General features: G+C 68.4%; 106 protein-coding genes, 1 tRNA gene and 1 pseudogene (1 of these 108 only partly in view). 50 read left to right on the top strand and 58 right to left on the bottom strand.

The genetic code is table 11. The features are described 5' to 3' along the window. From ACLNEE_RS05865 to ACLNEE_RS05855, 3 genes are all read right to left on the bottom strand, one after another. Positions 1 to 756: the 5' portion of a flotillin family protein gene (locus ACLNEE_RS05865; RefSeq protein WP_411422388.1), read on the bottom strand. The gene continues 489 nt to the left of window position 1, outside the view; only the first 756 of its 1,245 coding nucleotides appear in the window; its start codon is at positions 754 to 756; its stop codon lies off the left edge, out of view. Then, positions 753 to 2,081, bottom strand: a complete 1,329-nt coding sequence (locus ACLNEE_RS05860; protein ID WP_411422387.1) for a flotillin family protein — start codon at positions 2,079 to 2,081, stop codon at positions 753 to 755. The genes ACLNEE_RS05865 and ACLNEE_RS05860 overlap by 4 nt, the downstream gene beginning before the upstream one ends. Before the next feature lie 135 nt (positions 2,082 to 2,216). After that, a complete protein-coding gene (locus ACLNEE_RS05855; protein ID WP_412006892.1) occupies positions 2,217 to 2,735 on the bottom strand; it encodes an NfeD family protein in 519 nt (172 codons plus the stop codon). Between ACLNEE_RS05855 and ACLNEE_RS05850 the strand changes: the two genes are divergently transcribed. Together ACLNEE_RS05850 and ACLNEE_RS05845 are read left to right on the top strand one after the other, a co-directional pair. After that, positions 2,734 to 3,546, top strand: a complete 813-nt coding sequence (locus ACLNEE_RS05850; protein WP_412006891.1) for a tetratricopeptide repeat protein — start codon at positions 2,734 to 2,736, stop codon at positions 3,544 to 3,546. The genes ACLNEE_RS05855 and ACLNEE_RS05850 overlap by 2 nt on opposite strands. A gap of 109 nt (positions 3,547 to 3,655) precedes the next feature. After that, positions 3,656 to 4,405 (top strand): SIMPL domain-containing protein, encoded by a 750-nt coding sequence (locus tag ACLNEE_RS05845; protein ID WP_411422384.1) that lies wholly within the window; start codon positions 3,656 to 3,658, stop codon positions 4,403 to 4,405. 20 nt (positions 4,406 to 4,425) lie between these two features. Here ACLNEE_RS05845 and ACLNEE_RS05840 read toward each other — a convergent pair whose 3' ends face one another. Genes ACLNEE_RS05840 through ACLNEE_RS05830 form a run of 3 tightly spaced genes read right to left on the bottom strand, consistent with a single transcriptional unit; the run spans position 4,426 to position 7,333 of the window. Next, the gene (locus tag ACLNEE_RS05840) at positions 4,426 to 5,097 is read right to left on the bottom strand and encodes an ATP-binding cassette domain-containing protein (RefSeq protein WP_411422383.1); all 672 of its coding nucleotides are present in this window, start codon (positions 5,095 to 5,097) and stop codon (positions 4,426 to 4,428) included. 14 nt (positions 5,098 to 5,111) lie between these two features. Next, positions 5,112 to 6,260 carry an ABC transporter permease DevC gene (gene devC, locus ACLNEE_RS05835; RefSeq protein WP_411422382.1) on the bottom strand — a complete coding sequence of 383 codons (1,149 nt, stop codon included), beginning with the start codon at positions 6,258 to 6,260 and terminating at the stop codon, positions 5,112 to 5,114. After that, the gene (locus ACLNEE_RS05830; RefSeq protein ID WP_412006890.1) at positions 6,257 to 7,333 is read right to left on the bottom strand and encodes an HlyD family efflux transporter periplasmic adaptor subunit; all 1,077 of its coding nucleotides are present in this window, start codon (positions 7,331 to 7,333) and stop codon (positions 6,257 to 6,259) included. The genes devC and ACLNEE_RS05830 overlap by 4 nt, the downstream gene beginning before the upstream one ends. Before the next feature lie 128 nt (positions 7,334 to 7,461). Here ACLNEE_RS05830 and ACLNEE_RS05825 point away from each other — a divergent pair, with 128 nt between their 5' ends. The 3 genes from ACLNEE_RS05825 to ACLNEE_RS05815 all read left to right on the top strand — a co-directional run bounded on the left by ACLNEE_RS05825 (position 7,462) and on the right by ACLNEE_RS05815 (position 9,815). Next, entirely contained in the window at positions 7,462 to 8,085 is a 624-nt protein-coding gene (locus ACLNEE_RS05825) for a TetR/AcrR family transcriptional regulator (protein ID WP_412006889.1), read from the top strand. Between the two features lie 331 nt (positions 8,086 to 8,416). Further along, positions 8,417 to 9,049 carry a DUF1326 domain-containing protein gene (locus tag ACLNEE_RS05820; protein ID WP_412006888.1) on the top strand — a complete coding sequence of 211 codons (633 nt, stop codon included), beginning with the start codon at positions 8,417 to 8,419 and terminating at the stop codon, positions 9,047 to 9,049. Then, entirely contained in the window at positions 9,033 to 9,815 is a 783-nt protein-coding gene (locus ACLNEE_RS05815; protein ID WP_411422378.1) for a DUF2182 domain-containing protein, read from the top strand. Before ACLNEE_RS05820 ends, ACLNEE_RS05815 begins: the two co-directional genes overlap by 17 nt. A 478-nt stretch (positions 9,816 to 10,293) precedes the next feature. Here the strand turns inward: ACLNEE_RS05815 and ACLNEE_RS05810 are convergent, their stop codons facing one another. The 5 genes from ACLNEE_RS05810 to ACLNEE_RS05790 form a co-directional block, all read right to left on the bottom strand. Beyond that, the gene (locus ACLNEE_RS05810; protein WP_411422377.1) at positions 10,294 to 10,551 is read right to left on the bottom strand and encodes a hypothetical protein; all 258 of its coding nucleotides are present in this window, start codon (positions 10,549 to 10,551) and stop codon (positions 10,294 to 10,296) included. A gap of 170 nt (positions 10,552 to 10,721) precedes the next feature. Next, complete coding sequence (locus ACLNEE_RS05805; protein WP_411422376.1) at positions 10,722 to 12,233, bottom strand: cyclic nucleotide-binding domain-containing protein; 1,512 nt, start codon at positions 12,231 to 12,233, stop codon at positions 10,722 to 10,724. Between the two features lie 313 nt (positions 12,234 to 12,546). Next, positions 12,547 to 13,047, bottom strand: a complete 501-nt coding sequence (locus tag ACLNEE_RS05800; RefSeq protein ID WP_411422375.1) for a hypothetical protein — start codon at positions 13,045 to 13,047, stop codon at positions 12,547 to 12,549. 22 nt (positions 13,048 to 13,069) lie between these two features. Further along, positions 13,070 to 14,041 carry a hypothetical protein gene (locus ACLNEE_RS05795; RefSeq protein ID WP_412006887.1) on the bottom strand — a complete coding sequence of 324 codons (972 nt, stop codon included), beginning with the start codon at positions 14,039 to 14,041 and terminating at the stop codon, positions 13,070 to 13,072. An 85-nt stretch (positions 14,042 to 14,126) separates the two neighbouring features. Beyond that, positions 14,127 to 15,077 carry a retropepsin-like aspartic protease gene (locus tag ACLNEE_RS05790; RefSeq protein WP_411422373.1) on the bottom strand — a complete coding sequence of 317 codons (951 nt, stop codon included), beginning with the start codon at positions 15,075 to 15,077 and terminating at the stop codon, positions 14,127 to 14,129. 137 nt (positions 15,078 to 15,214) lie between these two features. Between ACLNEE_RS05790 and ACLNEE_RS05785 the strand changes: the two genes are divergently transcribed. The 3 genes from ACLNEE_RS05785 to ACLNEE_RS05775 all read left to right on the top strand — a co-directional run bounded on the left by ACLNEE_RS05785 (position 15,215) and on the right by ACLNEE_RS05775 (position 17,714). Continuing rightward, the gene (locus tag ACLNEE_RS05785; protein WP_411422372.1) at positions 15,215 to 15,901 is read left to right on the top strand and encodes a M23 family metallopeptidase; all 687 of its coding nucleotides are present in this window, start codon (positions 15,215 to 15,217) and stop codon (positions 15,899 to 15,901) included. 651 nt (positions 15,902 to 16,552) lie between these two features. Then, a complete protein-coding gene (locus ACLNEE_RS05780) occupies positions 16,553 to 17,059 on the top strand; it encodes an Hsp20/alpha crystallin family protein (RefSeq protein WP_412006886.1) in 507 nt (168 codons plus the stop codon). Between the two features lie 136 nt (positions 17,060 to 17,195). Beyond that, positions 17,196 to 17,714 (top strand): hypothetical protein, encoded by a 519-nt coding sequence (locus ACLNEE_RS05775; protein ID WP_411422370.1) that lies wholly within the window; start codon positions 17,196 to 17,198, stop codon positions 17,712 to 17,714. 33 nt (positions 17,715 to 17,747) lie between these two features. Here the strand turns inward: ACLNEE_RS05775 and def are convergent, their stop codons facing one another. Next, positions 17,748 to 18,290 carry a peptide deformylase gene (gene def / locus ACLNEE_RS05770; RefSeq protein ID WP_411422369.1) on the bottom strand — a complete coding sequence of 181 codons (543 nt, stop codon included), beginning with the start codon at positions 18,288 to 18,290 and terminating at the stop codon, positions 17,748 to 17,750. Between the two features lie 95 nt (positions 18,291 to 18,385). Here def and ACLNEE_RS05765 point away from each other — a divergent pair, with 95 nt between their 5' ends. Both ACLNEE_RS05765 and ACLNEE_RS05760 read left to right on the top strand, forming a co-directional pair. Then, positions 18,386 to 20,272: a mechanosensitive ion channel family protein gene (locus ACLNEE_RS05765; RefSeq protein WP_411422368.1), complete on the top strand. Its 1,887-nt coding sequence runs from the start codon at positions 18,386 to 18,388 to the stop codon at positions 20,270 to 20,272. A gap of 18 nt (positions 20,273 to 20,290) precedes the next feature. Next, positions 20,291 to 21,307 (top strand): lytic transglycosylase domain-containing protein, encoded by a 1,017-nt coding sequence (locus ACLNEE_RS05760; RefSeq protein WP_411422367.1) that lies wholly within the window; start codon positions 20,291 to 20,293, stop codon positions 21,305 to 21,307. A 16-nt stretch (positions 21,308 to 21,323) separates the two neighbouring features. On the opposite strand, the gene ACLNEE_RS05755 is transcribed toward ACLNEE_RS05760, so the two are convergent. Genes ACLNEE_RS05755 through ACLNEE_RS05740 form a run of 4 tightly spaced genes read right to left on the bottom strand, consistent with a single transcriptional unit; the run spans position 21,324 to position 24,441 of the window. Beyond that, complete coding sequence (locus ACLNEE_RS05755) at positions 21,324 to 21,779, bottom strand: hypothetical protein (protein WP_411422366.1); 456 nt, start codon at positions 21,777 to 21,779, stop codon at positions 21,324 to 21,326. After that, positions 21,779 to 22,639, bottom strand: coding sequence for a sulfite exporter TauE/SafE family protein (locus ACLNEE_RS05750; protein ID WP_411422365.1), 861 nt, complete (start codon positions 22,637 to 22,639; stop codon positions 21,779 to 21,781). Before ACLNEE_RS05750 ends, ACLNEE_RS05755 begins: the two co-directional genes overlap by 1 nt. Beyond that, positions 22,636 to 23,199 (bottom strand): rhodanese-like domain-containing protein, encoded by a 564-nt coding sequence (locus ACLNEE_RS05745; protein ID WP_411422364.1) that lies wholly within the window; start codon positions 23,197 to 23,199, stop codon positions 22,636 to 22,638. The genes ACLNEE_RS05750 and ACLNEE_RS05745 overlap by 4 nt, the downstream gene beginning before the upstream one ends. Before the next feature lie 57 nt (positions 23,200 to 23,256). Then, positions 23,257 to 24,441, bottom strand: coding sequence for a rhodanese-like domain-containing protein (locus tag ACLNEE_RS05740; protein WP_411422363.1), 1,185 nt, complete (start codon positions 24,439 to 24,441; stop codon positions 23,257 to 23,259). Between the two features lie 143 nt (positions 24,442 to 24,584). Here ACLNEE_RS05740 and ACLNEE_RS05735 point away from each other — a divergent pair, with 143 nt between their 5' ends. The 7 genes and pseudogenes from ACLNEE_RS05735 to ACLNEE_RS05705 all read left to right on the top strand — a co-directional run bounded on the left by ACLNEE_RS05735 (position 24,585) and on the right by ACLNEE_RS05705 (position 29,850). Next, positions 24,585 to 24,923, top strand: a complete 339-nt coding sequence (locus ACLNEE_RS05735; protein WP_411422362.1) for an ArsR/SmtB family transcription factor — start codon at positions 24,585 to 24,587, stop codon at positions 24,921 to 24,923. An 85-nt stretch (positions 24,924 to 25,008) separates the two neighbouring features. Next, complete coding sequence (locus ACLNEE_RS05730; protein WP_411422361.1) at positions 25,009 to 26,121, top strand: amino acid ABC transporter substrate-binding protein; 1,113 nt, start codon at positions 25,009 to 25,011, stop codon at positions 26,119 to 26,121. Then, positions 26,121 to 27,119, top strand: coding sequence for an ABC transporter permease subunit (locus tag ACLNEE_RS05725; protein WP_411422360.1), 999 nt, complete (start codon positions 26,121 to 26,123; stop codon positions 27,117 to 27,119). The genes ACLNEE_RS05730 and ACLNEE_RS05725 overlap by 1 nt, the downstream gene beginning before the upstream one ends. A gap of 3 nt (positions 27,120 to 27,122) precedes the next feature. Continuing rightward, positions 27,123 to 28,364, top strand: a complete 1,242-nt coding sequence (locus ACLNEE_RS05720) for an amino acid ABC transporter permease (protein ID WP_411422359.1) — start codon at positions 27,123 to 27,125, stop codon at positions 28,362 to 28,364. After that, positions 28,361 to 29,122: an amino acid ABC transporter ATP-binding protein gene (locus tag ACLNEE_RS05715; protein WP_411422358.1), complete on the top strand. Its 762-nt coding sequence runs from the start codon at positions 28,361 to 28,363 to the stop codon at positions 29,120 to 29,122. The genes ACLNEE_RS05720 and ACLNEE_RS05715 overlap by 4 nt, the downstream gene beginning before the upstream one ends. Positions 29,123 to 29,132: 10 nt before the next feature. Continuing rightward, positions 29,133 to 29,609, top strand: a pseudogene (locus ACLNEE_RS05710) (VIT1/CCC1 transporter family protein); the annotation flags it as partial. After that, positions 29,542 to 29,850 carry a VIT1/CCC1 transporter family protein gene (locus ACLNEE_RS05705; protein ID WP_411422419.1) on the top strand — a complete coding sequence of 103 codons (309 nt, stop codon included), beginning with the start codon at positions 29,542 to 29,544 and terminating at the stop codon, positions 29,848 to 29,850. The pseudogene ACLNEE_RS05710 and the gene ACLNEE_RS05705, both read left to right, overlap by 68 nt. A 12-nt stretch (positions 29,851 to 29,862) precedes the next feature. Here the strand turns inward: ACLNEE_RS05705 and ACLNEE_RS05700 are convergent, their stop codons facing one another. The 3 genes from ACLNEE_RS05700 to psbA form a co-directional block, all read right to left on the bottom strand. After that, entirely contained in the window at positions 29,863 to 31,140 is a 1,278-nt protein-coding gene (locus ACLNEE_RS05700) for an NAD(P)/FAD-dependent oxidoreductase (RefSeq protein WP_411422357.1), read from the bottom strand. Then, on the bottom strand, positions 31,133 to 31,741 hold the full coding sequence (locus ACLNEE_RS05695; RefSeq protein ID WP_412006885.1) for a Tll0287-like domain-containing protein: 609 nt from the start codon (positions 31,739 to 31,741) through the stop codon (positions 31,133 to 31,135). Before ACLNEE_RS05695 ends, ACLNEE_RS05700 begins: the two co-directional genes overlap by 8 nt. A 139-nt stretch (positions 31,742 to 31,880) precedes the next feature. Further along, positions 31,881 to 32,960 (bottom strand): photosystem II q(b) protein, encoded by a 1,080-nt coding sequence (gene psbA / locus ACLNEE_RS05690; RefSeq protein ID WP_411422418.1) that lies wholly within the window; start codon positions 32,958 to 32,960, stop codon positions 31,881 to 31,883. 166 nt (positions 32,961 to 33,126) lie between these two features. Between psbA and ACLNEE_RS05685 the strand changes: the two genes are divergently transcribed. Further along, positions 33,127 to 33,684: a DUF3122 domain-containing protein gene (locus tag ACLNEE_RS05685; RefSeq protein ID WP_411422355.1), complete on the top strand. Its 558-nt coding sequence runs from the start codon at positions 33,127 to 33,129 to the stop codon at positions 33,682 to 33,684. Here ACLNEE_RS05685 and ACLNEE_RS05680 read toward each other — a convergent pair. Beyond that, on the bottom strand, positions 33,662 to 34,789 hold the full coding sequence (locus tag ACLNEE_RS05680; protein ID WP_411422354.1) for a glutaredoxin family protein: 1,128 nt from the start codon (positions 34,787 to 34,789) through the stop codon (positions 33,662 to 33,664). The genes ACLNEE_RS05685 and ACLNEE_RS05680 overlap by 23 nt on opposite strands. A gap of 147 nt (positions 34,790 to 34,936) precedes the next feature. On the opposite strand from ACLNEE_RS05680, the gene ACLNEE_RS05675 reads away from it, so the two are divergent. From ACLNEE_RS05675 to ACLNEE_RS05665, 3 genes are read left to right on the top strand one after another with little or no spacing between them, the layout of a single operon-like run. Beyond that, complete coding sequence (locus tag ACLNEE_RS05675) at positions 34,937 to 35,842, top strand: EamA family transporter (RefSeq protein WP_411422353.1); 906 nt, start codon at positions 34,937 to 34,939, stop codon at positions 35,840 to 35,842. A 9-nt stretch (positions 35,843 to 35,851) separates the two neighbouring features. After that, positions 35,852 to 36,751, top strand: coding sequence for a trypsin-like peptidase domain-containing protein (locus tag ACLNEE_RS05670; RefSeq protein WP_411422352.1), 900 nt, complete (start codon positions 35,852 to 35,854; stop codon positions 36,749 to 36,751). Positions 36,752 to 36,785: 34 nt separating this feature from the next. After that, entirely contained in the window at positions 36,786 to 37,268 is a 483-nt protein-coding gene (locus ACLNEE_RS05665) for a YbjN domain-containing protein (RefSeq protein ID WP_412006884.1), read from the top strand. Between the two features lie 72 nt (positions 37,269 to 37,340). Here the strand turns inward: ACLNEE_RS05665 and ACLNEE_RS05660 are convergent, their stop codons facing one another. Beyond that, positions 37,341 to 37,532, bottom strand: coding sequence for a hypothetical protein (locus tag ACLNEE_RS05660; RefSeq protein WP_411422350.1), 192 nt, complete (start codon positions 37,530 to 37,532; stop codon positions 37,341 to 37,343). 128 nt (positions 37,533 to 37,660) lie between these two features. Here ACLNEE_RS05660 and ACLNEE_RS05655 point away from each other — a divergent pair, with 128 nt between their 5' ends. Then, positions 37,661 to 39,130, top strand: a complete 1,470-nt coding sequence (locus ACLNEE_RS05655) for a M10 family metallopeptidase C-terminal domain-containing protein (RefSeq protein ID WP_411422349.1) — start codon at positions 37,661 to 37,663, stop codon at positions 39,128 to 39,130. A 64-nt stretch (positions 39,131 to 39,194) separates the two neighbouring features. After that, positions 39,195 to 39,749: a hypothetical protein gene (locus ACLNEE_RS05650; RefSeq protein ID WP_412006883.1), complete on the top strand. Its 555-nt coding sequence runs from the start codon at positions 39,195 to 39,197 to the stop codon at positions 39,747 to 39,749. 31 nt (positions 39,750 to 39,780) lie between these two features. Here ACLNEE_RS05650 and ACLNEE_RS05645 read toward each other — a convergent pair whose 3' ends face one another. Then, a complete protein-coding gene (locus ACLNEE_RS05645; RefSeq protein ID WP_411422347.1) occupies positions 39,781 to 40,905 on the bottom strand; it encodes a potassium channel family protein in 1,125 nt (374 codons plus the stop codon). A 187-nt stretch (positions 40,906 to 41,092) separates the two neighbouring features. On the opposite strand from ACLNEE_RS05645, the gene ACLNEE_RS05640 reads away from it, so the two are divergent. From ACLNEE_RS05640 to ACLNEE_RS05620, 5 genes are all read left to right on the top strand, one after another. Further along, positions 41,093 to 43,147 carry a transglutaminase family protein gene (locus ACLNEE_RS05640; protein ID WP_412006882.1) on the top strand — a complete coding sequence of 685 codons (2,055 nt, stop codon included), beginning with the start codon at positions 41,093 to 41,095 and terminating at the stop codon, positions 43,145 to 43,147. 102 nt (positions 43,148 to 43,249) lie between these two features. Then, positions 43,250 to 44,554 (top strand): ferredoxin:protochlorophyllide reductase (ATP-dependent) subunit N, encoded by a 1,305-nt coding sequence (locus tag ACLNEE_RS05635; protein ID WP_411424610.1) that lies wholly within the window; start codon positions 43,250 to 43,252, stop codon positions 44,552 to 44,554. Continuing rightward, positions 44,554 to 46,224, top strand: coding sequence for a ferredoxin:protochlorophyllide reductase (ATP-dependent) subunit B (locus tag ACLNEE_RS05630; protein WP_411424609.1), 1,671 nt, complete (start codon positions 44,554 to 44,556; stop codon positions 46,222 to 46,224). The genes ACLNEE_RS05635 and ACLNEE_RS05630 overlap by 1 nt, the downstream gene beginning before the upstream one ends. Before the next feature lie 24 nt (positions 46,225 to 46,248). Beyond that, positions 46,249 to 47,133, top strand: coding sequence for a ferredoxin:protochlorophyllide reductase (ATP-dependent) iron-sulfur ATP-binding protein (gene bchL / locus ACLNEE_RS05625; protein ID WP_411424608.1), 885 nt, complete (start codon positions 46,249 to 46,251; stop codon positions 47,131 to 47,133). Positions 47,134 to 47,136: 3 nt separating this feature from the next. Beyond that, positions 47,137 to 48,732, top strand: a complete 1,596-nt coding sequence (locus tag ACLNEE_RS05620; RefSeq protein WP_412006881.1) for a bifunctional aminoglycoside phosphotransferase/ATP-binding protein — start codon at positions 47,137 to 47,139, stop codon at positions 48,730 to 48,732. Here ACLNEE_RS05620 and ACLNEE_RS05615 read toward each other — a convergent pair. Continuing rightward, positions 48,710 to 49,918: a DUF389 domain-containing protein gene (locus ACLNEE_RS05615; RefSeq protein ID WP_411424803.1), complete on the bottom strand. Its 1,209-nt coding sequence runs from the start codon at positions 49,916 to 49,918 to the stop codon at positions 48,710 to 48,712. The genes ACLNEE_RS05620 and ACLNEE_RS05615 overlap by 23 nt on opposite strands. Positions 49,919 to 50,055: 137 nt before the next feature. On the opposite strand from ACLNEE_RS05615, the gene ACLNEE_RS05610 reads away from it, so the two are divergent. After that, positions 50,056 to 50,850, top strand: a complete 795-nt coding sequence (locus tag ACLNEE_RS05610; RefSeq protein WP_412006880.1) for an SDR family NAD(P)-dependent oxidoreductase — start codon at positions 50,056 to 50,058, stop codon at positions 50,848 to 50,850. Further along, a complete protein-coding gene (locus ACLNEE_RS05605; RefSeq protein ID WP_411423648.1) occupies positions 50,840 to 51,676 on the top strand; it encodes a potassium channel family protein in 837 nt (278 codons plus the stop codon). Before ACLNEE_RS05610 ends, ACLNEE_RS05605 begins: the two co-directional genes overlap by 11 nt. Here ACLNEE_RS05605 and ACLNEE_RS05600 read toward each other — a convergent pair. The 3 genes from ACLNEE_RS05600 to ACLNEE_RS05590 all read right to left on the bottom strand — a co-directional run bounded on the left by ACLNEE_RS05600 (position 51,673) and on the right by ACLNEE_RS05590 (position 56,872). Continuing rightward, positions 51,673 to 54,825, bottom strand: a complete 3,153-nt coding sequence (locus tag ACLNEE_RS05600; protein ID WP_411423647.1) for an efflux RND transporter permease subunit — start codon at positions 54,823 to 54,825, stop codon at positions 51,673 to 51,675. The two genes, ACLNEE_RS05605 and ACLNEE_RS05600, sit on opposite strands and share 4 nt — an antisense overlap. A gap of 111 nt (positions 54,826 to 54,936) precedes the next feature. After that, positions 54,937 to 55,152 (bottom strand): DUF3136 domain-containing protein, encoded by a 216-nt coding sequence (locus tag ACLNEE_RS05595; protein ID WP_411423646.1) that lies wholly within the window; start codon positions 55,150 to 55,152, stop codon positions 54,937 to 54,939. 100 nt (positions 55,153 to 55,252) lie between these two features. Next, the gene (locus ACLNEE_RS05590) at positions 55,253 to 56,872 is read right to left on the bottom strand and encodes a bifunctional orotidine-5'-phosphate decarboxylase/orotate phosphoribosyltransferase (protein WP_411423645.1); all 1,620 of its coding nucleotides are present in this window, start codon (positions 56,870 to 56,872) and stop codon (positions 55,253 to 55,255) included. A gap of 87 nt (positions 56,873 to 56,959) precedes the next feature. On the opposite strand from ACLNEE_RS05590, the gene ACLNEE_RS05585 reads away from it, so the two are divergent. Further along, positions 56,960 to 58,447 (top strand): cation:proton antiporter domain-containing protein, encoded by a 1,488-nt coding sequence (locus ACLNEE_RS05585; RefSeq protein WP_412006879.1) that lies wholly within the window; start codon positions 56,960 to 56,962, stop codon positions 58,445 to 58,447. Between the two features lie 8 nt (positions 58,448 to 58,455). Here ACLNEE_RS05585 and pyrC read toward each other — a convergent pair whose 3' ends face one another. Next, positions 58,456 to 59,517, bottom strand: a complete 1,062-nt coding sequence (gene pyrC, locus ACLNEE_RS05580) for a dihydroorotase (protein ID WP_411423643.1) — start codon at positions 59,515 to 59,517, stop codon at positions 58,456 to 58,458. Between the two features lie 149 nt (positions 59,518 to 59,666). Here pyrC and ACLNEE_RS05575 point away from each other — a divergent pair, with 149 nt between their 5' ends. Both ACLNEE_RS05575 and ACLNEE_RS05570 read left to right on the top strand, forming a co-directional pair. Then, positions 59,667 to 59,894, top strand: a complete 228-nt coding sequence (locus tag ACLNEE_RS05575; RefSeq protein ID WP_411423642.1) for a DUF3136 domain-containing protein — start codon at positions 59,667 to 59,669, stop codon at positions 59,892 to 59,894. A gap of 124 nt (positions 59,895 to 60,018) precedes the next feature. Then, on the top strand, positions 60,019 to 61,251 hold the full coding sequence (locus ACLNEE_RS05570; RefSeq protein WP_412006878.1) for an NAD(P)/FAD-dependent oxidoreductase: 1,233 nt from the start codon (positions 60,019 to 60,021) through the stop codon (positions 61,249 to 61,251). On the opposite strand, the gene ACLNEE_RS05565 is transcribed toward ACLNEE_RS05570, so the two are convergent. Beyond that, entirely contained in the window at positions 61,229 to 62,446 is a 1,218-nt protein-coding gene (locus tag ACLNEE_RS05565) for an acetate/propionate family kinase (protein ID WP_411423640.1), read from the bottom strand. The genes ACLNEE_RS05570 and ACLNEE_RS05565 overlap by 23 nt on opposite strands. A 1,032-nt stretch (positions 62,447 to 63,478) precedes the next feature. On the opposite strand from ACLNEE_RS05565, the gene ACLNEE_RS05560 reads away from it, so the two are divergent. After that, the gene (locus ACLNEE_RS05560) at positions 63,479 to 63,721 is read left to right on the top strand and encodes a Nif11 family protein (protein WP_411423639.1); all 243 of its coding nucleotides are present in this window, start codon (positions 63,479 to 63,481) and stop codon (positions 63,719 to 63,721) included. Between the two features lie 104 nt (positions 63,722 to 63,825). Here ACLNEE_RS05560 and glsA read toward each other — a convergent pair whose 3' ends face one another. Further along, the gene (glsA, locus tag ACLNEE_RS05555) at positions 63,826 to 65,544 is read right to left on the bottom strand and encodes a glutaminase A (protein ID WP_412006877.1); all 1,719 of its coding nucleotides are present in this window, start codon (positions 65,542 to 65,544) and stop codon (positions 63,826 to 63,828) included. Between the two features lie 365 nt (positions 65,545 to 65,909). Between glsA and speD the strand changes: the two genes are divergently transcribed. The 6 genes from speD (at position 65,910) to pstS (ending at position 73,107) form a co-directional block, all read left to right on the top strand. After that, positions 65,910 to 66,401 carry an adenosylmethionine decarboxylase gene (gene speD, locus ACLNEE_RS05550; protein ID WP_412006876.1) on the top strand — a complete coding sequence of 164 codons (492 nt, stop codon included), beginning with the start codon at positions 65,910 to 65,912 and terminating at the stop codon, positions 66,399 to 66,401. A 14-nt stretch (positions 66,402 to 66,415) separates the two neighbouring features. After that, the gene (locus tag ACLNEE_RS05545; protein ID WP_411423636.1) at positions 66,416 to 68,035 is read left to right on the top strand and encodes a Na/Pi cotransporter family protein; all 1,620 of its coding nucleotides are present in this window, start codon (positions 66,416 to 66,418) and stop codon (positions 68,033 to 68,035) included. Positions 68,036 to 68,103: 68 nt separating this feature from the next. Continuing rightward, a complete protein-coding gene (locus ACLNEE_RS05540; RefSeq protein WP_411423635.1) occupies positions 68,104 to 69,204 on the top strand; it encodes a magnesium and cobalt transport protein CorA in 1,101 nt (366 codons plus the stop codon). An 80-nt stretch (positions 69,205 to 69,284) separates the two neighbouring features. After that, complete coding sequence (locus tag ACLNEE_RS05535) at positions 69,285 to 70,241, top strand: CHAD domain-containing protein (protein ID WP_411423634.1); 957 nt, start codon at positions 69,285 to 69,287, stop codon at positions 70,239 to 70,241. Between the two features lie 87 nt (positions 70,242 to 70,328). After that, positions 70,329 to 71,795 (top strand): iron uptake porin, encoded by a 1,467-nt coding sequence (locus tag ACLNEE_RS05530; RefSeq protein WP_411423633.1) that lies wholly within the window; start codon positions 70,329 to 70,331, stop codon positions 71,793 to 71,795. A gap of 307 nt (positions 71,796 to 72,102) precedes the next feature. Further along, a complete protein-coding gene (gene pstS, locus ACLNEE_RS05525; RefSeq protein ID WP_412006875.1) occupies positions 72,103 to 73,107 on the top strand; it encodes a phosphate ABC transporter substrate-binding protein PstS in 1,005 nt (334 codons plus the stop codon). 6 nt (positions 73,108 to 73,113) lie between these two features. Here pstS and ACLNEE_RS05520 read toward each other — a convergent pair whose 3' ends face one another. Continuing rightward, positions 73,114 to 74,895 carry an ArnT family glycosyltransferase gene (locus ACLNEE_RS05520; RefSeq protein WP_411423631.1) on the bottom strand — a complete coding sequence of 594 codons (1,782 nt, stop codon included), beginning with the start codon at positions 74,893 to 74,895 and terminating at the stop codon, positions 73,114 to 73,116. Between the two features lie 406 nt (positions 74,896 to 75,301). Between ACLNEE_RS05520 and ACLNEE_RS05515 the strand changes: the two genes are divergently transcribed. Then, positions 75,302 to 75,820, top strand: coding sequence for a ferritin (locus ACLNEE_RS05515; protein WP_412006874.1), 519 nt, complete (start codon positions 75,302 to 75,304; stop codon positions 75,818 to 75,820). A 17-nt stretch (positions 75,821 to 75,837) separates the two neighbouring features. Here ACLNEE_RS05515 and ACLNEE_RS05510 read toward each other — a convergent pair whose 3' ends face one another. The 3 genes from ACLNEE_RS05510 to ACLNEE_RS05500 form a co-directional block, all read right to left on the bottom strand. Then, positions 75,838 to 76,116 (bottom strand): hypothetical protein, encoded by a 279-nt coding sequence (locus ACLNEE_RS05510; protein WP_411423629.1) that lies wholly within the window; start codon positions 76,114 to 76,116, stop codon positions 75,838 to 75,840. A 79-nt stretch (positions 76,117 to 76,195) separates the two neighbouring features. Next, positions 76,196 to 77,461, bottom strand: coding sequence for an organoarsenical effux MFS transporter ArsJ (arsJ, locus tag ACLNEE_RS05505; RefSeq protein ID WP_411423628.1), 1,266 nt, complete (start codon positions 77,459 to 77,461; stop codon positions 76,196 to 76,198). 3 nt (positions 77,462 to 77,464) lie between these two features. Further along, positions 77,465 to 78,322, bottom strand: coding sequence for a glyceraldehyde 3-phosphate dehydrogenase NAD-binding domain-containing protein (locus ACLNEE_RS05500; protein ID WP_411424516.1), 858 nt, complete (start codon positions 78,320 to 78,322; stop codon positions 77,465 to 77,467). A 98-nt stretch (positions 78,323 to 78,420) separates the two neighbouring features. Between ACLNEE_RS05500 and ACLNEE_RS05495 the strand changes: the two genes are divergently transcribed. After that, on the top strand, positions 78,421 to 78,759 hold the full coding sequence (locus tag ACLNEE_RS05495; RefSeq protein WP_411424515.1) for an ArsR/SmtB family transcription factor: 339 nt from the start codon (positions 78,421 to 78,423) through the stop codon (positions 78,757 to 78,759). A gap of 22 nt (positions 78,760 to 78,781) precedes the next feature. Here ACLNEE_RS05495 and ACLNEE_RS05490 read toward each other — a convergent pair whose 3' ends face one another. Further along, on the bottom strand, positions 78,782 to 79,678 hold the full coding sequence (locus ACLNEE_RS05490) for a cation diffusion facilitator family transporter (protein WP_412006873.1): 897 nt from the start codon (positions 79,676 to 79,678) through the stop codon (positions 78,782 to 78,784). 149 nt (positions 79,679 to 79,827) lie between these two features. Here ACLNEE_RS05490 and ACLNEE_RS05485 point away from each other — a divergent pair, with 149 nt between their 5' ends. The 3 genes from ACLNEE_RS05485 (at position 79,828) to ACLNEE_RS05475 (ending at position 82,329) form a co-directional block, all read left to right on the top strand. Further along, positions 79,828 to 80,463 (top strand): Crp/Fnr family transcriptional regulator, encoded by a 636-nt coding sequence (locus tag ACLNEE_RS05485; RefSeq protein ID WP_411424513.1) that lies wholly within the window; start codon positions 79,828 to 79,830, stop codon positions 80,461 to 80,463. Positions 80,464 to 80,561: 98 nt separating this feature from the next. Next, positions 80,562 to 81,254, top strand: a complete 693-nt coding sequence (locus ACLNEE_RS05480; RefSeq protein WP_411424517.1) for a response regulator transcription factor — start codon at positions 80,562 to 80,564, stop codon at positions 81,252 to 81,254. Next, positions 81,247 to 82,329, top strand: a complete 1,083-nt coding sequence (locus ACLNEE_RS05475; protein WP_411424512.1) for a sensor histidine kinase — start codon at positions 81,247 to 81,249, stop codon at positions 82,327 to 82,329. Before ACLNEE_RS05480 ends, ACLNEE_RS05475 begins: the two co-directional genes overlap by 8 nt. Positions 82,330 to 82,349: 20 nt before the next feature. Here ACLNEE_RS05475 and ACLNEE_RS05470 read toward each other — a convergent pair whose 3' ends face one another. Then, on the bottom strand, positions 82,350 to 82,562 hold the full coding sequence (locus ACLNEE_RS05470; protein ID WP_411424511.1) for an acetyltransferase: 213 nt from the start codon (positions 82,560 to 82,562) through the stop codon (positions 82,350 to 82,352). Positions 82,563 to 82,702: 140 nt separating this feature from the next. Then, positions 82,703 to 83,674, bottom strand: a complete 972-nt coding sequence (locus tag ACLNEE_RS05465) for a phycobilisome rod-core linker polypeptide (protein ID WP_412006872.1) — start codon at positions 83,672 to 83,674, stop codon at positions 82,703 to 82,705. Between the two features lie 156 nt (positions 83,675 to 83,830). Between ACLNEE_RS05465 and ACLNEE_RS05460 the strand changes: the two genes are divergently transcribed. After that, positions 83,831 to 84,100 (top strand): hypothetical protein, encoded by a 270-nt coding sequence (locus tag ACLNEE_RS05460; protein ID WP_412006871.1) that lies wholly within the window; start codon positions 83,831 to 83,833, stop codon positions 84,098 to 84,100. A gap of 25 nt (positions 84,101 to 84,125) precedes the next feature. On the opposite strand, the gene ACLNEE_RS05455 is transcribed toward ACLNEE_RS05460, so the two are convergent. The 4 genes from ACLNEE_RS05455 to ACLNEE_RS05440 all read right to left on the bottom strand — a co-directional run bounded on the left by ACLNEE_RS05455 (position 84,126) and on the right by ACLNEE_RS05440 (position 88,709). Beyond that, positions 84,126 to 85,775, bottom strand: coding sequence for a peptide chain release factor 3 (locus tag ACLNEE_RS05455; protein WP_411424508.1), 1,650 nt, complete (start codon positions 85,773 to 85,775; stop codon positions 84,126 to 84,128). Positions 85,776 to 85,807: 32 nt separating this feature from the next. Further along, positions 85,808 to 86,233, bottom strand: a complete 426-nt coding sequence (locus ACLNEE_RS05450) for an SET domain-containing protein (RefSeq protein WP_411424507.1) — start codon at positions 86,231 to 86,233, stop codon at positions 85,808 to 85,810. Then, positions 86,233 to 88,020, bottom strand: a complete 1,788-nt coding sequence (locus tag ACLNEE_RS05445; RefSeq protein ID WP_412006870.1) for an adenylate/guanylate cyclase domain-containing protein — start codon at positions 88,018 to 88,020, stop codon at positions 86,233 to 86,235. The genes ACLNEE_RS05450 and ACLNEE_RS05445 overlap by 1 nt, the downstream gene beginning before the upstream one ends. A gap of 122 nt (positions 88,021 to 88,142) precedes the next feature. Continuing rightward, the gene (locus ACLNEE_RS05440) at positions 88,143 to 88,709 is read right to left on the bottom strand and encodes a sterol desaturase family protein (RefSeq protein ID WP_411424538.1); all 567 of its coding nucleotides are present in this window, start codon (positions 88,707 to 88,709) and stop codon (positions 88,143 to 88,145) included. Positions 88,710 to 88,858: 149 nt separating this feature from the next. Here ACLNEE_RS05440 and nrdJ point away from each other — a divergent pair, with 149 nt between their 5' ends. Further along, entirely contained in the window at positions 88,859 to 91,237 is a 2,379-nt protein-coding gene (gene nrdJ / locus ACLNEE_RS05435) for a ribonucleoside-triphosphate reductase, adenosylcobalamin-dependent (protein WP_412006869.1), read from the top strand. Positions 91,238 to 91,304: 67 nt separating this feature from the next. Here nrdJ and siaD read toward each other — a convergent pair whose 3' ends face one another. The 4 genes from siaD to ACLNEE_RS05415 form a co-directional block, all read right to left on the bottom strand. Continuing rightward, entirely contained in the window at positions 91,305 to 92,132 is an 828-nt protein-coding gene (siaD, locus tag ACLNEE_RS05430; RefSeq protein WP_411424536.1) for a biofilm regulation diguanylate cyclase SiaD, read from the bottom strand. 6 nt (positions 92,133 to 92,138) lie between these two features. Beyond that, complete coding sequence (gene siaC, locus ACLNEE_RS05425; RefSeq protein WP_411424535.1) at positions 92,139 to 92,564, bottom strand: biofilm regulation phosphoprotein SiaC; 426 nt, start codon at positions 92,562 to 92,564, stop codon at positions 92,139 to 92,141. 4 nt (positions 92,565 to 92,568) lie between these two features. Next, complete coding sequence (locus tag ACLNEE_RS05420; protein WP_412006868.1) at positions 92,569 to 93,195, bottom strand: SiaB family protein kinase; 627 nt, start codon at positions 93,193 to 93,195, stop codon at positions 92,569 to 92,571. Between the two features lie 84 nt (positions 93,196 to 93,279). Next, complete coding sequence (locus tag ACLNEE_RS05415; RefSeq protein WP_411424533.1) at positions 93,280 to 94,452, bottom strand: SpoIIE family protein phosphatase; 1,173 nt, start codon at positions 94,450 to 94,452, stop codon at positions 93,280 to 93,282. A gap of 121 nt (positions 94,453 to 94,573) precedes the next feature. Here ACLNEE_RS05415 and ACLNEE_RS05410 point away from each other — a divergent pair. After that, positions 94,574 to 94,658: transfer RNA gene (locus ACLNEE_RS05410), tRNA-Ser, on the top strand. Positions 94,659 to 94,686: 28 nt separating this feature from the next. Here the strand turns inward: ACLNEE_RS05410 and ACLNEE_RS05405 are convergent. The 6 genes from ACLNEE_RS05405 to ACLNEE_RS05380 all read right to left on the bottom strand — a co-directional run bounded on the left by ACLNEE_RS05405 (position 94,687) and on the right by ACLNEE_RS05380 (position 98,190). Continuing rightward, positions 94,687 to 95,001 (bottom strand): hypothetical protein, encoded by a 315-nt coding sequence (locus ACLNEE_RS05405; RefSeq protein WP_412006867.1) that lies wholly within the window; start codon positions 94,999 to 95,001, stop codon positions 94,687 to 94,689. Between the two features lie 213 nt (positions 95,002 to 95,214). Next, positions 95,215 to 96,144, bottom strand: coding sequence for a polyphosphate kinase 2 (gene ppk2 / locus ACLNEE_RS05400; protein ID WP_411424141.1), 930 nt, complete (start codon positions 96,142 to 96,144; stop codon positions 95,215 to 95,217). A 57-nt stretch (positions 96,145 to 96,201) separates the two neighbouring features. Then, positions 96,202 to 96,576 carry a hypothetical protein gene (locus ACLNEE_RS05395; protein WP_411424140.1) on the bottom strand — a complete coding sequence of 125 codons (375 nt, stop codon included), beginning with the start codon at positions 96,574 to 96,576 and terminating at the stop codon, positions 96,202 to 96,204. Next, on the bottom strand, positions 96,573 to 96,812 hold the full coding sequence (locus ACLNEE_RS05390) for a hypothetical protein (RefSeq protein WP_411424139.1): 240 nt from the start codon (positions 96,810 to 96,812) through the stop codon (positions 96,573 to 96,575). The genes ACLNEE_RS05395 and ACLNEE_RS05390 overlap by 4 nt, the downstream gene beginning before the upstream one ends. 111 nt (positions 96,813 to 96,923) lie before the next feature. Further along, positions 96,924 to 97,529, bottom strand: coding sequence for a DUF4335 domain-containing protein (locus tag ACLNEE_RS05385; RefSeq protein ID WP_411424138.1), 606 nt, complete (start codon positions 97,527 to 97,529; stop codon positions 96,924 to 96,926). 70 nt (positions 97,530 to 97,599) lie between these two features. Then, positions 97,600 to 98,190: a DUF3038 domain-containing protein gene (locus tag ACLNEE_RS05380; RefSeq protein WP_411424137.1), complete on the bottom strand. Its 591-nt coding sequence runs from the start codon at positions 98,188 to 98,190 to the stop codon at positions 97,600 to 97,602. 80 nt (positions 98,191 to 98,270) lie between these two features. Here ACLNEE_RS05380 and ACLNEE_RS05375 point away from each other — a divergent pair, with 80 nt between their 5' ends. Continuing rightward, positions 98,271 to 98,789: an adenine phosphoribosyltransferase gene (locus tag ACLNEE_RS05375; protein ID WP_411424143.1), complete on the top strand. Its 519-nt coding sequence runs from the start codon at positions 98,271 to 98,273 to the stop codon at positions 98,787 to 98,789. Between the two features lie 47 nt (positions 98,790 to 98,836). Here ACLNEE_RS05375 and ACLNEE_RS05370 read toward each other — a convergent pair whose 3' ends face one another. The 5 genes from ACLNEE_RS05370 to dapB all read right to left on the bottom strand — a co-directional run bounded on the left by ACLNEE_RS05370 (position 98,837) and on the right by dapB (position 102,236). Beyond that, positions 98,837 to 99,049 carry a DUF2949 domain-containing protein gene (locus ACLNEE_RS05370; protein ID WP_412006866.1) on the bottom strand — a complete coding sequence of 71 codons (213 nt, stop codon included), beginning with the start codon at positions 99,047 to 99,049 and terminating at the stop codon, positions 98,837 to 98,839. Between the two features lie 10 nt (positions 99,050 to 99,059). After that, positions 99,060 to 100,286: an FAD-dependent monooxygenase gene (locus ACLNEE_RS05365; protein ID WP_411424135.1), complete on the bottom strand. Its 1,227-nt coding sequence runs from the start codon at positions 100,284 to 100,286 to the stop codon at positions 99,060 to 99,062. 86 nt (positions 100,287 to 100,372) lie between these two features. After that, positions 100,373 to 100,624 (bottom strand): high light inducible protein, encoded by a 252-nt coding sequence (locus ACLNEE_RS05360; protein ID WP_411424142.1) that lies wholly within the window; start codon positions 100,622 to 100,624, stop codon positions 100,373 to 100,375. Between the two features lie 110 nt (positions 100,625 to 100,734). Then, complete coding sequence (locus ACLNEE_RS05355; RefSeq protein ID WP_411424134.1) at positions 100,735 to 101,382, bottom strand: hypothetical protein; 648 nt, start codon at positions 101,380 to 101,382, stop codon at positions 100,735 to 100,737. Beyond that, on the bottom strand, positions 101,382 to 102,236 hold the full coding sequence (gene dapB, locus ACLNEE_RS05350) for a 4-hydroxy-tetrahydrodipicolinate reductase (RefSeq protein WP_411424133.1): 855 nt from the start codon (positions 102,234 to 102,236) through the stop codon (positions 101,382 to 101,384). Before dapB ends, ACLNEE_RS05355 begins: the two co-directional genes overlap by 1 nt. Before the next feature lie 103 nt (positions 102,237 to 102,339). Between dapB and ACLNEE_RS05345 the strand changes: the two genes are divergently transcribed. Further along, a complete protein-coding gene (locus ACLNEE_RS05345; RefSeq protein WP_411424132.1) occupies positions 102,340 to 106,344 on the top strand; it encodes a magnesium chelatase subunit H in 4,005 nt (1,334 codons plus the stop codon). On the opposite strand, the gene ACLNEE_RS05340 is transcribed toward ACLNEE_RS05345, so the two are convergent. Genes ACLNEE_RS05340 through ACLNEE_RS05330 form a run of 3 tightly spaced genes read right to left on the bottom strand, consistent with a single transcriptional unit; the run spans position 106,341 to position 110,605 of the window. Continuing rightward, on the bottom strand, positions 106,341 to 107,030 hold the full coding sequence (locus tag ACLNEE_RS05340) for a response regulator transcription factor (protein ID WP_411424131.1): 690 nt from the start codon (positions 107,028 to 107,030) through the stop codon (positions 106,341 to 106,343). The genes ACLNEE_RS05345 and ACLNEE_RS05340 overlap by 4 nt on opposite strands. A gap of 45 nt (positions 107,031 to 107,075) precedes the next feature. Then, positions 107,076 to 107,525, bottom strand: coding sequence for a hypothetical protein (locus tag ACLNEE_RS05335; protein WP_411424130.1), 450 nt, complete (start codon positions 107,523 to 107,525; stop codon positions 107,076 to 107,078). 29 nt (positions 107,526 to 107,554) lie between these two features. Further along, positions 107,555 to 110,605, bottom strand: coding sequence for a DUF5801 repeats-in-toxin domain-containing protein (locus tag ACLNEE_RS05330; RefSeq protein ID WP_412006865.1), 3,051 nt, complete (start codon positions 110,603 to 110,605; stop codon positions 107,555 to 107,557). Positions 110,606 to 110,619 lie beyond the last annotated feature (14 nt).

Raw genomic sequence — 110,619 nt, 5'->3', positions numbered from 1 at the left:
GGTGAGGGCATCCGTGATCCGCTTCTGGGCGTTGGCGGTGGCGATGGCCAGCTCCTTGTCGAGTCGACGCAGGGAGGTGATGCGCTCGTTTTCGGCCTGCTTCACGGCCGATTGGGAGGCCGCCTCGGCCTCGGCGATGCGGGAATCCCGTCGCAGCTCCACCAGCTGCTTGCGACCGATGGAGTCGAGGTAGCGCACATCATCGGAGATGTTCTGGATCTGGAGGGTGTCGAGCACCAGCCCAAGCCGCTGCAGATCGTCCTCCGCTTCCTCCAGCAGCGTTCGAGCGAAGGTCACCTTGTCTTCATTGAGCTGCTCTGGCGTGAGGCTGGCCATCACCCCGCGGAGATTGCCCTCGAGCGTCTCCTTGGCAATGTGGCGGATCTGATCCTGCGACTTGCCGATCAACCGCTCGATGGCGTTGTGAATGCCTGGTTCCTCTCCAGAGATCTTGATGTTGGCCACCCCAGCCACGTTGAGGGGAATGCCGCCCTTCGAGTAGGCGTTGTCCACCTTGAGGTCGATGATCATGTTGCTGAGGTCGAGGCGCATGACCTCTTCCAGCACGGGAATGCGGATGGCACTGCCGCCCCGCACCGTTCGGTAACCCACGGCGCTGCCGCTGCCGGTGCGACGGCGCAGACCGGCAAGGATCAGAACCTCACTGGGCTGGCAGATGAAATACAGCCGACTCAGCAGCACATAGAAAGCCCCCAGACCGGCAAGACCGGAAAGACCGATGGCGAAAAAGATCATGAGTTGCTGGCGGAGGACCGGAGTGTCCCCAGCAGATCAATGCCGAGGATCTCGTGAACCTGCTCAAAGAACTGACGCACGACGACGTGATTGAGCGCCACCAGACTGGCGAGGCTGGTGGCGTCATTGCCGTCAATGGCGGTGATGCGCTTGAGATGCAGCTGACCCGGGAGCCGGGCCGCCTGCTGCAGCACCATCTCGATCTGCTGCAGCAGGAACACCAGTTCGGCCGTGCTGCCGGCTTCATTCCAGACGTCGGTGAGCAGATCGTTCACCAGGGCGCTGGCCTTGACGTCTTCCGCCGTGGCGGAGGCACGGCCTCGGGCCCGCAGCTCCTCGGCCTTCTGGCGGGCCTGGGCCGGCAGCACCGCCTCGGCCCTGAGGCGCAGCCGTTCCAGCTCCGCCCGCACCTTCTGCAGCTGCTGCTCCGCGCGGGCGCGGGCCTCCAGCTCGGCCGCCTGGGTGCGCTCCTCTTCGGAGCGGGCCGTCTTCTCCATCAGGGCCACTTTCGTGCGCACCGCATTGCCCTTCTCCAGCACCGCCGTGGCGGTCTGTGTGCGCATCACCTCGGCCACCTCCTCCATCTCCGCTTCGATGCGCTCCGCCTGGCCGATCGCCTCCGCTTCGGCGATCTCGGCATCGCGCACGATCTGGGCAATGCGGCGGCGGCTGATCGAGTTGAGGTAGTCGACGTCGTCGGAGACGCTCTGAATCTTGAGGGTGTCCAGCTGCAGGCCCAGCCGCCGGAGATCTTCGCCGACGTCGTCGGCGATCTGCTCGGCAAAACGCAGCCGGTCCTCGTTCACCTGCTCGGGGGTGAGCTGGGCGAGCACGCTGCGCAGGTTGCCTTCCAGGTTTTCCTTGGCCACCTGCACGATCTCGCTGGGATCGCGGCCCAGAAACCGCTCGATCGCGTTGTTGCGCACCTCGGGGTCGGTGCTCACCTTGACGTTGGCGATCGCCTGGATGTTCAGCGGTGTGCCCCCCTTCGAGTAGGCGTTGCTGACTTCAACCAGCACCGGCAGCAATGTGACATCCATGCGCCGAGCTGTCTCCAGAACGGGCTTGACGAAGGTCCAGCCACCATTGGCCACAACCCGATAACCCTTGCTGCCCTCGCCCCTGTCAGGGCTTCTGGAGCCCGTCACCACCAGCATTTCATGGGGTCTGCAGATGCGGATCATCCATTTGCTGATGATCGTCAGGGCGATCAGTCCGACGAAGATCCCAGAGCTGGCACCGAGAATCAGGCCAAGCTGAGGGTCACGGTTGTTGACGGGCAGAGGTGGTGGGTAAGACTGCAGGAACAGGGCGTTTGTTGCCATCTGAGCTGGTTCTCCCGGCCTCTGCCGGTGTAGCAGGCATGGTTTGGCGCTGAAGGCTTGTACTGGCTTTCTTCATTTTTGTAGAGTTCTTCAGTTGGGCGGCCCGAGTGAACTTCTTGACAGGAGACAACTTCTTTACAGATCGTCTGCACGGATGACTGTCAGGGTGTGCCCCTCGTTGCTCAGCACGATCACGCGTTCGTTGAGGGCCAGGGGCTCGGAGGTGCTCACAGCCGGGCGGCGGATCAAGGTGCCCCTCACGCTGACCTCCACGAACCCCCGCTGGCGTGGATCCATCGGCAGCGTCACCCGACCCTCGCAGCCGATGAGATCTTCGCTGGAGACCAGGCTGTTGACACGGCGGCCGCCCAGGAGCTGCAGGGTGCGACTGGCCGCGAAACCCAGCAGCAGACCCGTGCTCGCGGCCACCAGCAGCGACAGGGTCGGGGCCAGCTGAGGATCAATCAGGCTGATCAGCAGTCCGCAGAGGCCGAAGCCGGCCATCCCGAACGACCAGAACGGCGTACTCAGCAGGATGCTGAAGGGCCCACCCATACCGTCACCACCATCGAGATCAGCGTCGGCTCCTGAAGCAATCGCGAGCACGATCAGCAGGCTCCCGGCAAGGAAGCAGAACAGGTAGGTGATCACCATGGCCGTGAGCGACGAGCGGGTCGGGGAGCACCCAGGTCTCCATTTTCCCAATGCTCCGTCCGGATGCCGGCGACTCGGTCCTCCCTGGCGTTCGCCGCCGCCGGCGGCACGGCAGGGCGCCCCCCACACCCGTGACACAAAGCCTTTCAAGGCTTACGGTGCAAAGGGAGAAGCATCAGGTGCTCAGATGCGACGACTGACGAGTCAGCTGCGTGGCGATTTCCTCCCTATTTTGCTGATCTTGCTTTTCCTGGCATCACTCAATTGGAGCTTGATGCTGCTCAGGAGTAAAGAGTCAGAGCAGATCAGTGCAGGAGACAGACTTGCCATCAAAGAGGACGCGACGGCACAGGAGCAACAACCAGAAGTGAATGCCGAAAGCGCGGATTCCGGCATTAAGACAATACAAGAGAAAGAGCTCATCGACCCCCAGCCAACAACCCCTCCCAATGATCAAGATCGATCGACAGCCACCGACTACTTCGACAGCGGCGTCAGAAGATTTTTCTCGGGAGACAAGGCAGGAGCGATCACAGACTATTCGAACGCCATCGCCAAAAACCCCAGCTTTGCGATGGCTTACTACAATCGAGGAGACGCCAAGAGACACCTTGGCGACTACAAGGGGGCAGTCCAGGATTTCAGCCTAAGCCTCAAGCTACAACCCCGATACGCAGAAGCATGGGGCAACAGAGGGCTGGCAAAGACAAAACTTGGCGATAAACAAGATGGCTGCCAAGATCTCAAGAGGGGTGCCGCATTGGGCTCGAAGATCAGCGAAAGCCTTTATGGCCAGATTTGCTCTGAATGAACCAGATATACTCTAGATGAAATCAGATCTCTGATTCAGATCAGACCAGAAAAAGTCAACATCAAGACAGCCATACAAGTCAGCAGCACAAGAACTTCTGCCCTGGACCATGGGACGTTTCTCTCCACTCCTGCACACCCTGCGCCGCACGCCACCGCTCGTGTTCGCCATGGCCGTGCTGGCCACCGGCCTGGTGGTGGCCAGCAGTGTGCTGGTGAAGGGCCTCCGCCGCGGCAACGACACCATCACCGTGACTGGCTCCAGCACCGAGCGCATCTCCAGCGACTTCGTGGACTGGACGGTGGAGGTTGCCGAGAGCGCGCCCAGCCTGCAGGCCTCCTACCAGCAACTGCAACCGCAGGTGGAGCGCACCCTCGCGTTTCTGCGGCAGCAGGGCATCGCCGCCGAAGCCATCAGCCCCCAGCCGATCAAGTCGGACAAATCCGACGTGCGCGATTCCCGGACCGGCGCCCTGCAGTCCACCACCTTCACCACCCGCCAGCCGATCCGCATCAGCAGCCCCGACGTGGCCAAGGTGGCCGCCGTGGCCCGGCAGATCGGAGCCTTGGTGGGTGAAGGCGTGCCGCTCACCATCAACGATCCCGCCTACACCTACACCAGGCTCCCTGAGAAACGGGTGGACATGCTGGCCAAGGCCACCCGCGATGCCCGCCTGCGCGCCCGCGAGATCGCCCGCCAGGCCGGCTCCCGCATCGGTGTGATCACCCAGGCCGACACCGGCTCCTTCCAGATCACCGTGCCCAACTCCACCGAGATGAGCAGCTACGGCTCCTACGACACGACCACCATCGAGAAGGACATCACCGCCGTGATGGGGGTGACCTTCCGGGTGGAGTAGTGCTCCTTCTGGCAGAAGTGTCAGTGCAGGCGCCCGTCCTCCAGCGACAGGGTGCGATCGGCGATGTCGAGGATGCGGCTGTCGTGGGTCACCAGCAGGATCGTGCAGCCGTGCTCCAGCGCCAGCCGCTGCATCAGCGTCACCACCTCGCGGCCCGAGCGGCTGTCGAGCGCGGCGGTGGGCTCATCGGCCAGCAGCAGCGGCGGCTCCCCCACCAGCGCCCGCGCCACCGCCACCCGCTGCTTCTGTCCCCCCGAGAGCTGGGCGGGCTTCACCTCCAGGTGATCCCCCAGCCCCACGGCCTCGAGGAGGGCCCGGGAGCGACGCTCCATCTCGGCGGCGCTCAGGGTGCCGCGCATCTCCAGCGCCATGCGCACGTTCTGGGTGGCGGTGAGGCTGCGGTGCAGGTTGTGGGCCTGGAAGATGTAGCCGTGCTCGCGCCGGGCCAGGGTGAGCTCCAGGGCGCTGGCGCCCACCAGCTGCCGGCCCAGCACGATCAGCGAGCCCCCCTGGGCCGCCCGCAGCCCGCCGATCAGGGTGAGCAGGGTGGTTTTGCCCGAGCCGGAGGGCCCGGTGAGCAGCACGATCTCCCCGGCCGCCACCTCCAGCGCCACATCGAACAGCACCTGGCGCCGCACCGCCCCCCGGCCGAAGTGGTGGTTGAGCCCCTGGATCGTGATCGCGCTGGCCATGGCGGAGCTCCGGCTCAGAACAGCTCGGCCGGATCGGCCGCCTGCAGCCGCCGGGTGGCGATTGCCCCCGAGGCCAGGCACATCACCAAGGTGAGCACGAACACCACCACCGCCCGCTGCAGCGTCATCGCGATCGGCAGGCTGGTGGCCTTCGCCGCCACCGCGTAGAGCCACAGCGGCATCAGGGCGCCGGGAATGAAGCCGAGCGCCGCCAGGATCAGGGCCTGCTCCACCACCACCAGCAGCAGGTAGCGGTTGCGGAAGCCCATCGCCTTGAAGGTGGCGTACTCCTGCAGATGGGCATTCACATCGGTGGAGAGCACCTGGTACACGATCACCACCCCCACCACGAAGGCCATGGCCGTGCCCAGGCCGAAGATGAAGCCCACCGGGCTGGCCACCCGCCAGTAGTTCTCCTCGAAGGCCACGAAGTCGGCATCGCTGAGCACCTGTACGTCGTCCGGCAGGTGGCGGCGCAGGGCCTCCACCACCGGTGCCGTGGCCTGCCCCGGCGCCAGGGTGAGCAGGCCCACACTCACGCTGGCGGCGCTCACCCGCGGGAAGATCCGCAGGAAGGTCTGGTCACTGGCCATCAAGGTGGCGTCCGCCCCGAACGAGGCCCCCAGCCGGAACAGCCCGCCCACCGTGATCGTGCGCCGCTCGATCTCGCTGGTCACCCGCTCGCCCCGGTCGATCCGGGCGATCGCCTGCTTGTACTGTCCCCGGGCGCCCCGGTCGAACAGCACCGTGTCGGGGAGCTTCAGCAGATCGGCCTGGGCCATCACCTCCGGCAGGCGCAGCACATCGGCATCGGGGTCGAAGCCCAGCACCTGCACCGTGGCGCTGCGCAGGGTCTGGGGATTGCGCCAGGTGACGGTGCGGATGTACAGCCCCTGGGCGTCCGTGACGCCGGGCACATCGAGGGCCTGCAGCAGGCGGCGGCGCGGGAAGGTGGAGAGGTTCTGCAGGTTGAGGGCCCGGGGGCTGATCAGCACCACATCGGCCTTGAAGGAGCGATCCAGGCGGGTGTTGCTGTCATACAGGGCCGCCTGGAAGCCCAGCTGCATGAACATCAGCAGGTCGGCGAAGGCGATGCCGGCCAGGGCCACCAGAAAGCGGCCGCGGTCGTGGCGCAGTTGCAGCCAGCCGAGCGGTGTTCTCATGGGCCGATCACCACCCGCACCTGCAGGTTCGTGAAGCGGGCGGCCAGGGGATTGCTCTCGGGCGTGAGTGGTGCACGAACTTCCACCACCCGGTTGTCGGTGTTGGCGCTGGGATCGGTGTTGATCACGTTCTGGCGCAGCACGATGGCGCCGATCTGCCCCACCCGCCCCTCCAGGGGCTGCTCCAGGGCAGGGCTGGTGATCCGCACCGGCTGGCCCGGCTTCACCCGGGGCAGATCGCTCTCGTACACCTCCGCCACCACCTGCATGCGGCCGACCTGGCCGAGTTGCACGATCCCCCTGGCTCCGGGCGCCTCGCCGGCGCGGGCGAACACCTGCAGCACGGTGCCCGCGATCGGAGCGCGGATCAGGTTGTCATCACGGCTGGCCACGGCCCGCTCCAGGTTGGCCTCGGCCTGCTCGAGGCCGCGCTGGGCCGCCTCCACGTCGAGGTCCACGCCGCCGGTGCCGGCCGTGCTGCGGGCCTGCTGCCGCACCAGCAGGGCCCGGGCCTCCTCGAGCGCGGCGCTCACCGTGTCGAGCGTGAGCTGACGGTTGTCGCGGTCTTCCGCCGACACGGCGCCGCTGGCATACAGGTTCTGGTAGCGCCGCGCCTCGGTGGTCGCCGTGCGCTGCTGGGCCTCGAGCGAGCGCACCTTGGCCAGCTGGCTGGCCTCGCCGCTGCCGGCGTCGGCGCGGGCGATGGCCAGCCGCGAGCGGGCCAGGTTCACCTCGGCGCGGGCGGCGTTCACGGCGGCCTCCAGCTGGGGCTGGTTGTCGAGCACCGCCAGCAGCTGGCCGGCCTTCACCGCCTCGCCCCGCTCCACCAGCAGCTTCAGCAGGGTGGGCTGGCCCGCTCCGCTGGTGGGTGCCGCGATCGTGCGCAGCTCGCTGATCGGCTCCAGCCGCCCCAGGGCCGTGACGGTGCGGATCGGCTGCTGCACGGTGGGCGCTGATGGTGCAGCCGGCCGCTGCAGCAGACCGCGGCCGGCCAGCACCGCCAGGCCCAGCACCAGGGCGCCACCGCCCAGCAGCCACCAGCTGCGCCGCTGCAGGGGTGGCAGGTGCGGCATGCGTGGCAGGCGGGGCATGAGTGGCAGCCGCGGGAACGCCATCGCTCGCCCTCCCAGATGCAGTTACTATACCGTTCAGTTCAGTTTGTGGAGCGGGCCGCGCCATGCCCTCTGCCGTGCCCTCTGCCATGCCCTCTGCCGAGGCGGCCGCCAACGGCGCCCGGGGCCTGCGGACCCTGCGCAAGCGGAATGCGATCCTCGAAGGGGCACGCCGCGAGTTCCTCCGCCACGGCTACGCCGCCACCTCGATGGACCGCGTCGCCAGGGCGGCAGCCGTGTCGAAGGCCACGGTGTACAGCCACTTCTCCGACAAGGAGGCCCTGTTCCGCGCCCTCACCGAACAGCTGGTGGGGGAGCGCCTCAGCGAGCTGTTCGGCGCCTCCCCCCGGGAGGCCCTGCCGAGCGAGCCCGCCGCCGCCCTGCGCGAACTGGCCGCCCGCTGCCTGGCCAGCCGCGAGGGCCAGCCTCCGTTCCTCTCCTTTCTGCGCCTGGTGATCGGCGAGTCGGAGCGCTTCCCCGAGCTGGCCAGAACCTTCGTGGCCCAGCTGGAGCGCACCGGCGTGGCCCAGGTGGTGCACCTGTTCGAAGCCCTGCCGGCCGGCCCTGACGCCGAGATGCGGGCCCGCGTGTTCATGGGCGCCCTGGTGCACCTGATCCTGATGCAGGATCTGCTGCACGGCCGCGAGGTGGCCCCGGTGGACCGCCAGACCTACGCCGCCGTGCTGGTGGACCTGGTGAGCCGGGTGGGGTGAGAGAGCTTGAACGCCTCGGCGACGCCCCTGGAGGGGATGTCAGGGGCCAGCACGAGGGCGAGGGGTCCTGGTGCTTGTTGGCCGTCTTGTTTGTTGGCCGTCTTGTTTGTTGGCGGTCTTGTTTGTTGGCGGTCTTGCTTGCAGGGCACCGACAAAGTACGGCTGCCCTTCCGTGGCAAGGCTGCGATGCTGATCAGACAGGGCTGAATCAGAAAGGTAGCGAAATGAACCAGTGGGTAACGATTGGCACGTTGCGCCTGGAGGCATCAATCAACACCATTTAAAGTTGATAGACAGCAATCCCGCTGGAGGCGCCATGGCTGATACCTGGATGGCTGACACCTGGATGATCCATGGGATGGAGTACACGAACTGCAACTGTGCCTGGGGCTGTCCCTGCCAGTTCAACGCTCCCAGCACCCATGGCCATTGCGAGGCCGTGGCGGGTGGAGTGATCGAGGAAGGTCACTTCAACACCACCGTGCTGGACGGCCTGCGCTGGGTGATGGTGCTCCAGTGGCCCGGTGAGATCGTGCAGGGCAACGGCACCCAGCAGGCGATCATCGATGAGCGGGCCGACCCCGAGCAGAGGGAGGCTCTCCGACGGATCCTGCACGGCGAGGCCACCCGTCCGGGCGCCACGCACTTCTTTGTCTTCAACAGCACGATGACCTCCGTGCTGGAGACACTGCACGCCCCCGTTCACGTGGAGATCGATGTGGGAGCGCGCCGTGGTCGGATCCACGTTCCCGATCTGGTGGACTCCACCGGCACCCCCATCCCCAACCCCTTCGGCGAGGGCGACTTCCAGGCCAGGATCAATCTCCCCAACGGGTTCGAATACACCCAGGCCGAGATCGGTTCAGGCAGCTCGCGCGTGCGGGCCGGAATCACCCTGGATCTGAGTGACAGCTACGGCCAGTTCAATGAACTCCACATGAATCAAGATGGGGTCATCCGCTGAGGTTCAGCTCCGCCTGGCCCGTCGGGACCGCTGGCTCCTCACGGCAGCGCTCATCCTCGTCACCACCTTGGCGTGGGCGGATCTCCTCCACATGGCGGCGACCATGCAGGCACCCATGGCCCCCGAGCCACTGGGGGAGCAGGCCTGGAGTCTCGGCGATGCCGCCGCGATGGTGGCGATGTGGATCGTGATGATGATCGCGATGATGGTGCCTTCAGCAGCGCCGATGGTGCTGCTCTATGGCGCCGTGGCTCGCAAGGCCAGGGATCAGGGCACCGTGCTGGCTCCATCGGTGGTTTTTCTGAGCGGCTACCTGCTGGTCTGGAGCGCCTTTTCAGTGGTCGCCACCCTGCTGCAATGGGGCCTCGATCAGGCTGCGCTGCTCTCCCCGATGCTGGTGCTCAGCAGTCCTTGGATCGGGGGGTCGATTCTGATCGCCGCCGGTTTCTACCAGTTCACCCCGGCCAAGCACGCCTGCCTGGCCCACTGCCGCTCCCCGGTGCATTTCCTCTCGGGGCACTGGCAGCCCGGCTGGTGCGGCGCGGTGCGGATGGGGCTCGAACACGGCCTCTACTGCCTGGGATGCTGCTGGATCCTGATGGCGTTGCTGTTTGTGGGAGGGGTGATGAATCTGGGCCTGATCGCCGCCATCTCGCTGTTCGTACTGGCGGAGAAGTTGCTGCCGTTCGGCGTCTGGGCCGGCCGCCTGGCGGGGGGTGGGGCGATGGTGGCAGGGCTGCTGATGCTGCCCCTGCGTCCCGGTTGAATCCGGATCACGAGAGCAGAGCCCGCAGCTTCCTGCCGCCGCTGCCGGCGAAGCCGTCGCGCTCATAGAACTCCAGGGTGCGGGGGAAGGCCGGCAGGGGCATCCGCCACCTCGGCCAGCGCGATCCGGTGGGTCACGGGGCAATCTCCCGGCACTGCTGGGGGAAGGAGACATCCAGCACCACGCAGCCCTGATCGGTGCGGAACGGGCCATGCACCTCCCCCGGGGGACGGCTGGCGTAGTGCCCAGGGGCTGATCGATCAGGGGCGCGACCGTGGCCGCGTGCTCCTGGGCCAGATCATGGTCGCCGCCGGGCAGCACCACCAGCCGGGCCGATGGAAGCCGCCCAGCCAGCCGCTGCCCCCGATGGCGGAGCCGAATCGCCACCGGTTGCCAGAAGCCGGCGTTGCCGGAGGCGCCGGGGAGCAACAGCAGCTGGGCCGGTGGCCCCGGGGTCATGGCTGCAGAACCAATGGCGTCAGCGCCCCTCGCAGTGCTCCACGGCGCGCAGATAGATCAGCTTGCCGGGCCCGCCCTGGCCCTGGAGCCGGTCCGAGGCCCGCAACCGGATCTGCTCGTCGATGCAGCGGTTGTAGCGGTGATCGCGCACAGCACCGGGCACCATCAGCACCGCGATCGCCACCAGGCTCAGGCTGCTGATCGCCGCCAGCAGGGGATAGGCGTGGGCCCGGATCATTTCCCTGGGGCTCAGCGTCTGTCCTTCGTGGTCGGCCATCGGAATCCGCGTCAATCACCAATCCTGCCCGAGGCCAAGTCCGATCCCGAAGCCGATCCCGAGGCTGCCAGCCCGTCCCGAAGGGGTTCAATCCCGATCGCACAGGACGCTCGCAGAGGACGATCACGCGGGGGGGGGGGGGAACGAGGTTCCCCCTTCGCGCAGCCGGCTCAGACACGCTTGACCAGATTCTCCCGGGAATCTCCGCCGGTCAGGGTGCTGAACATCGCCATCATCTGCTGCAGCAGCTGGTTGGCCTGGGCTTCCTGAACCTCCTGACTCAGGGTGGTGAGTTGGGCGCGGCGGTCATTGACCAGCTGGGCCAGACGTTCCACCAGTCTGGGATTGCCCTCGAGCAGGGGTCGCAGGTCGTTGCGCTCCACCTCGAGCAGCACGCTTTCCTCCGTTGTCCGCACGGTGGCGGTACGGGGTTGGTCCGTGAACACACTCATTTCGCCGAAGATTGTTCCGACACCGAGCTCAGCGACCTTCTTCTCGATGCCGCCCTCCATCAGCTTGATGACCTGAACACGGCCAGTGACGACCTGGAACATCGCAAAACCCTCATCCCCTTCCACCACCACGGCCTCCCCGGCCGCAAAGCGCAGACATCGGGTCAGCGGAGCGATCCGCTCCAACTGTTCGGAACTGAGGTGGCCGAAGAGCACATTCTCCCTGAGCAGATCCACCCGAGCTTCCAGGCCATAACCAGCCGGATCATCGATGGGGGCCGGCAGACGCTTGGGCCGCAGTTCACGAACCGGATAGGGCAGGGTTGTACCCTCCCGCTCCAGCACATACCAGATCTGCGCAAGCAACTGGCCGCGCAGAATATCGAAGCCGTTATCCGTTGGATCTTCCTGCCATACTTCCAGTTCATAGGTGATGGCATGATCCGCATAGGCATACACAAAGGCCGTCGGTTCAGGTTCGGCCAACACCAATGGATGGCGCCGAGCCACCTGCATCAACAGCTCCGTGGCCCGCTCCGGCGGCAGGGTGAGGTCGAGGTTGAGATGAATCTCACGGGCGATCGGGCCAGAGGGCCCGAAGCGTCGGATCTCCGTCGACCACATCCTGCTGTTGGGCATGGTGATCAGGGCACCATGCACGTGCCGAAGGCGGGTACTCATCAGGGTCAACGACACGACCCACCCTTCGATCTCATCACTGACGACGATGAAGTCGCCCTCCTGGAAGGGCGAATCAAGCTGTAGAACAATGCCGGCGAAAAAATCCTTGAGGGATTCCTGAGCAGCCAGGCCAATCACGGCTGTGAGGATGGCAGACGTGGTCACCAGGCCCACCACGTTGATGCGTGCCTGTTCCTGCAGGACAACCACCGTGATCACCCCAGCAATCACCAACAAGCCAAGATCTCGCAGGATCTTGGGTGGGCGTGGCCACCAGGAGAGAATCGTGGGAAATTCCAGCGTCAGCCATACCGACAGCTGCAGATAGGCATAGCTGGCAGTGATCAGCTGCACCGTGTCCAGCCAGGGAAGGACGTCAGGGGGAAACGACTGCTGGCGCAGGATGGTGATGACCAGCCAGCTGATGATGGCCAGCGTGGGCAGCCGCACCGGAATGGGTGGAAGCCTGCGCTTGCGGCAAATGAACAACACCGCAAGCAGCACCAGCTCCAGAAGGAAGGCGAGAAGGATGGTGTGAAAGATGACCATTCCCCAGCCTGGGCGAGTGCTTAAGACGAATGCTTGAGAGCGTGAATCAGGCCTTGGCGCGCCAGCGCATCAAGCCATGCATCCGGCAAGGCCCTGGGCGAATCCCCGTCTGGCACAAGGGCATCGAGCAGCTGACGGGCTCTGCGAGATGGAAGCCCATTCTGCGCAGTCTGGCGAGGCCCCGCCATCGGCTGGGTCCGGAATTGCCGATGGCGGACCGTCCGTCCCCTGGCCCCTGCCCCCGGGCCAGCTCACCGACACCCACCAGCGGTGCGGTGAGCCGGACCATCCCCCCGGATGGGGGACCCTGGCTTCAGCGGCAGCCCTGCACGGAGATCCGGTAGCTGAAGCCGGTGGAGCCGGGCTCCTTGGCCGTTCCGACTTTGAAGTTCACCTGACTGACGCGCTTGCCCTGGACCGCCGGGAACGGGCCGAACATCTTGCCGGTGCCCAGCGCGGGTTTCAGGGTTTCATTCACGACCCGCAGATTGCTGCCGTCGGTGAACTTCAGGTAGGCCTCGATCGGGTAGCTCCCCACGTCGGTGGAGTCGGCCGTGAAGAAGAGCTTGTAGCTGCTGTAGGAGCCGTCCACCGCAAAGTCGGTGTTCCAGTTGGTGCGGCCGATCGTCGAGCCGATCGGACCTTTGGGACGCTGCACCCGCTTCTTCACGATCGGGCCGGTGCCGCCGATCGGCTGAAGAAAGGTGCAGGGCCCCGCCGAGGCCGGCTGGGGAGCGAGCAGGGCCCCACAGGCGAGGCTGCCGGCCAGGCATCCCGCCCATAGGCGGCCGGGGGATGACGGTCTCAGGAGCATGGCGAAGCGGCAAGGGACCCCTTCATCGTGAACACACCCCGCCTGGTCCAGCCTCGGCGTCACTGACTGAAAGAACGCTGGCCGAGGCCTGGGAGGGCACCCGCCGCACCGCCAGCAGCACCCCCACCAGCACCAGCGCCGTGCCCAGCAGCACCGGCAGGCCCAGGGGTTCCGCCAGCACCGCCGCCGCGCTGAACACCGACACCACCAGGGTGAGCGAGCCCACGATCGCCACGGTGGCCACGCTGAAGCGGCGGTAACAGAGGCGCAGGCTCCACTCACTGCCCAGCACCACGGTGAGGGCATAGAGGCCGATCACCCCGGCCACCCACCACAGCTGCAGGTGCATGAAGTGCTCCGGCCCGAACAGCACCAGCCCGATCCCGAGGAACACCAGGGCGGCCAGCAGCGACGGCAGCCCGGTGGTGAGGCCGATGCCGAGACCCTCCCGCCCCAGCCGCCGCGCCGTGACCGCGCTGCAGGAAAAGCCCGCCACACCCAGGCCCCCCCAGCCCAGCCCGGCCAGTCGGTCCATCCCCATCGGCTCCCCGCGGCCCGCCGAAGCCAGCACCAGCCCCAGGCCGATCACGGCGGTGGTGAACCAGAAGCGACGGGGGAGCGGCTCGCCGAGCCACAGCCACGACAGCAGTGCCGAGACCGGCAGCACCAGGGTGAACAGCAGTGTCTTCTCGATCACGGCCAGGGCCTCGATCGCCATGTAGCTGCCCAGGGGCCCTGCCAGGCTCCCGGCCAGCATGTCCAGCCCCAGCAGCTGCCACTGATGGCGCTCCAGCCCCGGCAGCTGCCGGCGCAGCGCCGACCGGTCGGCGGCCATCAGGCTCAATCCGACCACGAGCAGGGCGAAGAAGAACAGGTTGCAGGCACTGATGGGGTTGAGACCATCGACGGAATGGCGCACACCGAGCAGCTGCAAGGCCCGCACCACGGTGCTCTCGAGACCCTTGAGCACCACATAGGCCATCAGAGCCCCCATGGCGGTGCGTCGTGACGTGGGCCCCAAGCATCGTGCCGGCCGCCTCGGCCCACAACCACCGCGGCGTCCTGGCTGGCGGTGCCGCCTAGCGAAGCCGCAGGGAGGGCGGGATGGCATCGAGGCGCCAGAGCTGGCGATGGGGGCGGAGCAGCTCCTGCCCGACGATCGCCTCGATGCCCAGGGCCGTGAACACCGGGTTGGCGGTCACGATCGCCTGCAGTGGAGGCGCCGAAGCGGCAGGGCCCGCCCCCAGGCGGGGCCCGTGGACCTGGATCCAGCGAGCGGGCTGCTCGCCGCAGAAGCCCGCCACCCGCAGCGGCCGGCCCGGTCCCGGCGACCCGAGGGCCAGCGCCAGCGCGGGGGTGATGAACAGTCCTTCCGCACCGGTGTCGGCGAGGGCCTGCACGCTGCCTGCAGCGCGGCCGGTGGCGAGGGACAGCAACGGCACGCCGCGGTGCCAGCGGAGGGGGACCGTCACCTCCCGGGTGGCCGCCCCCGCCGCGGCGTGGAGAGCCTGGCGGCCGAAGGCCAGCCTGCCGCCGAGCGGGTCGATCCAGAGGGGCAGCTGACGCAGCTGGGGGGCCCCCAGCACGCCATCGACATCCGGCGGCAGTCCTCCCACCGGCAGCACCAGGGCCTCGGCATCCCGGAGGCTGAGGGGTTCCTCGGCCCGGCCGGCCGGCTGGGGCTGGGCCAGCACGGTCAGCACCGGCAGCGTGGTGCGCCGCGGCTGCAGGGCCCGGCAACCCTGGCCGGCCCCGGCCAGGCCGAAGTCGGCCGGTGGGATGGGCGCGCTGGGAAGGCCGAGCCGCTGCACGAGCTGCGGCGAGACCAGGGTGGAGGAGGCGCCCGTGTCGACCAGGAAGCGCACCGGCCGGCCGGCGCTCTGCAGGCTCAGCACCGGCGTGTCTCCCCCAGCCGCGCGCTCCAGCGGCAGGCTCACCGAACCCGCCAGGGATCCGGGCCGGAGCGCCGGGCCCTCGAGCTGGATCAGGGCCGCGGTCAGGGCCGCGGCCAGGGCCCCGGGTGCCGGCATCAGCAGCGGGCCTGCCGCTCGGCACGGCGCAGGCCCGGGCGATCCCCGCCGGCCGGAGGCCTCGAACGCTGCATGGAAACCAGGCCAGAACCCGAGGCCAGATCTAAAACAGCAGCGCCCCCGTTCAATGCGGCACCGTGCCCGCCATCAACACCCTGCAGGACCTGATCGACTCCGGCAAGGTGATCGGCCTCGATGCCCTGCAGGAACAGAAAACCAATCTGCTGCGGGACATCCAGGGCAAGCTCCGCCAGATCGGCGCCTATGGCGGCGATCTCGATGGGCTCTACGGACCGATCACCGAACGGGCCCTGATCCTGTTCTGCCAGGCGGTGTACCTCGACACCATGCAGACCCAGCTGCTGGGGCCCACCTTCGCCACCAAACTGCTGCAGGCACCACCACCGGTCTTTCCGGCGGGCCAGGGGAAGCCAACGGGCTTCCGCGCGCCGGTGGGCGGCGTGGTGACCAGTGAATTCGGCAACCGGGTGCATCCGGTGACCGGGGAACTGCGGCTGCACAAGGGCATCGACATCGGCGGCAATGCCGGCCAGGCGGTGGTGGCGTCCGCCACCGGCACGGTGGTGATCGCCGGGGTGGTGTCGGGCTACGGCAACTTCGTGGAGATCAGCCACGGCGATGGACTCACCAGCGCCTATGCCCACCTGGCCCGCATCGATGTGCGCCAGGGCGCCACGATCCGCCAGGGAGAGCCCCTCGGGGTGGTGGGAGCCACCGGCGGGGTGACGGGGCCCCATCTCCACTTCGAGATCTTCCACAACGGCCTCCCCCAGAACCCCCGCGACTACGTGTCCTTCGCCTGAGCATCCGGCCAGCCCCAGGGCCAGGCCCCAAGGACAGGCACAAACACCCATTGCCCCGCCGGGGCTGCTCGACGAAGCTGTGCGCATCGGGATTCGGAGGCTCCACGGATGGAAGACACCCCCCCGCAGCAGACTTCAGGAGCGCGCTGACGATCCGGCCCCTGCTCCAACACTCTCAACGGATCACTGACGTCCCAGGCGTGTCGCAGGCTGTATCACCCCCTTCAGCCGTCGCCGTCCACCGCACCGTTCACGAGCCAGTCCTCGACCTCGCTCCCAGGTGCCCCGGATCCGACGGGACGTCCCCCTAGACACCTGGCCCCAGGTGCCAGCGCCGGCAGCTCCGCCACCACAACCTCATACACCAGCGATCTGACGATCCACCGACCGCACAGCTGCGCCCCGCCCCTCCGGGCAGGCACCACGGCTGAGCAGACAAGAGCCCGGGACAGCTGTCCCGGGCTTTGTTGTGGGGCTTTGTTGTGGGGCGTGGTTCAGGAGGCCGATCCCGGCCGGGAGCTCGAGCCACGGTCGGTTCGCCCTCCAACCGATGGCGGTCTGCCGAACACAGTCGTGAGGGCCGAATCGCGGCGTTCGGTTCACCCGATCCCGGAACCTTTCGGCAGCGGCGACAGTGTTGCCACGGGGGCGATGAGACCCCGCCACCACCGCACCTTCGCCACCAGAACCATGCTGAGTCTGCGTACATCTTCCCCCTTCGAACTGTTCGATCGCCTCGAGCAACAACTCACCCAGCAGCTGCAGGGAGCCGAGCGTGTACCCGCCGCCGAGGTCCATGAAACTCCCGAGGGGTATGCGATCACGCTCGAACTTCCCGGCGTCGACCGCGACGCGATCGACGTCAAAGCCACCGATCGCACCCTCGTGATCAGCGCCGAGCGCCGCAGCCAGCGGTCCGCACCGGCGGCCGAGCGACAGGCTGAAGCGGGCAGCGCCCAGACCTCCAAGCAGCAGCCCAGCGCCGGGGCCGGCCCGCTGCTGAGCGAGTTCCGCTACGGCACCTGGAGCCGCAGCTTCCGCTTCCCGATGCCGATCGAGGCCCAGCAGCTCAACGCCGTCTACCGCGACGGGCTGCTCACCATCACCGCCCCCAAGGCCCACAAGGTGACCTCCGTGGCCGTGAAGGTCGAAGGCTGAACCCGGCGCTGAACCGTCCTCACCGGTCCTGAATCCATGCCGCCCCCGGCCTGTGCCGGGGGCGGTTCGCTGTACTCAGGGCCCCCAGGCCGCGGCAACCGGGTCAGAATGAGTCTCACCTGCACGATCCCGAGCCATGGGCCGCGAACGCGATCCCTTCCGCATTCCACGCGCCGGCTGGGAAGTCGCCCCGGCGGCAGGCCTGGCCTCCCTGGATCTCAACGGCAGCGGCGGCGCCCTGGGCGGGGGGGAGTTCGTCACCGAATCCACCCTCGGCGGCATCGCCGTCTACGCGATCTACCAGGCCCTGCTCAGCGCCATGCGCACCGAAGCGATGCGGCGCCGCGGCGAGATCGACCGTGCCACCCAGATCCAGACGATCGGCGCCACGGTCTGGGAATCCAGCAAGCAGGGGGCCGTGGTGAGCGCCGCCCTGGGGGTGGTGCTGCTGGTCTTCCCCTGGATGAGCCTGCCGCTGACGCTGGTGGGGGTGGTCGGCATGGGCAAGGCCTCGCTGGATCTGTTCCACGCCTTCTGGGATGGCCTCAGCCCGGAGCAGCAGGCGGATCTCAGCCGCGCCGCCTTCGAGGCCGGCGTGAACCTGCGCCGTTTCTTCGAAGGCGACCCCACGGCGGAGGCAGCCCAGGCCGCCTGAGCTGGCCCTGCCCGCGCCAGCTGGGCGAAGCGATCAGCCCGCGGTCGGGAGAAGCCCCGCTGCCGCCAGCTCCTCGGTGAAGCCCAACGTGGTGCGCTCCTCGATCCGGTCGGGGAACAGCACCCCATCGAGGTGATCGCACTCGTGCTGCACCACCCGGGCATGGAAGCCCGCCACCTCCCGCGCCAGGGGACGCCCCTCCGCGTCGAGGCCCTCGTAGCGGATACGGCTCCAGCGGGGCACCCGACCCCGCAATCCCGGCACGCTGAGGCACCCCTCCCAGCCGCTCTCGCGCTCCAGGCCGAGCGGCGAGATCAGGGGATTGATCAGCACCGTCTCAGGAATCGGCGGTGCCTCGGGGTAGCGGGGATTGGCGCTGACCCCGAAGATCACCACCCGCAGCGGCACGCCGATCTGGGGTGCGGCCAGGCCGGCGCCATCGCGGGCGGCCATGGTGTCGCGCAGATCCTGGAGCAGGGCGCGGAGCTCCCCGGAACCGATCGCCTCGCCAGAGAGCGGCGTCGCCACCTGACGCAGGCGGGGATCCCCGAGGCGCAGAACGGGACGAATGGCCATTGCCGAGCTCCAGTGCGCGGTCCGATACGGGCTCCAGCCTGGCGAAGCCGGGCCCTGGCTGGCTGTGTAACCATCCCTGCAACAGCGTCCGGAGCATGGTGCCGACCCGCCCGACCCGACCAAGAGCGCAGCGACCTGCCGGTCCGCGCGGCTCCGCCGGAGCGGTGATCGGGGCTCCGGCCGCCCTGCCGCGTCAGCTGCTGGGTCCAGTGCTCGCTCTTGTGCTGGCCGTGTTGCTGGTGTGGCTGCCGTCCAGCCCGGGCCACGCCCAGATCAGCCTGGGCGAGAACCTCACCGGCACCAATGGCCGGGTGGTGCCGGAGAGCGTGAACCGGTTCGGCGACATCGAGGTGTCCGCCGTGACCTCACCGATCAACGGGCGCGAACTGTTCAAGATCGCCTCCCCCACGGTCTACGACCGCAGCCAGCCGCCGGAGGGAAGCGTTCCGGTGGAGCAGCGGGCCCGCGAGATCCATGCCCGGGTGGAGCTGGCGGCCCTGGAGCGGGGCATGGGTGGGGACAGCATGCGCGTGGAGACGGCCAAGCTCAACAACGTCACCGTGATCACGGTGCGCGACGAGGACCATCCCCGTCCGATGGTGCTGGCATCGGTCACCAGTGCCGATGCCAACTTCCATGGCGTCCCGGTGCAGGAGCTGGCCCAGCGCTGGCGCCGTGAGCTGGAGCGGGAAATCCGCGACTACGACATCAGTCTGCAGCCGGAGAACCTCACGCGCAGCCTGTGGCGCTTCCTGCGGATCCTGCTGGCGATGGTGGTGGCCACAGGCGTGATCCTCTTCCTGAAACGGCGGATCGCCCGACGCCAGCTGGTGCTGCAGCAGAAGCTGCAGGCGATCCGCGACCAGGCCGATCAGGAGGCCCCGTCCCCGTCCGAGCAGGGCCACGAAGGTGCCGGCCAGGACAGCCTGTTGCTCGGGCGGCACCGGTTCCTGGAGGCCACCCTGAACCGCCTGCCGATCAAACGGCGGCTGGGCGGCTGGAACCTGCTGCAGTGGCTGCTGTTCTGGGCCCTGCTGCTGCTCTGGTACGTGGGCGTCTACCTGTTGCTGCGCCAGTTCCCGGGGCTGGCCATGTTCAGCCGCGACTTCGCCGGCCTGCCGCTGAAGCTGCTGGTGGTGTGGTTCTGCACCACACTGGCGATCCGCTTCTGCTCGCGCCTGCTCGACCGCGTCGAGGCCCGCTGGGAGGAGCGCCATCCGGTGCAGGGCGGCGCCGCCGACCAGAGCCGCAGGCTGCGCCTGCGCTTCTCCACCATCATCGAGGCCACCAAGGGCCTGCTGGTGGTGCTGATCGCCCTGGTGGGGGTGCTCTCCGGACTGGGGGTGCTGGGGGTGCCGAGCAGCTCGATCCTGGCCATCGGCGGCCTGCTCGGCCTGGCGATCAGCTTCGGGGCCCAGAACCTGATCCGCGACCTGGTGAACGGCTTCCTGATCCTGGCGGAGGATCAGTTCGCCGTCGGCGACGTGATCAGCACCGCCGGAGCCACCGGACTGGTGGAGAGTCTCAACCTGCGCGTGACCCAGCTGCGCAGCCCCGGCGGGGAATTCATCACCATCCCCAACAGCGCCATCACCCAGGTCAACAACCTCACCCGCAACTGGTCCCGGGTGAACGTGAGCGTGGAGGTGGACTGTGACGCCGATCCGCTCGAGGCCCTGGCGGTGACCCGCGCCACCGGAGAGCACCTGCACCAGGACCCGGCCTGGGCCGACAGCATCCTGGCGCCACCCGCCGTGCTGGGCCTCGATGCGATCGGCCACGCCGGCCTGACCATCACCACCTGGATCGACACCGCCCCCGGCCGCCAGTGGGACGTGAGCCGGGAATTCCGGCTGCGCCTGCTGCAGAACCTGCGCGGGGCAGGCATCCCCCTGGGCACTCCGCGCCAGACGAACCTCAACCCCCAGCTGCGGAAGTCCGCCCTGGCAATCGGGGCGGCCGCCATAGGCTCGGAACCCTGATCACCAGGGAGAACGGCCATGCCCCTTGCCGTGCAACGCCGCCTTGGAGCCGTTCTGGGGGGGTCGCTGGCCCTGCTCGGGCTCGGAGTCTGGCTGCGTCCCTACCTGGCCAGCAGCTGGGCCCCCGAGGCCGCACCCCGGGCAGTCCCCCAGCAGCCCCAGCCGCAGCTCACCAGCCTGCTGCCCACCGATCCCTCCCTGAGCCGCACCGCCGACGGCCGCCACTACCCCCTGGTGCCCTCGGATCCCCGCCAGCTGGCCGCCCTGCTGGGCCAGGTGGAGGCCGCCCTCCGCTCCCCGCAGACCCCCGAGGCTGAGCTGCCCGACCTGGGTCACCAGCAACAGGTGATCTACCGCGTGCTCTCCCACCGCAACGCCCTGGCCCAACAGGTGCGCGCCCAGCTCGAGCCCCGCTGGCAGAGCATCTTCGACCGCCATCTCGCCGCCCGGCGCGAGTTCCTGGCCATGCACAAAGGCGGCCGCAAGCCCACCTCCCTGCCGGCCTGGCGGATCATCGAACCCGAGCCCGCCGAAGCCCTGATCGGCTACTACAGGGAGGCCGAGGCGGCCACGGGCATCCCCTGGGAGGTGCTGGCGGCCGTGAACCTGGTGGAAACCGGCATGGGCCGCATCGATGGGGTGTCGGTCGCCAATGCCCAGGGGCCGATGCAGTTCCTGCCCACCACCTGGGCCGAACGGGGCATCGGCAAGGGGGACATCCGCAATCCCCACGACGCCATCCAGGCCGCGGCCCGCTACCTGGTCCGCCGCGGCGGACTCCAGGACATCCGCAAGGGCCTCTGGGGGTACAACAACAGCGACCACTACGGCCGGGCGGTGCTCCACTACGCCTCCCTGATCGAGGAGGATCCGCGCGCCTACATCGGCCTCTACCACTGGGAGATCCACTTCGGCACCGCCGCCGGGGATGTCTGGTTGCCGGTGGGCTACGACCACGCCCAGCGGGTGCCGCTGCTGGCCTTCCTGCAGCAGTCGCCCGCCAGCGCTCCGCCGCCCGGTTCCTCGGGCTACTGATCCCGCTCGGGCCTGCTCAGGCCGGCGCCTCGGCGGGTTGAAGCGCGATCCGCTTGCGCACCCCCTCGGGGAGATTGCGGGAGATCGGGCAGAGGGCCATGCGCTCCTGCATCCAGGCGATCGCCTCGGCGTCGGCCAGCCCGCGCTCCTCGACCGTGGCGGCGGGATCGAGGCGCATGCGGAAGTCGCCTTCGACGCTCTCGACGATCCAGGTGCTGCTGGTGCGGACCGTGAACGCGGCTTCCACCGTGGCCAGGGGGATCCGCCGCTCGCGGGCGTTGGCCACCAGGTACGTGTGCTGACAGAGCAGCAGGGAGATCAGGTAGAGCCGGAAGCCCGGCATGGTGAGGCTGAGCTGCTGGGGTTCCCACAGCCCCGCCGGGGTGAGGAACTCCACCACCAGGGCGCTGGTGGCGCGCTCGGGGGCGGGATGGCTGCTGCGCAGCCGGAACTGGAAGACGCGCTGGTCCATCAGGGGTGGGCGAAAGGGGCAGGAGTACTGGCCCGGGGTCCGGAGCGGGCCATCGGGGCGGCAGGCACGGCCGCAGGGGCCACGGGCTCATGGCGGCGCCAGGCCTCCGCTCCGGTGAGCAGGGCCGAACCGATCAGCAGGGCCGAGAAGCCCTGCCGCAGGCGTCGATCGGGAAGGTGGGGAGCCAGCCACTGCCCCAGGAAGGCCCCGGCGGCGCCACCCACCAGCAGGGGCAGCAGCAGCGGCACGGCGCTGCTGGGCCAGTGGCCGAGGGCCAGCAGGGCCACCCCGGCGTTCACCGCGATCAGCACCAGGCTGGTGCCGCTGGCCAGGGCCATCGGCAACCCGGCGATCAGCACCAGAGCCGGCACGATCGCGAACCCCCCGCCTACGCCGGCGATGCCGGTGAGCAGGCCCACCACCACCCCCTGGGCCGCCAGGGGGAGGGCGCCGGCGAGGCCGCGGGGCAGGGTGGCCTCGGCAGGGTGGCGCCCAGGGCGGGTGAGCAGCCAGGAGGCCACCAGCGCCGCCACGGTGAACACCCCCAGCTGGACGGCTTCGGGGATGAGGCCGGCCTTCACCAGGCTGCCGCCGATCCAGCTGCCGGCCAGGGCGGGGATGCCGAGGATGAGGGCCGGCCGGAGGGCCACCTGGCGACGGCGCAGGTAGGGCCCCACGTTCCCCAGGGCCAGCAGGGCCACCACGATCAACGACAGGGGCACCGCCTGCCGCGTGGGCAGCCCGGCGCCGCTCACCAGCAGGGGCAGCAGCAGGATCGAACCTCCCGCCCCCAGCACCGCCAGCAGGAAGCCGATCAGCCCACCGCCAGCCAGCAGCAGCAGGGCCGTGGCCTCGATCACAGCGTCACCCGGTTCCAGGGCATGGCCGCCAGCAGGCGGGCCATGCCGCAGAAACCGCTGATCCCCGCGAAGACCAGGCCGGCCCCGACAAAGCCGGACAGCCAGATCCAGCCCGGCGCCACCGTCTGGCTGAGGATCACCCCCAGCAGCACCAGGGAACCGGCGGCAATCTGCACCTGCCGCATCAGCGGCAGCGGCGCCCCCGCCATCCGACGCACGGGGTAGCCGGCCTGCTGCCAGGCGGGCACGCCGCCCTCCAGGTCCACCACCGGCTCCGGGTGGCCCTGCTGCAGCAGCTGGGCCAGCCCCTTGGCGCTGCGGTTGCCGCTGTGGCACACCAGAACCAGGGGGCCGCCCGGCAGCTCCGTGCGGCTGAGGCGGGCCAGCGGCACGTTGATGCTGCCGGCGATGTGACCGCCGGCGTATTCCACCGGCTCACGCACATCGATCACGGTCACCGCCCGGGCGGCCAGCCGGTCGGCCAGCTCCTGGGGCGAGATGCGGGCGAGCTCGGTGGGGGGGGTGGCGCCGAGGTTGGTGGGGGGGGAGGTCGTGGTCATGGGAGGTGGCTTGGGGTGGGGGGAATCAGGTCGGAAGCAAGAAGGGGTGCCGGGGCGTCAGGCTCCGGCCGGCGGGGCGCCGGTCTCCACCGGGTAGCCCTCGTCGCGCCAGCGGCGCAGGCCGCCACGGAGGTTGGCCACCTGCTGACGCCCGGCCTTCAGCAGCTGCTGGGTGGCCAGGGCCGAACGGCTGCCCGAATGGCATACGAGCACCAGGGGGCGGTCCTGGGGCAGCTCGGCGGCCCGGGCCTCCAGCTCCGGCAGGGGCAGGAGCTGGCTGCCGGGGATGCGGCCGTCGGGGCCGGTGAATTCCTCGGGTGCCCGCACGTCCACCAGGGCCACCTCGCCGCTGTGGGCCTCCACCCAGGCGGGGGAGAGTTCCGGCAGACCGGCGTAGCTGCGCACCAGCGGCGCCCAGCTGGCCTGGGGCTCCGGCTGCCGCGGCCGGCCCGAGCGCATGTTGCCGGGCAGGGCCTCGGCGATGCGGTGGGGATGGGGCAGCTTCATGTTCTCCATGTGCCCCACGAAGTCCCGCTCGGTGGCGCTGCCCCCCAGGCGGGCGTTGAAGGCCTTCTCCTCCGCCACGGAGGTGACGCCGCGGCCGGTGTAGTCGTGGCCGGGATAGAGCAGGCAGCTGTCCGGCAGGGTGAGGATCTGGCCGGTGATCGAGCTCCACAGCGTGTGGGCGTTGCCCTGCTGGAAATCACAGCGGCCGCAGCCCCGCACCAGCAGGGCATCGCCGGTGAAGGCCATGGCGTGGTCATCGAGCACGTAGGTGACGCAGCCGTTGGTGTGGCCCGGCGTGCTGCGCACCTCCAGGAAGCGCCGGCCGAAGCTCACCCGATCGCCATGGGCCAGGGGCAGGGTCACGTTCTCGGCGCCGGCGGCGGCGGCCAGGCCGATGGCGCAGCCGGTGGCCTCGTGCAGCAGCCAGCTGCCGGTGACGTGATCGGCATGGGCGTGGGTGTCGAGCGAGGCCACCAGCTCGAGGCCCAGCTCCTGCACCAGGGAGAGGTCGCGCCGGTGCTGCTCGTACACCGGATCGATGATCACGCCCTGCCGGCTCGCCACATCGGCGAGCAGATAGGTGTAGGTGCCGGTGTCGGCATCGAACAGCTGGCGCAGGAGCAGCGGAGCACCACCGGCGGCGGCGGCCAGGAGGGAGGAGCCCACCACGGCAGGCGCTGGAGCGGTGGGCGCCGGAGCGGTGGGGGCGATGCCCCCGGGGGAAGGAACGGCCATGCGGCATCCCTGCAGACTGGTATGACGATAGCCGCATAAAGGGGACCAGCGCAATCCATGCCGCCGGTCCCCGCGCCGCCTCCACCCCTGGGCAGCGCGGTGAACGCCATGGCACAATGCTTCTAGCGTCATAAAGAACAGCCATGGCCTGCCCGGGCACCATGCCCTCTCCCCAGCTGCTCGAGGAGTACTGCCAGTTCTTCCGGATCCTCAGTGAACCGGCACGGCTGCAGTTGCTCTGCCAGCTGAAGCAGGGACCGATGGACGTGGCCGCCCTGATCGAGGCCACCGGCTTCTCCCAGTCGCACATCAGCCGCCAGCTGGGCCAGTTGCAGCGCGCCGGCCTGGTGCGCTGCGAACGGGATGGGGTGCGCACGATCTGGCATGCCGACAGCGATCTGGTCGATGACCTCTGCAACCTGGTGCAGACCCGCCTGAAGCAGCGGCTGGAAGCCCAGCTCGCCCAGCTCGAGGCCGCCTGATCCGCACCCGGCACCAGCAGCACAGCGCCGGCCGGTCGACCATGACAGGATCACGCCACGTCCAGCCCCCCTGAGGTTTGGTGTGATGCCCGCTGCTCTGCCTGGGAACCCCCCTCTGCGCCCGGGGCGCTCCGCCGCGACCAGGCACCTGCCGGCCGGCCTGGCCGCCCTGGCCCTGCTGGTGCCCCTGGGCGCCTGTGCACCCGAAGGCGGCGGCGGCGTGCAGAGCCAGAAGCTGGCCGGCATCACCGGGCGGGGCAAGCTGGTCTGCGGCGTCGAAGGCACCCTGCCGGGCTTCAGTTTCGTCGAACCCGACGGCCGCTATTCGGGCCTCGACGTGGACACCTGCCAGGCGGTCGCCGCCGTGGTGCTCGGCGATCCCGGCAAGGTGGAGTACCGCAACCTCAACTCCAGCGAGCGCTTCGCGGCCCTGGCCAGTGGCGAGGTCGACATGCTGGCCCGGAACACCACGGCCACCCTGAGCCGTGATGCCGCCGGCGGCAACGGCCTGAGCTTCGCGCCGGTCACCTTCTATGACGGCCAGGGAATGATGGTGCCCGTGCGCAGCGGCATCACCGACCTGAAGGGCCTGGCCGGCAAGCCGATCTGCGTCGAGAGCGGCACCACCACCGAGCTCAACCTCGCCGACCGGATGCGCGAGATCAACGTTCCCTACACCCCCCTGAAGTTCCAGACCAGCGACCAGACCTACGCCGCCTACCTGGGTGGACGCTGCGCCGCCGTGACCAGCGACCGTTCCCAGCTGGCCGGCAAGCGCAGCAGCTTCCCCGCCCCCGGCGACCACCGCCTGCTCGACGACGTGCTGAGCAAGGAACCCCTGGCGCCGGCCAGCATCAACGCCGATCCCGCCTGGGCCGATGCCCTGCGCTGGATCGTGTTCAGCCTGATGCAGGCCGAGGAGTGGGGCATCACCCAGGCCAACCTGGACGCCAGGCTCGCCGAGGCGAAGGCCAATCCCAACCTGGCCGATCTGCGCCGTTTCTTCGGTGTGGAGGGGGATTTCGGCCGCCAGCTCGGCCTGCCCGCCGACTTCACGGTGCGGGCCATCCGGGCGGTGGGCAACTACGGCGAGATCTTCGAGCGCAACGTGGGCACCACCTCCCGGTTGAAACTCGAGCGCGGCCTCAACCGCTCCTGGAAGGATGGCGGCCTGATCTACGCCCAGCCCTTCCGCTGATGGGCCTGCCGACCCGACCCGCCGGCCCCGTTCCCTGGTGGCGCCACCGGCGCCTGCTCCCCTGGCTGCTGCAGCTCGGCGTGACCCTGGTGGTGCTCCTGCTGATCGCCTTCCTGCTCGGCAACCTGATCCGCAACCTCACCGCGGCGGGACTTCTGCTCACCTGGCGCTGGCTGGGCCAGCCCGCCGGCTTCGACATCGGCGAGTCGGCGATTCCGTTCAACGCCGCCCTGCCCTACTGGCGGGCCCTGCTCGCGGGACTCGCCAACACCCTGCGGGTCGTGATCGCCGGACTGGTCGGCGCCACGCTGCTGGGCACCGCCGCCGGCATGGCCAACTTCAGCAGCAATGGTCTGCTGCGCGGCCTGGTGCGGGGCTACGTGGAGGTGGTGCGCAACATCCCCCTGCTGCTGCAGCTGGTGTTCTGGTACTTCGTGGTGTTCCTGGCCCTGCCCAACGGCGCGGCAGCCCTGCAGCTCCCGGGCGTCACCCTGGCCAAGTCCGGCCTCTACATCGCCGGCTTCGCACCGGGCTGGCAGTGGGCGGGCCCGACCCTGGTGAACGGGGTGTGGCAGGCGCCGCTGCGGCTCAGCGTGGAGTTCGGGGCCCTGCTCTGCGGGCTGGTGGTGTACTCCGGGGCCTACATCGCCGAGGTGGTGCGGGGGGGCATCGCCGCCGTGGCCCCTGGACAGTGGGAGGCGGCCTCCTCGCTCGGCCTCGGCTGGCTGGCCACCGTGCGTCACGTGGTGCTGCCCCAGGCCCTGCGGGTGATCGTGCCGGGCCTCAACACCCAGTACATCTCCCTGGCCAAGAACTCCTCCCTGGCGGTGGCGGTGGGCTATCCCGATCTCTACGCCGTGGCCGAGACCACCCTCAACCAGACGGGCCGGGCGGTGGAGATGGTGATCCTGCTGCTGGCGGCCTACCTGGTGCTGGATCTGCTGATCTCGGCGGCGATGAACGGCCTCAACCGGCTCGTGCAGATCCGGGAGCGCTGAGATATGGCCGTCCCTTCACCGCTGCGGACCCTGCCAGGCCGCCTGCGCCGCGAGCTGTTCGCCAGCCCCGCCGACACCCTGATCACCGTCGCGCTGCTGGGCGTGGTCGGCGGCGGACTCACCGCTCTGCTGCGCTGGGCCCTCACCCGAGCCGACTGGGCCGTGATCCGGCTGAACAGCACCCTGTTCGCCGTGGGGCGGTACCCCCTGGAGCAGCAGTGGCGGCTGTGGGGGCTGCTGGCGCTGCTCTGCGCCGCGGCCGGCCTCAGCTGGGGCCTGCTGCGCAGCCAGCCCCGGCCCGACCGCCAGGGCAGGCTCTGGCCGGGGCCCGATCGCTGGGCCTGCGCCCTGATCGCCGTCCTGGCGCTCTGGACACCCTGGGCGCTGGAGCTCTCGGCCGCGATCGGCGGCCGCTGGGCCGCTCTGGCGGCCCTGCTGCTGGGTCTGCGCTGGCTGGCCGGACGGCTGGGACAGGCCCTGAGCCCACGCCAGGCCTCGCTGGCCCTGCGCAGTCTGGCCCTGCTGTGGCCGGGCCTCTATCTGGTCGGCATGGTGCTGATCAGTGGCGGCCTGGGCCTGGCCGCCGTGCCCAGCGCCGAGTGGGGCGGGCTGCTGCTCACCCTGCTGCAGGCCAGTTTCGCCATCCTGCTCTGCTTCCCGCTGGGGGTGATGCTGGCCCTCGGACGGCGCAGCGATCTGCCCCTGCTGCGCTGGGGCTCGGTGCTCTACATCGAGTTCATCCGCGGGGCACCACTGATCACCCTGCTGTTCCTCGGCCAGAACATCCTGGGCTTTCTGCTGCCGGGGGGCCTGGCTCCTGAACGGGTCTGGCGGGCGGCCTGGGTGCTCACCTGCTTCGCCGCCGCCTACCTGGCGGAGGCGGTGCGCTCCGGACTCGCCGCCGTGCCCAGGGGCCAGCTCGAGGCCGCCCGCTCGCTCGGGCTGGGCCCCCTGCAGGCCCTGCAGCACGTGGTGCTGCCCCAGGCCCTGCGGGTGGCCCTGCCGGTGATGGTGAGCCAGTTCATCTCGCTGCTGCAGGACACCACACTGCTCTCGCTGATCGGGTTGCTGGAGCTGCTCGGCACCGCCCGCGCCGTGATGGCCAACCCGGCCTTCCTGGGCGACTACGGCGAGGTGTACCTCACGCTGGCGGTGCTGTTCTGGGGCTGCTGCACCGCCCTGGGCCTGGGCAGCCGTGCGCTCGAACACCGCCTCGATCCCCGTCACACCGCCAGCGTCCGATGACCAGCCATTCCTCCCCCGCAAGCCCGGGCCCGATCCTGCGGGCCGAGGCCGTGCACAAGTGGTATCCCAACGGCTTCCAGGCCCTCAAGGGGGCCAGCCTCAGCGTCGAGCGGGGCGAGGTCGTGGTGATCATGGGGCCCTCGGGATCGGGCAAGAGCACGTTCATCCGCACCTTCAACGCCCTGGAGGACTTCCAGCAGGGCAGCATCCACATCGACGGCCGCCCCCTCTCCGCCGACCTGCGCGACATCGACGCCATCCGCCGCGAGGTGGGGATGGTGTTCCAGCAGTTCAACCTCTTCCCCCACCTCACCGTGCTGGAGAACCTCACCCTGGCGCCGGTGCTGGTGCGGCGGCGCAACCGGGCGGAGGCCGGGCGGCGGGCCCTGCAGCTGCTGGAGCGGGTAGGCATCGCCGAACAGGCCGACAAGTTTCCGGGCCAGCTCTCCGGCGGCCAGCAGCAACGGGTCGCGATCGCCCGCTCCCTCTGCATGGACCCGCAGCTGATCCTCTTCGATGAACCCACCAGCGCCCTCGATCCGGAGATGGTGCGGGAGGTGCTGGAGGTGATGCAGGGCCTGGCCGCCGACGGCATGACCATGGTAGTGGTGACCCACGAGGTGCGCTTCGCCCAGCAGGTGGCCCACCGGGTGGTGCTGATGGACGCGGGCGAGGTGGTGGAGGTGGCGCCACCGCAGCAGTTCTTCGCCAACCCCGCCCATCAGCGCACCCGCCGCTTCCTCGACCAGATCCTCTGAGGGCGGCGGCATGGCGCAACAGCATCCCCGGGCCCGGCGCCACCACACCGAACGCCACCGCAGCGATCGGGTGGGGTGGATGCGGGCCATGGTGCTGGGGGCCAACGACGGCACCATCTCCGTGGCCAGCCTGGTGGTGGGCATCGCCGCCGCCGGCGCCGCTCGCGGCGAGCTGCTGCTCTCGGGGGTGGCCGCCACGGTGGCGGGAGCCCTGTCCATGGCCGCCGGTGAGTACGTGTCGGTGCAGTCGCAGGCCGACACCGAGCAGGCCGACCTGGCGCGGGAGCGCATGGAACTCCATAGCGACCCGGCCGGGGAGCTGGCCGAGCTCACCGACATCTACGTGGAGCGGGGGCTGGAGCGGGAGCTGGCCGCCCGGGTGGCCCTCCAGCTGATGCAGCACGACCCGCTGGCCGCCCATGCCCGCGACGAGCTCGGCCTCAGCGAGACCCTGCGGGCCCGGCCGGTGCAGGCGGCCCTCTCCTCAGCCGCCAGCTTCGTCCTCGGCTCCCTGGTGCCGATCCTGGCGATCCTGCTGGCGCCCGCCGGAGCGGATCGCCGCCGCCACCACCCTCACGGCCCTGCTGGTGCTGGCGGGGCTGGGGGCCCTGGCCGCCTGGGCCGGCGGAGCCTCGCGGCGTCAGGGCGCCCTGCGGATGCTGGTGTGGGGCGCCCTGGCCATGGGCCTCACCGCCGCCGTGGGCCGCCTGTTCGGCACGGCGGTCTGAGCGGGGCTGCCCTCAGCCCTGCCAGCGCATCAGCCCCAGCCGGCGGGCCAGGCCCTCGAAGGGCTTCAGGTAGGCCCCCTCATGGGGCAGGCCGCTCAGCATCCGGTTCCAGTAGATCCAGGGGAAGGCGAAGCGTTCCAGCAACCAGGCAAACCAGCGCTCCTTCACCGGATTCACCAGGAAGCTGCTCACCGGTCTGTTGGTGTAGTCGAACTCCAGCAGCATCACGCTGTGGTCGCTGGTGATCAGCGGACAGGCGCTGTAGCCCCCATAACCGGGATCCAAGGGCCGCCCCTCCAGCTGCGCCAGCACGTTGGCCGCCACCACCGGGGCCTGCAGCCGCACCGCTGCCGCCGTCTTGGCCGTGGGGAAGTCGCCCACATCGCCGATCGCGAACACGTTGGCGTAAAGCGGGTGCCGGCAGGTGCGGGGATCCACGGCCACCCAGCCCTGCTCGGGGTTCACGGCCAGGGGGCTCTCGGCCACCACCCGCGGCGCCGCCATCGGCGGCACCACATGCAGCAGATCGAAGCGGATCTCCTCCTCGCGGGGAGCCTGACCCGGCTCCTGGACGCGGAAGGTGGCCAGCCGCATCGGAGCGTTGACCGCCACCAGCTCATGCCGGTAGCGCACCTCCTCGCCGCGCTCATCGGCGATGGCCACCATCTTGCGGCTGTAGGCCTCCACCGGGAACAGGGCCGGCTGGGCCGTGCAGAACACAAGCCGGGAGCGCACCCCCACGCCGCTGCGCGCCTTGAACTGCTGATCGGCGAGGTGCATGATCTTCTGCGGGGCACCGCCGCACTTGATCGCCGTCGCGGGGTGGGTGAACACCGCCGTGCCCCCCTCGAAGGCCTGCAGGCAGCGGTGGGTGTGGGCCGCCAGGTCGCGGCGGTAGATGCTGGTCACCCCATGGCGGCCGAGACTCTCGGCCAGCCCCGGCACCGTGCTCCACTGGAGTTCGAGCCCCAGCGCCACCACCAGAACGTCGTAGCCCATGCACTGGCCGTCGGAGAGCCGCACCCGGTTCTGATCCGGTTCGAACGCGTCCACGGCGGCCTGGATCCAGTGAACCCCGGCGGGCATCACCTCGGCCTCGGGCCGGCGGGTGCTGGCCGGATCCACGAAGCCACCCGCCACCAGCACCCAGCCGGACTGAAAGTCGTGATGGGGCGACGGCTCGATCACGGCCAGCTCGAGGTCGGGGCGGAGGCGGCGCAGCCAGCTGGCCAGGGTGATGCCGCCGGTGCCGCCGCCGGCGATCAGCACCCGCACGTGGGATTCAGCCACCGGTGGCGGTCTCCAACGCCTGGGTGACCTCCGGGATGGACACGGCGTACATGCCGCGCAGGTCCCCCGGCTGGAAGTCAAAAGCGCGGTCCTGGGGATAGCGCTCCTTCACGAAGGAGGGGCGGCTGTCCTTGCTGCCATGGCAGGCCAGGCAGCTGGGCTGCATAGCGATGCGGCGGTAGTAGCTCACCCCGGCGGGCTGGCCCTCGGCGGCGGGCTGCCACAGACCCTGGATCTGGGGATGGCGGGAGAACAGATCGATCACCTGCCGCTCCTGGGCGTTGGCGGGGGCATGGTCGGGATTGCGGTATCGGGTAGCCACCTGGCGCACGGTCCAGCCGTTCTCCTGGCCGATGGCCGCGGCGCGGCGGCCCACCGGCATGCACACCTCCTTCATGGTGTCCAGGGTGGGCTCCTCGGTGCTGCCCTCGAGCGTGGCCGCCAGGCCGATGCGCATCCGGTCGAGCTGCTCCATCAGGTCCACGGCCTTGGCCAGGACTTCGGGATTCACCGGGGCTTCCGCCGGCGCCGCCAGGGCGGCGGAGGGAGCCAGGCCCAGCAGGAAGACTCCGAGCAGCACGAGGGCGGCGGAGGTGGCCATCAGCGGCCCCACCCTCCGCAGGGTGGACAGCACAGGGTTCATGGCGAGGGCAACGAGGGGTGGTGGGGGGAAAGGGAGAAAGGCCCGGACGGATCCGGGCCTGGGAGCGGCCATCGGCTGGGCGGGGGTCAAAGTCCCACTAACCGATCGCGGGGGCGCGCAGCGCCACGGGCTCGACCTGCACCAGAGCCAGATCCAGCGGAAAGTTGTGCACGTTGCGCTCGTGCATCGCCTCGATGCCCAGCCCGCCCCGGTTGAGCACATCGGCCCAGGTGTCGATCACCCGGCCCTGGTTATCGAGGATCGAATGGTTGAAGTTGAGCCCGTTGAGGTTGAAGGAGAAGCTCACCACGGCCAGGGCGGCGAACCAGATGCCCACCACGGGCCAGGCGGCGAGGAAGAAGTGCAGGCTGCGGCTGTTGTTGAAGGAGGCGTACTGGAAGATGAGACGGCCGAAGTAGCCATGGGCGGCCACGATGTTGTAGGTCTCCTCCTCCTGGCCGAACTTGTAGCCCCGGTTCTGGCTCTCGGTTTCGGTGGTCTCGCGCACCAGGGAGCTGGTCACCAGCGAGCCGTGCATGGCGGAGAACAGGGCCCCGCCGAACACACCGGCCACGCCGAGCATGTGGAAGGGGTGCATCAGCACGTTGTGCTCGGCCTGCAGCACCAGCATGAAGTTGAAGGTGCCGGAGATGCCGAGGGGCATGGCATCGGAGAAGGAGCCCTGGCCGATGGCGTACACCAGCAGCACGGCGGTGGCGGCAGCCACGGGGGCGGAATAGGCCACGGCGATCCAGGGGCGCATGCCGAGCCGGTAGCTCAGCTCCCATTCCCGGCCCATCCAGCAGAAGATGCCGATCAGGAAATGGAACACGATCAGCTGGTAGGGGCCGCCGTTGTACAGCCACTCGTCAAGGCTGGTGGCTTCCCAGACGGGATAGAAGTGCAGGCCGATGGCGTTGGTGGTGGGCACCACGGCGGCGGTGATGATGTTGTTGCCCTCGAGCAGGCTGCCGCTGATCGGCTCACGGATGCCGTCGATGTCGACGGGAGGCGCGGCGATGAAGGCGATCACGAAGCAGATCGCCGCCGCCAGCAGCGCGGGGATCATCAGCACGCCGAACCAGCCGATGTAGAGCCGGTTGTCGGTGCTGGTGATCCAGTCCTTGAAGGACTCCCACGGGTGGCTCCGGGAGGGAGCGAGGGAGGTCGTGGTCATGGCAAGGGAAGAGGCACAGGACACAGGCGAGACGGGGAGACCGGAGCTGCAGACGCGGCTAGAGAACGGACCGCAGACCAGGCGACCGGCCGCATGACCCAGCCATCGCTCCCAGTCATCGCTACATAACACTAGCGTTACTCCGGTGTATGACGCAAAACGAATGATGCCTTCAACCACGCAAAGGCGGGGGCGTGCCCGGGTCGTGCCCCTGCTGATGGCCCTGCTGGTGGGCCTGCTGCTGCTGCCGCTCCCGGCCCGCGCCGCCGCCGACCTGGAGCACTGGACCCTGATCGATGGCTCGGGGCATCGCTGGGGCCTGACCCTGTTCGAGCAACCCGATCCCAACCATCCGGCCGGTTGGCGGCTGCGCCTCACGGCCCTCTCGCCGGGCCAGGGCGCGGATCACCAGCGGCCCCTGCTCCTGCGCGATGGCCTCGGCGCTGGCTGGTCCCTGCCGAACCGCAGCGAGGAACTGGTGCCAGCCGGAACGGAACTGATCCCCACGGGCTCGGCTCAGTTCGACCTCGGCGCCCTGACACCCAGGCCCCACGAGGCGCTGCCGCTGCTGCTGGAGGTGCCGACCGACGGCCAGGGGCAGACAACCCCCGTGATGCTGCCTCCCGCGATTGTGCTGGCGCTGCATGGGCTGCCCCCCGTCGCCACGGCCGACCCCCCCAACCCGGCGGGCCGGGCAGCCCTCACAGCAGCCAGCCCGGCCTGAGCAGCAGCACCAGGGCCAGCGCCACCATCACCCCACCGCTGATCAGCTTCAGCCAGCGGCCGGCGCGCTCGGTGAGCCGCTGGCTGCCGAGGGCCAGCACCGCCAGGCTCACCATCAGGGCGTCATCGGCGATGTAGCCAACGATGTACAGGCCCAGGTAGCCGTAGTGGGCGAGCGGGCTGAGCTGCTGCTGACTCAGCACCGCGGTGTAGACCGCCGGGAAGCCGGCCGTGCACAGCAGTTCCACGCCGTTGACCACGACGGCCAGGGCCGCCACCCCCGTGAGAGCGGGCAGCAGCGAGCGGCTCAGCGTCACGGCGCGCATCCGCTCGTACAACCCCGGTTTGGCGGAGTCCGGAATGGACAGGGTGAAGCGCGAACCCTCCCGCCAGAACTCGAGCAGGTTGACGCCACCCACCAGGAGCGCCAGGGCCCCGAGGAGGAGCCGCAGCCAGGTGGCGAACCCCAGCAGCAGGAACACGTTCAGCCAGGCGGCCATGAAGGCGTAGTACACCGCTCCGCTCACCAGCACGAAGGTGCCGGCCACCAACGCCAGGCGGCGCCGGTCGCGCCAGTGCACCAGCAGCGAGAGCAGAAACAGCAGCACCCACATCGCACAGGGGTTGAAGCCATCCAGCAGCCCCAGCACGAGGGTGAACAGCGGCAGTCCCAGCCGGCCCACATCCAGCGCCCCCAAGGGCCCCAGCCGCACCGGAGCGGAGCTGGGCGCCTGTCGGTCGACCAGGGCGAGCAGCTCCCGCCCACGGCCCGCTGGACCATCGAAGCCCACCAGCACCTGGCCCGCGATCACGAACGTGGGGACCCCGGGCGCCTGAATGCCCGCCTGACTGGACGCGCGGAGCAGGTCGTCGATCGCCGCGGGATCCGCTTCCAGCCGTCGCAGCCGGACCTGGAGGTCTGGCCGCTGCTGGCGCAGCTCCGGCAGAAACTGCTCGGCCTGGGCGCAATGGGGACAGCCCTCGCGCACGAACACCTCCAGGACCGGTCCGCCGGCCCTGGCGGGCGCCGGGGCCAGCAGCGGCACCAGGGCCAGCAGCAGGCCCAGGATGGCCAGCAGCAGTCGGTGACGACGGTCCTTCGCCATACCCCTCGGTGATCACGCCGGAACCCCGACCCTCCAGTGTGCAGATTCCGTGTGGCTGCCGCTGGAGCTCGCGAGGGCGACAGTGGGCCTGATCCAGGGGGAGCCATGACCGTGGCGGCTCGCAATAGCCAGCGAAGGCCCTAGCCGGTGGCAGCCCCCTGGGTGCTGCTGGCCCTCGGCACGGCCGTGGGGGAAACCATCCGGGACCTGGCGCTGCGCCAGGTGCTGCGTCACTCGGGCTGGAGCACCCTGCGGGTGATCGGCCTGTGCAGCGGCATCGCGACCCTGATCCTCCTGCCGCTGGTGCTGGCCACACCCCAGGCAGTGGGCTGGCCGGCCTTCCTCACCGCCCTGGCCCTGGGGGGCAGCCTCAACGCGCTGGCCTTCTGGAGCTATGGCCGGGCCATCGCCCAGGAGGACCTCAGCCTGGTGCTGCCGCTGATCAACCTCTCGCCGCTGGTGCTGCTCCTGGCCGGGTGGTGGGTGCTGGGCGAACGGCCTGGTCCCCTGGCCGTGCTGGGGGTGGGGCTGCTGGTGATGGGCGCCCTGCTGCTGGGCCAGAGCCGGGGTCGCGCGGAGGCGGAACTCGGGGATCTCCGGCGGCTGTGGTCGAGTCCCGGCTGCCGCTGGATGCTGCTGGTGGCCGTGCTGTGGGGGGTGGGAGCCAGCATCGACAAGCTGGGGGTGCGGGCCGGCGGCAGCCTGCTCTGGGTGCTGGCGCTGCAGCTGGTGATCGGCAGCAGCCTGCTGGCACTCTCCGTGCAGGACGGCCCTGCCCGACCCCTCGAACGCCGCGGGGCGGCCTCCGCCCCCCGGCTCGTGGTCGCCCTGCTGCTGGCCGGCACGGCCGGCGCGGTGGGCACCGTGTGGCAGATGCAGGCGATCAGCCAGACCGCCGTGGTGCACGTGATCGCCCTCAAACGGCTGAGCACCCTGCTGGGCAGCGGCGCGGGCGTGCTGGCCCTGGGCGAGGCCAACGGGGCACGACGCCTGCTGGCGGCGGCCCTGATGGTGCTGGGTGCCGCCACCGTGCTGTGGAGCGCCCTGGGCTAGAGACGGACCATGGCCCCACCGCTCACCGCCGAGCAGATCTACCGGCTGCGCGCCGATGCGGTGGTGGCGATCGACGTGCCGGATGGCCGGGGAGCCGGCCTGCTGCTCAGCCGCTCCGGCCTGATCGTGACCAACCACCACCTGGTGGAGGGCTGGAGCACCGCCCTGGTGCGGTTCGTCGACGGCAGCGGCCACCGCACCCCGGTGGTGCGCGCCTTCCGCGATGCCGACCTCGCCTTCCTGCAGCTCGAGCCCCCAGCCCTGGCCGCCGCCCTGCAGCGGGTGCGGGGGGGACTGATCGCCGACCACCCGCCGGCGGCCCGACCGCCGCGGGTCGGGGAGGAGGTGATCGCCATCGGCCATCCCCACGGCCTCGAGTATTCCCTCACCCGGGGGGTGGTGAGCGGCCTCGATCGCCGCATCGACGGCCAGGCCTACTTGCAGATCGACGCAGCGATCAACCCGGGCAACAGCGGCGGGCCGATCTACAACGCCAGCGGGGAGCTGGTGGGGCTGAGCACCTGCAGCCGGGTGGAGTCGGAGGGGATCAACTTCGCAATCCCGGCCGCTGTGATCTACGCGAAGTTCGCCCAGGTGCGGCAGGAGCTGGGCGCCGGAGAGCGTCGCTACTGCAGCGTCTGCGGCGCGGCCTCGGCCGACCTGCACTACTGCGATCAGTGCGGCGCGCTGCTCGCCCTGGTGGACGCCGTGGAAGTGGACAGCGTGAAGGTGGACGGCGTGGATCCCGCTTCAGGGGGTCGGGCAGTGGACGCGCCCCATCCGGCGCCGGCTGGCCCGAGGCCTGATCCGGCCCCTGAGCCTGGGTCCGGGCCGGTGCCCTGCCCGGTGTGCGGCCGCGAGAACCCGCCCGGGAGTCCTTACTGCAGCACCTGCGGCAGCGCCCTCTGAGCCCTTCAGAATCGGCACAGCGGCAGGCGCCAGGGTGGCCAGGCTGATGGAGCAACTGCTGCGGCGCTTTGCGGCGCCCCAGCAACCCCGACCCCTGGAGTCCTACGTCGACCTGGTGGACGACGCGCTGGCCAACCTGGGGATCGACGCGGAGCTCGAGAGCGGCGAAGAGGGCTGGAGCTGGGGGTTGCAGGTGGGCAGCGCCGAGCTGACGATCGAGCTGCACCTCAACGAGATCCTGCAGGAATGGACCCTGGAGATCCGCTCGGCGATCCTGAGGTTGCCGGACTCCAACCTGCTGGCCTTCTACAGACGCTGCCTGGAACTCAACCGGCTTCTGGTGGGGTGCTCGATCGGCGTGGATCAGGACCGGGTGGTCGTGGCCTCCGAGCGCACCCTGCCCGAGCTGGACACGCCTGGGTTCATGCGGATGCTGCTGAACGTGGCGAGTGCCGCCGACCAGTGCGATGACGACCTTGCCGAGGAATTCGGGGCCAGGAAGCTCGGCCAGGCGTGAGGCGGGATCCTGGGGGACAGGGAGAGGGCAACCGGCCCGGGAGTTCAGAGACCGAGGTTCAGAGACCCTGGTTCAGAGCCCGAGGGGCCGAGGCTGCAGTCCCATCAGCTGGGCCACGAGGTCTTCACTGACGGAAGCCTGGAGCTGCCAGGCCTGGAGCAGGTTCTTCGCCACGGCGCGCAGCTCGTCGATGCTCTCGCAGGAATCGATGGCCCGGGCGTGGGCCTCGATGGCGAACTGGCGGGCAAGGGGGAGGGAGTCCATCGCGAAACCACGTCTTTACATGACGTTACAAAGCCGATCGAGGCGCTGGGGTGCGGTTCCCCGTAGACCCGGAATCCGCGGCATGATCGGGCCGCCCGCCAGGGATTCCATGCATCCGGAGCGCGCTGATGGCCCCTGAGGTCACCCTCCGGCTCACCAACCACAGCGGAGCACCGCTTCGCTACTACATCTGGCAGTACAACACCCTGCCCAGCGGCAGCCAGGGCTACCCCGTCGATACCGGCACCCCCAATCCGATCAGGCCCTACCTGATCAGCTCCGGGACCCTGGCCAAGGACCCCCGATCCCTCACCCTGCCGGGCAGCAGCCGCGACACCGGCAACCGGAGGCTGCCCTTCGCCGCCGGTGTTCGGCTCTACGTCTCCCAGGCACCGCTCCACTCCCTCACCGACCCCACGAACCCCACCGCTCCCGACCCGTTCGGGGGCAGCGATGCCGGCGGATCCACGCCCTATTCCTTCTGGGAGTTCACCAACGACGCCAGGGGCTTCAGTTTCAACAACTCCTACATCAACGAGTGGTCGTTCCCGATCCAGCTCCGCAGCGGTGGGCGGACCTACGGCTTCGACAGCCTGGATGCGGTCAAGCAGCAGCTGATCTCCCAGGCGAGCTTCGTGGCCGCCGGGCAGGGCACGAACCCCCGGGCCGCAGGCCGGCCAGGCGACCTGATCTGGCCTGGCGGCAACCGCATCCTCGGCCCCCTCTCCGCCTGGCAGGTGCAGCAGGGGGGCTTTCCCCCCACCACCCCGGCCGGGATCCGGCGCTTCGTCCAGGCGGTGCCGTTCAACGGCACCGATCTCAACACCACGGGGGAGAGCAACCTCAACGTGTGGAACGGCGGACTGCCCCCGGGCCTGCCCTCCCCGGTGGACGGCACCCCCGAACCGAACGGCTACACCACCGCGCTGCGCAACGCCGCCCGTTCGGCCGGCGGCATCGGGCCCCAGCCGAATGGAGCGGAACCGAACTGGCAGGGCTTCTACACCTACCCCCAGGAGAATCTCTACGGGGGGACCCAGCTGCCCCTGATCCCACCCCGCAAGGCGGGCGCCCCCGCCACGATTGACCTGGGGCTGATCGTTCACGGTCTCTCGAGCAGCAGCGCCCTCACCGGCACCGGTCGGCGGGACCGGTTGCAGGGGTCCCCGCGGGCTGATGTCATCACCGGCGGAGTCGGTGCCGACCGGCTCAGCGGCGGCGGCGGCCGGGACCGCTTCCTGTACCTCAGCGCCGCCAGCAGCCCGGTCGGCCGACGGAGCTCCGACGTGATCACGGATTTCGACCTGCGGCGCGACCGGATCGACCTCTCGGGCATGCCCGACGCCGAACCCCTGCCCTTCCGCCGCTTCCGGCTGCTCAGCCCCGGCGGGCACGCCGGGGAGAGCAGCTTCTCCGGCCAGGCCGGGGAACTGTTGTTCCGGCAGACCCGCATCGATCCGGGGTCCTCGAAGCTGCTGGGGGATCTGAACGGCGACGGCCGCGCAGAGTTCAGGGTGCGGCTGGCCGGCGTCAGCCTCGCGGCGATCGCCGCCAGCTTCGCTGCCGGCGGGAACCGACCGGCCTTCCTGGTGCTCTGAGGCCCGTCCCAGCCGATCTGGCGTGGAGCGGCCAGAGTGGGAGGAGCTGCTGGGGTCGCGGGACATGGGGATGCGCACAACCCTGGGGCGTTGGTTCAGGCGGCTGGGGGATCGGCTCGATCCCGCCCCCGGCCCCCGGGAGATGGGGCTGGCCAGCCGCAAGCTGCCGAGCCTCGCCGACCCGGATGGGGCCCCCGCCGCCGGCACCGAGACCACCCCCTCGGTGCCGTGGCAGACCCTGCGGGAACGCGCCATGACCAAGAGCCTGATGACGCTCCGCAGCGAGGCCGTCTACAGCCTGGGGGCCCTCCATGCGGCCCACCTGGCCGCGGCCGCGGTCTTCGATGACCGCCGGCTGGCGGTGGCCCTGGCCCAGCGCAGCGGCGAGGCGGTGGGGGAGGAGGTGCGCACCAAACTGGCGGAGGCCGCGTCGATCTGGCATCGCGACGGTGCGTCCCTGGGGATGGCCCTCACGGCCATCGGCGCCGCCCAGGTGCCCGATCTCACCCTCGCCGAGGCTCTCCAGGTGGATGATCACGAGGCCGCGGCCCTCGAGGCCATGGTGGAGGGCTACCAGATCGAGCTGCAGCGCCAGATCCTCGAAGAGGCTGAGAGCTGAGCGCCCTGCTGCTGCGGCCGCGGGCGCCGCATCAGCCGGCCATCTGCTCGACGCTCTCGAGCGCCGCGCCCAGCAGACTGGTCACCTGCTCCAGCTGCTCCTGGCTGCCCATCACCACCAGCATCTGGCCCGGGGCCAGGCGGTGGTCGCTGCCTGGGTTGGCGATCAGGGTACGGTCCTGCTCCGGATAGGACGCACCGCGGTACTGCAGCCCCCCCGCGACGGGAGCCTCCCCCGGCTGCACCGCCAGCACCAGGGCGCCGGTGCGGCGACCCAGCTGCAGTTCGCCCAGGCTCATGCCATTCAGCGAACCGAGGACCATGGGATTGCTGCTGAGCCGGAATTCCTCCACCTCACAGTCGGATCCGGCCAGCAGATCCATGAAGGTCACCGCCAGGGGCCGCAGCGCCGTGGCGGCCATGGTGCGTCCACCGCTCACGTACGGACTCACCACCTGGTCGGCCCCGGCCAGCCGCAGCTTGCGCTCCGCCTCATCGCTGTCGGAGCGGGCGATCAGCCGACAGTTCGGCGCCAGGCCCCGGGCACTGAGCACGACGTAGAGGTTGGCGGCATTGCTGGAGAGGGCCGCCACCAGGGAGCGGCACTGGTGGATGCCGGCCTCCAGCAGGGTTTCATCCAGCGTGGCGTCCGCCATCAGCACGGGGAGGCCCCGGTCCTCGGCCGCGATGCGACGGTCGTGGTCCATCTCCACCACCAGCAGCGGCACCCGCTCCCGGGTCAGCTGCTCGGCGATCTCGCGGCCGATGCGGCCATAGCCGCAGAGAATCACGTGGTTCTGCATGGTCTTGAGCCAGCGGCGGAATCGGCGCTCCCGCAGGCGCCGGAAGTAGCCCGATTCGGAGAGACCCAGCACCCCCTGGATGCTGATCTGCACCACCACCAGGCCCCCCAGGATGAGCAGCACGGTCACCACCCGACCGGCCGGCGAGAGGGGTTGCACCTCGCCGAAGCCGATCGTGCTGATCGTGATCGCCACCATCCAGTAGCAATCGGCCCAGGGCCAGCCCTCGGTGAGGCGGTAGCCCATCGCCGCGAGGTTCACCAGCAGCACCAGGGCCAGGGGGGCGCGCCAGGGGCGGCGGATCCGCGTCGAGGGGGGGCGGCGGCGCCAGGGGCGCCAGCGGAGGCTGGCCATGGGGATCCCGACCCGGACATCCGGATCTCTGCGTCATTAAACCAACCCCAAACCCGCCCCAGCCAGGGGGCCCAAGGGCCCACCCATCCCGCCTCAGCTTGGCAATCCGCAGCCCCATGACGGATCGTGGTGTGGGGCTACGGCCTCCTCCACCTTCACCCGCACCGCCCCAGCCCTGATGCACTGGATGGAAGAAGCCGCGAGCCGTGCTGAGGCCCGGCTGAAGGCTGCCGGCATCAGCCTGACCCTCGGCGGCGAACCCACCTTCGTGCCGGTGGAGCCTGAAGGCCTGGAGTGGTCGGTGGCCGCCGATGGCCCCACCAAGCTGCCGATCGCCCGGGCCATGGCCGCGGCGATCCAGAGACGCACCTGGCCCGGCAGCACGCTCCTCTACTGCAGCGGCAAGCGCTACGAAGGGGAGGTCAACCCCCGCTGGGCACTGCGCCTGGTCACGCGGCTCGACGGCCGGCCGATCGCCCCCTGGCCCCAACACCCCGGCGAGGGGGAGGCCCTCAGTGCCGAAGCCGGCGAGGCCTGGCTGGAGCAGCTGGGCGAGGCCCTGGGGATCCAGCTGAACCCGCAGCGTTTCCGCGATGGGGACGATCCCGAGCGGGCGGTCTGGGCCACCCCCCTCACCTGGGAGGACGGCCAGTGGCGCAGCCACCGCTGGGATCTGCCCGCCGAAGAGCGCCGCCTCACCGGAGCACAGGGCCCTGCGGGGCTGCGCCTGCCCCTGGAACACTTCCCCGCCGAGATCCCCCGCCAACTGCTCACCCTGGAGATCGGCAGCGGCGGCTTCGGAGCGGAGGGCTGGGGGATCTTCCTGCCCCCCCTGGAGCGCGGCCCCACCGAGGCGTTGCTCACCGCGATCAGCGGCATCCCGCGCTGTCCGCTCAGCGGCTCTCCGCTGAACACCCCGGATTTCAGCGGCCTGCTGCCCGTGGATGCCTCCGAGGGCTGGGACGTGCTCGGACTCACGGCCGACCCCGGGGTGCTGGAGATCAACCTGCCGGTCTGCGAGAGCTGGAGTGCCTACCGCGACTGGATCGTGCTGCTGGCGGACGCCGCCGCGGAGGCCGGTCTGCGCAGCTGGAAGCAGACCCCAGGTGGTGGCGAGGAGGGAACCGGTGGCGGCAACCACCTGCTCTGGGGGGGGAGGGATCTGCAGGACCACCCGTTCTTCCCTCGCCCGGCCTGGCTGGTGGGGATCCTGCGCTACTTCCAGCACCACCCGAGCCTCAGCTACCTGTTCAGCGGCTCCGGCGTGGGGCCGGCCTCCCAGGCCCCACGGCCGGACGAGGCCCTGGGGGACCTGTTCGACCTGGAGCTCGCCTACAGCGTGCTTGAGGCCCACAGCGGTGAGCAGCGCCAGCTGATCGGCGAGACCCTGCGCCATCTCCATGCCGACCGCTCCGGCAACAACCACCGCAGCGAGATCAGCCTCGACAAGTTCTGGAACCCCGGCGCACCGGCCGGCTGCCTGGGGCTGATCGAATTCCGGGCCCTCGAGTCGCTGCCCCGGCCCGACTGGATGGCGGCGATCGCCCTGCTCTGGACTCACCTGGCGGCCCTGCTGCTGGATCCGGAGCGGCGGCCGGCCCAGCTGCGGAACTGGGGCAGGGAGCTGCACGACCGGCTGTTGCTGCCCAGCCAGCTCTGGGCTGATCTCGAAGCGGTGCTGGCCGATCTGGCCGGCGCCGGCCTGCCCCTGGACGCGGATCCCTACCGCGAGATCTGGGCGTGGCGCTTCCCGCTCCTGCTGAGCTGGGAGGGTGAGGCCACGGCCCGGCTCGAGCTTCGACTGGCCCTGGAGCCCTGGCCCCTGATCTGCGACACGCCGCGGGAGGGGGGCTTCACCAGCCGGTTCGTCGATGGCTCCCTGCGGCGTTTCGAGGTCGTGGCGAGTGCGGCGCTGCGCCAGGCCTACCGGCTGGTGCTCAACGGTCGGCCGCTGCCCCTCGACACCCCCGGCCCGCTGGCGGTGCGCTACCGCGCCTCCCGGCTCTACCCCTGCTTCCACGCCGGGATCGCCCCGACCATGCCGCTGGTGCTGCAGCTCCTGCCCGCCACCGGCAACCAGCCGATCGCCCAGTGGCAGCTTCCAGCCGACGGGCAGGCCTTCGAGCCCATGGCCCCGGAACCGCTGGCCAGCCCCCAGGCTCCGCCCTGGCAACCCCATCCCGACCGGCCCTGCAGCGTGGATCTGCGCCTGCCGCTCAGCCCACCGCTCCCGATCCCATAAATGACAAAGCAGACGCGATCCCGAACAATTCCACGCCAAAGGGCTGCAGGGGCCGCCGATCTCCCCTAGCAGTGGTGGGTAACGCTGCGGCAGATCGCCAGCATGGGTGGGTCTCTATCGGTGGAACCGGCTGCGCCGCCGGTGGCGACGCGGAACCCGGAGCTCTCGCTGCGCAGGGAAAACGGTCAGCGCGAGGTGTTCTGCGGCCTCACCTCGATCGTGTGGCTGCACCGGCGCATGCCCGACGCGTTCTTTCTGGTGGTGGGCTCCCGCACCTGCGCCCACCTGATCCAGAGCGCGGCCGGGGTGATGATCTTCGCCGAGCCCCGCTTCGGCACGGCGATCCTGGGGGAGCGGGACCTGGCCGGCCTGGCCGATGCCAACGAGGAACTCGATCGGCTGGTCGCCGACCTGCTGGTGCGGCGGCCTGAGATCCGCACCCTGTTCCTGGTGGGCTCCTGCCCCAGCGAGGTGATCAAGCTGGATCTGGGCAAGGCGGCCGAACGGCTCAACGCTCAGCTGGCCGGCCGGGTGCGGGTGCTGAACTACAGCGGCAGCGGCATCGAAACCACCTTCACCCAGGGGGAGGACCAGGCCCTGCTGGCGATGGTGCCGCTGATGCCGGCCAGCCCCCCAGGCACCGAGGCCGACCAGCTGCTGATCGTGGGCACCCTGGCCGATGCGGTGGAGGACCGCCTGGTGGACCTGTTCCACCGGCTCGGCATCCCCCGGGTGAGCAGCCTTCCCCCCCGCCAGTCCCGAGACCTGCCGTCGATCGGCCCCGGCACCCGGGTGCTGCTGGCCCAGCCGTTCCTCTCGGCCACGGCCCGGGCCCTCACCGCCCGGGGCGGCCAGCTGATCACGGCCCCCTATCCCCTGGGCGTGGAGGGCAGCGCCGCCTGGATGACGGCGGCCGCCGAGGCCTTCGGCATCCCGCCCGCCCAGGTGGCGGCCGTGCTGGATCCGCTGGTGGAGCGCGGCCGCCGAGCGGTCGCCCCCCACCGGGAGGTGCTGGCGGGCAAGCGCCTCTTCCTGCTGCCCGATTCCCAGCTGGAGCTCTCCCTGGCCCGCTTTCTGCAAAGGGAATGCGGCATGAGCCTGGTGGAGGTGGGCACGCCCTACCTGGATCGGGCCCTGCTGGAGGGTGAACTCGCCCTGCTGCCGCCCGGCACCCCGATCAGCGAGGGCCAGCACCTGGAGAACCAGCTCGACCGCGTGCGGGCGGCACGCCCCGATCTGGTGGTGTGCGGCCTCGGCCTGGCCAATCCGCTGGAAGCGGAGGGCATCGCCACCAAGTGGTCGATCGAGCTGGTGTTCAGCCCGATCCATGGCTGCGACCAGGCGGGCGATCTGGCCGAACTCTTCGCCCGCCCCCTGCGTCGCCGCGAACTGCTGCGCTTCAGCTGATGGAACTCACGCTCTGGACCTACGAAGGCCCTCCCCATGTGGGGGCCCTGCGCATCGCCGCCTCGATGGAGGGGGTGCACCTGGTGCTCCATGCCCCCCAGGGGGACACCTACGCCGATCTGCTGTTCACGATGATCGAGCGGCGGGAGCAGCGTCCCCCGGTCACCTACACCACCTTCCAGGCCCGCGATCTGGGTGGCGACACGGCCGATCTGGTGAAGCGGTCGATCCACGACGCCGTGCAGCGCTTCCGGCCCGACGCCCTGCTGGTGGGCGAGAGCTGCACCGCCGAGCTGATCCAGGACCAGCCCGGTGCCCTGGCCGCCGGCATGGATCTGGGCGGCATTCCGATGGTGAGCCTGGAGCTGCCCGCCTACTCCAAGAAGGAGAACTGGGGCGCCGCCGAGACCTTCTATCAACTGGTCCGGGGGCTGCTCCGATCGGAGGTGCCGCCTCCGGGGAGCGCCAAACCAGCGCCGGACCGCTGGCGCGCCGAGGGCCGCCGGCCGCGGGTGAACCTGCTGGGGCCCAGCCTGCTGGGCTTCCGTTGCCGCGACGACGTGCGGGAGGTGAGCCGCCTGCTGGCCGAGCATGGCATCGACGTGGCCGTGGTGGCTCCTCTCGGGGCCCGTGCCGCCGACCTGCTGCGCCTGCCCAGCGCCGATGCCAACGTGTGCCTCTACCCCGAGGTGGCCGCCCCGGTCTGCAGCTGGCTGGAGCGCAACTTCGGCATGCCCGTGGTGAAGACCGTGCCGATCGGCATCGGCGCCACCGGCGACTTTCTGCGGGAACTGCACGAGCGGCTGGGCATGGAGCGGCCTGCTGCGCTCAGCCCGGAGGGCGAGGGGATGCGGGAGGCCGAACGCCGCTCCCGCCTGCCCTGGTATTCCCGTTCGGTGGACTCCACCTACCTCACCGGCAAGCGGGTGTTCATCTTCGGCGATGCGACCCATGCCATCGCGGCGGCGCGGGTGGCGAGCCGGGAGCTCGGCCTGCGGGTGGTCGGTCTGGGCAGCTTCAGCCGCGAGCTGGCCCGCGAGGTCCGGGCGGCGGCGGCGGATCTCGGCCTCGAGGCCCTGATCACCGACGACTACCTCCGGGTGGAGCAGGCCATGGCCGAGGCCATGCCCGAGCTGGTGCTGGGCACCCAGATGGAGCGCCACAGCGCCAAGCGGCTGGGCATTCCCTGTGCCGTGATCAGTGCCCCGCTGCACGTGCAGGACGTGCCGGCCCGCCATGCCCCCCAGATGGGCTGGGAAGGAGCCAATGAGCTCTTCGACAGCTGGGTGCACCCGCTGATGATGGGCCTGGAGGAACACCTGATCGGCATGTTCCGCCACGACTTCGAATTCGTGGAGGGCCACCGCAGCCACCTGGGCGGCCAGACGGCGACGGCGCAGGCCGCCACACCGCAAGCCGAAACAGCACAGGCCGAAACACCGCCGCCGGGCCGGGCCCCGGCCGACCAGACCGGGGAGAGCGGCGAGCGAACGCCGGTCGGGGCCAGCACACCAGCCTGGAGCCCGACCGGCGAGGCCGAACTGGCCAAGATCCCCTTCTTCGTGCGCGGCAAGGTGCGCCGCAACACCGAGGCCTATGCCCGCGACCAGGGCCTCGCCCTGATCGACAGCGAGGCCCTCTACGCCGCCAAAGCCCACTTCTCCGCCTGAGCCCCCGTCCCCCTGAATTCCCCCATGACCACCACTCTGCGCCGTCCCGATGGGGAAGGCAGCCTCCAGGTCCACCAGGACCCCAGCGTCAACATCGAGACCGGCGCCCTGGTGATCGCCGTGTACGGCAAGGGCGGCATCGGCAAGAGCACGACCAGCTCCAATCTTTCCGCGGCATTTTCCAAGCTCGGCAAGCGGGTGCTGCAGATCGGCTGCGATCCCAAGCACGACAGCACCTTCACGCTCACCAAGCAGATGGTGCCCACGGTGATCGACATTCTCGAGACCGTGGATTTCCACACCGAGGAACTGCGCCCTGAGGATTTCGTGTTCGAGGGCTTCAACGGTGTGCAGTGCGTGGAATCCGGCGGACCGCCGGCCGGCACCGGCTGCGGTGGCTACGTGACCGGCCAGACCGTGAAGCTGCTCAAGGAGCATCACCTGCTGGAGGACACCGATGTGGTGATCTTCGATGTGCTCGGCGATGTGGTGTGCGGCGGTTTCGCCGCGCCGCTGCAGCACGCCCACTACTGCTTGATCGTGACGGCGAACGACTTCGACTCGATCTTCGCCATGAACCGCATCATCGCGGCGATCCAGGCCAAGGCGAAGAACTACAAGGTGCGGCTCGGCGGCGTGGTGGCCAACCGCTCGAAGGACACCGACCAGATCGACCGCTTCAACGACCGGGTGGGCATGAAGACCATGGCCCACTTCCCCGACCTCGATGCCATCCGCCGTTCGCGGCTGAAGAAGTGCACGATCTTCGAGATGGAGCCCACCCCCGAGGTGGAAGCGGTCCAGAACGAATACCTGCGCCTGGCCCAGTCGATGCTCGAGACCGTGGAGCCCCTGGAGGCCGAATCCCTCAAGGACCGGGAGATCTTCGACCTGCTCGGCTTCGACTGAGCCGTGGCCGCGGCCGCGGCCGACGCTGCCCTGCCAGCGCTGATCCGTGGCCTGCAGCAGCCGCAGGCCTACCCCCACCCCGTGGGGGAGATCCGGCTGCTGCAGACCCACATCTCCTGGATCCTGCTCACCGGCACCGTCGCCTACAAGATCAAGAAGCCGGTGGATTTCGGCTTCGTCAACTTCAGCAACCTGGAGCGACGGCGCCGCTGCTGCCATGAGGAAGTGCGCCTCAACCGCCGCCTCACCCCCTGGCTCTACCAGGGGGTGGTGGCGATCGTCGGCAGCCCCGAGCGGCCGCGGCTGCAGGCAACCCCCCGGGCCGAGGACAGCGAGCCGGGGGAGGACGAGGCCCCGATCCTTGAGTACGCCGTCCGCATGGGGCAGTTCCCCCAGGAGGCCCTGCTGCCGGCCGCCCTGGCCCGGGGAGCCGTGACCCGCCGCCACCTGGACGGGCTGGCCGAGCGGCTGGCCCGCTTCCACGCCGCCGCCGCGACGGCAAGACCCGACGGCGCCTTCGGCACCCCGGCGGCGGTGCGACAACCGGTGCTGGCCAACGTCACCAGCCTGCTGGCCCATGCCGATCCGGGCCTGGAACACCGGCTGCGGCGGTTGCAGGACTGGATCGCCGGGAGCTACGGACGGCTGGAGAGCCGCTTCGCGCAGCGTCTCGCCAGCGGCCGGGTGCGGGAATGCCACGGCGATCTGCACCTGGGCAACATGCTGCTGCTCCAGGACCGCATCGAGGTCTTCGACTGCCTGGAGTTCAATGCCGCTCTGCGCTGGATCGATGTGATCAGCGACATGGCCTTCCTGGTCATGGACCTGCAGGAACGGCACTGCGCCCCGCAGGGCTGGCGGCTGCTGAACCAGTGGCTGGAGCACAGCGGCGACTACGCCGGCCTGGAGCTCTGGGCCTGGTACCTGAGCTACAGGGCCCTGGTGCGGGCCAAGGTGGCCGCCCTCGGCGGCGATGGCGCGGCGGTGGAGCGCTACCTCGCCCTGGGGGAGAGTCCAGGCCCGCCCCAGCCCCAGGCCCTGGTGCTCTGCCACGGCGTCTCGGGCTCGGGGAAGTCCCACCACAGCGCCGGGCTGATCGAGGAGCTGGGGGCGATCCGCCTCCGCTCGGACGTGGAGCGCAAGCGGCTGTTCGGCCTCTGGGGCCAGGGCGACGGGGAGCCGCGCCGCGGCGATCCCTACGCGGCGGCCGTGGGGGAGGAGCTGTTCGAGCGTCTGCTGCCGGAACTGGCGCGGCCCCTGCTGGCGGCGGGTTTCTGCGTGATCGTGGATGCCACGTTCCTGCGGCTTCGCGATCGCCAGACCATGGCCGGGCTGGCGGCGCAGGCGGGGGTTCCCCTGCTGATCCTGGCGTTCACCGCACCCCGCCCCCTCATCGAGGGACGGATCCTGCAGCGGCAGCAGAGCGGCGGCGACCCCTCCGACGCCGATCTGGCTGTGCTGGCAGCCCAGTGGGAGCGGCTGGAGCCGCTCACCCCCGCCGAGCGGGCCGCCGCGATCGAGGTGGAGCCCGCCACCCCGGTCAGCAGCACCGCCGCGGCCATCCGGCAGCGGCTGCTCACTCCGCCGGCGCGGTCCTGATGGGCGTCCGGGGAGAGGACTGGGGGGAGGTCTGGGGGGACAGGGCCCCGTCGGATGGTTGCGCCTGGGGCAGGGGCTCCTTGGGCGGATTCGACGGTGGATTCTTTGGCGGATTCGTTGATGGATTGTTCGGCAGGGGCGGCACCGGCGGCACGAAGGGAGAGGGCGTGGTCCCTTCGGAGCGGACGCTCTCGGGGTTGGGCTCGGTCTCCGGACCGATCACATCGATGGAGGTGCGCTGCACCAGCAGGCGGTAGCGGTAGGGCTGCCGGGAATTGATGAAGTCCTGCACCTCCGCCACCTGCCGGGGCGTGGGCAGGTTGGGCTTGCTGACCCGCACCGAGGCGATGATCAGCGGGGGGTTCTGAGCCCAGTCGATGGTGATGCCCACCAGTTCCGAATCCTGACCGAGCGTGATCGTCTCGTTGCGCAGGCTCTGATCGATCGCCTGTTCGACCCGGAGCAGGGCCGCCTGGCGACGGGCCTCGCTGGTCAGGGTGAGGAAACTGGTGCTCAGGGGCACCAGCAGCAGGCCGGTGAGCAGCAGGCTCACCAGACCGAGCCGGCTGGAGAGCAACCGCTGCCGCAGTTCCGGGCGGGTGATCCCCAGGGTGATCAGGGCGCCGCTGAGGATTCCAAGCAGGTTGGCGGCGAACAGCAGGCCGGCACCCCAGGCCTGCTGCCACTGGCCCACCGCCAGCAGCAGGCCAAGGGCGCAGACCGGCGGCACGAGCGCCACGGCGATGGCCGTGCCCGCCAGGGAGGAGATGGCCTTGGTGCGCACCTTCGCGTAGGTGGCGATCGCTCCGGCCACCAGGGCGATGCCCAGGTCGAGCAGGTTGGGGGAGGTGCGGCCGATCACCTCCGAACCGAAGACCGCCAGTCCCACGATCCTGCCCAGCAGGGCCGAGATCAGCACGGTGGCCACCACGCCGATGCCCAGCGTCAACAGGGCCTGCCCTGCCAGGGGAAGGCGGCCCCGCAGGATGGCGAAGGCCGTGGCCCGCAGCGGCAGGATCCAGGGGGCGATCAACATGGCGCCGATCACCACGGCGGCACTGTTGGCCAGCAGTCCCAGAGTGGCGATCAGGGCGGCGGCCGCCGTGAGCACGACAAATTCCTGATCGAGCCGGGCATCCGCCTCCAGCTGCCGACCCAGGGCCGTGGTACTGAGAACAGCAGGCATGGTGCTGGCGAAGCCGTCCGGGAATCATCAGTCAGATGGCCACCGGGGCCCAGCCCGGATCCGCAACCCGGATCCGCAGCCTGAATCCGCAGCCCGAATGGCAGCCTGGAGCGGCCGAAAGCGGGGCTCCCGCACCGATGGCCCGCCCGCAGCGCTCCCCCCAGCCCCCTCCGCACCCCGGCCCCTCCCCGGCGCTGCGGCAGCGCACCGTGCTGGTGAGTGGGGCCAGCCGGGGCATCGGCAGGGCGATCGCCTCACGGCTGCTGGAGGCCGGGCACCGCCTCAGCCTCGGGGTCCGGGATCCGGAAGCGCCCGAGGCCTGGTGGGCGTCCAGCCCCTCCATCGCCGGGACAGCCGAGAGGCTGCTGATCCATCCCTACGACGCCCTGGCCGCTGAGCAGAGCGCCAACAGTGGCGAGACCTGGGTGGAGGCCACGGTGGCCCGCTGGGGCGGCGTGGATGCGGTGGTGCACAGCGCCGGCATCCTGTCGCGGGTGGGGGTGACCTACTCGACCCAGGAAGCCGGTGAGATCCGGCAGCTCCTCGACGTGAACCTGATGGGTCCCTGGCGCCTCAGCCGCGCCGCCTGGCCCCACCTGGAGGCCAGCGGTGACGGCCGGGTGCTGACGCTGGTGTCGATGAGCGGTAAACGCGTCAAGGGACGGCTCGCCGCCTACGGCGTGAGCAAGTTCGCCCTGATGGGGCTGTGCCAGGCCCTGCGCAACGAGGGCTGGGAGGCGGGGATCCGCGTCACGGCGATCTGCCCCGGTTGGGTCAACACCGCCATGGCCGCGGCGGTCACAGCCGTGCCGCCCGAGGCGATGACCCAGCCCGAGGACCTGGCCGACACGGTGGCCCACCTGCTGAGCCTGCCGGCCGCAGCGGTGCCCTTCGAGCTGGCCGTGAACTGCGTGCTGGAGAGTGGCGGTTGATCGTCCGGCCGCGATGACGCGCCACCGCTTCCAGCTCCGCCGCCCCCATCGCACCTACAAGACCCTGCTGGCGGCCTGTCTGCTGTTGCTGATCAGCTTCACCCTGCCGCCCACCTGGCATGGAATCTCCAGCGTGGGCTATCTCCTGCTGGGGCTGGTGATGGTGCTGGGCCTGGGCGACCCTGTGGATCACCTGAAGGTCGGCGCCGTACCCCGCCGGCTGTTCAAGCTGCTCGGCTGGGCCACCTTCGTGAGCGGGCTCCTCTGGTTCCTCACACCGCTGCAGCTGCGCCAGTCGGGCGTGCCGGTGCTGATCCTCTGGGCCCTGTTCAGCAACTGGAGCGCGATCCGGCTGATCCGGGGGCTGGCGGAGGAACAGGAGGTGAGCATGGATGTGCTGCGGGGATCCCTGGCCGGTTACCTGATGCTGGGCCTGGCGGGGGGGCTGATATGCGCGGCCCTGGAAACCACCACGCCGGGCAGCTTCAGCAACATCAACCTCGCCGGCTCCATCCCGGCCACCGAGGCCGAGGTGTACCCGGTATGGAGCCTGAACTTCGTGCGGCTCAACTACTTCGCCTTCGTGAGTCTCACCACGGCGGGCTACGGCGACATCACCCCCCTCACGCCGATGGCGCAGATGGTGAGCGTGGGGCTGGCCGTGGTGGGCACCTTCTACATCGCGGCGGTGATGGGCCTGCTGATCAGCCGTCTCTCCACAGTCCAGCCACAGGGCCTGGCCCAGCCCCCCAGCCTCGAGCCGCCGCAGAAGGCTGAGCAGCAGAGGGCTGAGCAGCAGAGGGCCGAGCAGCAGCGGGATCCCTAGAACGCCTCGGAGCCGCGCTGCTCGCCTGCCCGAGGAGCGCGGCGGCGGAGTTCCCAGCCCTTCACGATCCTGTAGATCACCGGCACCACGAACAGGCTGAGCACCGTGGCCACCAGCAGGCCGGCAAACACCACCGTGCCGATGCTGATGCGGCTGGCGGCGCCGGCACCGGAGGCGAAGAGCAGCGGCAGGAAGCCAGCCAGGGAGGAGATGGCCGTGAGCAGGATGGGGCGCAGACGGGCCACGGCGGCGCCGTGGATGGCCTGCTCCAGCGGCATTCCGGCGGCCAGGCGCTGGTTGGCGAACTCCACGATCAGGATGCCGTTCTTGGCCGCCAGGCTCACCAGCACCAGCAGGCCCATGCGGCCGTACACGTCGAGGGGCAGGTCCCGGATCGCCAGCCCGGCGATGCCGCCCAGCAGCCCCAGGGGCACCGTGACCAGGATGATCATCGGGTCGATGAAGTTCTCGTAGAGGCCCGCCAGCACCAGCAGCATCACCAGCACCGCCAGCAGGAACACCTGCTCGTTGGCGCCGCCGGCGCGGGCCTCCTCCCGGGCCAGGCCCGCCCACTCCAGATCGGTGGCGGAACTGCCCAGCTGGCGGCGCACCTCCTGCAGCCGGTCCATGGCCTGGCCCGTGCTCACCCCCAGCCGCGGTTGGGCCCGGATGCCGATCGAGCGCACCAGGCGGGTGTGGTTGATCGCCGTGGGACCCGTGCTCTCCACCACCCGCACCAGCTGGGCCAGGGGGATGAGGGTGTCATCCCTGCCGCGCACCTGCAGCGACAGCACATCCTGCACGTTGCGGCGCTCGGAGCCCTCGAGCTGCACGATCACCCGCCGCACCCGGTCGCCCTCGAAGCTGTCGTTCACGTAGTCGCTGCCGAAGCTGGCGCCGAGCACATCCACCAGCTCCTCGAGATCCACCCCCAGGGACGCCAGTTTGAGCCGATCCGGCTCCAGCCGCATCAGCGGTGCATCCGCCTGGAAGCGGGTGTTCACCCGCTCGAAGGCGCCGGTGGCCTCGGCGGCCTCGATGAAGGCCTGGGCGGTCTGCTCGAACGCGGTGAGGCTGAGCCGGCCGCCGCTGGTGTCGAGCAGGTCGAACTCGATGCCCCCCTCACTGCCGAAACCGCGCACCGTGGGCGACTCGATCACCACCACCTGGGCATCGTCGATCGTGGAGGCCAGCTGGCCGTTCAGCCGGCCGGCCAGGGCGGCCGGGGTCTGGTCGCTGCCCGGCCTCGCCTCGACGGGCTTGAGGCGCAGAAAGAAGATGCCCTTGTTGGGGCCGCTGTCGCCGAAGGATCGACCGGCGTAGAAGTTGCCCGAGACAACCAGGGGGTCGCGGGCGATCACCTGCCGTACCCGCTCCATCACCGCCTGGGTCCGCGCCAGCGCCATGCCGTCGGGAAGCACCACGATGCCCCGCAGCTGACTGCCGTCCTCCTGGGGAATGAACGCCTTGGGCCGCTGCTGGTAGGCCGCGGCGGTGAGCAGCAGGCCCACCAGCAGCAGGGCCACGATGCGGCGGCGCCAGCCCAGCGCCCGGGTGAGCCAGCGGTCGTAGGGCACTTCGAGGGCCTCGAGGGCCCGCCGCGGCGGATCGATCCAGCGGCGCAGCCAGGCCGGCTCCCGCTGCTCAGAGCTGAGCAGCCGGCTGGCGGCCACGGGCGTGAAGGTGAGGGCGTTGAAGGTGGAGAACACGATCGTGGCCCCGATCGTGAGGCCGATCGGGGCATAGAGGCGGCCGGTGCTGCCGCCCAGGGTGAGCACCGGCAGGAACACGGCGATCAGCACCAGGGAGGTGGCCACCACCGCCCCACCCAGCTCGGCCATGGCCTCGCGGGCCGCCAGCAGCGGTGGCTGCCCCCGCTCCAGCCGGCGACCGATGTCCTCGCTCACCACGATGGCGTCGTCCACCACCAGGCCGGTGGCGAGCACCATGCCGAACAGGGTGAGGGTGTTGATCGAGCTGTCGGTGAGCCGCAGCACCGTGAGCGCCCCCACCAGCGCCACCGGCACCGCCAGCGCGGAAATCAGGGCCAGGCGGCTGTTGCCCAGGCCCAGCAGCAGCGAGAGGAACACCAGCAGCACCGCATCCCGCAGGCTGGCCAGGGTGCGGTCGATGTTCTCACGCACCGTCTCGGCCTCATCGATGATCACCTGGAACTCGAGCCCGGGCGGCAGGCTTTCGGTGATCTCGTCGAGGGCGGTGCTGATGCCACGGCTCACATCCAGGGCATTGCTGCCATCCCGCTGGAAGATGCCCATCGCCACGGTGGTCCTGCCCTGCAGGTTGGTGGCGATGGCGTCGTAGTTCTCGCTGCCGAGGGTCACCCGGCCCACATCGCGCAGCAGGGTCACCCCGCCCTCCGGCGTGGGCGCCACCACGAGCCGCTCGAACTCCTCCACCGTCCGCAACCGGCCTTCCATGCGCAGCGGCAGGGTGAGGATCTGGTCGTCGGGAGCGGGCGCATCACCGGCCTGGCCCAGGGCCGCCAGCACGTTCTGCTCCTCGAGGGCATCGCGCACATCGGTGATGGTGAGCCCCAGCTGGTTGAGCCGGGCCGGATCGAGCCAGAGCCGGAAGGCCAGGGGACTGCCGCCGAACAGGCGGGCCTCCCCCACCCCCGACACCCGCTGCAGACGGTCGATCACCACCTGCTCCACCCAGCCGCTCAGGAAGGTGTCGTCGTAGAGGTCACGGTCGGCGCTGAAGCTCAGCACCATCAGCAGGTCGTCGGAACTGCGGCGCACCCGCACCCCGAAGCGGGCCACCTGGGGCGGCAGGCGCGGATTCACCACCGCCGCCTCGTTCTGGGCGTTGATCTGGTTGATCTCCGGATCGCCGCCCTCGAAGCTGAGGGTGATGCTGCTGCTGCCGGCCGAACTGGTGGAGCGCACCTGATCGAGGCGCTCCAGGCCATTCAGCTGCTTCTCCAGCAGGGTGGTCACCCCCTGCTCCACCACCTCGGGGCTGGCCCCCGGATAGCTGGTGCTCACCGTGACCCGGCCTGGGGCAATGGGGGGCAGATTCTCGATCTGCAGCCCGGGCAGGCTCACGAATCCGGCCAGCAGCACCAGCAGGCTGATCACCAGCGTGAGCACCGGCCGGCGCAGAAAGGGATCCGAGATCGATTTCACGCGGGGGCTTCAGGCAGGTCTGCGCAGCTGGGAAGGGCCCGGATCCGGGCCGCGCAGGCACGTTCTAGGAGAGAGCGGACTGGAAGAGCGTGGATCGAAGGGAGAACGGCCCTAGGCGAGATCGCGCTTGAGCACCACACAGAGGTAATCCGGCGCCTTGTAGCGGCCCGGCAGGCAGAGGTGCAGCTGGGCCAGCCGGCTCCAGCACACGGTGCGCTCGATCGCCGCCCGGCTGCGGCCCTCCTGGAGCAAACGACGCAGGGCCTTGCAGTACAGGGAGTAGTTCGCCTCCAGTTCCCCGATCGTGAGGCCGGTGCTGCTGCTCATGGCGGGAGGGGCGCCCGGGGGGTTCAGGGGCGCCTGTTCACCCTAGGAGTCCGCGGTCTCGGGGCTTGAGGATCCCCAGGCCATGGCGGGTTTGCCGCGCTCAGAGCTCGGGCAGGAGCAGCGCGGCCTGGCCATCACTGAGACGCCCGGCGGCGTGGAGCACCCGGGTGATGGCGTCGATGCCGAGCACGGCCTGACAGCGGTAACCGGCCGCCGCCAGCCGCTCCTTGGCGCGACGGTCATGGTCGCCGCCATGGTCGAGAAACACCACCACATCCTGCACCTGCAGGCCGGAGCTCTCCAGCTTGTTGATCCCTTCCAGCACACTGCCGCCCGTGATCAGGATGTCATCCACCACCACCACCAGATCCCCCTCCTCGAAATCCCCCTCGATCAGGCGGCGCGCTCCATGGGCCTTCACTTCCTTGCGCGGGTAGATCAGCGGCTTGTGCAGCAGCAGGGAAAGACCCGTGGCTGTGGGCAGGGAGCCGTAGGGTATGCCGGCGATCCGGTCGAACACCAGCTCCTCCATCCGGCCCGCATAGGCGTGCAGCACCCGGTGGAAGAGGTTGGGATCGGAAATGATCTGGCGCAGATCGATGTAGTAGTTGAACACCGCCCCGGAAGCCTGCACATAGTCGCCGAACAGCAGGCAACCGATATCGAACAGATCCACGATCAGCGACTCCAGCACATCCGCCGAGGGCAGCAGCGATTCCTGCAGTGCGACACCCGCCGCGGCCGGAGGGGGAGGGGGAACCGTGGCGGTGGCCCCGGTGCTCAGGCTGGCCGTCACCCCCGCGGCCGGCTGGGGCCGGCCGGCCGGGCCGCGCTCCAGGACCGGGCGGGGCGGCGGAGCGGGCAACCACAGGTCGCAGCGTTCGGCGGTGCCGGCGCCGCGTTGCTCCAGCCACTGGGCCCGGGTGGCGTTGATCTGCAGCTTGAGGGCCGCGGCCCGCTCGGCGATGTCGTCCTCCACCAGCAGGTTCTGCGGCAGGGGCAGCAGCAGGCCATCGCCGGCGGCGGTCAGCCCGGCCTGCAGCATCGCCTCGAGCTTCTCCTCCACCCCCCACAGGCTGCGCAGGATCAGGAAGCGCTCCGGGGCCACCTGGCGCACCCGGGCGAGGATCGCCGGATCACTGGTGCCCACCTCCAGCAGGAGCTGTTCGGGCGTGGCCCAGAGCAGGCACTCGCGCACGATCCGCAGGTAGAGGGGCTGGTCGTCGTCGGGAAAGTGCTGGATCTGGCGGGCCGCCTGGTTGGAGCTGTGGCAGGTGATCACCACCGCCCTGTCGGGATAGAGCAGGAAGGGAGCGGCGATGTCCTGCCCGGCCAGGGGCGAGAGGGTGACGGCGTCGGCCAGCAGATCCTTGAACAGGTAGTGGGCCAGCACCGAGGAGGAGTTGAGATCGCCGTGCTTGCAGTCGATGATCAGCGGCAGGTCCGGCGGCACCAGATCCCGCACCTCCAGGAGCAGCTCCAGCCCCACCGGCCCCAGCGCCTGGTAGAAGCCGAGGCTGGGCTTGTAGGCACACACGTGGGGGGCGGTGGCTTCGATCACCGCCTTGATCCAGTGGCGGGCCTGGCTGAGGAAGGAGCGGCCGGCCAGCCCGCGACGGGCCACCCAGCTCTGCAGCATCTCCGGATTGGGGTCCAGGCCGGTGACCAGCAGCGACTGGCGGTCGGCGATCGCGTCGGTGAGGCGAATGAAGAACCCCATCGCCCTGAGGCTGGCTGAGCCTGTTGCTAGGGCAGGGGCCAGGCCGGAAGCGAGGGGCCGACATAGCTCTTATTGATGGTCGCCCCGATGGTCGCCCCGATGGCCGCACGGGGATGGCTGCAGGCCGAGCGCGGCAGCCGCGCCTACGGTCGCGGCATCCGCCGCCCACCACCGATGCCGGTGCCGACGCAGGTCCTGACGCCGATGCTCGCCAGCGTCATGGGCAACGTCACGGCGACCGTCACGGCCACCTCCGCCGGCCTGGAGGATGTGCCGATCCAGGCGCGGCTGCTGTTCATCGGGATGCTGTTTCTCGGCACCCTCGCCATGAGCAAGTTCTCGATCCGGCTGGGCATCCCCGGGGTGCTGGGGGTGCTGCTGCTGGGGCTGGTGGTGAATGTCAACTATCTCGACCTCAACCACGTCGAGGCGGAGAGCCTGCAGGTCTTCGGCCTGGCCCTTCTCCTCTTCTACGCCGGCCTGAAGACCGATCTGCAGGCGATCCGGGGCTTCCTGGAGTACGGCCTGCTGCTGGCCCTGGGTGGCGTGGTGATCACCTCGGCCGCGCTCGGCGGGATGATCTGGTGGCTGTCCTCCAGCACCGCCGACGGGCTGCTGCCGGGCTTCGGCAACGGCATCCCGATCGGCGCGGCCTTCCTGGTGGCGGCCTGCCTGGGCTCCACCGACGCCGGCGCCACGCTGAGCGTGCTCGCCCAGGTCAGCAAGCGGGTGCCGCAACGCCTGCAGCACCTGCTGGAGTTCGAGTCGGCCGTGAACGATCCGGCCGCCCTGCTGGTCTACGGCCTGCTGATCAAGCTGTTCACCCGCCCGTCCCTGCCGGGGGGCGGCGCTGGCATGGAGAGCAGCCTCAGCCAGGCCCTGCTGCAGGCCCTGCAGGACTTCGTGCAGCAGATCGGCTCAGGTCTGATCGTGGGCGTGCTGTTCGGCTACGTCGCCAAGTTCGTCATCGACCACCTGGTGAACGAAAGCTCCCAGCTGCTGGTGGTGGCGATGTCGATCGCCTTCGTCGACTACGGGTGTGCCCACTTCCTGGGCGGCTCGGGCTTCGTGGCGGTGTACGTCACCGGGGTGTTCATGACCAACATGACCTACCGGACCCCGGAGGTGAACCACGAATCGATTCAGGAGGTGCTGCTGCCGTTCAACACCATGACGGAGATCACCATCTTCCTGATCTTCGGTCTGCTGGTGCAACCGAGCGAACTGATCGGCGCCCTGCCGATGGGGATCGCCACCGCCGCCGCCCTGATGCTGGTGGCGCGACCGCTGGGGGTTCTGGCCTTCCAGCCCCTCTCCCCCTTCAGCCGGCGGGAAGGCCTGCTGATCGGCTGGTGCGGTCTGCGCGGGGCCGTGCCCCTGGCCCTGTCGTATCAGGTGGTGGCGGCCATTCCGCTGCTGCGGGGGCTCGATCCGTCCCTGGCGGAGCCCCTGGCCCGCAACGCCCAGGGCATCGTCTTCGTGGTGGTGGTGCTCAACCTGCTGGTGCAGGGCCTCACCCTGCCCAGGGTGTGCCGGGCGATCGGTCTAGAGGGGGGCCGCGGCGGGGAGGCCTGAGGGCCAGCTCAGAGCAGGCGCCAGGGCAGGGTTTCGCCGGCATGGAAGGGCACCAGGTCCACAGCCTGGCCGGCCGCGTCGTTGAGATGGAGCCGGCTCGGCACCTCCTGGGGCTGACGCAGCAAGGTGATCCGCCCGTCGTTGAGCGGCAGCCCGTAGAAGCGGGGTCCGTGCTCGGAGGCAAAGCCCTCGAGGCGGTGCAGGGCGTTCTCGGCCTCGAACACCGCCGCATAGCTCTCGATCGCGTAGGGGGCGTTGAAGATGCCGGCGCAGCCGCATTCCGCCTCCTTCGCCGCCCGGGCGTGGGGGGCCGAATCGGTGCCCAGGAAGAAGCGCGGGTCACCGGAGGTGGCGGCGGCCCGCAGGGCGAGGCGGTGCAGCTCCCGCTTCGCCACCGGCAGGCAATAGAAATCCGGACGGAGGCCTCCCCGGAACATGGCGTTGCGGTTGATGTGGAGGTGGTGGGGTGTGATCGTGGCCGCCAGGTTGGCGGGTCCGCTGCGCACGAAGTCGGCGGCATCGGCGGTGGTGATGTGCTCCAGCACCACCCGCAGACCGGGATGCCGCCCCAGCAGCGGTTCCAGATGGCGCTCGATGAACACCGCCTCGCGGTCGAAGATGTCGATCTCCGGATCCACCACCTCGCCGTGGATCAGCAGCGGCATGCCGATCCGCTCCAGCGTTTCGAGCACCGGCGTGATCGCCTCGATCGAACCCACCCCGGCCGCGGAGTTGGTGGTGGCATGGGCCGGGTAGAGCTTGCAGGCCACCCACACGCCCTCGGCGTGGCCCCGGGCGATCTCCCGCGGGTCGATCGTGTCGGTGAGGTAGGCGGTGAGCAGCGGCTGGAAGCCGCTGCCATCGGGGAGAGCCTCGTGGATCCGGGTGGCATAGGCCCGGGCGGCGGCCACGGTGGTGATCGGCGGGCTCAGGTTGGGCATCACGATGGCGCGGCCGAACTGGCGCGCCGTGGCCATGGCCACCGCCTGGAGCATGGCGCCGTCGCGCAGATGCACATGCCAGTCATCGGGTTGGCGCAGGACGAGCTGCTGGGCCGGCTGGACGGTCATCGGCGAGTGGGAGCGCAACGGGGCCCAAGGAGCCCGGGTCCACCCTGGCAGGGCAGCCGCTGGATTTCCTAAGAATTCTTCTGCTGAGCGCCGAGCAGGCCTGGGCGGCCGCCGGATTTTCTTAGGGTCCAGGCTGCATCCGGGGTTCCATGGGAGCTGAGGCCAACCTCACGATCGGCGAACTGGAAGCGGGCTATCCCACCTACTGCAAGGCGCTGAGGCTGCTGATCAAGAACGGCAAGACACTCACGGCCATCCAGCGCACCGTCTGCTGGGAGCGGCTCAGCCTTCTCCAGAAGTGCCTCCCCACCCGCTACAAGTCCCCCGATTACCTCTATGCGCTGCTGAAGCGTGAGCTCGACCAGGTGGCGGCCTGATCCCTCCAGCCGCCGCTGGCCCGAAGATTCCCATCAGAACGGCAGCGCGCCGCCACGCATCCGCTGATGGCGTGACTCAATGGGAGTACATCCTTCCCTGGCGGAACCCCCTGCCGCCCTGTCCATGGCACACCCCCAGATCCTGATCGTCGGCGGCGGCGCGGCGGGCATCACCGCGGCCGCCCAGCTGAAGCGGGCCCGCCAGGCGCTCGACATCACGATCCTGGAGCCCTCCACCGAGCACTACTACCAGCCGGGCTGGACGCTCGTGGGCGGTGGGGTCTTCAGCATGGACGAGACCCGCCGCGCCGAAGGCGATCTGATTCCCTCCGGCGTGCACTGGATCCGCGAGGGCGCAGCCAGCTTCGAGCCGGACCAGCGGCGGGTCACCACCACCGCAGGCCAGCAGCTGAGCTACGACGTGCTCATCGTGGCCACGGGGCTCAAGCTCTGCTGGGATCGGATCAAGGGGCTGCCGCAGGCCCTGGGCCAGGGCGGCGTCTGCAGCAACTACTCCAGGGACTTCGCCCCCTACACCTGGGAGGCGATCCAGGCGTTCCAGGGGGGCAGTGGCGGCAGCGGCAACGCGGTGTTCACCTGCCCACCGATGCCGATCAAGTGCCCGGGGGCTCCCCAGAAGATCGCCTACATGGCCGACGACGTCTTCAAGAAGAAGCGCCTCCAGGCCCGGGTGATCTACGCCACCGCCACCCCCGGCATCTTTGGGGTTCCCACCTATGCCGCGCCGCTGCGGGAGGTGGTGAAACGCCATGGCATCGACGCCCGCTACAACCACGTGCTCACCGAGGTGCGGCCCGAAACCCGGGAAGCGGTGTTCAAGGTCACCGAGGGAGAGAGCAGCCGCGAGGAGGTGATCCCCTACGGCCTGCTGCATGTCACCCCGCCGATGGCCGCCCCCGATGTGGTGGCCGGCAGCCCCCTGGCCGCCTCCAGCGGCTTCGTGGAGGTCGACAAGTTCACACTCCAGCATCTGCGCTTCCCTGAGGTCTTCTCGCTCGGCGATGTGAGCGGCATCCCCAACTCCAAGACCGCCGCCGCGGTGCGGGGCCAGGCTCCCGTGCTGGTGGCCAACCTGCTGGCCCACCTCGATCGCAGGCCCCTGGAGGCGGCCTACGACGGCTACAGCTGCTGCCCCCTGATCACCGGCTACGGCAAGGCGATCATGGCCGAGTTCAACTACGAGCAGCAGCCGGTACCCTCGTTCCCGCTCGACCCCACCAAGGAGCGCTGGATCATGTGGTTCGTCAAGCGCAAGATCCTGCCCTCGCTGTACTGGAACCGGATGCTCACCGGCGCCCAGCATGAGCGGCGCTTCATGCCGGGGGTGAAGCGCTAGGGGCCCAGCCTCCAACCAGGCGGGCCATGAGACCTTCCTCATCGGCCGGCACCCGCAGCAGGGGGCAGGGCCCGAGCCAGCCCAACCGCTGACGCAGTTCGCCCTCCAGGGCGTCATCGTGCTCGCCGATGCCGCCGGTCAGGGCGATCGCGTCGACACCGCCCAGGCTGGCCGCCATCGCACCGATCCCCTGCAACAGCCGGTGCAGAAAGACATCCAGGGCCAGCTGGGCGGCGGCATGGCCGCTGGCCGCCGCCTGGCGCAGCTCGCGCATGTCACCCGACAGACCCGAGAGTCCCAGCAGGCCACTGCGGTGGTTGAGGTCCTCGTCGATCGCCTCCGGCGCCAGCCCCCGGCGCAGCTGGTGCAGCAGCAGCCCCGGATCGACGCTGCCGCTGCGGCTGGCCATCACCAGGCCCTCCAACGGCGTGAACCCCATGGTGGTGTCGAGGCTGCGGGCTCCGCTGACGGGGTCGAGGCCGATCGCACAGAGGGAACAACCGGCACCGAGGTGGCAGCTGATCAGCCGCCGCAGCTCGGGGTGCCGGGCCGCCACGGTCTCGGCGACGTGCTGGTGGTTGAGACCGTGAAACCCATAGCGCCGCAGCCCAGCCGCCCGCCATGCCGCGGGGATCGCGTAGGTGCGGGCGGGCTCCGGCAGGCTGGCGTGGAAGCCCGTATCGAAACAGGCCCACTGCTCCAGGGCAGGCGGGGGTGACACCAACCTGCTCGCGAACCAGCGGATGGCCCGCAGAGCCGGGCCGTTGTGGAGCGGAGCCAGGGGTTCCAGGGCCTCCAGTGACCCCATCACCGCGGCGGTGAGCCTTGTGGGCCGTGTGAACTGCTCCCCGCCGTGAACCACGCGGTGGGCCACCCGTGCGATGGTCCCGCTCCAGGGGCTGATGGCGGGCATGAGCCAGGCCTCCAGCAGGGCTTCGATGGCGGCGGGATCATCCGGATCCCGCCGCTGCTGGCCCTGCCAGGGGCGGTGGCCATCGGTCCCCACCAGCGAGGCCTTGAGGCTGGAGCTGCCGGCATTCACCACGAGCACCAGGGGGGCCGGCGCGTCCTGGCCGCCCGGATCGCCCAGGGTCACCACCGAAGAGGTCTCCAGCGAAGAGGTCTCCGCCGGAAAGGCCTCTGCTGGAGAGGCTTCTGCCGGAGAGGCGTCACGATCACCAGAGCGACGGACCAACGAGCCCCCCTCACACCAGGCGCATTGGAGCACGGCCCAGCCCGCAGGCCGGTGCTCCAGCCCACACCCTCAGGAGCCGCCTGGAGTACTCAGGGCTGGCCCATGCGTACAGCCCCCACACCAACAACGAGACAGATCAAGGCAACAGCAAGAACTTCCATGGGCAGTCCATCGATCAAGAATGAACATCTCGCGCTGTTCATCGCAGCCGGGCTCAGAGCGAACAGAACAGGCAAGAGCTTCACATCACGAAACGACCGCAGTGATCGGGCATTCAGTAACAACAGGCACCTTGAACGTTCCAGCACCACTGGAACGTCTCAGCGCCATATGAACGCCAACCAGGAGACTGTCCTCAGGAGACGATCATGCGGCCAATGTCCTGCACATTCACAGCTGAGAGCGGTTGCGTCTGGGGCCTCTGGCCCAGTTCTGGCGGGCTAGGAACATTCACTCATCATCAGGAAAAGGTTCTGCTGAAACATCTGCAGAAGGCCTGACAGAGGAGAGTTCCTGCTCTCGATTGGCACGGCCATGGTTGTGATGGTCTTCAGGGTCGTTCGCTTCGCCGCTGCACTTGCCGCGCGAGCAGCTCCGGCCAACGAAGCCTCCGCCGCGCAATCCGCGCTCTGGGAAGGCTCGGAGCGCTCGAAGCGCATCCAGGCCCTCAGGCAGAACTCCTACTGACACTGAGTTGCGCTGATATGGAGTCGCGGTGATACTGAGCCGTGGCGGTCCAGCCCACCGCAGGCGCTGAACCGCCAGGCCAACGCAGACCCAGGAGACACGACAGAATGGCAGGGGCCTGGTACCCCGTGACCTGCTGCCATGCCCTGGACTCCCTACGCCGATTGGATCTTCACGCTGGTCAGCACCGGCAGCCTGCTCGTGGTCGCCTGGCTGGTGCTTCGTCCGCGCAGCTGAGCGCTCCGGAAGGGCGGCAGGCACGCCGAGGGGTCACGCTTGCCGGGTTGACGTCGCGAACCTGCTTGCGGGGTTGAATAGAATGACCGTGAGCCGAGGCACACACGAATGTCTTTGGAACAACTGAGGCAATTTGCCCTGAAGATCCTCACGGATCATGAGCTTGCAGCGATCTGCAGCTCCGCTCGTGCGGCCGATGCTGATGATCAGGCCAGCATCGCCAGGGATGCCGGCTATGAGGTCTACCCAGCAGACCTGGTCAATTGCCAGGGTGGCGCACTGGTTGAGAATGTTGATGAAGATTTTTTCATGAAGACGACCTGGTGGACCTTGGTCGAGGACATCAGTTGAGCCCACGCTGATGCTCGCCCTCAGCATGGAGCGCAACCGCTGACATCCTGATCTCGCTCAGCCGTGCTGATCCCCAGGCGGCGATCAGCACGAGCCCTCGGTGGTCAGGTGCGGGCGAGAAGTCGCTGGAATCGGGCGATCTCCAGCTCCAGCACACCTTCGTTGATCCCGAGGGCACGGGCAATGCCGCGCAGCTGGGCCCGTTCGCGCTCCTCGATGCTGCCATCGGAGCAGGCCACCCGAAAGGCCGCCTCCAGAATCACCTCCCGGCCATTGTCGTCGAGCGTGGAGCGTTCATCGGACAAACGCCGCAGCAGCTGCTCGAAAGGCCCCTCCGCCTGCTCGCCTGCAGGGGCGTTCCCGCCTGAGGCAGCACGGCGGTTTTCAATCCAGCCGTCCAGTTGCTCGCGACTGGGCGGCTGGCCCATGATCTCGGCGTAGGTCGTGGCAATGGTGTGGATCTCATCCTCCATGATTTCCCCGTCAGCCAGGCAGATGTCCACCATGCTCTCCATCATCAGATCGCGCACCTTGATGGCGTAGCGATCGCCATAGGCCACGGCCCAGCGCAACTCCGAAAGATCGCGCTCCTTTCGATCGTGCTGGGACGCACGGGGATCCCGTTTGCAGCCGGTATGACCACCCGAGAGACTGTCGTAGATGTGAAAGGTGAAGCGATCAACCAGCTGCCGGCAGAAGGCGACTCCCCGAACTGAGTTTCCGTAGTCGTCCAGCCGCGGTGAAAAGGTGGCGAAGCCCATGAGGTTCGGCACGACGACGAGCACCGCACCTGCCACGCCAGACTTTGCCGGAAGACCAACCTCCAGGGTGAACGAACCGGCGTTGTCATACATGCCGGCACTCTGCATCACGGCCAGGGTCTTCTTGACGACCTCGGTCGGCAGAACCTCCTCACCGGTGATCGGGCAGACGCCCCCGTTGGCGAGGGTGGCGGCCGCAATGGCCAACATTTCGGAAGTCATTTCGATACTGCAGCACGACAGGTAGAGGTCGAGCATGGTGTGAAGGCTGACATCTCTTGGCAGGCCAGTTCTTCCCTGCAGGAGATAGGCGATCGCATAGTTGGTGTGCGCCGTCGCCCGCTCAGACAGCATCGTTTCCTCGCTGAAGCGAACCTCATCGATCCCTCCACACATCCGAGACCAGAGGTTCATGACATCACCCGTGATCTCCCTGGCCTCTCGATCCGGACTTCCGGATGCAATGATCCCGGCCGTCATGATGGCACCAGCATTCACGCACGGATTGAACGGGCGCATATCAGGCAGAAGATCCAAAGCATTGAAAGGCCGTCCCGAAGGCTCGGTACCCACAAATCTGTGGGTGAACTCTGAACCCTCACGGAGCAGCGCATAGGCATAGTTCAACGGCTTCGATACCGATTGGATGGAGTGGAAGACATCCACATCTCCCAGCCTCATCCTTTGGCCATCCACCGTGCAGAAGGCCACACCCCAGCGCTCAGGGTCAGCATCACGAAGGATGGGGATATAATCCGCGTTGTTGCCGCCGCGATCAGGAGCAACGTTATCGTAGATCAGGCGTATATCACTGCAGAATTCTTCCCAGTCTGGAATTGCCAGCTGACGGCTGAAACTGCGGCTCACCATCCGCAGCTCCGGGCCCACGATTTCAGCAAATTCGTCGAAGCCGATCGGCTGACCTTCGCAGCGGGCCAGCCGCTCCATCGTGGTGCGCAGGCGGAAGTCCTCAACGTCAATTCCGCTGGAGGCGATTCTGTTCCGGATCCGATCGGCATCGGTCACGCCCTCGGTGGCCACTGACTCGAACAGCATTCGCATCCGGTCCATGCAGGCTCACCAAATCATCATTTCCCTATTAATAGAAGCAGAGATCAGCTGGAGTAGTGCAGACTACAGATCCGATTCTCCTGTCATTGTTCATGGCTCTCAGCCATTTTCATCATGACAACCAGTGTCAATTCGAGCAGTCTCAATTCAACCAGTGTGGATTCAACGTACCGTCGCTCATCCCTCTTCCACCCTGATCCTCATCCCTTCCTCCCCCTGATCGACGTCATCGCCATGGCGGCTGGTGGCGGCTGATGGCGCCTGAGCGGGCCCGGCCCACCGCTGGGCCGGGAGAAACCATCGGAGGAAACCGGCAGAACGCCCTAGGGTCCCCCCCGTCAACGCACCCCACCTGGATGACCCAAGGCCTGCCCAGCCTCCACCCCCACCCTGGATGGAGCGACGCACCCGCACCCCCGCCCTCCGCCACGGTCGGCAAGCACTGCATCCTCGAGCTCTACGGCTGTGATCAGGCCAGGCTCGACGACGAAGCCTTCCTCCGGGACACCATCACCTCGGCAGCCCGACGGGCTGGTGCCACCCTCCTCAATCTGATCACCCACCGTTTCGAGCCCCAGGGCGTCACCGGCCTGGCCCTGCTGGCCGAATCCCACATCTCCATCCACACCTGGCCCGAGTCCGGCTACGCCGCCGTGGATGTGTTCACCTGTGGGGACCACACCATGCCCGAGCGCGCCTGCGCCGTGCTCGCCGACGAACTCGCCGCTGCCCACCACAAGCTCACCAGCTTCCGGCGCGAAACCCCCACCGCGATCGCCGGGGTCGAGCGACAGCCGAGTCACGAGGCCCCACCCAGCCCACCGGCCGCGGCCGCCCTGGTGGCCTGAGCCCCGCGAGCCCCATGGGCCTGCCCGGCAGCGCCGTGCTCAGCGCCGCAGGCGGCCTCGGCCTATTCCTGCTCGGCATGGCGCTGATGACCGAGGGCCTGCGCAGCCTGGCGGGGAACCGGCTGCGCCAATCCCTGCTGCGCTTCACCCGCTCGCCCTGGACCGGGGCCTGCAGCGGGGCGCTGGCCACGGCCCTGGTGCAGTCCTCGAGCGCCACCACGGTGACGACCGTGGGCTTCGTGAGCGCCGGAGTGCTCAGCTTCCAGGCCTCCCTGGGCATCATCCTCGGCGCCAACGTGGGCAGCACCGGCCTGGGATGGCTGGTCGCCCTGCTCGGGATCAGGCTCAACCTGGAGATGCTGATGCTCCCGTTGGTGCTGGTGGGGGCCTGCCTGCGCCTGCTGGGCCGCGGACGCCAGGCCCAGGCCGGCCTGGCGCTGGCGGGGTTCGCCCTGCTGTTCATCGGCATCGGGGGCCTGCAGGAGGCCATGGCCGGCCATGGTCTCCTGCTCGATCCCTCCCGCTTCGATGCCGCCCTGCCGTCGGGGCGGCTTCAGCTGCTGCTGCTCGGACTGCTCACCACGGTGATCACCCAGTCGTCCGGTGCGGGTGTCGCCACCACCCTGGCGGCAATCGCCGCCGGCGCCCTCTCCCTCCCCCAGGCCTGCGCCCTGGTGATCGGGATGGACATGGGCACCACCGTGACCGCCCTGATCGCCGCCATGGGGGCCGGTCTGGCGGCGCGGCGCACGGCCGTGGCCCATGTCACCTTCAACCTGTTCACCGGCCTGCTGGCCTTCACCGCCCTGCCCCTGTACCTGCTGGCCCTGGGGCGGTGGTGGCCGGGCGTGATGGCGCGGGATCCGGAGTTCGCCCTCACGGCCTTCCACACCGGCTTCAACGTGGCGGGGGTGCTGCTGGTTCTGCCGTTCAGCGCCCCGTTCGCCGCCCTGATCCGTCGCCTGGTGCGCCCCGGTCCGGACCGTCCCGTCGACGAGCTGGCCGACGTGCCGCCCCTCGATCCCGCCATGGCCATCGCTCAGGCCACCACCGCCCTGCGGCAGACCTTTCTGGCCCTGCTGGAGATGCTGCTGCGCGGCCTGCGGCGTTCGCCCTCCGCCGGCGGCTCAGCGACCCAGCAGCTGACCGTGCTGCAGGCGGACCTCGATCACCTGGAGCTGTATCTGGACCAGATCAACCTCCAGCCCCACCACCGTCCCGGCAGCGCCTGCCTGCTGCACCTCCTCCACGCCCTGGACCACCTGCAACGGCTGCACGAGCGCTGCGAAGAGGAGTCGGACCGCCTCAACACCGTCGCGACCGCCGAGGCCCTGGCACCGGACCGCGATGGGCTGATCCGGGCGCTGGAGGCCCTGATCCCCCAGGTGCGGCAGGGGAGCTGGGATGGGGCCGCCTCGCTGGCCGATGCCTGCGCCCATCAGCTGCACCGCCGGGTCGACCCCTTCCGGGACGCCGTGATGGTGCAGGTCGCCGCCGGCGAGCTGGATGTGGATCGGGCCACCGTCCGGCTTCAGGCGATGCGCTGGCTGCGGCGGGTCAGCCAGCATCTGCAGCGGATCTGCCGGCACCTGGAGCAAGGGGGGTCCAGCGGATTGCCGAGGCCGTCAGTCTGACCTTTGCTGGCGGGCGGAGGCCCTGGACCCCAGCCTGGCCCCGTCCCCCGACTCCCTGCGGAACTGCCGTGCTGCGCCCGACCCCTGGTGCCCTCACCTCCCGCCGGATGGAGGAGCGCCCCGCGGGGGTGCCGAGCCAGCTCTACGTCCACGGCGGTCACCAGCCCACCCACTTCAGCGTGATGGTCTTCGACGGGGAGACGCCCCGGCTGGAGGAACTCTCCAGCCCCGCGGCGCTGAATCGGATCGCCCGCCAGGGAACACCGCTCTGGCTGCGGGTGAGCGGACTGGCGGAACCCCAGCGGATCCGCGACATGCTGACGGCTCTGGACATCCCGGAGCTGCTGCTGCCCCCCCTGCTGGAAACGCCCCAGCGGCCGCGGGTGGATGGGCTCGATGAAGCCCTGCTCGTGGTGCTGCATCGCCTGGGGTTCGCCTGCGATCCCACCCAGCTGATCAGCTCCCAGCTCGGGATGGTGCTGCTGCCCAACCGGCTGATCACGGTGGAGGAAGCCACGATCGGCGCGCCGTTCGGCGAACTCACCGGATGGCTGCTGGCCCGGGTGGGGGCGGTCGAGGATCGCGATCTGGATGACATCCTCCACTTCCTGGTGGATGAGGTGCTGGATGATCTCTTCCCGATGCTGGAACAGATCACCAACCGCCTGGATGACCTGGAAGAGGCTGCGCTGAAGAATCCCACCCCGCGCCTGCTGAGCCGGGCCTTTCAGTACCGCAGCAATCTGCGCCGCATCCGAAGCCTGATCTGGCCGCTGCGGCACGAGATCCGCACGCTGCTCAGCCAGCGCCAGCGCCTGCTGGGCGAGGCGGCCCTGGCCGGATTCCGTGAAATGGCCGACCTGGTGGAGCTGTTGTTCGAGAACGGCGAACTGCTGCGTCACCAGTGCGATGCGATCACCCAGACCTATGCCGCGAGTGTGGGCAATCGGATGAACCAGGTGATGAAGACGCTCACCATCCTCACCAGCATCTTTGCCCCGTTGACGTTCATCTGCGGCATCTACGGCATGAACTTCGCCCACATCCCGGAGCTCACCTGGCGCTTCGGCTACCCCTACGCGCTGCTGCTGATGGCCACCATCGCAGCGATCCAGGCCTGGTGGCTGTGGCGGCGCGGCTGGTTCCAGGATTGGACGAGCCCGCACTGATCCAAGCGGAGCAGCCCCCTGGAGGGGCCTCGCGAAGCTGAGGCAAGATCGACGTAGCACCCTCGAGCAAGGCCTGGGCCATGGGCGGGTCCACCGACGGCATGGCGATCCTCTCCAATGGAGCCCATGCCCACCAGCTGCTCGACAGGCACTGCAAACGGATGGTGTCCCTGCATGCCCCGGTGCTGGAGAACCGCGACCCGGAGCCGCTGCATCAGATGCGGGTCGCGATGCGCCGCCTGCGCACCTGCCTCAACCAGTTCGGCCCGGCCCTGGAGCTCCCGGATGGGGTCGGCGTGCAACGCCTGGCCCGATCCGTGCGGCGCCTGGGTGCGGCCCGGGATCTCGATGTGCTGCGGGATCGGCTGGAGCAGACGCTGCTGCCCAGGCTCCCGAAGCAGGAAATCCGCCGGCTCAAGCCGGCCCTGAAGCAGCTGCAGCGCGAACGCGGCGAGGCGCAGCAGCAGCTTCAGGAGGTGTTGAACAGCAGCCGCCACCTCAAGCTGATCGCCCAGCTGCAGAAGTGGCTGCGCCAGCCGCGCTACACACCCCTCGGCGACGAGCCGCTGCAGCACTGGCTGCTCGAATGGCAATGGCCGTGCCTCGGCACGCTGCTGCTGCACCGGGGCTGGCGGATCACCGCACCCCAGGGGCAGCGCGATGTGGAGGAGCTGCATGCCCTGCGCAAGGGCATCAAGGAGGCCCGCTACCGCCTGGAGAACCTTCAGCCGCTGGGCGGCGCCGTCGGCCTCGACTGGATCAACCGGCTGAAACAGGGCCAGGAGCTGCTGGGCGAACTGAACGATCTGGCGGTGCTGCGGCAGGCGATCGAGAGCCAGGCTTCACAGCGCCTGGCCAGGCATCTGCCGGAGCTGGACAAGCTCCTGGACGAGCAGCGGCTCGCGTGCTGGGCGCAGTGGCGGATTCTGGCCATGGAACTTGTGGAGAGGCACGAACGGGCCCACCTGGTGCTGGGGCTGATCGGCGACAGGGCGCTGGGGGGACAGCCCGATGTATCCGGGGACACCACCAACTAGCACCGAGATCACGGGTCGAATCGTGAAGATCCGATAAGTTGCGCCGGACGTCTGTCTGACGTCATTCCCGATCGGTGTGAGGACCCGATGAAATTCTTCCAGCAACTGCTGGTCGCCCCTGCGGCGCTCGGACTGCTGGCCCCCGTGGCCGCGACCGCTTCCGAGCTCAACATGGACGGCGTCAACCAGTACGCCTCCCAGGAGCAAGTCACCAGCATCTCCCAGTTCTCGGACGTGCAGCCGACCGACTGGGCCTACCAGGCGCTCTCCAACCTGATCGAGCGCTACGGCTGCGTCGCCGGCTATCCCGACGGCACCTACCGCGGCCAGAAGGCCATGACCCGCTTTGAAGCGGCGGCCCTGCTCAACGCCTGCCTCGACCGCGTCACCGAGGTGACCGACGAGCTCAAGCGCCTGATGGCCGAGTTCGAGAAGGAGCTCGCCATCCTCAAGGGCCGCGTCGATGGCCTCGAGGCCAAGGTGGGCGAGCTGGAGGCCACCCAGTTCTCCACCACCACCAAGCTCAAGGGCGAGGCGAGCATGATCCTCGGCGGCATGCCCGACTTCGACAATGTGGAGGACTCCGATCCGGATAACACCACCTTCAACTACGACGTGCGGCTGAGCTTCGACACCAGCTTCAGCGGCAAGGACCTGCTGCGCACCCGCCTGCGCGCCGGCAACTTCAGCTCCCTGCCCTTCGGCAGCAGCTCCCAGATCTTCGCCCTCGACAAGGCCGCAACCACGGCAGATTCGGTGAGGATCGACCGTCTCTTCTACACCTTCCCGGTGGGTGATTCGGTCAAACTCACGGTGGGCGCTCTGGTGCGCAACACCGAGATCATTTCCTTCATCCCCAGCGCCTACAAGTCGAACATTCTCGACTACTTCCAGCTGGCCGGTGCTTCCGGTACCTACAACAAGGCCACCGGCTCCGGATTCGGCTTCACCTGGAACCAGAAGGTTGACAAAGGGCGGCCCTACGCCACCTTCTCGGCCAACTACATCTCCAGCAGTGGTTTTGCTGACTCCTCCATCGGTATGTTCACCGAGGAGGGCGGCATCAACGCCCTGGCCCAGCTCGGCGTGAAGGCCCCCAACTGGGGTGCGGCCGTGGCCTACCGCTACGGCTCCGAGAACTCCCGGATCCGCGTCCCCAACTTCAGCGGCACCCTGCTTTCCGGTGATTCCACCAACAGCGTGGCCGTGAACGCCTACTGGGAGCCCACCGACACCGGCTGGATCCCCTCGATCAGCCTCGGCTACGGCTACAACGATGGCGGCGGCGGCTTCCCCGACTCCCAGTCGTGGATGGTCGGCTTCCAGTGGGACGACGCCTTCGTGAAGGGCAACGCCGCCGGCTTCGCCTTCGGCATGCCGCCCTTCACCGATCAGAGCGAGGACGACGAGGCCTGGCTGTACGAGATCTTTTACAAGTTCCAGGTCACCGACAATATCTCGATCACCCCGTCCCTCTTCTACGGAAGCAATGTTGCCTCCAATGGCGGCGACGATGCCTGGGGTGGCGTGATCCAGACCACCTTCAAGTTCTGATTCTTCAGGACGCACACCTCACACCGGTGCATCCGCACCCCACACACCCCATCACCAGCCTCCCGCAAGGGGGGCTTTTTTGTGGTCACCTGAAGCTCTCAGCGATGAACCCCGGCTCACAACAGGCTCACAGCAAGCTCAGAACAGGCTCAGAACAAGCTCAGAACAAGTTCAAAACAGGGCTCAGAAGGACACAAAGAGGACACAAACGAAGATCTTCTTCCAGGCTTAATCCACCTATAACGTGGCCATAATGATTCAGGGAGAGAGCGATACTAAATATTATCTGGTCTCATTGACTTTTTCCATGACCTTCGCCAAGAAGGCCTTCGCCATCACCAGGGTCACCGCGTTCGCCACGGTCACCGCGGTGTCAGCCACTCTGGCTGGCGGCACCGTTCTCGCCCAGAGTGCCCTCAACGGAGCAGGAGCCAGCTTCCCCGCCCCCTTCTACCAGGCGGCCTTCGCCTCCGCCGCCAGCAAGGGCATCCGGGTGAACTACCAATCGGTCGGCTCCGGCGCCGGCGTGCGCCAGTTTGTGGCCGGCACCGTGGACTTCGGCGCCACCGATGAACCGATCAAGGCCGCGGAAGCCGCCAAGGTGAAGCGGGGCGTGGTGCAGTTCCCCGCCGTGGGTGGCACCATCGCCATCGCCTACAACAATCCGGCCTGCAAGAATCTCAAGCTCAGCCAGAAGCAAGCCGTCGACATCTTCCTCGGCAAGATCAGCAGCTGGGATCAGCTGAAGTGCGGCAAGGGCAGGATCAATGTGGTGCACCGCTCCGACGGCAGCGGCACCACCTTCGCCTTCACCAATTCGCTCTCCGCCTTCTCCTCCGAATGGAAGAGCAAGGTGGGAGAGGGCAAGAGCGTGAAGTGGCCCGTCGGGATCGGGGGCAAGGGCAATGAAGGGGTCGCCGGCGTGCTGGCCAACACCCCCGGCTCGATCGGCTACGTGAACCAGGCCTTCGTGAAGGGCAAGCTCAAGGCTGTCGCCCTGCAGAACAAAGCCGGCAAGTACGTGCTGCCGAACGTCAGGAGCGGAGCCGCCGCCCTGAACAACATCCGCCTGGATGGCAACCTGGCGGGCGAGGACCCCAACCCCGCCGGCGCCGAGAGCTACCCGATCTCCACCCTCACCTGGATCCTGGCCTACAAGAGCGGCAACGGCTCCAAGGCGGGGCAGATCCGCCAGGCCATGCTCCACCTGCTGGGCCCGGCTCAGAACAGGGCCGACGATCTGGGCTACGTGCCCCTCAAGGGCAACGTGCTCAGCGCCGCCAAGAAGGCCGTGGGCAGCATCGGCAGCTGAACCGCTTCAGGGCACCCCGGGGCCCCGTTCTCCTGCCGGGGGGGAGGCCACCAGCAGGTAGGTCAACCCCTGGCGGTGCTCACGGCTGAGCACCGCCAGGCCCTCCTTCTTCAGGGCCTCGGGTTGGAAGCTGGGCCGGTTGGCGGGGGCGATCAGCACCAGGCGTTCGGTGACCGCCGTCCCCCCCGCGACCCCAGCCGGCGTGCCGGCGCCGGCACGCAGATGGGCGGCCAGTTCCGGCCGGGAATCCACCCGGTGGATGGGGCGGCCGGTCCGCAGCGCCACCGAGTGGTAGCTCTTGCCCACCACATAGATGGGAACCTCGGGGGGAACCTGCTCGGCCACGCGGTCCGCCAGGGCGAGGATGGCGTTCTGGCGGTGCTCGCGGTAAATCCCGGCCAGGGATGGCACGATCGAGCCCCAGGCCAGCATGGCCACCAGCAGCCAGGCCAGCACCAGGGCCAGACGCCGGCGCGGGCTCCCCAGCACCACCGCCAGCAGCAGAGCGGCCAGGAGCAGCAGGGGCAACCAGTGGCCCGGACCCTGCACATGCCGCAGCAGCGCCTGGGTGTACTCCGGGAAGACCCTGTCGAGCTTCACGACCCCCGGCAGCACCGGGCCCGGAATCAGGGCCAGCGCCGCCAGCACCGCCGCGGTCCCCACCCCGAGGATTCGATAGAACGATCTCCCGCGGGCATAGGGATTCGCACCGCTCGGGGGGGAAGCCAGCGGGGCCGCCTGCGGGGCTGGGGGCTCGGGCAGCACGTTGTAGGCCACCAGAATGGCCAGAGGGGGAAGGGAGCCGAGGATGTAGTGGGGCAGTTTGGTGCTCGCCAGGCTGAGCAGCAGCACCGTGAGGGTCAGCCAGACCAGCGCGAACACCTGCAGATCCGTCGCGGGCTCATGCGGGGCCTCACGCTGGCGGATCCGCCCCAGCCACAGGGCCCAGCGGGCACGGGTGGGCACAGCCAGCAGACCCCAGGGAAAGCTGAGCACCAGCAGCACCGGCAGGTAGTAGAACCAGGGCCCGGCGTGGTCGTCCACCGTGCTGGTGATCCGCCCGAAGTTGCTGTGGCCGAGGAAACCGGCCACGAAGGCCATGCCGGCCTGGCGATAGGCGGCCAGCAGCCACGGCAGCGGCAGGGCGATCGCCAGGGCGGCACTCACCGCCAGCAGGCCGGCCTGGCGGCCGAAGCTCCGACCCTGGCGGGTGAGCAGGGCGTAGCCGATCAGCACCGCCGCCGGCAGCAGCCAGGCCAGCAGTCCCTTGGCCAGGAAGCCCACCCCCAGGGCGGCACCGGCCCCCAGGGCCAGGCGCCAGCGCTGGGCCAGGGAGGCCGTCGGCACGAACAGCAGCTCGTAGAGCCAGGTCAGGGCCATCACCAGGCAGCTGGTGAGGTAGCTGTCGTGCACCGCCACCCGGGCGAAGGCGGCATAGCCGGGCAGACAGGCCAGGATCACCCCCGCCAGCACCGCCCGGGCCCAGCGGCGCTTGCCGCTCTCCCCTGCCGTGCCCCCCAACCGCCAGACGCACAGCACCGTCACGATCACCCCGAGGGTGGAGGAGAACGCCGCCCCGAGTCGGGCCAGCCAGGGCGCCGACGGCAGAAAGCGGAACATCGGCCAGGCCAGCCAGTACGGCAGAGGGGGCTTGTCGAAGTAGTTCTCGCCGCTGACCCTGGGCAGCCATGGACTGTTCTCGGCCAGCATGGTGCGGGCGATATCCAGCTGCAGCGATTCGGTCTTGTCGAGCGGATAGAGAATCTGAGTTCCCCAGAAAAAGGCCACCACGCAGACAACAACCAGGAGCAGAATTCCCCAGGTCCGCTGGGATCGCTCAAGCCTTGGTATGAACAAGCACGCAGCCCGAAACCCGCAACCTTACCGCTGCCTTCCCTTCTCCCCTTGGCCTGCCCAGCCCTGGCGCGCACTGGCGCTCACGGGCACCCCGAGGCCTCCGGTTGGGTGTTCGAACGGGTTGTTCGACAGCGGACAGGGTGGTGGGCCAAACAAGGGCAGCAGAAAAAGCGCAGTAAGGTGATCAAAAGTGGCTGACCAGGGGTCCAGCGCCGCCACCCCCATGGCCGCCCGCCAACGCCCCACGGTCCCTCCACCTCTCCGTCGTGACGACCTCGTGACTGTTTCGACCGCTGCAGCCCAGACACCGGTGGCGACCGGCCCCGCTGGTCGGGCCATGGCCCAGCCGATGGACGGCTCCCTTCTGGAGGCCCTCCAGGAGCACCTCAGCATGGAGCGGCGGGCCAGCCTCGCCTACTTCGCCATGGCGATCTGGTGCGCCGAGCGCGAGCTGCGCGGGTTCACCCACTACCTCCGGCAGGAGGCCGAGGCCGAACAGACCCATGCCGGCCAGGTGGCCGACTATCTGATCAGCCGCGGCCAGACGGTGCTGCTGCAGAGCCTGCCGGCCCCCCGCCAGAGCTGGGCATCCCCCGAGGAGATCTTCGCGGCGGTGTTCCAGATGGAGGCCGAGGTCACCACCTCGCTCCAGCAGCTGTACGCCCTGGCGGAGCGCTCCTCCGATCTGCGCACCACGGTGTTTCTCGATCCATTGGTGGAGGGGCAGGTGGCCGCCGAACATGAAGCCGCCCATCTGCTGGGCCGGGTCCGCTTCGCCCAGAACCAGCCGGCGGCCCTGCTGATCATCGATGGGGAGCTGGGCGCCGATCAACACGCGCCCGCCAGCCTGGCCTGAGCGGTCGGCCCGCCCCATCAGGCGGCGCGCAGGGGTCGGCGGCTGAGTTCCACCAGCAGGGCCAGGCCCAGGGGCTCAGCCACCCCCCGGCGCTGCCAGCCCTGGGCGGCCTGAAGCAACTCCCGGCGGCGTTGCTCGAGCTCGGCCAATTCCCGGCGCAGCCGGGCGAGCAGCTGGGTGTCCTGGCAGCGGCCCATGTCCCCGAGCACCTGGCTGGAGCGGCGGCGCAGGGAATCGGCTTCGCGCCAGAGGCTGCCGATCAGGGTGTCGGAGATCGGAATCCTGGCAGGGACCACAGCGACAGATCCACCGAGCGCTGGCAGGGCGCAACCTAGCCGCCGAACCGCTCCTTCTGCAAGCGATTCTCAATAGCAGTCATGCCCGGGCTGTTGCGGCGGGGCGCGGAGCTGGAAGCTCCAGGCTGCTCAGCCAGGCCAGCGCCACCAGCAGGGCCGAGCACCAGAGGCAGGCCTGAATCCCACCCTGCATGTAAAGCCAGCCCGAGAGCAGCGTGCCCAGCAGCCGGCCGGCGGCGTTGGCCATGTAATAGAAGCCCACGTTCAGGCTCACCGCCTCGGCATCGGAATAGGCGAGCACCAGGTAGCTGTGGATCGAGGAGTTCATGGCGAACACCACCCCGAAGGCCGCCAGTCCCCCCACCACCACCAGCCCGGGCTGCGCCACCTCCCGCCAGAGGCCCACAGCGATCAGGGCGGGGATGGCGGTGAGCAGAGCCGCCCAGAACTGCAGGGCGGCCGGGCCCGGAGCCGCCGGGCGACCCCAGCTGCGGCGCAGCGCCGGAGCGGAGCCCTGCACGACGCCGTAACCGATCACCCACAGTCCCAGGAAGGCGCCCACCTCCCAGAAACGCCAGCCGAGGGAGGCCTCGAGGAACACCGGCAGGGCCACCACGAACCACACGTCGCGGGCACCGAACAGGAAGAAGCGGGCCAGCGCGAGGAGGTTGATCCCGCGCGACGTGGAGAACAGGGCCGCCAGGGGCGGTTTGCGTTTCATCCGGCCGATCTCCCCCGGCAGGCGCAGGGTGAGCAGAAAGGCCAGGGCCAGGCCGGCCGCCAGGGCCGCCACCGCCGTGTTGAAGCCCAGGCTGGTGAGCAGCACCCCTCCGAGAAAGAACCCCACCCCCTTGAGGGCATTCTTGGAGCCCGTGAGGATGGCCACCCACTGGAACAACCGGGCCTCGCCCCTGGCCTCCTCCCCGGAGACCTGGGGCACCACCGCGCGGATGGCACTCTTGGCACTCATCTTGTTGAGGTCCTTGGCGATGCCGCTGATGGCCTGGGCGGCCATCACCACGATCACCGAGAACATCCGGGGCCAGCCCGGCGCCACCGGCACCAGCATCAGCAGCGCCGCGATCTGCAGCAGGGTGCCCACCCAGAGCGTGAGGCGCAGGCCATGGCGGGCGCCGATCCAGCCGCCGACGAGGTTGGTGAGCACCCCGAAGAACTCGTAGAAGACGAACAGCAGCGCGATCTCCAGGGTGGAGTAACCGAGCTGGTGGAAGTGGAACACCACCAGCATGCGCAGGGCCCCGTCCGTGAGGGTGAAGGCCCAGTAGTTGGCGGTGACGATCCCGTACTGCTGCAGGGCCGTGAGCCCGCCGCGCTGTGCCGCCATCGCTCAGCCCTCCCCGCAGGCCGCGATGTGGCAGGCCAGATCGGCCAGCCGGCAGCTGTAGCCCCACTCGTTGACGTACCAGGCGTAGACCTTCAGCTGGGTGCCGTTCACCACGAGGGTGGAGGGGGCATCGACCACGGCGCTGCGGGGGTCGTTGACGCAGTCCACCGAGACCAGCGGCCGGGTCTCCACCCCGAGAATGCCGCGGAGGTCCCCCTCGACCGCCTGGGTGAAGGCCCGGTTCACCGCCTCGGCCGTGGTGGCATGCTGCTCCAGCTCGAACACCGCATCGGTGAGGGAGGCGTTGAGCAGCGGCACCCGCACGGCGTGGCCGTTGAGCTTGCCCTGGAGATCCGGGAAGATCAGCCCGATCGCCCGGGCGGAACCGGTGCTGGTGGGGATGAGGCTCTGCAGGCAGGAGCGGGCCCGGCGCAGATCGTTCCTGAACCCGTTGACCACCACCTGGGTGTTGGTGACGTCGTGCAGGGTGGTGATCGCGCCATGGCGGATGCCGAAGCTGCCAGCCACCTCGCCCTTCACCGGGCAGGCCACCACGACGCGCGCCAGACCCGCCGCCTCGAAGTAGGGCTGCAGCGTCGCCGCCCACCAGGGCACGGCCGCAGGATCGGAGTCGCGGCTGTAGCCCACCGCCTGGTCGCCGACGCGGAGGCCCCGCTCGCCGAGGGGCTCGACCGGCGTGGGCCAGCGGCCGTGCACCGAATCGAAGGCCAGCAGATGGGCCGCCGCCGCCGCATCCCCGCCGCTGTCGTTGATGTGGACCAGCTCGATGCCGGGCCGCCCCCGGAGAACGCGGCAGACCAGGCGGCCGATGCGCCCGAAACCGTTGATGCCGACGCGCATGGACCTGACCCGCTGAAGAGGCGACGATGGGGACCCGTGGGCCCGCCCACACCGGAAGCTAGATCAACAAGAGTTGATCAATCAATGGAACCTGCTCCATGCGTGTCCTGGAACACCCCGCCGGCCCCACGGGCCTCTCCGCCGACCAGGCCCGGGCCCTGCTCAAGGCGCTCGGTGATCCCCTGCGGCTGCAGGTGATCGAGGCCCTCGGCAGCGGCGAACGCTGCGTCTGTGATCTCACCGCGGACCTGGGCCTGGCCCAGTCGAAGCTCTCCTTCCACCTGCGGGTGATGAAGGAGGCAGGGCTGATCGAGGGCAGGGTGCAGGGCCGCTGGATCTACTACCGCCTGCAACCCCAGGCCATCGCGGCGCTGCAGACCTGGCTCGCCGACCTCACCGCCCACTGCGGCCGGCCCGCCGCACCCTGCGACGGTTGAAGGGCCAGGCCCGAACGGATCCCTAGCGGCAGCTGTCGAGGGCCCGCTCCAGCTGGAGCGTCGCGTGCTGCACACCCAGGGCCCGCAGACGGCCGCGGGCCTCGCGCAGCACGGCATCGTCCTGGTCCTGGGGTCGGGCCGGATCGCACTGCAGGTGAACCGTGAGCGCCACGGTGGCGGTGCTCATGCTCCACACGTGGAGGTGATGCAGGCCGACCACCCCCTCCAGGGAGAGCAGGGCGGTCTCGATGGCGGCCAGATCCACCCCCCGCGGAACGGCATCCAGCATCAGGGCCCCCGCCTCCAGCAGCAGCTGCCAGCCGCTCCAGGCCACCACCACCCCCACGCCGATCGCCACCAGGGGGTCGATGCCGCTCCAGCCGGTGAGCAGGATCAGCAGGGCGCCGGCCAGCACGGCCGCCGACACGGCGGCATCGGTGAGCAGATGCATCACGGCCGCGCGGCGGTTGAGGTCATGCAGGTGGCCATGGCCGAACAGCCGCGCCGACAGCAGGTTGATCGCCAGGCCGGCCAGGGCCGCCCAGGCCACCGGTGCCGGCTGGATCAGCACGGGCCGGCCGAGGCGCTGGATCGCCTCCACCATCACCACGCCACCGGCCATGAGCACCAGGGCGGCATTGGCGAGGGCGGCGAACTGGGTGCTGCGGCGGTAGCCGTAGGTGAAGCGGCGGCTGGCGGGCCTCAGCGCGAGCCGCTCCGCGGCCCAGCCCAGGCCCAGCCCCGCCACATCCCCCAGGTTGTGCAGGGCATCGCCGATCAGCGCGAGGGAGCCGAAGGAGAAACCGATCACCAGCTGGACGACCACCAGGGCGGTGTTGAGCAGCACGCTCCAGCGGAAGGGGGCACTGCTGGGATGGCTGCTGCCGGGATGGCTGCTGCCGTGGTGGTGGGGAACCATGACCCAGTCTGTCCCCGCCCGCAGCGGCGGCCGCGCCCGGCGCGAGGGACGCGACGCTAACCAACCCTTAATCAGCGGACCATCTGGTCTTTGCCCCCGACGCTGCCGCGGTGCATAGCGTTCGCTCACCACAACGGCTGCCTGCGCCCATGGTGTTCACGCCATCCCTCGGGGCCGATCACCGTGACAGCTTCCGCGAGTTGCTGGAAACCAGCTACGAGAAGCGCAGCCTGGTGCACCTCCCGGCCGGCAGCTGCCTGCCGCTGCTCCGGCGCAATGTCTGGGTGGTGGTGCGCGGCATGGTCAAGCTGAGCGCCATCTCCATCCATGGCGACGAGCTGCTGCTGGGCCTGGTGGGTCCGAACGAACCCTTCGGTGATCCCCTCACCAACGTTCAGGCCTACGCCGCCAGCACCCTCCTGGACAGCGACCTGCTCTGCCTCAGCTGTGAGGAGATCGCCGCGGCGCCCCACCTGGCGATGAGCCTGCTGCAGGGGATGGCGGCCCGCTACCGCCAGAGCGAGGCGATCCTGGCCCTGCTGGGCCTGCGCCGCATCGAGGACCGGGTGCGGGGCCTGCTCGACCTGCTCGCCGCCGACCATGGCCAGCCCTGTGAGCAGGGCCTGCGACTCCCCTTCCGGCTCACCCACCAGGAACTGGCCAGCGCCCTGAGCACCACCCGGGTGACGGTCACCCGGGTCCTGGGCCAGTTGCGCCAGGAAGGCTGGTTGAAGCTGGACAGCCGTCGCCATCTGGTGATCGCCCACCAACCCCTGCGGCGATGAGCCTCGGGGCCGGCAGCGCCGGTCGCGGGGGCGAACGCAGCGACGGTCGGCGGCAGGCACCCTTCTGGGGGGCGCAGCTCAGCGGCGAAAATGGCTGGATGCAAGCCAGCCTGCTGGTCGTCGAAGACGACGAGACCATCCGCGAGACCCTGCGCGAGGCCCTGGAGCTGGAGGGCTTCGCCGTCACCGCCTGCGGCAACGGGCGCGATGCCCTCCACCACCTGCAGCGGGCCCCCGACGGCGAGGGCTTCGCCCTGATGGTGCTGGATCTGATGCTGCCGGGCCTGGGCGGTCTGGATGTGTGCCGGCAGCTGCGCGCCTCCCGGGACCAGACGCCCATCCTCGTGGTGAGCGCCCGCGACAGCGAGACCGACCGGGTGCTGGGCCTGGAGGTCGGCGCCGATGACTACCTCGTCAAACCCTTCGGCATGCGGGAACTGGTGGCCCGCTGCCGCGCCCTGCTGCGCCGCAGCAGCAACCAGGCGATCCAGGCCAAGGTGCTGGAGCACGCCAACCTGAAGCTGTACCAGGAGGAATGCCGGGTGACCCGCGATGGGCTGCCGGTGAACCTCTCGCCCAAGGAGTACCGCCTGCTGGAACTGTTCATGCAGCATCCCCGCCGGGTCTGGAGCCGCGACCAGCTGATCGAGCAGGTCTGGGGTGTGGACTACTTCGGCGACAGCAAGACCGTGGACGTCCACATCCGCTGGCTGCGGGAGAAGCTGGAGGATGAGCCCTCCACGCCGGTCCACCTGATCACCGTGCGGGGCTTCGGCTACCGGTTTGGCTGAGGGTCGCCTCGAACGGCTGCTGGGCTGGTGGCGCCGCCGGACTCCTTCTGCGGCGCCCCAGCCCAGCGCCCGCCAGCTGCTCAGCTGGATGGACTCCTCGCCGGTGGGATGGCTCCTGTTGGACGGTGGGGACCGGCTGGCCCACGTCACCCCGCGGGCGGCACGGATCCTCGCCCTGGAGAGCGGGCGGCACCTGCAGGGGCTCCCCCTGGGCGAGCTCTGCGCAGACGCCGCCCTGGCCGACGCCGTCGCCATCGCCCGCCGCCAGGATCGGCCCCAGCGGCTTCAGTGGCACTGGGCGCGGGAGGAGTACGACCTGGTGGTGGTGCCTGGCCTGGGGGGATGGATGGCGGTTCAGTTCCAGAGCCGGCGGTCCCTGGAGGCCCAGCTCGAGCAGCAGGAACGCTGGGTCAGCGATGTCGCCCACGAGCTCAAGACGCCCCTCACGGCGCTGCTGCTGGTGGGCGACAGCCTGGCCGCCCAGGTGAACGACCGCAACGCCCGGCTGGTGGAGCGCCTCCAGCGGGAACTGCGCCGCCTGCAGGAGCTGGTGGGCAACCTGCTGGAACTGTCACGGCTGGAGAACAGCCTGCCGGGGGAGAGCACCGGCCTGGGGCGCGTCGATCTGGGGCGGCTGGTGGAGGAGGTCTGGCAGGGGCTCCGCCCCCTGGCCGAGCAGCGCGGCATCCGCCTGCGTCTCCTGGCGCCGGCCCGGCTGGAGATCCAGGCCGACCGGGCCCGGCTGCACCGGGCGCTGCTCAACCTGCTGGACAACGGCGTGCGCTACAGCCCCGACGGCGGGACCCTGGAGGCCTCACTGACGAGCCGGGGGGGCTGGTGCCAGCTCAGCATCCGGGACCATGGGCCGGGGCTGGGGGAGGACGACCTGGCCCACATGTTCGAGCGCTTCTACCGCGGCGACCCCGCCCGCGTGCGCAGCCAGCGCAGCGGCAGTGGCCTCGGGCTGGCCATCGTGCAGCAGATCGCCCTGACCCACGGCGGCCGCATCCAGGCCAGCAACCACCCCGCCGGCGGGGCCCAACTGGATCTGATCCTGCCGGTGCACCAGCGGTGAGCGGTGGAGCGCCGCGCCTCTCAGCCGGCGTAGTGGGGATCCAGCCAGCAGCGGGGCAGGGCCTCGCCGGAAGGAAAGATCAGCCGCTGCTTGGTCATCCCCTGCGGATCCTGGAGTTCCTCGCCCGCATGAAACCGGCCGAGCACCTCGGCAGCGAAGGGATCGAACAACTGCTTGAGATCGAGCACCTCAACGAGGCGCTGGTCATCGCCTTGGCGAATTTTCAGGAACATGGCCTTGCCTCTGTCCTCTCCCTCCACTGTGGGCAATCCAGGACATGAGAAGCCCCGTCGAACACCATGCTTCACAAGGAGTTCGACGGGGCTGTCCCCCTGGGACGCGTCTCAGGGGCCGGTGCTCAGGGGCCGGTCCTTCAGCGGACGCTGACTTCGACCACCCGGCCGCCCAGCCGGTTGACCCGCTGCAGAGCTTCGTTCATCCGGGTGAACGGCACCCGGATCACGGTCTCGGCGGTGCGGGAGTAGGCGTTGTCGGCGATCCCCGTCACCAGCAGGGTGACGAGGCGCCCACTGCTGCTGTCGCTGCCGCGGGCACCGGCCATCACCGGCAGACCGTTGACACGGTCGCTGCGCTCGCTGTTGAACACCGCAGGTGCACCGCCCTCGCCGTCGGCGGCGTAGGCACCCGAACCCACCGACGAGCGGAAATAGGCCGGGCCGGAGCTGGGGGGATTGACCGCCACCGGTCGGTTGGTGTGCACCACCCGGTTGAGCCGGGACTGCACGCCGGAGGCGTCACCCTTCACCGAAGCGGCCGCTCCGCGGGCCAGCTGGAAGACCCAGGAGAACTGACGGCCCTGCTGGCCGATCGAGTAATCCCAGCCGTGGATGTAGGGCACCACATCCTGGCCGAAGCGATGCTGGTACTCGTCGCTGTCGAGATAGGAATCGATCTCGGCGTCGTAGCCGTGTTCCTGGAGAATGGTGAAGTGATCCAGCATCTCCTGGCTGTTGTTGGGCGCCCGGCCCAGCAGGTGCTTGAAGTTGAGCTCGATGAAGCGGTAGGGGTTGCAGTTCTCGAAGAACTTCTCCTTGTAGAGACCGCTCTTGGCTACCAGACGCACAAACTCACGCACGCTCAGATCACCGTTGCGGAACAGGGACTCCAGTCCCTCGAGCCGCTCACTCTTCATGATGTGCTGGTTGCCGAGCACCTGCTGGTACACAGCGCGGATGATCGTCTTGCGGTCGTCTTCGGAAGCGTGGGCCCAGTTTTCCTTGTTGCGGGCGTTCGCGAATCGCTCGATCCCCAGGACGGGGGCTTTGACCAGTGCCATGGGCAGGAGGGCGGGGGGGCAGTCGGCGGGCAGGGAGAAGGCAGTCACGTCACAGGACGTGTGCGGACGCGAGCGTAGGGGGGTTCGACTGAGCGCCCCGGCAGGTTCATTGAATGTTTAGGTTCGCGTGAAGACTCTTGAAGCAGCCGTTCTCTGCCAGGGGGGACGGGCATGGCTACCGTGAGGAGAACGCACCGAGCGGTGATGCACTTCTGGGCCCCGGAGATCGACCCATCCCATCCGATGGACTGCACCCAGCCGGAGCGCTACGCCATCCGGCGTCTCGACAACGCCAGCTTCCTGGCGATCGAAGCCAACGATCAGCGCCTGCTGGAGGTGGGAGCCGCCTCCGAGGCCTACCTGTTCCACACCCACGAAGCCGCCCTGCGCGCGGCCCAGGAGCTGAACCAGACCGGCCGCGGTCCGGTGGATGTGGTCAAGATCGAGTGGGAGCCGGAAACCACCGCGCCCTGAGCGCGACCCCCCTGGGCCAGGCCACTCAGAGGCTGATCGGCTCCACGCCGCTCACCACCGGCGCCACCGAACTGAGTCCGAGGTCGGGATGGTCCTCGTGCAGCTGGTTGAGATTCCAGTCGTTCTTGAACAGCAGCACCGGCCGGTCCCAGGCATCCCGCACCGTCTTGCAGTTGAAGATCCTCCCCACCGCTTCCAGGGCCGGCCAGCCGCCGCTGACCCAGCGGGCGACGCTGAACCCCAGGGGTTCGAGACGCGTCTGCACCCCATATTCATGCTCCAGCCGGTACTGCACCACCTCGAGCTGCAGCTGACCCACCGCCGCGAGGATCGGATCGCGCTTGCTCTGGTCGGTGTCATAGAGGATCTGCACGGCCCCTTCCTCCCGCAACTCGTTGACGCCCTTGCGGAAGCTCTTGAAGGCCGAAGGGTTGGGGTTGCGCAACCAGGCGAAGATTTCCGGTGAAAAGCAGGGGATCCCCTCGTACTCCACCCGCGGACCCAGGTAGAGCGTGTCGCCGATGGCGAACATGCCGGGGTTGTTGAGGCCGATCACGTCGCCGGGGTAGGCGTCCTCGACCACTTCCCGGTCCTGGCCGAACAGTTTCTGGGGACGCGACAGGCGAATGCTCTTGCCGGTGCGGGCGTGCTGCACCGTCATGTCCTTCTCGAAACGGCCGCTGCACACCCGCACGAAGGCCACCCGGTCGCGATGGCGGGGATCCATGTTGGCCTGGAGCTTGAACACGAAGCCACTGAAGCCCGACTGCAGCGGGTCCACCAGACCGGTGCTGCTCTGGCGGGGGATGGGCCGCTGCGCCAGCTCCAGAAAGGCATCGAGGAACGGACGCACGCCGAAGTTGGTCATGGCCGAGCCGAAGAACACCGGGCTGAGCTCGCCGCGGTGCACCGCCTCCAGGTCGAGGTCGGAGCCTGCCCCATCGAGCAGCTCCAGTTCCTCCAGCGCCGCCGCCAGCAGCTCCGGTTCCACCAGCCCGCTGCTGGCGGCCTCGTCGATCTGCAGCACCCGCTCCTCACTCTGGCGGCCCCGCTCGGCCCGCAGGAAGAGGATCACCTGCCGGCTGCGGCGATCGATCACACCCCGAAAGCGGTCGCCGCTGCCGATCGGCCAGTTGACGGGCCAGCAGGCCAGACCCAGCTCCTGTTCGATTTCATCGAGCAGCTCCAGGGGGTCCCGCCCCGGCCGGTCCATCTTGTTGATGAAGGTGAAGATCGGGATGCTCCGCATGCGGCACACCTCGAAGAGCTTGCGGGTCTGGGGCTCCAGGCCCTTGGCGGCGTCCTCCAGCATCACCGCGTTGTCGGCGGCGGCCAGGGTCCGGTAGGTGTCCTCGGAGAAGTCCTGGTGGCCGGGTGTGTCGAGCAGGTTGATGGTGCTGCCGCTGTAGTCGAACTGCAGCACGGTGGAGGTGATCGAGATGCCGCGCTGCTTCTCGAGCTCCATCCAGTCGGAGGTGACCTTGCGCTGCTCGCCCTTCGCCTTGACGGCGCCGGCCTGCTGGATGGCGCCGCCGTAGAGCAGCAGCTTTTCGGTGAGGGTCGTCTTGCCGGCGTCGGGGTGGGAGATGATCGCGAAATTGCGCCGACGGGCCACCGCCTCAGCCAGGTCGGCTTCAGGGGCGGTGGCGGGGGGAGGGGTGGAGCGCGTGGTCATGGCCACAGCCTGGCAGGCAACGGGGAGGGGCTTCAGGAGCGCGGGGTCAGGGGCTCGGCGAGCAGGTGGGTGAGCTTGCGGCGGTAGTCGGCATCCGAGTCCGGCGCGATCAGCAGCTCCTCCCCGGCGGAGATCGTTCGGGCGGCGATCACCAGGTGCTCCCCATGGGCAAGCCGCGGCGAGAGCACGGCGTTGGCCGGGCAGCCCGGCGGCGGGAAGTTCCAGAAGCGAGCGCTGTCCCCACACACGATCACCCAGCCCGGGCGCCGCGGATTGGTGTAGCCGAAGTGAAGCAGCTCCTGCTGCTGGGTCAGCGGCAGCCCGCTGAGCCGAACGGCGCTGTCGCAGGCCGGCTCGAATCGCCAGAGCAGGGTGCCCCGTTCAAGCCGGTCGAGGCTGAACACACCCTGGCCATGGATGCGGCTGGCGCCGACGCGATGGGGGATCAGGAGTCCCATCAGGGCTCGGCATCGCGGCGGGAGGGCAACCCGGGACTGGAAGGCGGTGTGCCATGGCGGCCATCCGGATGGCGCCAGGCCTGGAGGGCATGGCGCACGTAGGCCAACCGACGGAAGCGCTCCGGCAAGGCCTCGACCGCCGCGATCGCCTCGCTGGAACGGCCGGCCCGCCCCTGGGCCAGGGCGGCTTCGAAGGTGGTCGCAAACTCGACGTCCTCGCTGGCCATCGCCTCACGGCGTCCGCGGATCTCAAAGAGTTCCACCGGTTCACTGATGCCGCGCAGGTGGGAATCGTCAACCTTGATGATCAGGTACTGCGCCGCATCCGCCCCCAGGGCATTGACGAGGGCTCGGGTGGCCAGCACGCGGGTGCCATAGCGCCGGTTGACGGTTTCGACCCGGCTGCACAGATTCACCCGATCCCCCACGATGGTGTAATTCACCCGGCTGCTGGAACCGATGTTGCCGACCACGACGGCGCCGTAGTCGAGGCCGAAACAGGTCTCGAAGCAGAGGGGAGCACCCTGCTGCTGCCAGGTGCGGTTGAGCTCCTCGAGCCGCTGCTGACAGAGCAGGGCCGTGTCGACAGCGGAGCGGGCGGGATGGTCGATGGCGTCGGGCGCTCCCCAGAACAACAGGGCGGAATCACCCATGTACTTGTCCAGCACGCCCTGGGTTTCAAGGGCGGCATCATTGATGATGGTGAAATAATCGTTGAGTGCGTGGAGGATCGTCTCAGGATCCAGATGTTCGGCGATAGCCGTGAACCCGATGATGTCCGTGAAGAGGATGGCCAGCTTCCGCACTTCACCATCGAGACGAATCTGGTTCTTGTTGAGCACCAGTTTGCGCACAAGCCTGGCCGGTACATAGCGGCCGAAATCCCCGAGCGCGCTCTCCACCCGTCCCAGGGAGGAGGAGATCTCATGGATCTCATGCACCCACTGACAGCTCAGGGGAGTCTGAGCGGACTGGGGATCCAGCTCGAGCTGGGAGATCGCCAGCAGCCGTTGATTGATCCGTCGCAGCGGGCTGCTCAGGCGCCGTCCCACCAGGGCGGCCGCTGGCAACAGCAGCAGCAGGCTGAGCAGATAGCCCTGGGAGAGGGTTCCGAGAATGCGCTGGCGTTCGGCGATGACGCTGTCGGAGGAGATGTCCACGCCCAGGACGGTTTCGAAGCTGCCGTCCCGCCGGAAGAGGGGGTAGTAGCCCGACAGCCAGGTTCCCCACTCGTCGGTCACGAAACTGCGGTCGGCCTCGAACTGGCCTGTGGTCCAGACGCGGTGCAGGGCATCGGTGCTGGGGCTGGTGGTCATCACCGCGCCGATCGGCTCATAGTCCTCGCTGCCGTAGGGCGTGCCGTCAACAACGAACATGTACTTGGAGAATTGATCCTTCGGCTTGCCTTCAACCTTGCGAAGGGTGTAGACGAAGCTGACACCTTCCACCTGATCGAGGGCCTGCTTCATCCGGGCATGGGTGCGCAGGTAGATCGGATCCTCATGCTGGGAGGGTTGGCGCAGGGTGGCGATCGCATCGGCATCGAGCTTCGATGCCAGCGAGCGTGTCACTTCTCGGAGACGCTTGGTGGTGTTCTGCCGGGCGACATCCATGCTCTGGGTGATCACCATCGCCCCATTGATCGCCGTGGCGGCCGTGACCGTGACCGTGAAGATCAGGGCGAGCGTCGGCGCGACCCGCCAGCGGGTGGGCCGCCAGCGCAGCAGGCTCCCACGGGGCCCCGGCGAGGCCTGTGCCGTCGTGCCGGCCGGGCTGTCCTGCACCATGCCGGCACGTTCACACTGACGGAACCCTAGGGAGCCCATGCATGGGCGTCCACAGCATTTGTTCCACCAAGACGAGCATCACCATCACGACAGGGCATCACCATCACGACAGGGCATCACCATCACGACGGGGCATCGCCATCACGACGGGGCGTCATCCGGCCGACGGCCTGGGCATCTGGCGGCAGCAACCGGGATGTCGAGCCAAACACCACATCCCAGAGTGTGACAATCAGCCCATAGTGGCAGCGGGGATTGCGGTGGTGCTCCAGGTGATACGTACCCCAGGCCAGCACACGGGTGATACGACCCTGGATCCTGGGATTGTGATCCAGACGGGCATCACTGAACAGGACCTCGTAGAAATAATGCAGCCCCAGCAGCACTGGGCCCTGGGCAGGTAACAGAGCCGCGATCAGCAACGCCGGAAGCGTGAGGGTGATCCACACGTCGACACTTTCGGCAAGGGTGTCGAACCAGAACAGAAGGTGGTGCCATCGCAGGGGACGGGCCTCCAGCAGGTAGCGGGGCCGGTGGTGGTGGCGGTGGCAGACCTCCAGCCAGTTCCAGCTGGCCCGGTGATGGGCGAGCCGGTGAACGCCATAGGCCAGTCCCGTCCAGCTCAGCAGCGCCAGCAGCAGACCCTGCAGCCAGTGGACGGCGCTCTCGACAGCGGGGGAGAACGCCAAGGCACGGGGACGGGGACCGGGAGCGCCCGGATCGGACCTGGGCCGAACGAAGTTTAGAAACGGCCCGCCACACTGCGCGTGGTGGCAACCGCGTCTTGCCGGCCCTACGGGTGGCGTTTAAGGTGCCCCTCACTAGCCGGCGTCCCTCCGTGACCCTGTCCGCCACACCCCCTGTATCGGCTGACATCCCTGCAGCCCCTCCCGCCGTGCGGGAGAAGCCCCCTGAGGCGGCCGGCCTGCCGCCGTCGGACTTCCCGGCCACGGCCCCGGCAGCCAATCCGGTCTTCTACCGCACCTATTCCCGCAAGACGGCCCACGGCCGCGAGAGCTGGCACGAGGTCGCCGAGCGGAACCTCGAGGGCCTGCGCAAGCTGGGCCACCTCGGCGACGATGAGGTGACACTGCTCCGCCGCATGCAGCGGGGGCAGAAGGCACTCCCCTCCGGGCGCTGGCTGTGGATCGGCGGCACTCCATGGATCGAGCAGCCCGAGAACTTCTCCGGCTCCTACAACTGCACCTCCACCAACCTGGTGGACTGGGAGGCCTTCGGTCTGATGATGGACCTGGCGATGATGGGGTGCGGCACCGGCGCCATCATCGAGCCCCGTCTGATCAGCCGCCTGCCGATGGTGCGCAACCGCCTGGTGGTGGGCACGGTCACCGACATCGGCTCCACCCCGGCGGGCGAGCGGCAGGAGCACACCAGCCACAGCATCGAAGGGAACCGCGTTCACATCAAGGTCGGGGACACGCGACGGGGCTGGGTGGACAGCTACCAGCTGCTGCTGGAGCTGAGCAGCGATGAGCGCTTCCTCCAGCCCGACGGGCCGGGCGAAATTCAGATCAGCGTCGATCTCTCCGACGTGCGCCCGGTGGGTGAAACGCTCAAGGGGTTCGGGGGGATGGCCAACCCCGTCAAGCTCAGGGACCTCTACGGCCGCGTCGCCCAGATCCTGGACCGGGCCGTGGGCCGGCAACTCACCTCCGTGGAGTGCTGTCTGCTGATCGACGAGGCCGCCGTCACGATCGTGGCCGGCAACATCCGCCGCAGCGCCGGCATGCGGCAGTTCGCCGCCGACGACCTGGCCGCCGCCGGCGCCAAGGAGAACCTCTGGCAGCAGGACAGCGACGGCAACTGGCGCATCGATCCGGAGCGCGATGCCCTGCGCATGGCCAACCACACCCGGGTCTTCCACACCCGGCCCAGCCGGGAGGTGGTGCTGGAGGCGGTGACCAAACAGTTCCAGAGCGGCGAGGGCGCGATCCAGTTCGCGCCGGAGGCCATCGCCCGCTCCAATGCCGACCTGCTGCCCACCCATGAGCTGCGCGAGGAGTTCATCGGCATCTACTGCGACCAGGGTCGCGACGAGGCCGGTGCCTGGCTGAAACTCCACCACCCGGGGCTCGAGGACGCCGAACTCGAGCACCGCCTGGGCCGCTACGGGCTGAATCCCTGCGGGGAGATCCTCGGCGCCGACTTCCACTGCAACCTGGCCGAGATCCATCTCAACCAGATCCACCCCACCGACTTCCAGGCCCAGGAGGATGCCTTCCGGGCCGGCGGCATTGCGGTGGCCTGCCTGCTGAACCACCGCTTCGAGGTGGAGCGCTACCGCCAGAGCCGTGCCTGGGATCCCATCGTCGGGGTGAGCTTCACCGGCCTGTTCGACTTCTTCGTGCACGCCTTCGGCACCCCCTGGCTGAAGTGGTGGGAGGCCGGCCGGCCCGACACCGAGGAAGGCCGGGCCTTCAAGGCGCGCGAGGCGGACTACCTCAGCCGCTGGAAGCGGATCGTGCACGAGGCGGTGTGGGAATACTGCGACCGCCACGGCATCCGCCGACCCAACCGCTGCACCACGGTGCAGCCTGCCGGCACCAAGAGCCTGCTCACCGGAGCCTCCCCCGGCTGGCATCCGCCCAAGGCCCAGCGCTTCATCCGCCGGATCACCTTCCGCAAGAACGACCCGGTGGCCCTGGCCTGCCTGGATTACGGCTACGCCATCGTGCCCTCCCAGTCCGACAAGGATGAGCAGGGGCGCCTGCTCGACGATCCCTTCGACCCCCGCTGCACCGAGTGGCTGGTGGAGATCCCCACCGAAGTGAGCTGGGCCAACATCCCGGGAGCCGATGCCGTGGAGATCAACAACTTCTCGGCCCTGGCCCAGTTTGATTTCTACATGCAGGTGCAGCAGCACTACACCGCCCACAACACCTCGGCCACCGTGGAGTTCCGGGAGCACGAGATCGAGCCCCTCGCCGAGGCCATCCACCGGGCGATCGACGAGGGCCAGGGCTACATCTCGGCAGCGCTGCTGGCCCGCTTCGATGCCAACGCCACCTTTCCGCGGCTCCCCTTCGAACCGATCGATCTGGCCACCTACGAGCAACTGACGGCCGAAGTGGTCGCCCGGCGGCGTACGCAGGACTTCTTCGAAGCCCTGCAGCGCTACGACGGCGGCGAGTTGCAGGAAGCCGGACCGGCCGGCTGCGATTCCGACAAGTGCCTGCTGCCCCTGGCCAAGCCCTGATCACACGGGAGGATCGGGGCTCGGCCTGATCCTCCCCCCGGCCTGATCCTCTCCCCCGAATGAAGGCTCAGGCTTCGATCGGCGGGGTGGGGCGGCGCTCATCCAGCAGGATCCGGTCGCGACCTGCCGATTTGGCCTGGAGGAGGACAGCATCCGCCCGCGAAAAGGTGGCGGCGTAGTCCTCCTCGCGAAGGTGTTGCGCAACCCCGATGCTCACGGTGATGTTCACCACATGCCCCTCGGCGGAGACCCTGAGCTGGCGCACACGGTCGATCATGCGCTGGCTGATCCGCTCCGCCATGGTGATGTCGGCATCGACGAAGAGGGCCAGGAACTCCTCCCCACCCCAACGGGCGCACAGGTCGAAATCGCGGATGCACGACCTCAGCACCTTCGCGAGTTCCACCAGCACGGCATCGCCCACCGAGTGTCCATAGGTGTCATTGACCCGCTTGAAATAGTCCACATCGATCAGGGCCATGGAGTAAGTCGTTCCATGCCGAGCCGCCCGCTTGTCCTCCGCCCGGCAGCGATCGGATAACAGGCGTCGGTTCGGCACCCCGGTGAGCTGGTCGTGGGTGGAGATCAGCTGCAGGGCATGGTTGATGTCGTGGAGCCTCGATTGGTAGCGGTCGGAGATCCGGATGGCCCGCTCCAGGCTGCGGATCCGCCTGTCGTAGCTTTTCGAGAGGTCATGCACATGGTCCTGGAAATCGGTCTGGTAACGATCCGAGATCCGGATGATGCGCTCGAGGCGCGTCAGGTTCTGGGCCATCCGCGCCGTCAAATCCGCCAGGGCTTCCCGCAGTGGATGGCCGATGTACTGGGGATCCTTCAGCAGGGATTCGACCCTGGCATCGAGTTCATCGTCAAGGCCGGAAACACTGTCAGCCATACCCGGTCAGGAAGCGGTCATGCCGATCAGGAAGGCAAAGGAATAATCCTCCATGAACTCCTCGGCCATCTCGGAAGATCGCGGATTGCGCGGGTCATAGATCCAACGCACAGCCGCAGACTTTCCATGATCATGGGCGTCCTGAAGAAGATCAAGAATTTCGATCATGGCCCTCACACTGCTGGTGTTGAGGTAGTTGAGTTCGAGCTCAACAACAAGCGGTCGATTGGCATGCTGCAGATAGTGCTCTACCCATGAGATGATGGAATCGAACATCTCATAGGGATTTTCGGGATAGGACTCTCCCGCCATCCTGATATGCCCCTTGTTCCAGTCGCAATAAACTTCTGGCGTCGAGCGGGTTGCCTCGAAACTAAGATCTTCTCCCACTAAGGCTGGTGGATCGAATGGGTTGTCTGAACCTTGCGTCATGACCCTAGCCGATGGTGGAACAGAGCGTGAAGAACGCCTTGCCGTCCTCCAGTGGGTCCAGACGGCATTGCAGGGGGATGGATGACTTCCGGGCAATCGTCAGCAGACCCAGGCCAGCCCCATGGGAACTGCCTTCCTGCCGCGGCTGGCGGAGCTGCTGCTTGTAGAGAGCCTTCAACTCATTGGGCGGAAGGCGTGCCAGCAAGTTTACACGTTCAAGCAGGGATTGGCCATCACCAGCCTCGACAACATTTCCTGCAATGACCACAACATGCCCCTCTGCCGATTCCGCGATGACCACGGTGGCAGCCGCATCGGCGGCCTCGTAGCCGCGAGCATTGGCATAGTGCTGAATATTCTGGCTCATCTCGATATAAACGCCAAACACATCCATGGCAATCGGCGCCCGGTCCTGCGAGGAACTCAGGTGCGTGCGCAGAGCTTCGCCAAGCTCGCAGATCAGGCCTCGGGCCGCAGGGCCGTTGAAACAGATCAGAATACGCTCAGCGAAGAGAAAATCCCGCAACCTGCCCAGCGTGTCCTGGAGGCCAAGACCGTTGGACGTAGGACCGTTGGACGTAGGGCCCCTGGCCTGGAGACCGCCACCTGCCTGCAGAACCGGGATTGTCATCGTCGAAGCCACAGGTTGCGTGGATGATAGCGACGATGTCAGGGTTGGCCAGAGAGAACAGCCGAGAAGGGGAATGTTCGAAATCTACAACACACGGAAAGAGAGCATGGTGATGTCATCCCGCTGCGGGAACTCTCCCATGAAAGCCGCCAGCGCCTTGGAAAAGTCCTCGTGCTGTTCGGGCAGGGGCTTGGTCGCATGCTCCAGGATCCACTGGCGGAAGCGATCCGCTCCAAGGCCATAGCCATGCTCGCCGCCGGATTGATCGAAGACCCCGTCGGTTGCCAGGTAATAGGTGTAGCCGCTGTCCATGGGAATCAGGTGATCCTCATAGGCGCAGGTACGACGATCCCACAGGGAGCGGTTCCCTCCACGAACGCACTGCACCGTGGTTCCGTCGCTCCAGAACAGGGAGATCCGGGCCCCCGCGTAACGCATCTGTCTGGACTCCAGGTCCATGAACACCAGCCCCATGTCCATCGTCGTGGCGATCGTGCGGGAGAGCCGGGCTTCACTCAGAACCTGGCTCATCCCGGCGTTGGTGGCGTTGAGCACGGCAGCCGGCGAATTGATGCCAATCTGCTGAATCGCCCGATCGATGCCAGCCCGGGCCAGCATCGTCATCATCGCCCCGGAGACCCCATGGCCGGCACAATCAGCCACACCGGCCAGACAACAGGGGCCTTCGTCATGGAACACGTAGTAATCGCCCCCCACCGTGTCACGGGGCATCCACAGCACAAAATGGTCGGGACCAAATCTTTCCTTGATCAGGCGGTCAGGCAGGATCGACTTCTGCAGGAGAGCTGCATACTGGATGGAATCGCTGACCTTCCGGTTGACATCGCGCAACTTCTGGTTGGCACTGTCCAGCTGAACAATCGCATCCCGCTGGCTGCGGAGAACCTGATTGAAGGCCTTGGTGAGGCTTGAGATCTCATCACTGCCTTCCACATTCAGAACCAGGTCGTCCTCCAGCGACGGCTGATGGGCAATCGCATAGGACTCCCATGCCAGTCGGCGCAGGGGCCTGATCACACGCTGGGAGACGATGCGATAGGAAATGGTGACGCCGATGACCAGCAGAATGGCGAGAAAGAGCGTGGTGTGGGCATGCATCTGACCGGCAGCGGAGTCCTGCAGAGCCGACCAGGCCGAATAGATGAGGTAACAGAGGACGACGCCATTCAGGATGGCCAGGAGCAGGAAGATGTTCCGGATGGAGAGCTCGCGGCTGTGGCGGGATCTCCAGCTCATGGCAGGGAAGCCAAAAGGCGCACTTTAGTCAGGTCCGGCAAGGGCGCCAGCCCCGCCGGCAAGGGCGCCAGAAGCGGCGGGCAGCCATGAGAAGATGGTGCCGCCATCCCCGGATGGTTCTGGAGAGGTGGTCGAGTGGTTGATGGCTCCGGTCTTGAAAACCGGCGACCCGCAAGGGTCCGTGGGTTCGAATCCCACCCTCTCCGCTGTTCGTTGCAGGACCGGGGCAGCCGCTCAACGCCCCGGGTCCTTCACTTCCAGGGGCGCCTCGGCTGAGGCTGGCTGCAGGGGCGGATGGACCGCGCTGTGCCGCTGCAGTTCCCGCTCCAGCATCTGAATCCGCATCTCCCTCAGGCAGAACTTGCAGCCGCCCGTGGTCTGCAGGTGCTTCTCGGGGGTGATCGAGATCTCCTTGACGGGATGGATCCGGCAGCGGATCTTCACTGGCGTCTTGTAGCTCTTGTAGATGATCCTGGAATAGTCATACTTCTCCCCGAAACGGGAGCGGGCCCGCTCCAGGAACTGCTCACGGCTGATCGGGTTGCCCATGGGGCGAGCCTAGAGAGGTCCGCAGCGGTGACAAGACATGGTCAAGGAACGTCACGGGGCCTGAGCGGCTGGCAGGCTGGTCCCAACCCCGTCACCCTGCCCGATGGCTCCCGAACGTCCCGAGCGGCCCGCCTGGCTCAACTGGCTGTTCCTGGCGGCGTTCCTGTGGTCGAGCTGGCAGCTGACGGGGCTGTGGTTCGCCCGCCTGCACGGCTAGGGGTAGCGGTTCGGCACGAAGAACTGCTCCCAGCGGGGAGGCCGCTCCACCGCAGGACTCTTGGGTCGGGGAGGCAGCTTGATCGCCGGTGGCGTCATGTCGCTGTAGGGCACCTTGCTGAGCAGGTGGGAGATGCAGTTGAGGCGGGCACGGCGCTTGTCGTCCGCCTCCACGGTGAACCAGGGGGCCTCGGGGATGTTGGTGTGGGCGAACATGTCATCCTTGGCATGGGAGAAGTCCACCCATTTCTCCCGGGCTTCCAGATCCATCGGGCTGAGCTTCCAGCGACGGGTCGGGTCATCGATACGGGCCTGGAAGCGGGCTTCCTGCTCCTCGTCACTGACCGAGAACCAGTACTTGATCAGCACGATGCCGGCCCGCACCAGCATCCGCTCGAACTCCGGACAACTGGTGAGGAACTCATCCACCTGCTCCGGGGAGCAGAAGCCCATCACCCGCTCCACCCCGGCCCGGTTGTACCAGCTGCGATCGAAGATCACGATCTCTCCGGCGCTCGGGAAGTGCTCCACATAGCGCTGGAGATACCACTGCGACTTCTGCTGGTCGCTCGGGGTGGCCAGGGCCACGACGCGGCAGCCCCGGGGGTTGAGCGGCTCGGTGATCCGCTTGATGGTGCCTCCCTTGCCGGCGGCATCGCGTCCTTCGAACAGCACGATCAGCCGGAAGCCGGTGGCCTTGATCCAGTACTGCATCTTCACCAGCTCGACCTGGAGGCGGGTGAGCTCCTTCTCGTAGATCTTGCGATCGAGTTTCGAGGATTCGGCCGTGGCGATCGGGGGAGGCTCGACCTGCGAATCCCGCAGGTCATCCATCAACGGCGAGGGGTAATAGCGATCGGTCAGCGGACCGCAGCGCGGCAGGCCAACCGGAGGACGGGGGACTTTGGTTTTCTTCTTTTTAGCCATGGTTGTGCTTCTCAGCCATGTAGGAGGCCACAACGGGAAAGCGTGGCGGGCCTGAACTCAGGTCTGCTTCTTGACGGGAAAACGGCGCGGCAGCACAGCGCGGACCAGCCGGAAGGCGGCGGCGACCACCAGCACCAGCGCCACCAGGACCACCACGACCACCAGCACCACGGCCAGCAACTGGACCAGCCCCAGCAGGAACTGCTGCAGGCCGCCGATCAGATTGGCGATGGCGTTGCTGAGCAGCAGGAAGGTGTCGAGCCGTTCCAGCAACTGCAGCAGACCCACCAGCAGAAGGGCGCCGAGACTGCCGAGCAGCAGCGCCGAGCCGAGATGACGCCAGCGCGAAGGCCGGCGCTTGGTGCGAAAAACGTGGCGACTCCTGGGTGCCTTCATGGGCAGGTGAAGGGCACGGCGATGGGACGAGGTCATGCCTCAAGGGGATAGCCGGCCCCGCGCATCCAGCGCTGGAATTCCATCAACACCAGCTCATTCGGACAGTCGATCAGGGTGAGGTTGCCGACGGTGCAATCACCGTGACCACCGTGGTGCAGGGAGAGACGGAAGTCACCGCCACTCAGACCACAGACCTCGGGATCACTGCGCACCACCACATCCAGGGCCGCCCCGAGGCGCGCCACGCGGATGCGCAGGTCCGACCAGGTCATCGATGTCATCAACCCAGTGTGATCGGCGATGCGTCAGCGTCAAGCCTGGTGGACAGGCCACGACCGGGAGGGTTGTGCCGATCAGGGGCCTGCCGGTCAGGGAGCTGCCGATCAGGGGGCGCTGGGCGGAGCGGTGGTTCCGGCCGCCGGAGTCTGCGGCGGCAGGGGGCGGGGTTCGGGGAGCAGCAGCCCGAGGCCCGCCGCGAGGGCGAGGGCGAGGGCTCCGCCCACGGGGGCGGCCAGGCGCTGCACCCGGGGGAGACGTTCCTGCACCTCCCGGGGACGCAGGGGCTGGGGCTGGGGCAGATCCAGCGGCACCTGGAGACGGGAATCCAGCCGCAACTGGTCCAGCACCCGCACCAGGTCGGCCAGTTCGGCGTCATCGAGCACCACCTCCAGGGGTGGGGTGTCGGGCTGACTGCTGCGCAGCACCAGGCGGTGGCCTCCCTCGGGCCTGGGCCCGATCGCCACCGGATGGGGCTCGGTGCCGAACTGGCGCGCCACGCCACTGATCAGGTGGCGGGCATAGGGCAGCACCACCTGCATCAGGGCCAGCAGGTGATCCTTGCGCCCCTCGAGCTCAGGCCGGCCGGCCCAGCGCAGCGTCCAGCCGGTGATGATCCCCATGGTGTCGCCGCTCTGGCCGACGGACACATCGGGCAGCCCCTCCACCTGCAGGCGACAGCTGAGTTGTTCGAAGCGCAGCGTCTGTTTCATCCAGGGAGTGTTTCATGCGAGGGGATCCCGGCGGCTGGCGGACAGCCCAGCCCGACTCAGCCAGCCGGACTCAGCCGGCCGGATCGAGCAGGCTGGCGCGCAGGCGCTCGAAGCCGCCGATCCCGCCTCCGAGGGCCAGGGTCTGGATCAGCTGGCGCCGCTGCTGGGCCCCCTGCTGGGGATCGAGCAGCCTCTGCACGCCGACCCGGCGGGGGTTCATGCGCTCCCGCAGCAACTCGGAGAGCCTTGCCTGGAACAGGGCCCAGCGCTGCTGCAGCACCTCAGGGGGTTCGCTGGTGGCGAGCAGCGCCCGCAGCAGCGGGTAGAGCCGATCGGCCAGGGCGCAGAGGATGCGGATCAGGGCATCGGTCTCGGCGGGATCGAGTTCACCGCGGCGGGTGGTGCGCCGCAGCGGGTTGTAGCAGCGGCGCTTCCACAGCTCCACCCGGTTGGGGAAGAGGCCGGTGAAGCCCATCTGCTCACTCATCCACACCATGGCCTCCCCACCGTTGAGATCGAGGGCCTCGACGACCAGCAGCAGCAGGTCGAGCCGCTCCAGACCGCGACGGGGAAGGCGCGGTGCGGCAGCGCCCTGAGGGGTGGCGGCCGGACCGGGGGCGGTGGGGACGGGGGGGGGTGTAATGGGGGCGGTGAGGGGCATGGCTGCGATGATGCCAGCAACTGCGCCCCACCGTCACGCCCATGGCTGCACAGGTTCCGTCGGCGGCAGGGACTTCAGGGATCGATCTGCGGCAGCTGGTGCGTGATGTGCCCGACTTTCCCAAGCCGGGCATCCTGTTCCGCGATCTCACCCCGCTGATGCGGGATCCGCGCAGCTGGCAGGAGGTGATCCGCCAGCTCGAGGAGGTGTGCGAGCGGCTCCAGCCGGATCTGATCGTGGGCATCGAATCCCGCGGCTTCATCGTCGGCATGGCCCTGGCCACCCAGGTGGCGCTCGGCTTCGTGCCGGTGCGCAAGCCCGGCAAGCTGCCCGGTTCCGTGACCGGCGTCGACTATGCCCTCGAGTACGGCACCGACCGGCTCGAGATCATCAGTGATGCCCTGGAGGGGGGACCCCGGGTGATGGTGGTGGATGACCTGTTGGCCACCGGTGGCACGGCGGCGGCCTGCGCCGAGCTGGTGGAGGCCGCCGGAGGCAAGCTCTGCGGTTTCGGCTTCGTGGCCGAACTGGCAGCCCTGGAGGGCCGCCGCCGGCTGCCCGAGGAGCACCCGGTGGAATCGCTGATCATCTACACGTGATCGTCCAGCGTCCGATCCACGACGCCTGAGCGCCTCGTGCCAGCCGGCTAGAGGTTGGCGTCCTGCCAGCTGAGCACCTGCTCGAGCTGCTCCAGGCTGATCAGCCCATAGCGCCACAGCACCACCGGCAACGGCGCCTGCTCCTGCTGGGACTGCTTGATGCCGAGCGCCAGGGCGCTCTCGCTCAGGCCGATCTGGTGGCGCAGGTAGCGCAGCAGGGCCTGGGGCGGCAGCGACTGGGGACTTGAGCTCAGCACCATGGCGGGTCGGCTACCAGGGGCGGCAGGGTCCATGGGTCATGGCCCCGAGGCTGAGCCGCCGCAGCGGAGCCATGGACCCCAGCAGGGCCAGCGCCAGCCGGCGCAGGGGCAGCAGCAGGGGGGAGCGGTTGGAGAACAGCCGCATCAGCAGGTCGGTGGCGAGCAGCGTCAGCAGCAGATCCGGCCAGCGCCGTCGTCCATAGGCCCCGGGCAGCCGCGCCGGCTGCAGCCGCCCCGCGGCCACCCGGCGGGCGAGGCGGTGGAGCGTGTCCACATCGCGCCAGCAGAGGTTGAGGCCCTGGCCGCCCACCGGGTGGCAGCGGTGGGCGCTCTCCCCCACCAGCACCGTCGTCCCCCGCGAGAGGCGGCGGGCCAGCAGCAGCGCCACCGGAAAGGCCCGGGGCTGATCCAGCAGCACATCGGGCTGAAAGCGATCCGGCAGGGTTGCGGCGAGCGCATCGAGGAAGGCGTTGGCCTCGAGCCCCTCGAGCTGCCGGCAGCGCGCCGCCGCCGCACTCCAGACGAGCTGGGTCCTGCCCTCCCCGAGCGGCAGCACCGCGAAGGGACCCTCCGGCCGGAACAGCTCCCAGGCCTGGTCGTCGTCATTGCCGCGCAGGGCCACCTGGGCGGTGAGGCAGCTCTGGCGGTAGGACCACTGCCACAGGCCGATGCCGAGGGCCTCGCGGTGGGGGGAATGGGGGCCATCGGCGGCCACCACCAGATCCGGGGGTTCAGCCAGCTGCGGTGAGTGAGCGGCAGGGTTCCAGGTCTCGGCAGCCGTGCCGAGAAGGAGCCGCACGGCGGGGTGGGCCGCCAGGCGCTGCTGCAGCACGCCCATCAGCGCTGCGTGCTCCCCGATCCATCCCACCGCCGCCCCCGGCACCGCGCGCAGGCCCGGGGCGAGGTCGGCCAGGCCGAAGGGAACCTCCACCCCCAGGGCCAGGTCCGCGAGCATCAGGCGCCGGAACGGCAACATGCCGCTGCCCAGCTCATCCCAGAGGCCGAGGCGCTCCAGCAGCCGGCGGCTGGCGTGGCTGAAGGCGTAGGCCCGGCGCCGCTCGCGCAGCTGGCGGGGCTCCTGGGGGTCGGTGAGGGTCACCTGCCAGCCAGCTTCGGCCAGGGCCAGGGCCGCCAGGGCTCCGGTGGGGCCGGCGCCGTGGATCAGCGCCCGGGGAGGGGCGGCCGGTTCGGTGGCCGGTGCGGTGGCCCCAGACGAGATGGCGGCGGCGGAGATCAAGCGGGGGTGGCCATGAAAAAAGCCGCAGCAAGTCTGCGGCTTCGGGAGCGGAGCGGATTGAAGAGCCGGCGAGCTGCTCGCGGAGATCAGCCGATGCCGAGCAGACCGCGGGTGAAGGCTTCACCGCCGAGGGCCAGCTCGGTGGCGAGAAGGGCGATGAAGCCGAGCATGGCCATGCGGCCGTTGAGCTTCTCGGCGCGCTCGTGGAAGCCCCAGCCGCGCTCGGCGCTCACCACTTCCATGCGGGGCTCGCTGGCGAAGGCATTGAGGCGACCGCCGTCTTCGGTGGTGACGGTGGCGCCGCGGATGGCGGTGGCAGCGGGGTTGGCCTGGGTCATGGAGGGCTCGGGGGTGTCGATGAGATCAATGTAACACATTGTTGCGCTCTGTGACACGTTGTTGCCGATGGGTGGCGGCGGGGCGTTCGAGCGGCTCACCGATGCCCGGATCAGCCCAGGCGCCTGAGGCAGAGCTCCTCGAAGGCCGGACGCAGCAGGAAGGGGTACTCCCCCACCCAGAGCTTCAACTGGGGCAGCCAGGCATCGGTGATCGCCCCGATGCGGGAGAAGTCGCGCCGCTCACTCAGCACCAGGGTGCGGATCACCATGCCGCGCCGCACCTGCTGGTTCTTCTTGTCCATGGGAAAGCGCAGCTTGCCCAGGTAGCCGTCCTCGTCCTCCAGCTCCAGGGTGAGCCAGGTGCGGCGGTTCTCCACCAGCTCCAGCCTGCCGCTGCGGTCGGCCTGCTCGCGGCGTTCCTCCACCACCTCCCGGGTGTGGAGGTCGGCCACCACCCCCTCGAAGATCGCGGCGGCCGGGTAGCGCCGCAGCGTGGCGTTGCGCCGCCCCGCCTCCACGATCGGCCCCCACAGCAGGTAGAGGAAGAAGACGAAGCCGGTCACCAGCATGATCGGGCCGGCCTGGCTGGAGAACAGCAGGGTCTGGCTGATCAGCAGGCTGATCACACCGCCGATCACGGAGATGAACACCCGCTGCAGCAGCTTGCGCGGCGAGCCGCTGCAGGCGTTGAACTGGGGACCGGTGGCCACCGCCGGGATCACCCGCTGCAGCTCACCGGGCTTGAGGGGGATCAGCATCAGAGCAACCTCTCGAGGCCGTACACCAGACCCGGCAGCTGCCGCACCCGGCGCACGCTGAGCAGCACGCCGGGCATGTAGGCGGCCCGATCGATCGTGTCGTGGCGCAGGGTGTAGGTCTCGCCGGGGGCGCCGAACATCACCTCCTGGTGGGCCACCAGGCCCGGCAGCCGCACCGAATGGAGCCGCAGCCCGCTCTCGCGCTGCCCGCCCCGGCAGCCGGGCAGGGTCTCGTGCTCCTCCACCTGCGGGGGGTTGAACGTCTTGCCCAGCTCCTCGATCAGCTCGGCGGTCTTGAGGCAGGTGCCGCTGGGGGCGTCGGCCTTGCGGTTGTGGTGCAGCTCGGTGAGCTCGGCGAAGTCGTAGAAGCGGGCGGCGGCGGCGGCGGCCTGCTGCAGCAGCACCATGCCGACGCTGAAGTTGGGGATCACGGCAGCGCCGATCGAGGCCTTGTCCGCGAAGGCGGCCAGATCGGCCAGCTGCTCGGGGCTGAGGCCCGTGGTGCCGATCACCGGGTGCACGCCGTAGGCGATGGCGCCGCGGGTGTGCTCGTACACCACCTTGGGATGGGTGAAGTCCACCAGCACCGCCCCCTGGCCGGGGCCGTCGTTGCGCACCAGCTGGCTGGCCTGGCAGAGGCAGCCCTCGAAGTCGGCGGTGATGGCCACCTCCAGCTCGCCCAGGCCGAGTTCGAGGCCCACGTCGGCCCCCTCGCTGCCGGGGCTCGTGTCGATGGCGCCGACCAGCCGGCAGTCGGGGGCGGCGTGGACGGCACGGATGACCTCGGCCCCCATCCGGCCGAGGGCTCCGGCCACCACGACGGCGATGGGCTTGGCCGCGGGGCTGCTGGTCATGGGGTCGTCACCGTTCACGTCAACCGTTGCAGCAGAGCCTATGGGCCGGCTCGCGTCAGGGGTGGGGGCTTCGTAAGCTCGCTCCATCAGCCCGCTCCAGCGCATGTTCACGCAGGTCCGTTCCGCCAGCCGTCGGGTCAGCCCTGCCGCCTCCCACGCCGGTGCGGTGATGAAGGCCGTGTATGTGGTGCTCGAGCCGCAATACCAGAACGCCCTCACCCAGGCGGCCACCTCGCTGAACGACCAGAACGGCCCGCTGGCGATCGAGCTGAGCGGCTACCTGATCGAGGAACTGCGAGACCCCGGCAACTACGCCGATTTCTGCGCCGATGTGGCGGCGGCGGATGTGTTCATCGCCTCGCTGATCTTCATCGAGGACCTGGCCCAGAAGGTGGTGGAGGCCGTGGCGCCCCACCGCGACCGCCTCAAGGCCGCCGTGGTGTTCCCCTCCATGCCGGAGGTGATGCGGCTCAACAAGCTCGGCACCTTCTCGATGGCCCAGCTGGGCCAGAGCAAGAGCGCCATCGCCGGCTTCATGAAGAAGCGGAAGGAGGCCGGCGGTGCCGGTTTCCAGGACGCGATGTTGAAGCTGCTCAACACGCTGCCCACGGTTCTCAAGTACCTGCCGGTGGAGAAGGCGCAGGACGCCCGCTCCTTCATGCTCAGCTTCCAGTACTGGCTGGGGGGAACGCCGGACAACCTGCGCAACTTCCTGCTGATGCTGGCGGACAAGTACGTCTTCCCCCGCAGCGGCTCCGACCGGCCAAGCGTGCAGGTGGCCGATCCGGTGGTGTTTCCCGATCTGGGCATCTGGCACCCCCTGGCCCCGGGGATGTTCGAGGACATCAAGGAGTACCTGAACTGGAGCGCCAGCCGCCAGGACCTCAGCGACACGGCGCGCCAGGGCCCGGTGATCGGCCTGGTGCTGCAGCGCAGCCACATCGTCACCGGCGATGAGGCCCACTACGTGGCGGTGATCCAGGAGCTGGAGTACCGCGGCGCCACGGTGATCCCGGTGTTCTGCGGCGGGCTCGACTTCACCCGGCCGGTGAATGCCTTCTTCTACGACCCGCTCAACCCCGAGGTGCCCCTGGTGGATGGGGTGGTGTCGCTCACGGGCTTCGCCCTGGTGGGGGGACCGGCCCGCCAGGATCACCCCAAGGCGATCGAGGTGCTCAAGAAGCTCAACCGCCCCTACATGGTGGCCCTGCCGCTGGTGTTCCAGACGACGCAGGAGTGGGAGGAGAGCGACCTGGGGCTCCATCCCGTGCAGGTGGCGCTGCAGATCGCCATCCCCGAACTCGATGGGGCGATCGAGCCGATCGTGCTGAGCGGCCGGGATGACGCCACCGGCAAGGCCCACACCCTGCAGGACCGGGTGGACGCGATCGCCGAGCGCTCGATCCGCTGGGCCTCGCTGCGGATCAAGCCCCGCGCGACCAAGAAGCTGGCGATCACGGTGTTCAGCTTCCCGCCGGACAAGGGCAACGTGGGCACCGCCGCCTACCTGGATGTGTTCGGCTCGATCCACCGGGTGATGGAGGAGATGGCGGCCCGGGGCTACGACGTGGGCGGCCTGCCGAAAACGCCCAAGGCGCTGATGGAGTCGGTGCTGCAGGACCCCGAGGCCCTGGAGGGGGCCCCCGAGCTGGCCATCGCCCACCGCATGAGCGTGGCGGAGTACGAGCGGCTGACGCCCTACTCCGAGCGGCTGGAGGAGAACTGGGGCAAGCCGCCGGGGAACCTGAATTCCGACGGCACCAACCTGCTGATCTACGGCCGCCACTTCGGCAACGTGTTCGTGGGGGTGCAGCCCACCTTCGGCTACGAGGGCGACCCGATGCGGCTGCTCTACTCCCGCAGCGCCAGCCCCCACCACGGCTTCGCCGCCTACTACACCTACCTGGAGAAGGTGTGGGGCGCCGATGCGGTGCTGCACTTCGGCACCCACGGCTCGCTGGAGTTCATGCCCGGCAAGCAGATGGGCATGAGCGACACCTGCTACCCCGATTCGCTGATCGGAGCCCTGCCGAATCTCTACTACTACGCGGCGAACAACCCGAGCGAAGCCACGATCGCCAAGCGACGTGGCTACGCCGAAACGATCAGCTACCTCACGCCGCCAGCAGAAAACGCCGGGCTCTACAAGGGGCTCAAGGAGCTGGGCGAGCTGGTGGGCTCCTACCAGCAGCTGCGCGAGAGCTCCAGGGGCGTGCAGATCGTGAACGCCGTGGTGGAAACGGCCCGCCAGTGCAATCTCGACAAGGATGTGGCCCTGCCGGAGCTGGACGCCGCCGAACTGGACCTGGACGCCCGCGATGCGGTGATCGGCGCGGTCTACCGCCAGCTGATGGAGATCGAAAGCCGGCTGCTGCCCTGCGGCCTGCACACGATCGGCAAGCCCCCCACCGCCGAGGAGGCGATCGCCACCCTGGTGAACATCGCGGCGCTGGAGCGCGAGGAGGAGGGCATCCGTTCGTTGCCCGCCCTGCTGGCCGAGAGCCGGGGCCGCACGATCGCCGACGTGTACAAGGGCAACGACGCCGGTGTGCTCGCCGATGTGGAGCTCAACCGGGTGATCACCGAGACCTCCCGGGCGGCCGTGGGGGCGATGGTGAAGGCGGTGACGGGCAGCGACGGGCGGGTGACGCTGCGGCGCAACTTCGGCTGGTTCTTCAACCTGCTGGAGCGCTTCGGGTTCAAACTGCCGAGCCCCTGGCTGGGGGCCTGCTGCGCCGCCGGCTTCGCCCAGGTGGATCAGGCCGAGCTCGACAAGCAGTTCGGCTATCTGCAGTTCTGCCTGCAGCAGATCTGCGCCGACATGGAGATGGAGAGCCTGCTGCGGGCCCTCGATGGCGAGTACGTGCTGCCGGGGCCGGGCGGTGACCCGATCCGCAACCCGGGGGTGCTGCCCAGCGGCAAGAACCTGCACGCCCTCGACCCCCAGGCGATTCCCACCAAGGCCGCCATCGCGGCCGCGAAGGTGGTGGTGGACCGGCTGATCGAGCGGCAGAAGGCCGAACAGGGCAGCTGGCCGGAGACAATCGCCTGCGTGCTCTGGGGCACCGACAACATCAAGACCTACGGCGAATCGCTGGCCCAGATCCTCTGGTTCATCGGCGTGCGCCCTGTGCCCGATTCGCTCGGGCGGGTGAACAAGCTGGAGCTGATCCCGCTGGAGGAGCTGGGCCGGCCCCGCATCGACGTGGTGGTGAACTGCAGCGGGGTGTTCCGCGATCTGTTCATCAACCAGATGGGCCTGATCGACCAGGGCGTGAAGATGGCCGCCGAAGCCGAGGAGCCCCTGGAGATGAATTTCGTGCGCCAGCACGCCCAGGAGCAGGCCGCCAAGGAGGGCATCAGCCTGCGGGATGCGGCCACCCGCGTGTTCTCCAACGCCAGCGGCAGCTACAGCTCGAATGTGAATCTGGCGGTGGAGAACAGCACCTGGGAGGAGGAGGGCGAGCTGCAGGAGATGTACCTCTCCCGCAAGACCTTTGCCTTCAATGCCGACAACCCCGGCGAGATGAACCAGAAACGGGAGGTGTTCGAGGCGGCGATGAAGACCGCCGACGTGACCTTCCAGAACCTGGATTCGGCCGAGATCTCGCTCACCGATGTGAGCCATTACTTTGATAGTGACCCCACCAAGCTGATCCAGGGGCTGCGGGAGGATGGCAAGGCACCGGCCAGCTACATCGCCGACACCACCACCGCCAACGCCCAGGTGCGCTCGTTGAGCGAAACGATCCGGCTGGATTCGCGCACCAAGCTGCTCAACCCCAAGTGGTATGAAGGCATGCTCAATTCGGGCTACGAGGGGGTGCGGGAAGTGGCCAAGCGGCTCAACTTCACCCTCGGCTGGAGTGCCACCAGCGGCGCGGTGGACAACTTCGTGTACGAGGAGGCCAACGACACCTTCATCAACGACCCGGAGATGCGCAAGCGGCTGATGGAGCTCAACCCCCACAGCTTCCGCCGCATCGTGGGCACGCTGCTGGAGGTGAACGGCCGCGGCTACTGGGAGACCTCCGATGAGAACATCCAGCAGCTGCAGGAGATCTACCAGGAGATCGAAGACCGGATCGAGGGCGTGAGCGCGGGTTAATCGAGGCTGAAGCCCACCCCGCGCACGGTGTGGATCAGGGGCTCGCGATCGGGCCCCTCCAGCTTCTTGCGCAGGTAGCGGATGTAGACATCCAGCAGGTTGTCGCTGCCCACCCAGGAATCGCCCCACACCGAGAGGAGGATCTGCTGGCGGGGCAGCACCTGCTGCTTGTGGCGCAACAGGTGCAGCAGCAGGTCGTATTCCTTGACGGTGAGCTTGATCGGCACGCCGGCGCGACTCACCTGGCGCTGATCGGTGTTCACCACCAGGTCCTTGTGGGTGAGCTCGGGGCCGTCGGCCAGCAGCAGCCCCATGCGGGAGCGCCGCAACAGGGCGCGGATGCGCGCGCTCAGCTCCTCGAGCGCGCAGGGCGTGGCGAGCACATCGTCGGCCCCGGCATCGAGGGCCTTGACCCGCTCGACGAAGTCATCGCCGGGGGAGAGCAGCAGGATGGGTGTGGTGGCCCCGCGGGCGCGCAGGTCCCGGGCCACGGCCGCACCGGAAAGCCCGGGAAGATCCCGGGCCAGCAGCGCCAGGTCGGGCGCGGTGTCGACGATCTGGCGGCGGGCGGCCTGGCCATCGGCGAGGCGGGTCACGGCGTACCCCTGGGCCTGCAGATGCCGCTCGAACAGCAGCGCCTGGCTGGCATCCGCATCGGCGAACAGCAGACGTGCAGTGCTGGGCATCAACCGCCAGTGCTCATGGTGCCTGAAGCGCGCCGGGCGTAGGGCTCAGCTGGCGGAATAGTCCGATGGGATGTCCGAGACGAAGCCGCTGGAGAGATCGATGGCGTCCATGGCTGTCTCTGCATCCGGGTCCGGGGAGTGATCCGGTAGGAGCCAGTCATCGAAGTGATCATCCAGGGCCGTGAACACGGCCAACGGATCCACATTGCCATCGGCATCGAAGCTGAAGCCAAGACCGAGGGGATCGAGGTGGTCGGCCTGGAGGTCGGCCGCAATGGTGTTGAGCACATCCTGCTCGATCTGATGGTAGGCCTCAGCCGAGAGCTGGTGCTCTTCGAGAAAGGCACTCACCACCTGATCGAGCTCGTAGGCCATCTCGGCCGGCCGCTCCTCCACGGCGGAGAGATCGGGGGAGACCTTGAGGGCAGCGAAGAAGCTGTCGATCAGGGCGCCGATCATCTCCGGAGCGGAATCGACTGAAGTGAAGGCAGCCATGGCCAGAACCTCCGCGGATCAGCCGGTGATCAGACCGACACAACGTCGGGCTGTTCGTCGGCAGTGTAGGCGACATCGAACACGTCATCGACCTGGGGCAGGTCGATCTCCGCCGCATCCAGGGCGACCACGTCGTCGACGGTGGGAGCCGGCTCGGGGTCGGCGATGTCGAAGCTGGTGTCGAGGGCGGGGTCATCCGGCAGCGAAGTGTTCAGATCGTGCTGGATGTCCGCCAGGTCGGCATCGGAGATGGACTCGGACTCCGAGAAGGCGGTCACAAGATCTGACGTGGAAGGAGCGACAGGAACGTCGGCTGAAGCAGCATCTGTGGCAGCAGGAGCATCAGACAATGACGTGTCAGTAGGCGGATCCTGAACGACAGAGGGGTCATCGATCACCGCTTGGACCAACTCGACAACGGGGGGGATCTCCTCCTGGGGGACATCAATGGAAGAACTGGAATCAGACAGATCAGTGGACGAGGATGGGTCTTCTGACGCGGCGTCTGGAGCTGTCAGCTCATCGACAACAGGAGCAGCGGGAACAGAAGCGTCATCCGCGGAGGGGGGAATGGGCTCAGTTCCGGTTACGTCTGAAATCGGCACGTCCTCGATCGGAACGGCAAGAGCAACAGCTCCATCGTCGACGGTAGAGGCAATTGGCTCCGTGTCCAGAATGTCTGTGGTTGGCAGCTCCTCATCCGGCTCTGCAAATGCTACAGAGCCATCATCAAGTGCAGGGGCAAGAAGCTCAGGCTCCAGAACCTCTGGCGCGAGATCCTCTCCAACTGGAGCAGTGGCGAAGGCAACGTCCTGTGCCAAGCCATACTCAACCGTGACGTCACCATTGGCGTCAAGAGTCTCATAGGCGTAGGTGGTACTGCCATAGACATAGACATCGCTGTCGGCGGTGGCATAAGCAATGCCATCACTTGTAAGACTGATGCTCAGTATGCCAGCGTCCGCAAGAGAACGGTATTCGCCATCGTCTAGCGCTCCATTGCTGTTAGCATCAACCCATACCCCAAAGTTTGCGAATTCCGAATCTTGAGCGTCTAGCACACCATCAGGCGCGGGCTCATGGGTGGCCGCCAAAGCAGCATTCTGCAATTGATTGTTATCAAATGCCAGGGCAATGGCCTCCAGATCCGTCCGCGCTTCGGGCCTAAGAGCAAGGAAGTTTGTGATGACACCATCTTTTGGATTCTGGTTGTCGTCATAGACAAGAATACCATCCGCTGGCCCGACCCAGGCCGTGGAGACAAGACCACTACCATAGTCGTACTGAACGGAGTTCGCTCCATCCAGACTTAAGTAATCAATAGAACCACTGAGATCCAGATCAAGAGCAACAGGCGCCGTCTCAGGCAAAATAGAAACCGTGAACGGATCGGCTACAGAATCACCATCGCCATCAACCGTAGTTACCACAAAGTTGAAGTCAACAGGAACAGGAGCGATCGGCTCCGTCGTTTGCAGTTCAAAGGAGAGCCCCAGTTTTGTTTTCGTGTCTGTCTTGCCGCCATCGATATCAACTGGGGAAGCTATCAGGATTGTGTCGATATCGGCGAGGGCAGAGAAGTCACCGACACCAGCTTCTACCCTATAAGAAGTGATGATCGTGTCAGGATTCAAGACAACAAATGCCTTCACGTTATTTGAATCGGTGACCGTAAGAAAGATCACCTCTTCGGGAGCCGAGTCAAATTGGTTATCGCCAGTCCCCGTGAACAAGAGGTTAACTGCCTTGATGCTTTCACCTGGGGCGAGAGTGCTATCGTCGGGATCAACAAGAATTGCCTCTCCACTCTCAAAGATATTATCCTGGACGCCAATGCCTGAACCGCTTACATTCACTCCTCGGTCGGGCAGGTCAAAGGTTTCAAATGTATAGTCTGTAAAATCGACACTAAGAGTCTCTCCAGTAGACTTCGTAATCGTTGCAGTGCGGGTATCCGAAGGACCTCCAGATGCCAATGTAACTGAATCACTTTCAGTATCAAAAGTGATAGTACTGGGAGGTAGATCAGAGACAAGCGTGTAAGTGCCATCCTCTCTAATCGTTAACTCGAAATCAACAATAGCATTTGGCTCATTGTCATTCAGAAGGTCATAGTTATACTGCCCAGTCATAACGATATCGCCGTTGATCGTAGTTACAGCGGGTGTTCCCACCAGAGTCGTTTGATTTCCATTGACGAGAATGGAGGTGAGCGTCACCGAGTCAATAAAACCATCATTGGTGGCTGGCGTGGAAGGGTCGTAGAACTCTGTCTGACTATCTGTGCTGCGTGAACCAGTCCAGAAGCCATCAATTCCTCCTCCTGCAGCTGTCGCAGCCGAAGCAGTCCCCTCTGAGTCGGCAAAAGCCAACTCTGGTGCATCGTCCTGGATCGACAGCTTGCCTCCCAGGTCGATGTCCTGGAACACACTGTCGCCGTCCTCATCCACCAATTCCTGGCGCACAAGCAACGTATCCGCTGTCTCCGCCAGAATCGTCTCTGCCTCATCGCCACTACTCGTATCGCGATGCCAGATATTCGCCGGATCATCACCTGCTGACACGGCACTGCCATCGGCATTGACGTAGGCAAACGTCACCACACCACTGCCATTCACCGAAATCGTGAATACCTGCTGATCCGTCCCAGCCACGACACCACGGACAACTCCACTTCCGTCATCCACCAAATTGATCGCAGCTCCCTTCCCGATATCTCCTGTGATCACAGTCGGATCCAGGATGAACAGTCCCGACGCCACCGTAATGACGCCATTCACCGCTGTTCCAGACAGCAACACCGTGAAGTTCGTCTCGCCAGGAGGCACATCCGTTCCCAGATCGCCGGCGGCAAAATTACTGCTCAGGTCCAGCAGCGTGCTATAAACACCATCATCAATTCCATTATTCGGGTTGTTAGCTAGGTCCGCCGGAAGATCCGATTCATCCAGGAACGCTGTCCCGACTTCTCCGGTGGGCTCACCCAGCGTCGGGCCTGCATCCTCGATCGACAGCTTCCCTGTCAGATCGATCTTCTGAGACACACTGTCACCGTCCTCATCCACCAACTCCTTCTGCACGAACAACGTTCCCG

The organism is Aphanothece stagnina RSMan2012 (assembly GCF_046764815.1).
Classification (GTDB): Bacteria; Cyanobacteriota; Cyanobacteriia; order PCC-6307; family Cyanobiaceae; genus NIES-981.
Note: the sequence above shows the minus strand (reverse complement) of the source record. Positions and strands in the feature narration are given on the sequence as shown.

Coding starts and splice junctions, on each gene's coding strand:
- ACLNEE_RS05805 (WP_411422376.1), bottom strand. CDS start 12,233: ATGGTCATCTTTCACACCATCCTTCTCGCCTTCCTTCTGGAGCTGGTG.
- ACLNEE_RS05670 (WP_411422352.1), top strand. CDS start 35,852: ATGGCCCCACCGCTCACCGCCGAGCAGATCTACCGGCTGCGCGCCGAT.
- ACLNEE_RS05655 (WP_411422349.1), top strand. CDS start 37,661: ATGGCCCCTGAGGTCACCCTCCGGCTCACCAACCACAGCGGAGCACCG.
- ACLNEE_RS05535 (WP_411423634.1), top strand. CDS start 69,285: ATGGGCGGGTCCACCGACGGCATGGCGATCCTCTCCAATGGAGCCCAT.
- arsJ (WP_411423628.1), bottom strand. CDS start 77,461: ATGGCGGCACAGCGCGGCGGGCTCACGGCCCTGCAGCAGTACGGGATC.
- ACLNEE_RS05725 (WP_411422360.1), top strand. CDS start 26,121: ATGGGCCTGCCGACCCGACCCGCCGGCCCCGTTCCCTGGTGGCGCCAC.
- ACLNEE_RS05765 (WP_411422368.1), top strand. CDS start 18,386: ATGGTGCCGACCCGCCCGACCCGACCAAGAGCGCAGCGACCTGCCGGT.
- ACLNEE_RS05855 (WP_412006892.1), bottom strand. CDS start 2,735: ATGGTGATCACCTACCTGTTCTGCTTCCTTGCCGGGAGCCTGCTGATC.
- ACLNEE_RS05795 (WP_412006887.1), bottom strand. CDS start 14,041: ATGGGGGCTCTGATGGCCTATGTGGTGCTCAAGGGTCTCGAGAGCACC.
- ACLNEE_RS05490 (WP_412006873.1), bottom strand. CDS start 79,678: ATGGTTCCCCACCACCACGGCAGCAGCCATCCCGGCAGCAGCCATCCC.
- ACLNEE_RS05405 (WP_412006867.1), bottom strand. CDS start 95,001: ATGGGCAACCCGATCAGCCGTGAGCAGTTCCTGGAGCGGGCCCGCTCC.
- ACLNEE_RS05485 (WP_411424513.1), top strand. CDS start 79,828: ATGGTGTTCACGCCATCCCTCGGGGCCGATCACCGTGACAGCTTCCGC.
- pyrC (WP_411423643.1), bottom strand. CDS start 59,517: ATGACCGTCCAGCCGGCCCAGCAGCTCGTCCTGCGCCAACCCGATGAC.
- ACLNEE_RS05825 (WP_412006889.1), top strand. CDS start 7,462: ATGCCCTCTGCCGAGGCGGCCGCCAACGGCGCCCGGGGCCTGCGGACC.
- ACLNEE_RS05860 (WP_411422387.1), bottom strand. CDS start 2,081: ATGGCAACAAACGCCCTGTTCCTGCAGTCTTACCCACCACCTCTGCCC.
- ACLNEE_RS05545 (WP_411423636.1), top strand. CDS start 66,416: ATGGGCCTGCCCGGCAGCGCCGTGCTCAGCGCCGCAGGCGGCCTCGGC.
- siaC (WP_411424535.1), bottom strand. CDS start 92,564: ATGACGCAAGGTTCAGACAACCCATTCGATCCACCAGCCTTAGTGGGA.
- ACLNEE_RS05630 (WP_411424609.1), top strand. CDS start 44,554: ATGGAACTCACGCTCTGGACCTACGAAGGCCCTCCCCATGTGGGGGCC.
- devC (WP_411422382.1), bottom strand. CDS start 6,260: ATGAGAACACCGCTCGGCTGGCTGCAACTGCGCCACGACCGCGGCCGC.
- ACLNEE_RS05760 (WP_411422367.1), top strand. CDS start 20,291: ATGCCCCTTGCCGTGCAACGCCGCCTTGGAGCCGTTCTGGGGGGGTCG.
- ACLNEE_RS05695 (WP_412006885.1), bottom strand. CDS start 31,741: ATGGCCACCTCCGCCGCCCTCGTGCTGCTCGGAGTCTTCCTGCTGGGC.
- ACLNEE_RS05660 (WP_411422350.1), bottom strand. CDS start 37,532: ATGGACTCCCTCCCCCTTGCCCGCCAGTTCGCCATCGAGGCCCACGCC.
- ACLNEE_RS05395 (WP_411424140.1), bottom strand. CDS start 96,576: ATGACCTCGTCCCATCGCCGTGCCCTTCACCTGCCCATGAAGGCACCC.
- ACLNEE_RS05735 (WP_411422362.1), top strand. CDS start 24,585: ATGGCCTGCCCGGGCACCATGCCCTCTCCCCAGCTGCTCGAGGAGTAC.
- ACLNEE_RS05730 (WP_411422361.1), top strand. CDS start 25,009: ATGCCCGCTGCTCTGCCTGGGAACCCCCCTCTGCGCCCGGGGCGCTCC.
- pstS (WP_412006875.1), top strand. CDS start 72,103: ATGACCTTCGCCAAGAAGGCCTTCGCCATCACCAGGGTCACCGCGTTC.
- ACLNEE_RS05790 (WP_411422373.1), bottom strand. CDS start 15,077: ATGCCGGCACCCGGGGCCCTGGCCGCGGCCCTGACCGCGGCCCTGATC.
- ACLNEE_RS05345 (WP_411424132.1), top strand. CDS start 102,340: ATGTTCACGCAGGTCCGTTCCGCCAGCCGTCGGGTCAGCCCTGCCGCC.
- ACLNEE_RS05800 (WP_411422375.1), bottom strand. CDS start 13,047: ATGCTCCTGAGACCGTCATCCCCCGGCCGCCTATGGGCGGGATGCCTG.
- ACLNEE_RS05840 (WP_411422383.1), bottom strand. CDS start 5,097: ATGGCCAGCGCGATCACGATCCAGGGGCTCAACCACCACTTCGGCCGG.
- ACLNEE_RS05390 (WP_411424139.1), bottom strand. CDS start 96,812: ATGACCTGGTCGGACCTGCGCATCCGCGTGGCGCGCCTCGGGGCGGCC.
- ACLNEE_RS05845 (WP_411422384.1), top strand. CDS start 3,656: ATGGGACGTTTCTCTCCACTCCTGCACACCCTGCGCCGCACGCCACCG.
- ACLNEE_RS05650 (WP_412006883.1), top strand. CDS start 39,195: ATGGGGATGCGCACAACCCTGGGGCGTTGGTTCAGGCGGCTGGGGGAT.
- ACLNEE_RS05595 (WP_411423646.1), bottom strand. CDS start 55,152: ATGAGCAGCAGCACCGGCCTCACGATCGGGGAACTGGAGGCGAACTAC.
- ACLNEE_RS05460 (WP_412006871.1), top strand. CDS start 83,831: ATGCACTTCTGGGCCCCGGAGATCGACCCATCCCATCCGATGGACTGC.
- ACLNEE_RS05495 (WP_411424515.1), top strand. CDS start 78,421: ATGCGTGTCCTGGAACACCCCGCCGGCCCCACGGGCCTCTCCGCCGAC.
- ACLNEE_RS05685 (WP_411422355.1), top strand. CDS start 33,127: ATGCCTTCAACCACGCAAAGGCGGGGGCGTGCCCGGGTCGTGCCCCTG.
- ACLNEE_RS05615 (WP_411424803.1), bottom strand. CDS start 49,918: ATGCCTGCTGTTCTCAGTACCACGGCCCTGGGTCGGCAGCTGGAGGCG.
- psbA (WP_411422418.1), bottom strand. CDS start 32,960: ATGACCACGACCTCCCTCGCTCCCTCCCGGAGCCACCCGTGGGAGTCC.
- ACLNEE_RS05610 (WP_412006880.1), top strand. CDS start 50,056: ATGGCCCGCCCGCAGCGCTCCCCCCAGCCCCCTCCGCACCCCGGCCCC.
- ACLNEE_RS05740 (WP_411422363.1), bottom strand. CDS start 24,441: ATGGCCGTTCCTTCCCCCGGGGGCATCGCCCCCACCGCTCCGGCGCCC.
- ACLNEE_RS05455 (WP_411424508.1), bottom strand. CDS start 85,775: ATGACCACGCGCTCCACCCCTCCCCCCGCCACCGCCCCTGAAGCCGAC.
- ACLNEE_RS05445 (WP_412006870.1), bottom strand. CDS start 88,020: ATGGTGCAGGACAGCCCGGCCGGCACGACGGCACAGGCCTCGCCGGGG.
- ACLNEE_RS05570 (WP_412006878.1), top strand. CDS start 60,019: ATGGCACACCCCCAGATCCTGATCGTCGGCGGCGGCGCGGCGGGCATC.
- ACLNEE_RS05480 (WP_411424517.1), top strand. CDS start 80,562: ATGCAAGCCAGCCTGCTGGTCGTCGAAGACGACGAGACCATCCGCGAG.
- ACLNEE_RS05645 (WP_411422347.1), bottom strand. CDS start 40,905: ATGGCCAGCCTCCGCTGGCGCCCCTGGCGCCGCCGCCCCCCCTCGACG.
- ACLNEE_RS05705 (WP_411422419.1), top strand. CDS start 29,542: ATGCCCGCGACGAGCTCGGCCTCAGCGAGACCCTGCGGGCCCGGCCGG.
- ACLNEE_RS05560 (WP_411423639.1), top strand. CDS start 63,479: ATGTCTTTGGAACAACTGAGGCAATTTGCCCTGAAGATCCTCACGGAT.
- ACLNEE_RS05745 (WP_411422364.1), bottom strand. CDS start 23,199: ATGACCACGACCTCCCCCCCCACCAACCTCGGCGCCACCCCCCCCACC.
- ACLNEE_RS05335 (WP_411424130.1), bottom strand. CDS start 107,525: ATGGCTGCCTTCACTTCAGTCGATTCCGCTCCGGAGATGATCGGCGCC.
- ACLNEE_RS05575 (WP_411423642.1), top strand. CDS start 59,667: ATGGGAGCTGAGGCCAACCTCACGATCGGCGAACTGGAAGCGGGCTAT.
- ACLNEE_RS05755 (WP_411422366.1), bottom strand. CDS start 21,779: ATGGACCAGCGCGTCTTCCAGTTCCGGCTGCGCAGCAGCCATCCCGCC.
- ACLNEE_RS05470 (WP_411424511.1), bottom strand. CDS start 82,562: ATGTTCCTGAAAATTCGCCAAGGCGATGACCAGCGCCTCGTTGAGGTG.
- ACLNEE_RS05850 (WP_412006891.1), top strand. CDS start 2,734: ATGGCCGTGAGCGACGAGCGGGTCGGGGAGCACCCAGGTCTCCATTTT.
- ACLNEE_RS05715 (WP_411422358.1), top strand. CDS start 28,361: ATGACCAGCCATTCCTCCCCCGCAAGCCCGGGCCCGATCCTGCGGGCC.
- ppk2 (WP_411424141.1), bottom strand. CDS start 96,144: ATGGCTAAAAAGAAGAAAACCAAAGTCCCCCGTCCTCCGGTTGGCCTG.
- ACLNEE_RS05775 (WP_411422370.1), top strand. CDS start 17,196: ATGGGCCGCGAACGCGATCCCTTCCGCATTCCACGCGCCGGCTGGGAA.
- ACLNEE_RS05640 (WP_412006882.1), top strand. CDS start 41,093: ATGGAAGAAGCCGCGAGCCGTGCTGAGGCCCGGCTGAAGGCTGCCGGC.
- ACLNEE_RS05810 (WP_411422377.1), bottom strand. CDS start 10,551: ATGGCCGACCACGAAGGACAGACGCTGAGCCCCAGGGAAATGATCCGG.
- ACLNEE_RS05355 (WP_411424134.1), bottom strand. CDS start 101,382: ATGCTGATCCCCCTCAAGCCCGGTGAGCTGCAGCGGGTGATCCCGGCG.
- ACLNEE_RS05635 (WP_411424610.1), top strand. CDS start 43,250: ATGGGTGGGTCTCTATCGGTGGAACCGGCTGCGCCGCCGGTGGCGACG.
- siaD (WP_411424536.1), bottom strand. CDS start 92,132: ATGGCTGACAGTGTTTCCGGCCTTGACGATGAACTCGATGCCAGGGTC.
- ACLNEE_RS05530 (WP_411423633.1), top strand. CDS start 70,329: ATGAAATTCTTCCAGCAACTGCTGGTCGCCCCTGCGGCGCTCGGACTG.
- ACLNEE_RS05500 (WP_411424516.1), bottom strand. CDS start 78,322: ATGCGCGTCGGCATCAACGGTTTCGGGCGCATCGGCCGCCTGGTCTGC.
- ACLNEE_RS05385 (WP_411424138.1), bottom strand. CDS start 97,529: ATGAAACAGACGCTGCGCTTCGAACAACTCAGCTGTCGCCTGCAGGTG.
- ACLNEE_RS05680 (WP_411422354.1), bottom strand. CDS start 34,789: ATGGCGAAGGACCGTCGTCACCGACTGCTGCTGGCCATCCTGGGCCTG.
- bchL (WP_411424608.1), top strand. CDS start 46,249: ATGACCACCACTCTGCGCCGTCCCGATGGGGAAGGCAGCCTCCAGGTC.
- ACLNEE_RS05515 (WP_412006874.1), top strand. CDS start 75,302: ATGGCCCAGCCGATGGACGGCTCCCTTCTGGAGGCCCTCCAGGAGCAC.
- ACLNEE_RS05415 (WP_411424533.1), bottom strand. CDS start 94,452: ATGAGCTGGAGATCCCGCCACAGCCGCGAGCTCTCCATCCGGAACATC.
- ACLNEE_RS05830 (WP_412006890.1), bottom strand. CDS start 7,333: ATGCCGCACCTGCCACCCCTGCAGCGGCGCAGCTGGTGGCTGCTGGGC.
- ACLNEE_RS05585 (WP_412006879.1), top strand. CDS start 56,960: ATGGTCGCCCCGATGGCCGCACGGGGATGGCTGCAGGCCGAGCGCGGC.
- ACLNEE_RS05340 (WP_411424131.1), bottom strand. CDS start 107,030: ATGCCCAGCACTGCACGTCTGCTGTTCGCCGATGCGGATGCCAGCCAG.
- ACLNEE_RS05420 (WP_412006868.1), bottom strand. CDS start 93,195: ATGACAATCCCGGTTCTGCAGGCAGGTGGCGGTCTCCAGGCCAGGGGC.
- ACLNEE_RS05590 (WP_411423645.1), bottom strand. CDS start 56,872: ATGGGGTTCTTCATTCGCCTCACCGACGCGATCGCCGACCGCCAGTCG.
- ACLNEE_RS05780 (WP_412006886.1), top strand. CDS start 16,553: ATGAGACCCCGCCACCACCGCACCTTCGCCACCAGAACCATGCTGAGT.
- speD (WP_412006876.1), top strand. CDS start 65,910: ATGACCCAAGGCCTGCCCAGCCTCCACCCCCACCCTGGATGGAGCGAC.
- ACLNEE_RS05450 (WP_411424507.1), bottom strand. CDS start 86,233: ATGGGACTCCTGATCCCCCATCGCGTCGGCGCCAGCCGCATCCATGGC.
- ACLNEE_RS05360 (WP_411424142.1), bottom strand. CDS start 100,624: ATGACCCAGGCCAACCCCGCTGCCACCGCCATCCGCGGCGCCACCGTC.
- dapB (WP_411424133.1), bottom strand. CDS start 102,236: ATGACCAGCAGCCCCGCGGCCAAGCCCATCGCCGTCGTGGTGGCCGGA.
- ACLNEE_RS05380 (WP_411424137.1), bottom strand. CDS start 98,190: ATGCCCCTCACCGCCCCCATTACACCCCCCCCCGTCCCCACCGCCCCC.
- def (WP_411422369.1), bottom strand. CDS start 18,290: ATGGCCATTCGTCCCGTTCTGCGCCTCGGGGATCCCCGCCTGCGTCAG.
- ACLNEE_RS05720 (WP_411422359.1), top strand. CDS start 27,123: ATGGCCGTCCCTTCACCGCTGCGGACCCTGCCAGGCCGCCTGCGCCGC.
- ACLNEE_RS05820 (WP_412006888.1), top strand. CDS start 8,417: ATGGCTGACACCTGGATGATCCATGGGATGGAGTACACGAACTGCAAC.
- ACLNEE_RS05815 (WP_411422378.1), top strand. CDS start 9,033: ATGGGGTCATCCGCTGAGGTTCAGCTCCGCCTGGCCCGTCGGGACCGC.
- glsA (WP_412006877.1), bottom strand. CDS start 65,544: ATGCGAATGCTGTTCGAGTCAGTGGCCACCGAGGGCGTGACCGATGCC.
- ACLNEE_RS05370 (WP_412006866.1), bottom strand. CDS start 99,049: ATGGTGCTGAGCTCAAGTCCCCAGTCGCTGCCGCCCCAGGCCCTGCTG.